Source organism: Aliagarivorans taiwanensis DSM 22990, from assembly GCF_000429505.1.
Lineage (GTDB): Bacteria > Pseudomonadota > Gammaproteobacteria > Enterobacterales > Celerinatantimonadaceae > Aliagarivorans > Aliagarivorans taiwanensis.
The window spans coordinates 1-115,343 of the sequence record NZ_AUBZ01000004.1 but is presented as its reverse complement, the minus strand read 5'-3'; the positions used below and the strand labels follow the sequence as shown (position 1 = coordinate 115,343).

Genomic DNA, 115,343 nt, shown 5'->3' with positions numbered 1-115,343 from the left:
GCCCAAGAGGGGGCAGTAACAAGGAGTCAGCTATGGAAATACAGGTACTAGATGCTGAAGCACTGAGCGAGATTGCGCCCAGTGTAGAGGCGTTTTTGCAGCAAACCTTTGGTGAGCCCTTAGCCCTTGATATCAATTCTGAGCTGCTTTGCGCAGCGGTATTGCGAGAACAAGCGCAGCTAATCGGCTTCGGCCTGGCTTATCTGCGGGAGATGCAACAGGGTGATAGTGTGTTTAGCGCAGGCATTATCGGCTCCGTTGCGGTTGCGCCAGCACAGCGAGGGTGGGGCTACAGCAAAAAACTGATGGATGCGCTAGAGCAGCAGCTATGCGCAGCGGGTGCAGACAGTGCATTCCTGTTTGCCTATCAACCGGCTATCTATCGCTCCAGTGGTTTTGAGGCGCTAGAGATTCCGATCCGTTTCTTTGATAAGGCATCGGGCGCGCCGCAACAGTTTGTCTATCGCGGCGGCATGGTTAAGCTGTACTCAGGTAGTTTCTCTCTAAGCACTGAAACCATTGAGTTTAACGGATGTGTTTATTAGCCTGTCGGTGGCGAACGCTAGAGCGTAAATACAAGGATAAGAGATGAAAACTGTGAATGTTGCCGTTGGCGTGATCGTTCAGCAACAACAGATACTGTTGAGTAAACGCCATGCCTCACAGCATCAAGGGGGCCTATGGGAGTTTCCTGGTGGCAAGATTGAGCCTAAAGAGACGGTGCTAGAGGCGATGCAGCGCGAGCTACATGAAGAGCTGGGCATCGATATTGACGTTGGGCAGGCTAGCCATCTAATCGATATCTCCCATGACTATGGCGACAAGCAAGTATGCCTGCAGGTCTATATCATCCCGGCGTTTACTGGCAAGCCTGAGGGGCGAGAAGGGCAGCCTCTGCGTTGGGTGGCAAAGGCTGAGTTACTAACGCTGGCGTTCCCCGAAGCGAATCAGCCAATTGTTGAGTTGTTACAAGAGGCTCTATAACACTGGTTCGATACAGAAGATTAGCCGTCTGCTTGTAAAAGCTTAGAACTCCCAGCTATCGGGCTTGTCTTCGTCTTCTTGAATCGGCTGGCCGGGGATATGTTTCTCTTCGTTGGCCCATTCGCCCAAATCGATCAGCTTGCAGCGCTCGCTACAGAAAGGGCGGAACTGGCTCTGTGGCTCCCAGACAACTTCAGCGTTGCAGGTCGGGCAATTTACTACGGTCTTACTCATTCACTTATCTTGCAGCAGTAGAGTCGGCAAGGAATATCGCCTGGCTCTTGGTGATTGGTGGGCAGGAATTTTATCGCGAAGCGGTGTTTGTGACCACTCACGGTTGGGTAGGCCGCTACTTCATCGGGCACTTCGATACGCAACAGGCAGCAGTTTTCTGCCACCCCTTGGTAGAATCCGCCTGCGGCAATAACATCGCTACTGTGGCTCTGTTGGCGAATAATCAGCATGATCTGGTTAATCGCCTGTAACAGCGGCTGATAGGGAGCAATCCAGCCCTCAACCGAGCTCATAAAGGTTTGCTGAGGTTGGCTTAGCCACCAATGCAGCTGCGGCAGGTCAAAATCACAGTGGCCACCGGGGAGGTTGATGCGTTGACGCACGCTGTTGAGCAGGCGATCTTCTTTGAGGTGATCATTGATACGAGCAATCTTATGGATCTGCTGGCTTAGCGCGGTGAGCTCGGCCTGAAGCTGCTCGATCTTGCTGGTGTCGACGCCGGGCTGTTCTGCCCAGCGCTGAAGTTGTTGGCCATACTTGGTGAAGTCTTTCAGCAGATCGCTGCGCCAATCACAGCGCTCGAGTACCTCGGCGAGATCGAACAATACCTTGAAAAACACCTGCTGGTGCATATCGTCCTGCAACGAGCTGGCCTTTAACAGGCTGTTGAACAGGTGCTCCAACCGTAAGTAGTTGCGGGTTTTTTCGTTCAGTGGATGTTCGTATGTCAGCGTACCCATAGGCCCCAAGTCTTTGCTCAACTTCTAAGCGTTAATGTGAAGTAGTGTAACGACTGAGTCAAATTCTGTCATGGGCTTTTGCCAGCTCTAAGTAGCGCTGATGGAGAGCTAGAGTCTGTTTCTGCAAGTGCTCGAGGTCTCGGTCGTTGCAAATAACATCGTCGGCCTTGGCGACGCGCTGCTCTCGTGGGAGTTGCGCAGCGACAATTTGCTCGATCTGCTCTCGGCTGTTGTTGTCTCTGGCGGCGCCGCGGTTAAGCTGTGCGTCGACGGGCGCATCGATAACCAACACCCGATCAACCATGCTCTCCAATCCGTTCTCTAGCAGCAGCGGGGCTACCAGTAACTTGTAGGGCCCCTGTGCATCATCCAATTGCTTGCGAATAGTTGTGCGGATGAGCGGGTGCAACAGCGCTTCGAGCCACTGTTTTTCTTGGTGATTGTTAAAGATTCGCTGGCGCAGTGCGGCTCTATCCAAGCTGCCATCTGCCTGTATCAGTTCGTGGCCAAAGTGCTGCGCGATCGATACTAGTGCCGGTTGGCCCGGTTCGACGACTTGGCGCGCCACCACATCGGCATCCACCACCGGAATACCCAGTTCAGCTAAGTAATCGGAAACCGCAGTTTTGCCACTGGCGATGCCTCCAGTCAGGCCGACAATCATAGCAGCGCTCCCAGATACCACTGGTAGAGCTCAGGGCCGATATAGAGATAGCACAAGCCGCCCATTGCTAAGTAGGGCCCAAACGGCATCGGCTGTCCTTGCTGTTGGCGGCGGGTCACCAGCAAAATAATACCCAGTACCGCACCGCTTAGCGAGGACAGCAGTACGACCAGCGGTAAGGCTTGCCAACCAAACCACGCACCAATCAATGCTAATAGCTTAAAGTCACCATAGCCCATCCCTTCTTTACCGGTAAGCAGTTTAAATGCCCAGAAGATTGACCATAGAAACAGGTAGCCAGCAGCCGCGCCAATGATCGCATCGATGGGGGAGGCGAACAGGCTTTGCGTGGCTAGCAGCAGGCCCAGCCACATACCCGGCAGCGTTAGTTGGTCGGGGAGCAGCATGGTATCGAAATCAATCAATGCCAGAGTGAGCATCAGCCAGCTAAACAGGCAGGCGAACACGAAGCTGGTGGTAAAGCCAAACACCGACCAGCATGCCAAACACAACAGTGCGCTTGCCACTTCTACCAGCGGATAGCGAATGCTGATCTTGGTTTTGCAGTTCGCGCACTTGCCACCGAGCAGCAGCCAACTGATCACCGGGATGTTCTGCCAGGCACGGATAAGGCTATTGCATTCAGGGCAACGGGAGCGTGGCACCATCAGGTTAAACGGGGCGGATTGCTCGCTAGCATTTGGCGAAGCAGGCTCGCAGCTATCAGTCTGCTGGGCCAGATAGTCGTCGCATTCGGCTTGCCATTGGCGCTCCATCATCAGCGGTAGGCGGTGAATAACCACGTTCAGGAAGGAACCCACGCATAGCGCAAAAACCAAGCAGAAGGCCAAGGCGAGCATGGGGTAGTAGGTAATTAAGTCAGTCATTACAGCGAAATCAGTGTTCTAGCCAACAACGGTGCCCAAGGTAAAGATGGGCAGGTACATGGCGACCACCATACCACCAACCAGCACCCCGAGCACCACCATTATTAATGGCTCTATCAAGCTGGTTAGGCCGTCGACCGCATCGTCCACTTGCTGTTCATAGATATTGGCGACCTTGTCAAGCATACCATCGAGCGAGCCCGACTCTTCACCAATCATCACCATCTGAGTCACCATATCTGGGAACAGGTTTACGGTGCGCATGGCAACGTTCATCTGCATCCCGCTGGTGACCTCGCTGCGGATCGACATGATGGCTTGGCGGTAGACCACGTTGCCGGAGGCGCCGGCTGCAGCCACGAGTGCATCAATAAGGGGAATACCTGCAGCAAACGTGGTCGACAAGGTTCTGGCAAAGCGGGCCATAGCAGCCTTATGCAAGATTGGGCTAATAATGGGAATTCTAAGTACAGCCCGGTCTGTGGCATCGCGCACTTTTTGCGAGCGCTTGAGGCCTTGCATATAAGACCAGATAGCAAATCCAGCGATACCAAAAATCAGCCACCAAGCTTTTTGCATAAAGCGAGATATCCCAATGACCATCTGGGTAAATGCAGGCAACTCCGCACCGAATCCGGCAAAGATATCCTCGAACTGGGGGATCACAAACAACAACAAGATGGATGTGACCACAATGGCGACAATGATCACTGCGGTCGGGTAGAACATGGCTTTTTTAATCTTAGATTTGAGTGCTTCGGCTTTTTCTTTGTAAGACGCAATGCGATCGTAGATCGTTTCCAAAGCGCCGCTTTGCTCGCCTGCTTCTACAAGATCGCAATACAGGTCATCAAAGAAGTGAGGATGCTTTCGCAGGCTCTCACTTAAAGCTGTGCCGGTTTCCACTTCACCGGCTACTTCGCCCATTAATCTACGTAGCGAGGGTTTTTCTGCGCTTTTAGAGATGATCCCAAGGCTTTGCACCAGTGGTACGCCGGCAGTTAGCATGGTGGCAATCTGACGCGAGATCACCGAGATATCCATGGCGTTCACTTTGTCTTGCAAACGTGCCAGAAAGCTCTCTGACTTCTTGCTGACCTTGGTGACGTTCACACCCTGCTTGCGCATCTCTGTTTTAACTTGGATGGTACTTTCCGCCTGCATCTCTCCGCTGACTTTGCTGCCCTTGCGGTTAATGCCATGCCATTGGTAAGTGCTGATGTTTTTGATGGTTTTGGCTTTTGCAGTCCTTGCCTTGGCCATAAGCATCCTTCTCAGAGTGGGGCGGCTTTACATCGCCGGATGAATACTAGATTGAAGTGACGCGTTCTACTTCTGCCAAACTGGTCACCCCATTGCGGGCTTTTTCCAGTGCTGACATTCTTAAGTTATACATGCCTTCTGTCTCGGCCTGAGCAGCAATTTGCAGCGAGTTGCCTTGCTCCATAATCAATCGCGCGATATCACCACTCATCGGCATCACTTCATAGATACCGACGCGGCCTTTGTAGCCACTGGTGCAGTGCTCGCAGCCGACAGGCTCATACACGTTGATGCCAGCATCGATTTGCTGCTGATTGAAGCCTAGCTCTTGGTAGTGCTCAGCTGCTATGTCTGCAGGCTTTTTGCAGTGTTCACATAAACGACGGGCCAAGCGTTGGGCGATAATCAGGCTGACAGAAGAGGCGATATTGAATGCTGGTACGCCCATATTGAGCAAGCGAGTTAGTGTTTCAGCGGCCGAGTTGGTATGCAGTGTAGATAGCACCAAGTGGCCGGTTTGTGCGGCCTTAATGGCGATCTCCGCAGTTTCTAAGTCTCGAATCTCACCGACCATCACTACATCGGGGTCTTGACGCAAAAAAGCGCGCAGGGCGCTGGCAAAGGTGAGCCCGGCGCGGTTGTTGATATGAACTTGGTTGATACCAGGAAGATTAATCTCTACTGGATCTTCCGCGGTGGAGATATTCACTTCGTCGGTATTGAGAATATTCAGCCCGGTGTAGAGGGAGACAGTTTTACCTGAGCCAGTGGGGCCGGTAACCAAAATCATCCCTTGTGGGCGGCTTAGTGCTTTGAGGTATAACTGCTTTTGCTTCTCTTCGTAGCCCAGCACATCGATATTGAGTTTGGCGGCGGAGGAGTCGAGGATCCGCAGTACGATCTTCTCGCCCCACATGGTGGGCAGGGAGTTCACCCGCATATCGATGGCCTTGTTGTGGCCGGTTTTTATCTTGATGCGACCATCTTGAGGCAACCGGCGCTCGGCAATATCCATCTTGGCCATCACTTTTAGACGTGCCGAAAAGCGGTTGGCGAGATTAACTGGTGGGGCCGCAATCTCGTGAAGTATTCCATCGATGCGAAAACGGATACGAAAACGGTGCTCGTAAGGCTCAAAGTGCAAGTCCGATGCCCCCCGGCGGATTGCATCCATCAAAATCTTGTTGATATACACCACGATGGGAGTGTCATCTTCCCGGCTCTGCTCTTCATCGAGGCGAGACTCTTGCTCGCTAACCTCTAAATCAGAGATATCTGCATCGCTAATATCATCAAGGCTAAGGTTGCTGCTATCGTCAACTAGATGGTTGATTGCTTTAGCGAGTTTATGCTCTTCGACCAACAAGGCCTCGACATGAAGGCTAAAGCTAAAGCCAAAGTCTTCCAACGCTGTGACATTGCTGGGGTCAGACATGGCGACATAGAGCGTGTTTTGCCGATTGTAGACCGGGAGCGCATGGTGTTTGAGAATTAGTGAGCGATTAAGGTACTTCTCTGGGATCGCCCCTAGCTCAACCCCATCTAAATCCAGCAGAGGAAGACCGAACTGGACTTCACAAAACTGTGCTAGCTCTTCCCCTGTTAGAGTCTCGCTCTCAACCAGCAAGGAGACAAAAGGGCGATTTTCCTGCTTTGCGCGAGCAGCCAGCTCTTGGAGCCGGCTCTGCTTATCGGGGAAGGCGGTGGCCAAGCTGGGGGCTAAGCCACCTTGTAGGGTACTGCTGGGCATTGATTACTCGCAAAGCTTAGCGCCGGCGCAGCTGGGAGTCCAAGTGACTCCTCCATTTGCAACTGCTCCAGTTAGAGTGTAGGTGTCAGCAGCAGCAATGCCGTTAGAGGCCGCTGGAGTTACAATGAGAACAGGAGCGGCATCGGTATACCCTGTAAAGGCAACAGAAGTGACTTGTGCACGATTTGCTTCTGCTGTCGCTGCTGCTGTTACAGTTGTGTTGGTGTTACAGCCAGTGATTTCGGTCTGTAAGCAAACTTCTAAGGCGGTTTTAACCCCTTGAGCTGCACTGATAACGTCTGAGTAACGAGCTTTTCTTGTGTAATTCTGATAAGCCGGCAGCGCCACAGCAGCCAAAATAGCTACAATCGCGACCACGATCATCAGTTCGATAAGGGTAAAACCAGCTTGTTGGTGTTGGGCCTTGGCGGTTAAGCGGTGTAGTGATTTCATTATTTCATCCTTGTATACAGCGTTAGTGTTTATTTACCTGTGGCGGCCGAAGCCAAAAAAGCACAGCGCTAAGCAACTACTTAACGTAACTCTCGGGCATCCGTGCCACTACGATGCTTTTAGTAAGTAAAGCATACGTTTCTAATTAGTATAGTTTTTCGGATTTTGAGGCAAACTTTGTGTGAAAGTTGTGAGCTGTATGGAAGGATGGCTGTACAAAAAACTGTACAGCCATAATTGATGATTTTAAGAGTTTACAACTCGAATCGCATAGATAGGTCTACGGCTTGCACGTGCTTGGTCAGCGCGCCCACTGAGATAAAGTCGACACCGGTTTGAGCAAAACGGCCGATGGTATCGAGGCTCACGTTACCAGAGACTTCCAGCTCCGCTCGGCCTTGGTTGAGCTCTACCGCTTCGCGCATCATCGCTTCGTTGAAGTTATCCAGCATGATGCGATCGGCACCGGCTTCGAGCGCTTGCTGGAACTCATCGAGGCTCTCGGTTTCCACTTCTACGGTTTTACCCGGCGCGATTTTTTGCGCGTTAGCAACCGCTTGGGCGATGCCGCCGCAGGCCATAATGTGGTTCTCTTTAATCAAGAAAGCATCGAACAAGCCAAAACGGTGATTAGTACCGCCGCCACAGGTCACTGCGTACTTTGAGGCAAAGCGCAGGCCCGGTAGCGTTTTACGGGTATCGAGCAAGCGACATTGAGTGCCTTTAAGGCGCTCCATATAGGCATCCACAGTGGTGGCGATGCCGGACAGGGTCTGAATAAAGTTCAGGGCGGTTCGCTCGCCAGTCAGTAGTGCGCGAGACGGGCCTTCCAGTCGGCAAAGCGTTTGATTGATTTCGACTCGCTCGCCATCTTCGACCAGCCACTCGATGGTGACCTCTTCTCCGAGCTGACGAAACACTTCGTCGGCAAACGGGCGGCCACAAAAGATAGCCGGTTCGCGGCTGATCACTTTTGCTTGGCTGCGTTGCTCAGCGGGGATGAGGTTGGCGGTGATATCGTTATTCGCGTCGAGTCCTTGAAGGTCCTCTTCCAGAGCGGCGCTTACGTTGGCGCGCAATTGTTCTATCTGCATGCTGGTTTCTCAGTTGAGATAAGGGTTGAGGGGCTACGATCCCATCCGGGTCTAGTTCTATTCAGGCGGTTTATAATCATGTTGATGCTTGTGCGCCCGAGGCGTCATTTTATCTGACTTCGCCGCGTTATGGTATCGCTGCTTCTCGCCGCTTGCTGTTTGTGGAGGGCGACGATAGCATCGGAGTTAATCCTCGAAAGCCAGCAACGAAACCTCGTTAGACGATGACTCAGAAACTACCTTCAGAACAGCCCGAACAACGACTTACCGATGCGCTGTGGACGCCGTCTCCCCATTTCGATGATCGTCCCGACCCCTCGGATATCTCGTTGGTGGTGATCCACTGCATCAGCTTGCCCGAAGGACAGTTTGGCGGACCGCAAGTCACCGATTTGTTTCAGGGCTGTCTAGACTGCCAAAGCCATCCTGGTTTTGAAGAGCTGGAAGGCTTGCGCGTATCTGCGCATTTGTTTATCGACCGCGAAGGGCAGTTGCAGCAGTTTGTCGAGCTGGACAAGCGCGCCTGGCATGCGGGTGTGTCTAGTTTTGAAGGGCGTGAGCGTTGCAACGATTTCTCCATCGGCATCGAGTTGGAGGGGACCGACCACAGCCCGTTTACTGACGCCCAGTACCAACGCTTAGCCGAGGTTTGCCAGAGTTTGCTGGCGCGTTATCCCAACTTAAGTAAATCGCGAATAGTGGGCCACAGCGACATCGCGCCTGGGAGAAAGACCGATCCTGGTCGAGAATTTGATTGGTCGCGGCTACTCAGCCAGTTAAGTAAGTAGACGCTGACACTTAGCTCTCGCTAGACTAAGCAGAACAATGCCTTACAGCGCAAAATAGGAATTTCAATGTCGCTGCTGTCTCTTTTGCTCGCACTCAGCTTAGAGCGGATCCGCCACTCGGGAACCCACTGGTTGTGGCAGGCCAGTTATCATCAGTTGATTAAACGTCTGCAGAATCAGTCTTGGCCGCTTCAGGCACTGTTGGGGATTGCCTTACCCGTTGCCTTGTTGGTTGCTCTGCAGCTGTTTTTGCAAGGGCGCTACTGGGGGCTCGGGTCGTTGCTGCTGTGGGTGGCCGTTCCTTTCTTAACCCTTGGCTGCCCCCCGTTGCAATGCTCCTACCGCGACTATTTAAGGGCTGCTGCCGATGGCGATCAGCAAGCCTGTGAGCACTTCAATCAAACCCTGCTACAAGGTATGCACGAGCATCACCGCGTGGACAGCGGCGAGCGCTTGGCTGTAACTACCGGCACTCAGTTGGTGTGGCTCAACTATCGCTACTACTTTGCTATCTTATTTTTCTTCGTGTTGCTTGGTCCTGCTGGTGCGGTGTTCTATGCCTGTTGCCGGGAGCTGCATTGCTACAACTATCGGCTTCAACCAGAACATGATGCCGTTTGGATCCATCGCTTGATGCACTTGGTTGATTGGCTGCCAAGTCGCTTAGCGGGGCTTAGCTATATATTGGTGGGCAACGCGGCCAGCGCCGCAGTGCCTTGGTTGAGTGCCTTAAAGGATCGTCAGCACAGTAACGGCTATTGGTTGGCGAAGGTCGCTACCGCTGCCGAAGACATCGATACCGAAGGCAGTAGCTTGTGCGTGGAGACCACCACCCGTTATGTGAGTTTGGCTAAGCGCGGGATGCTGCTGGCGATTGCGATACTCTCGCTGATGACGATTACCGGTCAAGTGATTTAGGTTAGCGCCGTCGCTGTAAACCTCTGTATACCCATCTCTTTTACTTTCGCCGCTTGCTAGTTTGAGCGGCGTAAAAGCCACGTCTATACCTTCCTCACTGCTCGTCCATTATCTGACTCCACCCGTGGTACTTCGGTAGCTGCTTTACAAAGTTGTTAATCGAAGATTTAACATTTCCGCCTGCAATATCACTCAAAATGTGAAGATTTAGTGAAAATGGTCTTACCTGTCTGGTGATAGACCTATCAAATGGGGTAAAGCCGTTGTCATATCTCGAATAAATTGATATCAATCAATTTAGCTGGACTTTATGTTTACGGTTTGTTAGTTTTTTGCGGTGTAAATTGGTATTACCAATGTTAATGGAATTAAATGAACTACCAACGAGTTAAACCCGCCAAGCTTTCCGACGTCATTGTTGAGCAGTTGGAGAGAATGATTCTGGAAGGCAGCCTGCCCCCGGGCGAGCGCCTGCCTGCAGAGCGTGAGTTAGCTAAGCAGTTTGATGTATCGCGCCCTTCGCTGCGCGAAGCGATTCAGAAACTGGAAGCCAAAGGCTTAGTGGTTCGACGCCAGGGTGGCGGCACTTTTGTACAGCACAAACTGCGTGACGGTCTAACCGATCCGCTGTTTGAGCTGTTAGCCAAGCATGATGAAACTCAACTCGATCTACTGGAGTTTCGCCATGCGGTTGAGGGAATTTCTGCCTATTACGCAGCGCTACGCGGCACTGAAGGTGATCTGGAGAAGATTCAGCTTTGCTACGCGCGAGTTGAGCTAGCGCAGGTAGAGGGGGATAGCGCGGCAGAAGCTAAAGCGGTTGTGGCTTTATACGAGGTAATAGCTGAAGCGTCACACAAACTAGTGCTATTTCACCTAATTCGTGGCCTAGCCCCGCTGTTGGAAGCCAACGTGCTGAGTAACTTTGAGTTGCTGTATCGACGCCCCAGCGTAACCAGCAAGATCCGCCAGCATCGCAGTGCGATGCTAAAGGCCATCCTCGATGGCCAGCCGGATCAAGCCCGCGAAGCTTCCCACCAACACTTGGCATTTATTGAAGAAACCTTATTGGAAATTGAACGCGAGGAGAGCCGGGTTGAGCGCTCGAATCGACGTTTACGGCAACTGAAAATCTAACACGGACAACCCGGTTCGGGATTGTGGGAACACTGTTAATCTAACACTAAGGAAACAGTCATGTCAGACACGCTGAAGCATGATGTAGATTCACTGGAAACCAGCGAATGGATCGAAGCCATTGAATCTGTTATTCGCGAGGACGGAATTGAACGCGCTCAGTTCTTGATGGAGCAAGTGCTGGCCGGCGCTAAGCTACAAGGCTTGGGTCCGGTGGGCGGCGCTATTACCACGGATTACATCAACACCATCAATGTAGAAGATCAGCCAGATTACCCAGGGGATCTGGATATTGAGCGTCGCATTCGCTCTATCATCCGCTGGAATGCCATCATGATTGTGCTGCGCGCTTCTAAAAAAGACTTGGAGTTGGGCGGCCACATGGCATCTTTCCAGTCTTCAGCGGCATTCTACGAGACCTGTTTCAACCACTTCTTCCGCGCGCCGAACGAAAAAGACGGCGGCGATCTGGTGTACTACCAAGGCCATATCTCTCCGGGTATCTATGCTCGCGCCTTCGTTGAAGGTCGCTTGAGTGAAGACCAGCTAGATAACTTCCGCCAAGAAGTGGACGGCAAAGGCCTAAGCTCTTACCCACACCCGAAACTGATGCCTGAGTTCTGGCAGTTCCCAACCGTATCGATGGGTCTGGGTCCAATCTCGGCTATCTACCAAGCGCGTTTTCTTAAATACCTGAACGGTCGTGGCCTGAAAGACACCACCGAGCAGCGTGTTTATGCCTTCTTGGGCGACGGTGAGATGGACGAGCCAGAATCACGCGGCGCGATCTCCTTCGCCGCCCGCGAGAAGCTCAACAACCTGTGCTTTGTGATTAACTGTAACCTGCAGCGCTTGGACGGCCCGGTAATGGGTAACGGCAAGATCATCCAAGAGCTGGAAGGCCTGTTCAAAGGTGCTGGCTGGAACGTAGTTAAGCTTATCTGGGGTAGCGAGTGGGATAGCCTGCTGGCGAAAGATAGCTCAGGTAAACTGCTGCAACTGATGAATGAAACCGTGGACGGCGACTACCAGACCTTTAAGTCGAAGTACGGCGCTTACGTGCGTGAGCACTTCTTCGGTAAGTACAGCGAAACGGCTGAGCTGGTAAAAGACATGAGCGATGACGAGATCTTCGCCCTGCGCCGCGGTGGTCATGACCCGGTTAAACTGTTCGCCGCCTTCGATAACGCCCGCAAGTGTGGCGACAAGCCAACCGTTATCCTGGCCAAGACCGTAAAAGGTTACGGTATGGGTGAAGCGGCAGAAGGTAAGAACATCGCCCACCAGGTGAAGAAGATGGACATGACCCACGTACAGCACGTGCGTGACCGTCTGAAAGTCGCGGTAAGCGATGAAGACTTGCCAAGCCTGCCGTACCTGACGCTGGAAGAAGGCAGCGAAGAGTACGAATACCTGCATGCCCGCCGTAAAGAGTTGAAAGGCTACACGCCGCAGCGTCTGCCTAACTTCACCGGTGAGCTGACTATTCCTGAGTTGGGTGCCTTTGATGCTTTATTAGGCGAGCAGAAGCGTGAGATTTCGACCACCATGGCCTATGTGCGCGCACTGAACGTGATGCTCAAAGACAAGTCCATTGGTAAGAACATCGTGCCGATTATTGCCGACGAAGCACGTACCTTTGGTATGGAAGGTCTGTTCCGTCAGATTGGTATCTACAACCCGCATGGTCAGATCTACACCCCGCAAGATCGCGAGCAAGTGTCTTACTACAAAGAAGACACCAGCGGTCAGGTACTGCAAGAAGGGATCAACGAACTGGGTGCGATGAGCTCATGGGTAGCTGCAGCCACCTCATACAGCACCAACGATGTGCCGATGATTCCGTTCTACATCTACTACTCAATGTTCGGTTTCCAACGTGTTGGCGACATGTGCTGGATGGCCGGTGACCAACAAGCCCGCGGCTTCCTGCTGGGTGCAACGGCTGGCCGTACCACCCTAAACGGTGAAGGTCTGCAGCACGAAGATGGCCACAGCTTGATTCTGGCCAACACCATTCCGAACTGTATCTCTTACGACCCAAGCTTCGCCTTCGAAGTTGCCGTGATTCTGCAAGACGGCCTGAAGCGCATGTATGGCGAGCAAGAGAACGTGTACTACTACCTGACCTTGATGAATGAGAACTATCATCAGCCTGCGATGCCGGAAGGTGCTGAAGAGGGTATCCGCAAGGGTATCTACAAGTTCAAGTCAACCAAGGGCAGCAAAGCCGAGGTTCAACTGTTGGGCTCTGGCACCATCATGCAGCAAGTGCTGAAAGCGGCTCAGGTGCTGAGCGACGAGTACGACATTGCCTCTGATATCTTCAGTGTGACCTCGTTCAATGAGCTGACCCGTGATGGCCAAACCGCTGACCGCTTTAACATGCTGAACCCGACTGCGGACGCTCAAGTGCCATATATCACCAGCGTACTAAGCGACAAGCCGACCATTGCGGCTACCGACTACATGAAGCTCTACGCTGAGCAGGTTCGCGCTTATGTACCGGGCGCTTACCGGGTGCTGGGTACCGATGGCTTCGGCCGCAGTGATAGCCGCGAGAACTTGCGTCGTCACTTTGAGGTGAACAGCGATTACATCGTGGTGGCTACTCTGACCGAGCTGGCAGCCAAAGGTGAGATTGACAAGAAAGTGGTGGTGGACGCCATCGCCAAATACGGTATTGACGCCGACAAACTTAACCCACTTTATGCGTAAGGACAGCAAGCAATGACTATTGAAATCAAAGTCCCTGATATTGGCGCCGATGCGGTAGAAGTTACCGAAATCCTGGTTCAGGTTGGCGATACTGTTGAAGTTGAGCAGAGCCTTATCTCGGTTGAAGGCGACAAGGCGGCAATGGAAGTTCCTGCCAGTGCCGCTGGTGTGGTCAAAGAGATCAAGGTAGCGGTGGGCGACCAAGTTGAAACCGACAGCCTGATTATGATCTTCGAAGCCGCTGGTGATGCGCCAGCAGCGGCTCCTGCCGAAGAAGCTGCGCCTGCTGCAGCCGCTGCGGTAGAAGTGTTGGAAGTGAGCGTGCCAGATATCGGTGATGACGAAGTGGAAGTCACCGAAGTGATGGTCGCGCTGGGCGACCGGGTTGAGCTCGAGCAGAGCCTGATCTCTGTGGAAGGTGATAAAGCCGCCATGGAAGTACCTGCACCGTTTGCTGGCACCGTTACCGAAATCAAAGTAGCAGTAGGCGATAAGGTAAAAACTGGCTCCTTGATTATGGTGTTTGAAGTCAGTGGTGCACCTGCCGCAGCAGCTAGCGCTCCGGCTGAAGCGCCGAAGCCCGCGGCTGAACCGGCGCCTGCGCCAGCTCCAGCCGCTAAGCCAGCAGCAGAAGACGATGGCGATCTAGGCGGCTTTGTCGAGAACAGTGCCTACATTCATGCCTCGCCAATGGTTCGCCGTTTGGCGCGCGAGTTTGGTATCGACCTGTCGAAGGTTGCGGCAAGTGGCCGTAAAGGACGCATCGTTAAAGAAGACGTACAGAACTACGTTAAACGTGCGGTACGTAAAGCGGAGTCGGGTGGCGGCGGTACTGGCCTGAACATCCCAGATTGGCCAAGTGTTGATCACGCCAAGTTTGGTGATATTGAAGAGATCCCACTGTCGCGCATCCAGAAGATCTCTGGTCCTGCGCTACACCGTAACTGGGTACAGATACCGCATGTGACTCAGTTCGACGAGACCGACATCACCGAGCTGGAAGCCTTCCGTAAAGAGCAGAACGTGATTGCCGCTAAACAAGAGCTTGGCTTCAAGATCACGCCATTGGTATTTATGATGAAGGCCGTGGCCAAGACCTTGGAAGCTATGCCGAAGTTCAACTCGGCGCTGTCCGACGATGGCAACAGCCTGATCCTGAAGAAGTACGTCAATATCGGTGTGGCAGTTGATACGCCAAACGGCTTGGTGGTTCCAGTAGTACGTGATGTGAACAAGAAAGGCATCTACGAGCTGTCGGAAGAGCTGACTGAGATCTCCAAGAAGGCGCGCTCTGGCAAGCTGACCGCCAGCGATATGCAGGGTGGCTGCTTTACCATCTCTAGCCTTGGCGGCATCGGTGGAACTCAGTTCACGCCAATCGTGAATGCACCAGAAGTGGCTATCTTGGGTGTGTCTCGCAGTGAGATGAAGCCGAAATGGAATGGCAGTGAGTTTGTTCCTAAGCTGATGTTGCCGCTGGCACTGTCTTACGATCACCGGGTGATTGACGGTGCTGATGGTGCGCGCTTTATTACCACGCTGAACGGCATTTTGAGTGATATCCGTCGCTTAGTGCTTTAGTGGGAAGTATGAGCTGGCCCCCGGGCTAGCTCTTCTTTTTTCCCAACATTAACCGTAAACTCGATTTAGCCGCTTACCGCTCTACACTCAAAAGCGGCAATCAACGATACCAAGAGGTCCACATGACAAAGGAAATTAAGACCCAGGTGGTAGTATTGGGCGCAGGCCCTGCGGGTTATTCTGCTGCATTCCGCGCTGCCGATTTAGGTTTGGAAACCGTAATTGTTGAACGTCACGTAACCCTAGGCGGGGTTTGCTTGAACGTTGGCTGTATCCCATCTAAAGCATTGCTACACGTTGCCAAGGTGATTGAAGAGGCCAAATCTTTGGCTGATCACGGCATCGTATTCGGCGAGCCACAAACTGACATCGATAAGATCCGTACCTGGAAAGAGAAGGTAGTCGGTAAGCTGACCGGCGGCCTGGAAGGTATGGCCAAGATGCGTAAGGTTCAGGTTGTCCAAGGCCTGGGTAAGTTCACCGGCGCTAACAGCATGGAAGTGCAGGGCGACGACGGTGAAACCACCACTATCAACTTTGATAATGCGATTATTGCGGCGGGCTCGCGTCCGGTGCAGTTGCCGTTTATCCCGCACAACGATCCACGCGTTTGGGACTCCACCGATGCGCTGGAATTGCGTGAAGTACCAGAGAAACTGCTGGTTATCGGCGGCGGTATTATCGGTCTGGAAATGGGTACCGTATACAGTGCGTTGGGCAGCAACATTGACGTGGTTGAGTTTGCTGACCAGCTGGTTCCTGCGGCCGACAAAGACATCGTTCGCACCTACACCAAGCGTGTCAAAGACAAGTTCAACATCATGCTGGAAACCAAGGTTACCGCAGTTGAAGCGAAGAAAGATGGTCTGTACGTAAGCTACGAAGGTAAGCAAGCGCCACATGATCCAGTTCGCTATGACGCCGTGCTGGTGGCAGTGGGCCGAGTGCCAAATGGCCTGGGTCTGGATGCCGAGAAAGCGGGTGTTGAAGTGACTGAGCGCGGCTTTATTGAAGTCGATAAGCAGCTGCAAACCAACGTGCCGCATATCTTTGCGATTGGCGACATCGTCGGTCAGCCAATGCTGGCGCATAAAGGTGTGCATGAAGGGCACGTTGCCGCTGAGGTAATCGCCGGTAAGAAACATTTCTTCGATCCGAAAGTGATCCCATCGATTGCTTACACCGAGCCAGAGATGGCCTGGGTAGGTCTGACCGAGAAGGAAGCCAAAGAGCAGGGCATCAACTACGAAGCTTCGGTATTCCCGTGGGCTGCCTCTGGTCGTGCGATTGCGTCTGACTGTGCCGACGGCATGACCAAGATGATCTTCGATAAAGAATCTGGTCGGGTTATCGGTGGTGCGGTTGTGGGTACCAACGGTGGTGAGCTGCTGGGTGAGATTGGTCTGGCCATCGAGATGGGCTGCGATGCCGAAGATATCGCACTGACCATCCACGCTCACCCAACCCTGCATGAGTCTGTGGGCCTGGCAGCTGAAGTGTTTGAAGGCAGCATTACTGACCTACCAAACGCCAAGGCGAAAAAGAAAAAATAGCCAATAGCGCTAGCATTTCTTAGAGTAAAGGCAGCTTCGGCTGCCTTTTTGTTTTTTAGCACTTCTCCAGGAGGGTCAGTGGCTTATCGCGCATTGCTGGTTATCGTACTCGGGTTTTACTCCAGCCTATCGTTGGCGGAGCGGCCCACCGTAGGCTTGGCGCTCGGTGGCGGCGGTGCCAAGGGTGGTGCCCACTTAGGGGTGATGCAGCTGTTGGAGGAGTATCAGATCCCGGTGGATTATGTAGCGGGTACCAGCATGGGCGCCTATTTTGGCGGCATGATGGCTCTGGGCCTGAGCAGTGAAGAGATCGCCCGGCGCACCTATCAGCTGGATTGGAACAGCGGCTTTGTTGACGACGTAGGGCGCGGCGAGTCGGCTCTGCGCAACAAGCAGCAAGCTGATACCTATACCATTGAGCTTCCCTTCGGTGTGTCGTCTGAGGGGGTGCGCTTGCCAAAAGGCGCGGTGCAAGGCCAGACCATGGCGGGGGTTTTGCGCAAGGCGGTGGGCAATCTGGATGCCCTGACTAGCTTCGACCAACTGGCCATTCCCTATCGCGCTATCGCCACTGACATCGAATACATGCAGGAAGTGGTGCTGGACCACGGCGAGCTAAGCCGCGCTATGCATGCCAGTATGTCGGTGCCCGGAGCGCTGCGCCCCATCGAGTGGGAGGGCAAGTTGCTCTCCGATGGCGGGGTGGTGAATAACCTACCCATCGGTGTACTCAAAGAGATGGGGGCAGATATCGTGATTGCCGTGGATATCGGCGCCCAGCTCAAGCCCAAGAGTGAACTAGACTCGGCGGTGGCGGTGGTCGATCAGCTCTCTATATTTCTGACTCGTTCAGGCACCCAGCGGCAGATCGCCATGCTCGAGGGCCATGATTTGCTGATTGTCCCCGATATCAGCGATATCGGCACCTCTGAGTTTGCTGCGATGCCGCTGGCGCAACAGCGCGGCATCGAAGCCGCCCGTGAGCCGTTGGCTGAGCTGGCCAAGTTGTTCGAAGACTTTGATTACGAAAGCCATCAGCAGGAAATCGCGGCGCGGCGTCGCCAGCTGAACGAGCAAGAGCTTATCTATATCAGTAAGATCGCCATCGATAACCAAAGTAGCTATAGCGATGCGGTGCTGCTAGAGCGACTTGGTCTGGAAGAGGGCGAGTACCACTCGATTGCCGAGCTGGAAGAGCAGGTCAAAGAGCTGTACGCCTTGCGCCGTTTCGAGCGGGTGGATTACCAAGTTACCCAGCAAGATGGCGAGAACGTACTGCAGCTTCAGGCCACCGAAAAAAGTTGGGGGCCGGGCTTCTTCGCGCTGCACTTTAGCATTCAAGAGAATTTTGAGGACCGCACCGACGGCAACATGGGGCTGGCCTTCACGCTGACCCAGCTTAATCCTTTGGGAGCTGAGTGGCGCAACGAGCTGGAAGTCGGCACCCACAAGCGGGTATTCACCGAGTTTTATACGCCGCTAGATAACGCGCTGCGCTACTCGTGGGCGCTGGGCTTTGAGTACAACGACGTGGAACGGCGGGTGTTTGGCATCGATGACGAGTTAGAGTATCTCAACACCCGCTTCAAAACCTACAATGTGTTCAGCGAGCTGGCTTATCATTATCGCCCTTGGCAGGCATGGAGCTTAGGTGCGGCTTGGGAAGCGGGCGAGATAACCGCGTTGGGCTTCAATCTTAAGAGTGATTACGAGCTCTATGGCCCTTATCTGCGCTTTGACTACGATACTCTGGACAGCATTAGCTTCCCCACCCAAGGCAAGATGCTGAGTGTTGAGTGGCGCTACAACACCGAAGATGTGTCTGGCTTCTCGCCCAACCGGGTGCCGACCCTGGATGGCGAATGGCAGCTGCCTTTTTCTTATCTGCAGAATACCTTGACCTGGTATGGCGAGTTTGGCGGTTCGGACTCCGACTTCTTAGTACCTACCAATGCCCAAGATCTAGGTGGGTTCTTACGATTGTCGGGCTATCGCAAAGACCAACTCTCCGGTCGCTACAAGGCGATGAGTGGCCTGATGTATTACTACCGCTGGCGCGAGTTCGGTTCTGGCATTACCACGCCGTTTTACCTTGGTGGCTCATTGGAGCGAGGCGGGGTGTGGAACGAGCTAAGCGATCTGTCGTGGGGCACTAGTCAGTTCGCTGCCAGTATCTTTGCAGGCCTGGAAACCAACCTGTTGGGACCGATTATTCTATCCTACGGCCATAATGAAGAGGAGTCCTCCTTGTATCTGTTCATTGGCAATGATTTCTAATTAAATGATGTGAACAAAATGTAACGTGGGGCGGCGCTATTTTGCGAAACTTGACCATTAAGTCGATGAAAGTTATGGCCATGTAAGGGCTGGCTACGACCAAGGTGTGAGCCCGGATATTTTAAAAACTCGTTAATAACTGCTATATTGGCAGGCCGTGAGGCTCCCCGCCCACGCTATTGGACTAGGCCATCAGGCCCATTATAAAAGGAGCGAGTCGTGCTTGAGAGCTATCGAAAACACGTCGAAGAGCGTGCTGCTGAAGGAATCGTACCCACCCCCCTCGATGCAGAACAAACAGCCGCTTTAGTTGAATTATTAAAATCTCCACCAGCCGGTGAAGAAGAATTTCTACTGGATCTAATCGTTAATCGTGTGCCTCCGGGCGTAGACGAAGCCGCCTATGTGAAAGCGGGCTTCCTAGCTGCTATCGCCAAGGGCGACGCGAACTCTCCACTTATCAGTGCGGCCTACGCCACTGAACTGCTGGGCACCATGCAAGGTGGCTATAACATCGAATCGCTGGTGGCCTTGCTCGAGGTCGAAGAGCTGGCGCCGATTGCCGCCAAAGCCTTGTCGCATACCCTGCTGATGTTCGATGCCTTCTACGACGTGGAAGAAAAGGCCAAGGCCGGTAATGCTCACGCGCAAGCGGTGATGCAAAGCTGGGCCGATGCCGAGTGGTTCCTAAGCCGCCCAGAAGTGGCTGCGAAATCAACCCTGACCGTATTTAAGGTGACCGGTGAAACCAACACCGATGACCTGTCTCCAGCCCCCGATGCTTGGTCACGCCCTGATATCCCGCTACACGCCTTGGCGATGCTGAAAAACGCGCGTGATGGTATTGAACCGGATGATGCTGGCACGATCGGCCCGATGAAGCAGATCGAAGCGCTTAAAGAGAAGGGCCACCCGCTGGTGTACGTGGGAGATGTAGTTGGTACCGGTTCTTCGCGTAAGTCGGCAACCAACTCGGTTCTGTGGCTGATGGGCGATGATATCCCTTACGTGCCAAACAAGCGTGCCGGTGGTTTCTGCTTGGGCGGTAAGATTGCCCCTATCTTCTTCAACACCATGGAAGATGCCGGTGCGCTGCCCATCGAGCTGGATGTTGAGCAACTCAACATGGGTGATGTTATCGACATCTACCCCTTCGAAGGTGTGGTGAAGAAAGCCGGTAGCGATGAAGTGCTGTCTAGCTTCGAGCTAAAAACCGATGTGCTATTGGATGAAGTGCGTGCCGGTGGCCGTATTCCTCTGATTATCGGCCGTGGCCTGACTGATCGCGCGCGTGAAGCCTTAGGGCTTGAGCCATCCACCGTGTTTAAACGTCCAGCTGATGTTGCCGATACTGGCAAAGGCTACACCCTCGCTCAGAAAATGGTGGGTAAGGCTTGCGGAGTGGCAGGGGTTCGCCCAGGCCAGTACTGTGAGCCGAAGATGACCACCGTTGGCTCGCAAGATACCACCGGCCCGATGACCCGTGACGAGTTGAAAGACTTGGCCTGTTTGGGCTTCTCGGCGGATCTGACCATGCAGAGCTTCTGTCATACTGCCGCTTATCCGAAGCCAGTTGATGTGAAAACTCACCACACGCTGCCCGACTTTATTATGAACCGTGGCGGTGTATCGCTGCGCCCAGGTGACGGTGTTATCCACTCTTGGCTAAACCGTATGCTGCTGCCTGATACCGTTGGTACCGGTGGCGACTCGCACACCCGCTTCCCGATTGGTATCTCTTTCCCTGCCGGCTCAGGTCTGGTGGCTTTCGCTGCGGCAACCGGTGTGATGCCATTGGATATGCCGGAGTCGGTGCTGGTGCGCTTTAAAGGCGAAATGCAGCCGGGTATCACCCTGCGTGACTTGGTTCATGCCATCCCTTATGCCGCTATCCAGCAAGGTCTGCTAACCGTTGAGAAGCAAGGTAAGAAGAACATCTTCTCTGGTCGCGTACTGGAGATTGAAGGTCTTGAGCACCTTAAAGTTGAGCAAGCCTTTGAGCTAAGTGACGCTTCCGCCGAGCGTAGTGCCGCTGGCTGTACCATTAAGCTAGATAAAGCGCCGATCATCGAGTATCTGCAATCGAACATTGTGATGCTTAAGTGGATGATTGCTGAAGGCTATGGCGATCGCCGTACCATCGAGCGCCGCATTACCGCCATGGAAGAGTGGCTGAAAGAGCCTGAGTTGATGACTGCCGATGCTGACGCGGAGTACGCGGCAGTGATTGAAATCGACTTGGCCGATATCAAAGAACCTATCCTGTGTGCCCCCAACGACCCAGATGATGCGCGTTTGCTATCTACCGTACAGGGTACCGATATCGACGAGGTGTTCATTGGTTCGTGTATGACCAACATCGGTCACTTCCGTGCAGCCGGTAAGTTGTTGGATAAACACAAAGGCGCGCTGCCAACCCGCCTATGGGTTGCACCGCCAACTCGCATGGATCAAAAGCAGCTAACCGAGGAAGGCTACTACGGCATCTATGGCCGAGTGGGGGCTCGTACCGAGATCCCGGGTTGTTCGCTGTGTATGGGTAACCAGGCGCGAGTGGCAGATGGAGCTTCGGTAGTGTCGACCTCAACCCGTAACTTCCCGAACCGTTTGGGTACCGGGGCGAACGTGTTCTTGGCGTCGGCAGAGCTGGCGGCTGTGGCATCTATCATGGGGCGTCTGCCATCTGTGAATGAGTATCTGGAGTATGCGGCGCAGATTGATGTGAGCGCTGCCGATACCTATCGCTACCTCAATTTTGACGAGATCAAAGACTACGTTGACGTTGCTGATGAGGTGATCATTCAGCAGGCCGTCTAAAAAAACAGTAACAACTTATCAATACAAAAAGCGCGGTTATCCGCGCTTTTTTACATTTATTTGTCATAAAGCGATGATCCATTTTGGTGCAAAAATTAACCTGCATAGAGTAAAACCCTAATAAATTCCGCAATTAGAGAAAATATCTCGTTTGATGTCTCAATAGCCACATCAAAAATTTAGAAAGCTGGATAATTAAAGCTATAGCTGGTAAAAATAGGCGCAGGAGATTTTGAGTTAATTCTTACTTGTTGTATGGGAAGACCTATGTCGTTTAATGATGTTGTAAATGTTGGCTCGGTAGCCGTTGATATGAGTCAGAATAGCCTGACTTACCAAGAACAAAGTACTTACTTGGGGCCACTACGCGCTCACTTGCTAGGTTACCTGTGCCAGAACGTAAACCAAGTCGTTGGACGAGATGAGCTCTCTAAAGCTGTGTGGGGCCGCGTTGTTTCGGATCACACCATCAATCAGCACATCTCGCAGTTGCGTAAGATCATCGGTGGTCTGGACGCTAACGACCTGACTATTGCTACCATTCCGAAGAAAGGCTATATCGCACGTTGCGAAGCTGAGTCGCGCAAGAGCGGCGAGATGCCAGAAAGCACCGAGCAACCAAGTCGTGTACTGGTACTGGAAACCAACCCTGAGCTATACAGCGAACTGCAACAGGGCATCGTGACCGAAAGCAGCATGAATATTGAAGTTGTGAATGACCTTGATAACTTCCATATGCAACTGATGACCAACAAGTTTGATGCGCTAGTCGTCGATATTGAGCTGCCAGAGTCTGCAGGCCTGCGTTTGATTCAAGAGATCCGCACCGGCGATACCTAAGCCCGTGCCGATATTCCAGTACTGGCAATGGCCTCGAAGACTCAAAAAGAGTTGATGGGCTTTAACGTACTGATGGACGTGCAATCATTGTTGCTTAAGCGCTTCGATCAAGAGTCGTTCCACCGCCTAGTCCGTGCTGCGGTCGCTAGCTCGTTCTCGCTTAAGCCGAATGCTGCCTACAAGCTGGTGCCAGTGGATTTCATCCAGACTTCGGTGGCTGAAAAGTTGCAGAGCTTTTACATCAACGACTAAGGTTGTCCGATGGAATTAAGTATTCAGCGCACCCTAGACGGTGCGCTTTTAGTTGATTGCGGTGATGAACACCGCGGATTCTCGCAATGGTTGGAGCACGAGCTGCAACACAGCCCTGCTTATGTCGGTGAGTTTCTCTCTCAACTCAAAGCGCTACAACTCGGTGAACAGCTTTCAGTGCAGCGCGCTGAATATCTGATTGTGGCCGACCTCGATGAGGCTTCCATCCAAACTGCACCAATTGAAGGCGAGCAATTACAGCACCTCACACTCAACGAAGGGCTCTACCAAAACAGCTATGACTGCGCCTGCGGTTATGAGGATATGGTACAGCTATTAGAGTCAGTTCAATCATTTATTAACTGATGCTCCACCTTTTCAACAGTTTTTTCCTCTGTTTTTAGCAACATTGGCACGCAGCCTCTCTCGGTTACTGCACTGCATTGGTGCTCGGTTCCTGTACTAAATTCTGACTGCCCATAATTGATGCAAATCAAAAAATAAGCGCACCGTTGTGGTGCGCTGTGGCTGTGGCGTTCTCTTTAATATTTCATCTAATCCCTTGTTCCATAAGACTTTGGTCGCTTTGGCACAGCACTTGATTATGTCTATTCGACACTCAGTTATCGATTACTCTCTGGAGGGAACTCAGATGAAAATAATCAGTGCGATTATCAAGCCATTTAAATTGGATGACGTACGCGAAGCTATTGCCGAAGTTGGCGTTGATGGTTTGACCGTATCTGAAGTTAAAGGCTTTGGACGTCAGAAAGGACACACCGAACTTTATCGTGGCGCAGAATACCAAGTGGATTTTCTGCCCAAAGTAAAACTAGAGATTGCTACCAAAGCAGAAAACGTGGATCGCATCATCGAGGCGATTTCCAGTGCTGCATACACCGGCAAGATTGGTGACGGTAAGATCTTTGTTTACGACTTAAGCAACGTGGTACGTATTCGTACCGGTGAAGTCGATGCGGAAGCAATCTAGAAACGAAACAAGTTTAAAAACGACGGGGTTTTAGAGATATGGAAAATCAAATTTTTGAGCTTCAGTACGCCATCGACACCTTTTACTTCTTGGTGTGTGGCGCGCTGGTTATGTGGATGGCTGCTGGTTTCTCGATGCTGGAAGCTGGCTTGGTTCGTGCCAAGAACACCACCGAAATTCTTACTAAGAACGTAGCGTTGTACTCCATCGCTTGTATCATGTACCTGATTTGCGGTTACCAAATCATGTACGACGGCGGCCTGTTCCTGTCTGGTATCGAAGGCTTCGATCTGGGCGGTATCTTAGCCGACAAAGCCGATGCTGGTTTTGATGGTGATAGCGTATACTCTGGCGCTTCTGACTTCTTCTTCCAGGTTGTATTCGTAGCAACCTCTATGTCTATCGTATCTGGTGCGGTAGCTGAGCGTATGAAGCTGTGGGCCTTCCTGGCATTCGCAGTGGTTATGTGTGGTCTGATTTACCCACTTGAAGGTGCCTGGACGTGGGGCGGTCAAGCGGTATTCGGCCTGTACACTCTGGATTTCTATGACTTTGCGGGTTCAGGTATCGTTCACTTGGCGGGTGCTGCTGCAGCATTGGCTGGTGTACTGCTACTGGGTGCACGTAAAGGTAAATACGGCAAAAACGGTTCTATCAACCCAATTCCTGGCTCAAACATGCCACTTGCTACCTTGGGTACCTTCATCCTTTGGATGGGTTGGTTCGGCTTCAACGGCGGTTCGGTTCTGAAACTGGCTGATGCGGGTAATGCTCACTCTGTTGCGATGGTATTCCTGAACACCAACGCTGCGGCTGCTGCCGGTGCGGTTGCTGCTCTGATTGTGTGTAAGCTGACTTGGGGCAAAGCTGACCTGACCATGATGCTGAACGGCGCTCTGGCTGGCCTGGTTGCCATTACTGCTGAGCCTTCAACTCCGACTGCTCTGCAAGCCACCCTGTTTGGTGCGGTTGCTGGCGTAATCGTTGTTGCTTCAATCGTGTTCATGGACAAAATCAAGATTGATGATCCAGTAGGTGCTATCTCAGTACACGGTGTTGTTGGTCTGTTCGGTCTGCTGCTGGTGCCACTGACTAACTCTGATGCTAGCTTCGGCGGCCAGATTGTGGGTGCCCTGACCATCTTCGTATGGGTATTCGCAGCAAGCTTCGTAGTGTGGAGCATCCTGAAAGCGGTAATGGGTATCCGTGTAAGCGAAGAAGAAGAGATGAACGGTATGGACCTGGCCGACTGTGGTATCGATGCCTACCCAGAGTTCGTAAGCGTAAAAGCGACCAGCTAATCTCAAATAAAATTAATGTCTTAAAAAGCTCGCCAATGGCGGGCTTTTTTATTGGCTTTTTCTCAAACTTTGAAGTAGCATTTAACGCAAATAGAAATGATTCGCATTAAAGGATTTGACTGAATGTTAAACGCTATCCGTAATCTTGCTGTATTTGTTACCGCGCTTGCCACTGCTGTGCCTGCGTTCGCTGCTGGTGAAGTAAACCTATACTCCTACCGTCAGGAAAGCCTGCTAAAGCCGCTAACCGATGCATTTACCGCTGAGACCGGCATTAAAGTTAACGTTGTTCATGCTGAGAAGGGACTCACTGAAAAGATCATTGCCGCAGGTGATAACAACCCTGCAGACCTAGTACTAACCGTTGATGTTGGTCGCTTGGAAGAGGTTCGCGCAGCTGGCCTGTTTGAGCCAGTAGAATCCGAGGTGATTAGTGAGGTGGTCCCTGCCCACTTGCGTCACCCAGAGAACCTTTGGTTCGCTCTGACTACCCGAGCTCGCGTTATCTATGCACATCAAGATGTTGCCGAAGATGCTCTGACTTCAATTCGCGATTTGGCTGACCCTAAGTGGAAAGGCCGCATCTGTACTCGCTCTGGTAAACATGTTTACAACATTGGTCTGATTGCCTCAATCATTGCTGAAGATGGCGAAGAAGCCGCCGAGCAATGGCTGCGTGGCCTGAAAGCTAACCTGGCGCGCAAACCGCAAGGTAACGACCGCGCGCAGGCCAAAGCCATCTTTGAAGGTCAGTGTGACCTGGCTATCGCCAACCGCTACTACATGGGCAAGATGCACTACAATAGCAAGAGCCCCGAGCAGCAACAGTGGGCTGAACAGATCCGCGTCGTGTACCTAGACCAAGAGATCGGTGGCCGAGGCCAGCATATCAATATCTCTGGTGCTGGTTTGCTAAATACCGCGAAAAACCGCGATAACGCAATTAAGTTACTAGAATTTTTGCTTGGCGAAACTGCTCAGGGACTGTACGCTAGCGCCAATTTTGAAGAACCTGTGCGCGAAGGAATTGCAACTGACAGTTACATCGAAAGCCTAGGTAGCTTCAAAGCTGACCGCATTAACCTCCAAGAGGTAGCTGAGCACCGCGCTGCAGCAGCCCGCTTGGTTGACCGAGTAGGTTTCGATCTCTAAGCGCTTCGGGTCTTGATGTAAAAGCTGGCTGTGTGCCAGCTTTTTGTGGTTTATCTGACGCCAAGTAGAACATGCTTAATCTCGCCAGTTTTGACAACCTTCGTTTTACCAGGATTGACCGTTGGGTCATGATTGCCTGCTGCATCGCGTTGTTTGCGTTGCTGCCTTTGGCCACCCTGTTGTGGCTCTCCGCCACACCCAATGCCGAGCTATGGTCCCATCTTCTGGACCGAATATTCTGGGTCTACCTCAACAACACCCTGATTTTGTGTATCGGCGTCGCGCTGCTCACCACCCTCATTGGTACCAGTACCGCCTGGTTGGTGACGCGCTTTAATTTTCCACTGAAGCGCTTCTTGGAATGGGGGCTGTTGCTGCCATTAGCGGTACCCAGCTACATCTTGGCGTTTGTGATTACCGACCAGCTGGAGTATGCCGGCTTTGTGCAGCGCTCGCTGCGAGTGATCTTTGGTTGGCAGAGTGCCCGTGACTATTGGTTCCCTGAGATCCGCTCGATGGAAGGGGCGATCATCGTGCTCTCCTTGGTGCTCTATCCCTATGTCTATTTGCTGGCCCGAGCGGCCTTTGTGGAACAGGCGGCGCGCCTGTTTGAGATGAGCCGCTGTTTGGGTAAGACCCAAACCCAAAGCTTTTTTAAAGTGGTGCTGCCGATGGCGCGTCCCGCCATTGTGGTGGGCCTGACTTTAGCGATGATGGAGACCATCAACGAGTATGGCACCGTGGCTTTTTTCAGTGTGCCGACCTTAACCGCCGGCATCTTCGATGTCTGGCTGAACATGAGCAGCCTCTCTGGCGCGGCGCAGTTGGCCATGTTGCTGGTGGTGGTAGCCATCGTTCTGCTGTCGCTGGAGCGCTATAGCCGTAGCGCCGGTAAGTACTACAAACTAAGCGGTCAATCGCCACGCATGCTGGCCGAAAAGCTGCCGGTGGGGCGTGGTTTAGTCTGCACCTTTTACTGCTTGTTGCCGATTACCTTGGGCTTCTTGCTTCCAGTGGGGGTGCTGGGTAACTACTCGCTGCGTAGCCTCGACAGTGACCTGACAGTGTATTTCCAAAACGCCTGGAACAGCTTGTCGCTCTCAGCCATGGCGGCTTTCTTTACCATGCTGATGGGGGTTGGCTTGGCTTATGGAGTGCGCTTGTCGAAAAGCCCGTGGATGCGTTGGAGCGCGGAGCTTGCCACGGTGGGCTATGCCATTCCCGGTGCAGTGCTAGCGGTGGGGATCCTCTACCCGATGGGGCTGCTTGATAACTTCCTGGATGGCCTGTCTCGTCGCTGGTTTGATTACCCCTTGGGGCTGCTGATTACCGGCTCGGGCGCGGCCTTGGTGATTGCCTACTCGCTGCGTTTTATCGCGCTGAGCTTCCGTACACTCGATGCCAGCCTGACCAAGATTACTCCACAGATGGACGATGCTTCACGCAGCTTAGGCTCTAACTCCGGTAAGACCTTGTGGCGCATTCATCTGCCGCTGATGCGACCGAGCCTGCTAACGGCCATGCTACTGGTGTTCGTTGACACCATGAAAGAGCTGCCGATTACCTTGGTGCTGCGCCCGTTTAACTTTAATACCTTGGCAACGCAGGTGTGGGACCGCGCCTCGCTGGAGCAGCTTGAGCACAGCGCGCTCGCTGCTATCACCATCTTGCTTACCGGGATTATCCCGGTGATCTTTATGAGCCGTAATATCAGCCGTCAGCAATACGCTGGCGCCTAACAGTGAGCCTTTGATGAGTATTTCTCTTAACAATATCAGTCACAGCTATGGGCAGCAGAAGGCCCTTATCGATGTGGACCTGCAGCTGCAAGCGGGTGAGATTGTGGCGCTGCTTGGGCCTTCAGGATGCGGTAAGACCACCCTACTGCGACTAATCGCTGGGCTGGAGCCGCTGCAACAGGGCGATATCTCGATTGCGGGTCTGGCGATGGCGGTGGCCAGTGAAGGCCTGCAAACACCACCGGAAAAACGCGGTATCGGCATGATGTTCCAAGACTATGCGCTGTTTCCCCATATGACGGTGGGTAAGAACCTCGAGTATGGTCTGGCCAAACACCATGATGTGGATGAGCGTCGCGCCTGGCTGCAACAAGCCATGGATAAAATGGGGCTTAAGGATATGTGGGATCGTTATCCCCACACGCTAAGTGGCGGCCAACAGCAGCGCGTGGCCTTGCTGCGAGCGCTAGCGCCTAAGCCCTGTATTATGTTGCTCGATGAGCCGTTTTCAGCACTGGATGAGCACTTACGCCAGCAAGTGCGTGAAGATACCTTGGACCTGCTTAAAAGCATTGGCGCATCAGCAGTAATGGTGACCCATGACCCGCTAGAGGCGCTGTTTATGGCCGATAAAGTGGTGGTGATGGACCATGGGCATATTGTTCAGCAAGGTGCGCCACACGAGATCTATGCCTCGCCAGCCAGCGCGTTTGTGGCAGCGCTATTTGGCCCCAGCAACCAGTTTGAATTGCAAGTGGTGGAACAAGGCCTTGTCACGCCGTTTGGCAATATAAAGCCGCATCAGTTAGCCGATGGCACCAACTGCAAGGTTATCGTACGCGCGAAAGATGTCCGCCTGCATCAGCTAGAGGCGCCGGGCTTGGTGGCCGCCGAGGTGATCTCGGTGCACCCCATGGGCAACGAGACCCACTTCCGCCTGAGGTTGCCGGGTGCACAGCAAGTTTTTCAGGCGCGAGTGCGCGATCACTGGCAGGCTCAGGCCGGGGCGACAGTGTGGGTGGAAGTGCCCAACGATGCGGTGTTTGTGTTTGCCGCGTAAAGATAGGCTTAGTTCTGTTTAAGACAGCACAATCGAAAAGGTCGCCTGCTGGCGACCTTTTTGCTTATCTGCTGCGCTTAAGCAACCTCAAACAACTCTTTAATCGAGGCAAACACTTCTTCGATGCGGGCTTGCTGGGTTGGCGTGATAAAAATGGTGTCGTCGCCAGCAATGGTGCCTAAGATGCCTTCAGCCTTGCCCAGAGAGTCGAGTAGGCGAGCGATCAGTTGTGCAGCGCCCGGGCTGGTATGGATGACGATTAGCGCGTCGTTGTGGTCCATCTCCAGTACCAAGACCTTCAGTTGGCTCGATGCCGTGGGCACGCCTAGCTCGGCGGGCAGGCAGTACACCATTTCCATTTTTGCATTGCGGGTGCGTACTGCGCCAAACTTGCTCAGCATCCGGGATACTTTGCTTTGATTAATGTTCTCAAAGCCCTGTTCTTGCAGCGCGGCCACAATTTCCGCTTGGGAGCCAAAACGTTCCTGCTTGAGTAACGATTTGAATGCTTTAACCAGTTGCTCCTGACGGTCGTTGTACTTCATTGTTTTTCACCTTCATTTTGCTCGCTGCTATTTTGGACAAAATTCAGGTTGTTATCAACTTTAGTCGACAATTTTGCATAGAAATTCATCGGTTTAGTTCACGGTTTTTTTGATTTGCTTTCTTACCTAGCAGCAATTGTTGGCGTATGCTTTGGTAAGTAGCAAAACAACATCCAGCAGGCCATGCCTGAGTCTTAATGATGCGACTATTTAAGATCTTACTTTTTTGTTGGTTAAGTAACGCCGCTCTGGCCGCCGACGAAACGCCGATCCGCTTTGTCACCGAAGCCTCTTACCCTCCCTTTGAGTACTTTGAGCAGCAAGACCTGCGCGGGTTTGATATTGAACTAGCCGAGCTATTGTGCCGGCAGATCAATCGCAAGTGCGAGTTCTATCACCAACCCTTCGATAGCCTGTTACACAGTGTGTTAAACGGCCATTATGATGCCGCCATCTCTGCGCTGGATATCACCGAGGAGCGACAGTTGCTGGTGGATTTCAGCGATGCCTACTTCGACAACTCGGCGGTGTTTGTGGTGCCCAAGGTCGAAGGTGTCGCGGTTGATATCGTCGATGGCAGCGTGATTGCGGTGCAAAGTGGCTCTAGCTTGCAAGAGTTCATTCAAGAGCAGCGTCCCGAGCTGTTCGCCATTGCCTATCCCAGCTATCAAGCCGCGCTGGACGATTTGGCCAAGAACCGCATCGATGGCGTGTTCATCGACAAAGCAGCCGCTATGTACTGGCTTAACAAATACACCCACCTTGCAGCGCGCCCCAAGGACCATAGTCTGGGTAGCGGCTTGGGCATTGCGGTGTCAAAAGACAATCAAGAACTGCTGAATTTGCTCAATCACGCCTTGTCTGTGGTCAAAAACAACGGAAGCTACCGACAGCTTTATCAAGAATATTTTGAGGCTGAGCCTTAAAAGTGTGAAGCACGATGGAGATCTTGGGATTCAGCAAATCGTGCTTTTGTAGCGGTTTGTATTTGCTCCCTATTTTGGCTATCGTGGATGCCAGTCTGGAATCCCCCTCTTAATTACAAAAAATGGAGAACGTCACATGAAAGTTGCGGTATTAGGAGCAGCTGGCGGTATCGGTCAGGCCCTTTCCCTACTATTGAAGAACCAACTACCTGCAGGTTCTGAATTATCTTTGTATGACATTGCACCGGTAACTCCTGGTGTTGCCAAGGATTTGAGCCACATTCCGACTCAAGTTGCGATTGAAGGTTTTGCCGGTGAAGATCCAAGCCCTGCCTTGGAAGGTGCCGACATCGTACTGATCTCTGCTGGTGTTGCCCGTAAGCCGGGTATGGACCGCGCTGATTTGTTCAACATCAACGCTGGCATCGTTAAGAACCTTATCGAAAAATGTGCTGCAGTGTGCCCGAAAGCATGCATCGGCATCATTACCAACCCAGTAAACACCACTGTTGCGATTGCCCGTGAAGTGCTGAAGAACGCCGGTGTTTATGATCCAGCTAAACTGTTCGGTGTGACCTCGCTGGACGTTATCCGTGCTGAAACCTTTATTGCTGAAGCCAAAGGCCTGAGCCCAGAAGACGTGAACATCAACGTGATTGGCGGCCACAGCGGCGTAACCATCCTGCCTCTGCTGTCTCAGCTGGGTCTGGATTTCAGCGACGACGAGATTGCTGCACTGACTACTCGTATCCAGAATGCGGGTACCGAAGTGGTAGAAGCCAAAGCGGGTGGCGGTAGCGCAACCCTGTCTATGGGCCAAGCGGCTGCTCGCTTCTGTCTGTCACTGGTACGTGCAGCACAGGGTGAAGAGGTTGTTGAATGTGCCTACGTAGAAGGTGGCAGCGAGCACGCTGAATTCTTCGCTCAGCCACTGCGTCTGGGTCCACAGGGCGTTGCTGAAGTACTGCCGTACGGCGAAGTTAGCGCGTTCGAAAAAGCGGCCATCGACGGCATGCTGGATACCCTGCAAGGCGACATCCAAAAAGGTGTAGACTTCGTTTAATCGCAAACGAATTCACACGATAAGGGCGCATAGGCGCCCTTTTTTGATCGCGCCAGACTATCGAATTGTGCGCACCACTTTAGTTTTCCCCGCGCTGTCCGATAACATAAGCAGAAATCCCAAGAGAGTGTGCCATGAAAACCCCAATCGCTTTATCACTTGCACTATCGATGATGCTATCTGGCCAAGTAGTGGCAGAGACGGTGGCAGATATATCCGTTGACGATGAAGCGGGCGAGCAGCAAGCCGAAGAAGTCGAATTTGAGCCTCTCTATGAGACCGAGCCCCCGCAGCTCGCGGCCATCGAGATCTATGAGCAAGACGATTTGATTGGATGGATCAACCTAAACCAGCACCTTAACCGAGTCAAAGAAGATGACTGTCAGCTGGTTCAGGATATCGAAGCCCGTGCCGAGAAGGTGGCGATCCCCGCCTATGAGTTTTTATGGGGAGATATGCTGGCGTGGGGCGTTTGTGTCGAGCCTGATCCCGAACTGGGCGTTCACTATATGTGGCAAGCCGCCAACCAAGGCCTGGCTGCAGCATTGGAGCAATTGGGCCGCTACTATGCCAACGGTATATTGGTACAGCGCGACTATGCCAAGGCCATTCCACTGCTGCGCGAAGCCTCTGCCCAAGGCTTTCTGAAGGCGCAACTCCAATTTGTTGAGCTGCTGGTGGCAGGTCAAGGCAGCCCTCTTGATTACGAAGACGGCTATCGCTGGCTGCACCATGCGATCATCGCCGATAGGGCCACCCACAAACAGGCGGAGCAATTACTTGCCGCGCTGGCCAACAAAATGCCTGCCCACGTAGTGGCCAAGGCCAAGGCCAGTAACCAGCCTTACTAGTTGTTTTGGCGAGTGGCCAGCAAGCCTAGTTTGCTGGCTTAAGCTCGGGGGAGGGGTTATCCTTAGCGCTGTAACCTCAATTTTTCCCTCCCTCAGGAGCCAAGATGCACCCATCGGCTAGTTCAGCCTCAATCGAAAAACGCGTACACCAAGCCATTGTTGAAGAGATGGCACCACTCTCTGCCGAAGCCCTCCTCGACGCTTTCGCCGAACTAAACGCCCAACAGCTAAAAACCATTATGTTAGAGCTGATGGAGCAAGGTGAGGTGGTGGAAACCCGCCGTGGCGATTTTACTGTGCCTGAACGCTTGGGCTTAGTGACTGGCAATGTGATTGGTCACCGTGATGGCTTTGGTTTCTTTAAGGTGAAGCAAGGCGGGGTTGATTTGTTCCTGCCACCGAAAGAGATGGCCAAGGTGTTCCATGGCGACTTTGCGCTGGCTGCGCCGTCGAGCATGGATAAGCGCGGACGTCGTGAGGGCAAGATCTTACGGGTGCTGAAACAGCGTAAGCTTGAGCTGGTGGGGCGTTTCTTTGTTGAGGGACAAACCCGCTTTGTGGTGCCCGATGATACTCGCATCAACCAAGATATCGTGATCCCCAAAAGCGCTACCATGGGCGCCCGACAGGGCCAAGTGGTGGTGGTGGAGATCACCGAGCGCCCGGTACTTAACCGCAACGCCATGGGCAAGGTGGTGGACATCCTCGGCGAAAAAATGGAACCGGGTATGGAAGTGCAGGTGGCCCTGCGCAACCACGATATTCCCCACAGCTGGCCAGAGGCGGTGCTCAAATCAGTGTCTTCGCTAAAAGAAGAGGTGGAAGAGAGCGCCAAGCAAGGCCGAGTGGATCTGCGTAAGCTGCCACTGGTGACCATCGATGGCGAAGATGCCCGCGACTTTGATGATGCGGTTTATTGCGAAACCAAGAAGTCCGGCGGGTGGCGGCTGTGGGTAGCGATTGCCGATGTCAGCTACTACGTTCGCCCCGACTCCGCCCTCGATCGTGAAGCCTACAACCGCGGTAACTCGGTGTACTTCCCCGACCAAGTGGTACCGATGCTGCCAGAGCAGCTCTCCAATGGCTTGTGCTCCCTAAACCCGGCGGTCGATCGGCTGTGTATGGTGGCGGAGATGACCATCTCGGCGGCTGGCCGCTTGTCGGGCTTTAAGTTTTATGAGGCGGTGATGCACTCACATGCCCGCCTAACCTACAACAAGGTAGCCGCCATTCTCGATGGCGATGAGGCCTTGGCCAAGCGCTACAGCGATCAGGTGCCGCATCTTAAAGAGCTGCACAGCATGTATCAGGCGCTTAAGAGAGCCCGCGCTGAGCGTGGCGGCATCGAGCTGGAAACCCAGGAGACCCGCTTTATCTTTAACGCCCAGCGTAAGATTGAGCAGATCGTGCCGCTGGTGCGCAACGACGCGCACAAGATCATCGAAGAATGTATGATTCAAGCCAACGTTGCTGCCGCCAAGTATGTGGAGAAGGCGCAACAGGCGATCTTGTTCCGGGTGCACGACAAACCGGGCGATGAGAAACTCAACACCTTCCGCGGCTTCTTGGCCGAGTTAGGTCTGCCTCTCGGTGGCGGCCAAAGCCCAGAGCCGAAACACTATTTTGAGCTGGCTGCGGCGATCCAAGAGCGCCCGGATCGTGAGCTGATCCAGACCATGCTGCTGCGCTCGATGATGCAGGCGGTTTACCAGCCCGACAACATCGGTCACTTTGGTTTGGCGCTAAAGTCCTACGCCCACTTTACTTCACCGATTCGCCGTTATCCGGATCTGCTGCTGCATCGGGTGATCAAGTACCTGATTGCGTTGGAGCAGTCGGAAAAAGCCGGTAAGGCGATGACCAAGCCACATACCAGCACTGGTGGCCGCTGTTATGATCTTGATGAGATGGACGGCTTTGGCGATCACTGCTCGATGACCGAACGCCGCGCCGACGATGCCACCCGCGAGGTGGCCGATGGCCTGAAGTGCGAGTTTATGCTGGACCATGTTGGCATGGTTTATCCGGGTAATATCGCTGCGGTGACCGGTTTTGGCTTTTTTGTGCGCCTCGATGAGCTGCATATCGACGGCTTGGTGCACATCACCTCTTTACGCGGTGATTATTATCATTATGATGCTGCCCGCCAGACCTTGATTGGCGAAAATACCCGCCGCCGCTTCCGTATTGGTGACTCGGTAAGGGTGAAGGTTGCCTCGGTCAATATGGACGATCGCAAGCTGGAGTTTGTGTTGGTCAACAGCCAAGACAACGAAGACGAGTTTGAGCGCCCAGCTAACGAATCCCGTGGACGCGCTGAAGAGCGCCGCGGCTCGGGTAAACGCAGTGGCCGACGCGACGAGGGTAAAACCAAGCAGCGCCATCGCGATACCAAGAATAAGGGTAAGCGACGTAAGACCTCGGCCGAGAAGAAGATGGCCGAGATCAACCCTTGGGATAAGTCCAGCAAGGCCAAATCCGCTGGCGATGATAAGCCCAAAGGCAAGGCGAAATCGAAAGCCAAGGCTAAGCCTAAAGCAAAGAAAAAGCGTAAGCAGCGCGCCGGTAAAAGTGAGCGTGCCGCCAACAAAGCGAACAAGAGTTAAATCATGAGCCAAGAGATTATCTACGGTTTGCACGCAGTGCAGGCCCTTGCCGAGCGCAGCCCAGAGCGCTTTATCGAAGTGTATGCCTTAAAAGGCCGTCAAGACGAACGCCTGCTGCCGCTGCTCAATGAGCTGAAACGCTTAGGCTGCTCGGTACAGCAAATGCCGCGCAAGGCACTGGACGACAAAGCCGGCAACACCCAGCACCAAGGTATCGTGGCGCGTATTAAAGGCGGCCGCCGATACAGCGAAGCCGACTTGGCCGATTTGGTCGAGCAAGCCAGCTCGCCGCTGTTCTTGGTGCTCGATGGCGTCACCGATCCACACAATCTCGGCGCGTGTCTGCGTAACGCCGATGCCGCTGGCGTGGCGGCGGTGATTGTACCCAAAGACAAATCTGCTCAGCTCAATGCCACCGTGCGTAAGGTGGCCTGTGGTGCGGCGGAAACCGTACCGCTGGTGGTGGTGACTAACTTGGCGCGTAGCCTGCGCGACTTGCAACAGCTGGGCGTATGGCTGGTGGGCACCGCTGGTGAAGCCGAGCAGCTTATCTATGATTGTAAGCTGCAAGGGCCGATGGCGATTGTGATGGGCGCCGAAGGGAAAGGCATGCGCCGCCTGACTCGCGAAACCTGTGATGAGCTGGTGAAACTGCCGATGGCTGGTGCTGTGTCTAGCTTGAATGTTTCTGTGGCCGCCGGTATCTGTTTGTTTGAGGCGGTGCGCCAACGACGCTAGCCTCTTTGCTTGCCATCACACGCTAAACGCAGCTGCTTAATCAGCTGCGTTTTTGTTTCAGCGCAAACTTTCGAAACTAAGAAACGCTTCACATTGTTTTTATTTCATACGCTTTTGCTAACCTTATGCTGATGTCAAAACGATAGCCCGCAGATGCGTTTTCTCGACATTGGGCTGAAGGAATAGCTTGGATTCAACGGAACACCGAATAGCGTTAATTGTCGATAATTGTTACGGCAACTACCAAGTCCCACTTAACCGGGAACTGAAAAAAGTAGCGAAACAGCAAGGATGTCAGTTGGTGATATTCGAAGGACGTCCGCTGTCTTCAGAGCTACTTAATGAGAAGCGACACAACAAAGTCTACCAGCATATCAAGCCTCAACAGTTCGATGGTATCTTAACCCTCAGTCCTTGTCTGTTCAGCTACTGCTCCAAGCACATTGCTGAGGATTTTATGGCTCGTCTGTCGGTGGTACCTCTAGTCAGCTTGTTCCAGCCTTACGCCGGTGCCCACACGGTGCTCATCGACAATCAAAGTGCCATGCAAGCGATGGTTGAGCACTTAATCGTTGAGCATAGTTATCAGCGTATCGTATTCGTCACCGGCCCTGAGGGCAATGTCGAGGCGGAGCTGCGCCTGCAAGCCTATCGCCAAGCGCTTAGCAAACATGGACTGGAGGTGGACAAGCGCTATCTGTTTCGCGGTGATTTCCGCCCAACCAGTGGCGCAAGAGCCTTACAGGACATCGTCGACAGCGGCTTAGCGGTGGATGCCATTGTGTTTGCCAACGATGATATGGCACTGGGCGCTTGGAACTACATGAATAGCCAAGCGCCAAACTTAATCGGTAAGTACCCAATGGTCGGTTTTGACGATATGCCCTCGGCTAGCCTGGTGTCACCGGCGCTGACTACCGTGCGTCAGCCCCGCGCCGAGCTAGCTAAACAGGCCTTTCGCCTGTTACTGGGTGACCAGCAGGATACAGAGCAAACCGTAACGCTGCCTGCGGAGCTGGTGATTCGTCAATCGTGCGGCTGTGAAGAAGAGCAGCCCTATGATGATATCCATATGCCCTATTTACAATCGTCTTACCATATCTTTGAGAACATCCATGCATTGGATCGGGAAAGCCTGTTCCGCCAGCTTTCTACGTCTCTGCCCAGCCTGCACCTGCGAGGCTGTTACCTGTGTCTCTATCCAATGCCGGATTTGCGTTTGGACGACCCGATCCCCGAGCAGTGTGAGCTGGTGTTCGCCCACCAGTCTGGCTCGCGGGTATACCTGCCTGAGCCGCTCGCCTTTGCCAGCGCCGATCTGCTACCCGCGCGATTTTATGACGATGTCACCGTCGACTATTGGCTAGTGCGCTCATTGTCGATTAACGACCAGTACATGGGCTATGTGGTGTTCGATATCAGCGAAGGGCAGGAGTCAGAGGTTGAACTGATCCGCGGCTTTATTAGCCTGAGCCTGAAGGTGATCTTATCCAACGAAGCCAGAGATATCGCCCAGCAAGAAGCCAAGGACTACCTGGCGCAATTAGAGCAGGTGCTAGCCTCGGTGACCGAGCGTAACGCGCAATTGCAAGATCTCTCGGTTACCGATGAGCTAACCGAGCTGGATAACCGCCGCGGATTTAAACAGAAAGTGCGCCAGCGCTTGCAAGGCCTCGCGCCCGGAGAGACCTTCACCATCGTCAGTATCGACTTCAATGGACTCAAGCCGATCAACGATACCTGGGGACATGCCGAGGGGGATAAAGCCCTAATGGCAATGGCTCAGGTACTTAAGTCCGCGTTTCGTCGCGACGATATCGTCGCTCGCTTGGGGGGCGATGAGTTTGTGGTGTTCCTAGCCCACTGCGACCAAGCGCAGCTTGAGCTACTTAACGGGCGCTTAGTCCAAGAGGTTAATCGCTTCAACACCGAGAGCGAGCAAGCGTTTAGCATCGACTGCGCCATTGGCTACGTGGGCGATGTGCTGGGAGAGCAACCCGTTGATCTTGACGCGCTGATGCTCGAGTCTGACCGGCAGCTTGCCTACTACAAACGTCAATCGCAGCAGATGCGAGAGTGGGTAAAAGGCAGCGGTAAGGCCAAGCCATAACCTGCTTTTCTTGCTTATCCGTCCAATCGTCTATTTTTTGGTTGTTTAGCGCTCAGCTATCCGCTAAAATCGCGCCTCCTAAAACAGTCACCAACAATTTTGTTTCCTTGCCACCAAGGTTTGACTGTACCGAGCGAGTGGCTATTAACCCGTAAGGAGCAATCATGCGTCATTACGAAATCGTATTCATGGTTCACCCGGACCAGAGCGAACAAGTTGCCGGTATGATCGAGCGTTACTCAGCTGTTATCACTGAGAAAGGCGGTCAGATCCACCGTTTGGAAGACTGGGGCCGCCGTCAACTGGCTTACCCAATCGAAAAACTGCACAAAGCGCACTATGTTCTTTTGAACATCGAAGCTACTCAAGAAGTAGTTGACGAGCTGGAAACTGCTTTCCGCTTCAACGATGCCGTTATCCGTAACATGATCATGCGCACCAAAGCTGCTGTAACTGAAGTTTCTCCTATCGCTAAAGCGAAGGATGAGCGTCCAGCACGCCGTGACGACGAGCGTCCAGCACGTCGTGAAGAGCGTCCTGCTGCTGAAGCACCAAAAACTGAAGAAGCTGCAAGCGAAGAGTAAGAATGTCTGACAACCGTCTGGTGTTGACTGGTCGCCTGCTTAGGGCACCAAAACGAAATACCAGTCCGGCGGGTGTTCCTCATTGCCAATTTTGGCTGGAGCACCGCTCAGCTCAAACAGAAGCTGGGCTCAATCGCCAAGCCTATTGCCAAATGGCAGTGGTGCTAAGTGGCGAGGCATTTGAGCAAGATTCATTGCAATTAACAATGGGGTCTGAAGTACGGGTAACTGGGTTTGTATCCAGTCATAAATTACCCAGCGGCGAATACCGCTTAGTACTGCATGCCCACACTATTGATTTGTTATCACGAGGATAATGTTATGGCACGTTTTTTCCGTCGTCGTAAATTCTGCCGCTTCTCAGCGGAAGGCGTTGTAGAGATCGATTACAAAGATACTGCAACTTTGAAAAACTACATCACTGAAAGCGGTAAGATTGTACCTAGCCGTATCACTGGTACTAGCGCTAAATACCAACGTCAACTAGCACGTGCTATCAAGCGTGCTCGTTACCTGGCTCTGCTGCCTTACACCGACCTACACAAGTAAGTCGAAGGCTCGGCCTAACTCAACCTTTATATTCGAGGAAAGGTAATGGAAATTATTCTACTAGACAAAATCGCTAACCTAGGCGGTTTGGGCGACAAAGTTAACGTAAAAGCTGGCTACGCTCGTAACTTCTTGATCCCTCAGGGTAAAGCAGTTCCTGCGACCAAAGCTAACTTGGAAGTTTTCGAAACTCGCCGCGCTGAGTTGGAAGCTAAACTAGCTGCTGACCTGGGTGCTGCTGAAGCACGTGCTGAGAAGCTGAACGCTCTTGAAGCTGTTGTTATCACTACTAAAGCTGGTGACGAAGGCAAGCTGTTCGGTTCTATCGGTACTCGCGACATCGCTGATGCAGTTTCTGCTGCTGGCGTTGAAATCGCTAAAGCTGAAGTACGTCTACCAAACGGTGCTCTGCGTACTCTGGGCGAATTCGAAATCGCTATCCAGGTTCACTCAGAAGTTACTGCTACCATCAACCTGAACGTTGTTGCTGAAGACTAATCTTCACAACTCGCTTAGTTGATGTAAAACCGCGCTCCGGCGCGGTTTTTTCGTTTTTGTTGAAAGTTTTCACTGTCTTATGCGGTTTTCCTTTAGGGAATTGTTATCATCATGAAGCAAGCTACCGACTAGACAGGGAGACTTATCGTGCGCGGTCTATTCGCATTCGGATTATTTGCGTTAATCATTAGCCTTACAGCGGTGTTGCCGGCTCAGGCAAACTGGCAAGAGATTGAGCAGCAGGCAGACGGTCAAACCGTCTATTTCAATGCTTGGGCAGGCTCGGAGAACATCAACAGCTATATCCGTTGGGTGGCGCAGCGGGTCAAGCAAGAGCATGGCATCGAACTCAAGCACGTTAAGATCAGCGATACTGCCAATGTGGTCAGTCGGATCATTGCTGAACATGCCAGTGGCCGCGAGCAGGGCGGCAGTGTTGATCTGCTATGGGTTAACGGTGAGAACTTTCGCACCCTCAAACAGGCGGAGCTGCTATACGGCCCATTTGCGGAAGAGCTGCCCAATCTGGCGCTGACCGACCAGCAAAGCGCATCGCTACAATATGATTTCAGCGAGCCAGTGGCCGGGATGGAATCCCCTTGGGGCGGCGCGCAACTGACCTTTTACTACGATAGCGAGCGTATCAACCAGCTGCCTCGTTTGATGGCGCAATTGCTGGAGTTTGCCAAGCGGCATCCTGGCCAGTTTAGCTACCCGGCGCCGCCAGATTTCTATGGCACCACCTTTATCAAACAAGCGCTGTGGGAGTGGATGGACGATCCGGCGCTGTTGCAGCTCCCCGCCAACCCTGAGCGCTTTCAGCAGCACACCGCTGCGCTGTGGCGCTTCCTTGATCAACTACATCCACTGATGTGGCGCGGCGGCCAGGTTCAGCCTAATGGCGCGGGGCAGATGCAGCAGTTGGTCAACGACGGCGAGTTAACGCTGGCCTTTACCTTTAATCCGAATGAGCCGGCATCGTCGGTGGAGCAGGGGCGTCTGCCGGACTCGGTGCGTAGCTATACCTTCGCGGGTGGCACCATTGCCAACACCCACTTTGTGGCGATCCCGTTTAACAGCTCAGTTCCTCAGGCTGCGATGGTGGTGGCTAACTTCCTATTGTCGCCAGAAGCGCAGGCCCGTAAGGCGGATCTGAACCATTGGGGGGACCCGAGCATTCTCGATATGCGCAAGCTCGATGCCGAGCAACGGGCGCTGTTCGTCGCCCAGCAGCATCCAGCCATGCTCAGTGCTGAGGACCGTGCCCGCACGCTGGCCGAACCGCATATCTCTTGGTTGGAACTGTTAGAAGCAGAGTGGTTACGCCGCTACGGTAAATGACGCGAATCGATGGACGTTGGCTGGGCGTTTTCCCAGCCCTTACCCTACTGGTGATGCTAGTGCCGCTGTTAAGCGGCTTGTGGTACACCCTACTTCCTTCCTTTGGTTATCTGCCAAGTCTCGGTTTTGAACAATGGAGCCTGCAGGCGTGGCAAGCGCTATTTGCCCACCCGCTAACCCTGCAGGCGAGTGGCTTGAGTGTGCTAAGCGGCGTGCTCTCCAGCGGCTTGGCGCTGATAAGCGCGCTGTATGTGCTCTCTCACTGTTATCACCGCGCCAGTTGGCGCTGGCTGCAACGGGCCTTCGCACCAATGCTAGCGGTGCCCCATGTGGCGCTGGCGATCGGCTTGGTATTTCTGCTCGCCCCCAGCGGCTGGGTACTGCGCTCACTCTCTCCGTGGCTGACCGGCTTTAGTTACCCACCGCTTTGGCAAAGTGTGCAAGACCCTTATGGCTTGAGCTTGGTACTGGCGCTGTGGCTCAAGGAGCTGCCCTTCTTGCTGTTTATGCTGGCGGTAGCGGCCGGCCAGATGCCGCTGAACGCAAGCCTTGCTGTGGGGCAAAGTCTGGGTTATAGCCGGGCGCAAGTGTGGTGGCGAGTGATTATTCCGCAGCTGTTGCCGCGGGTGCGCCTGCCGATGTTAGCGGTATTAGCGTTTGCCTGTTCGGTGGTGGACGTGGCGCAGGTTATCGGCCCCACCAAGCCTCCCACCTTAGCGGTGCTGGTGTGGCAGTGGTTCTCCCATAGCGATGTCAGCTTTCGCTTGATGGGGGCCGCTGGCGCGCTTTGGCTGCTGGCGCTGATTGGCTCGGTGCTGTTGGTGTACCTATGGTTGGAGCGACACTGTTTACGCTGGAGCCTTGGTTGGCAGCTCAATGGTCGCCGTCATCGGCCGCGCAGCGATAAGCCCGCAGGCCTGTTAGTTACCGCCGCGATGCTGCTAGCGGGTCTGGCAATGGTGGTAATGCTTATCTGGTCGTTTGCTTGGCGCTGGCGCTTCCCGGATATGCTGCCGCAAACCTGGCAGTTAGGGACCTGGCAACAAGCGGCCGAGTTTGCCTATTCTCCCTTTAGCCAAAGCTTGCTGTTGGCGCTGTCCTCCGCGCTGCTCAGCTTGCTGCTGTGTATTGGCTGTTTGGAGTACGAGCTACACAGTGACCGCGCCCGTGCGCTGCGATGGTCCAAGCTGTTTTACTTGCCACTGTTGGTGCCACAGGTGGCCTTCTTGTTTGGGCTACAGGTGCAGTTGCTGAAGTGGCAGTTAGATGGACGCTGGCTAGGGGTTATTTGGGCGCATACCGTGTTTGTGCTGCCCTATGTGTTTCTCTCCTTGGCCGATAACTACCGCGGTTTTGAGCAGCGCTATATGCAGGCGGCGGTGAGCCTCAATCACCGACCGCTGCTAAGCTTCGTGCAAATCAAGCTGGCCATGCTGGCCAAGCCGATAGCTGTAGCCATGGCGGTGGGCTTCTCGGTGAGCATTGCCCAGTATCTGCCGACGCTGTTTATTGGCGCCGGGCGCTTTAGCACCCTAACCACCGAGGCTGTGGCGCTGGCCTCGGGCGGCGATCGAAGGATTACTGCGGTGATGGTGATATTGCAGAGCCTGTTGCCACTACTGGTATTTAGTTTGGCGCAACTGACTACGCCCAAGCGGGTGTTTAAGCCTTTTAGTTGGACCTTTCATGTTAGAACTTAATCAGCTGAGTATTCGATTTAGCGGCGATGCTCGCCACCTGTTTTCACCCTTGAGCTTTGAGGTCGCCCCCGGCGAGGTGGCGGCGGTGATGGGACCGAGTGGCTGCGGTAAATCGACCCTGCTGGCGGCGATTGCTGGCACCTTGTCGCGTTGTTTTACACCCTCGGGCGAGATTGTTCTTAATCAGCGGCAACTACTTGAGCTGCCACAAGCGCGCCGGCGGGTGGGGATCTTGTTTCAGGACGACCTACTGTTTCCCCACTTTAATGTCGAGCAGAACCTGCGTTTTGCCTTGGGCGATGTGTCTCGAGATGAGGCTGAGCGACGGATTGCCCAGGTGCTAGAACAGGCCGAGTTAAGCGGCTATCAGCAGCGCGATATCGGCCACTTGTCGGGTGGCCAACGGGCGCGGGTGAGTGTGTTGCGCAGCCTGTTGGCAGAACCAGAACTGCTACTCCTCGATGAGCCCTTTAGCAAGTTAGACAAGGCGCTACGGGCGCAGTTTCGCGAGTTCGTATTTGCTCAAATCAAGGCGATGAACATCCCGGCCTTGTTGGTCACCCATGATCATGATGATGTGCCTCACGGCGCGCAGGTGCACGCGCTGCAGTGATTGGAGAAAAATCAAAGCCTCTGTTAGGCTCAAAGGGAAGTTGGTCCGTAATCAAGGACCTGAGTGATGGAGCGATATAACTAACAATGAGGACGTTTATGAATAAGTCAGTATTGGCACTATGGCTGGTTCTGCCTTCCCTTAGCCTATCTGCAGCGCCCGCCAAGGCGCCACTTTGCCATAGCTGCCATGGCCCTGATGGCATTGCCGTCATCGATGGCTACCCCAATCTGAAAGGGCAGAATGAAAAGTACCTCTACGACTCGTTGGTTGCCTATAAGAACAAGCAGCGTACCGGCACGACCAATGCCACGGTAATGCAGGGGCAGGCTGCGATGTTGACCGATGATGAGATGAAAGAGCTGGCCGCTTATTTCTCGGCCCTGTAATACCTTCCGCTTGAGTGGTGCCGATGGGCACCACTTGCCATCCAGCAACTATCAACTTCCCACCAGTTCTTTTCGCCTCTTCTTCTTGTCTCTTTCTTCTTGCCTCTTGTTTGGGCGACTGAACGCTTTTGTTCACGCAAAACTCGACGCGAACGATAAACAGGCGCTAGCTCAGTAGCGGCTTATCGCGCATAATAGAGGGCCGAATATTTAACGACGTAATTCCATGGCTCCTTCTGCAAACTCAGCTGCCAACAGTAAGCGACCACGCAACAACACCAAAGGTGATGCTCAGGTCGAGCAGCTTAAGGTTCCACCTCACTCCTCGGAAGCGGAGCAAGCCGTACTTGGCGGCTTGATGCTGGACAATAACGCATGGGATGGCGTCGCTGAGAAGGTGGTGGCTCAGGACTTCTATCAACGTCCACACCAACACATCTTTAACGCGATGGCGCGCTTGGCCGAGAAGGGTTCACCGGTGGATCTGGTTACCGTCTCGGAAGAGCTGGAGCGCCAAGAGCAGCTCGAAGACATCGGCGGCTTTGCCTACTTGGGCGAGATCGCCAAAAACACCCCAAGTGCCGCCAATATTCGCGCCTACGCCGATATTGTGCGCGAGCGCGCGGTGACCCGCGAGCTTATCTCGGTGGCCAATGAGATTGCCGACAGTTGCTACGAGCCGCAGGGCCGAGAGAGTGCTGAGCTGCTCGACTTCGCCGAAAGTAAGGTGTTTAAGATTGCTGAGGCGCGTACCAATACCAGCGAGGGCCCGCAGGAAGTTAAAAGTATCCTCTCAGATACCATTGACCGAATTGAAGAGCTCTATAAATCTCCTGACTCTGGTGGTGTGACGGGGGTATCCAGTGGGTTTAGTGATCTGGATAGAATGACCGCCGGCTTGCAACCCTCCGATTTGATTATTGTGGCTGCGCGTCCTTCCATGGGTAAAACCACCTTCGCCATGAACCTTTGCGAATATGCCGCAATGACCCAAGACAAGCCGGTGCTAATCTTCAGCTTGGAGATGCCCTCTGAGCAGATCATGATGCGTATGCTGGCCTCCTTAGGCCGCATTGACCAAACCAAGGTCAGAACCGGCCGTTTGGATGATGACGATTGGGCTCGCCTGTCGTCAACCATGGGTCTGATGGCCGAAAAATCGAAGATGTATATCGATGACTCTTCGGGTTTGACGCCGACCGAGGTGCGTTCACGTGCTCGCCGGGTTGCCCGCGAACATGGCGGTATTAGCATGATCATGGTCGACTACCTACAGCTGATGCAGGTGCCGGGCCTGAGTGAAAACCGTACCCTGGAGATCGCCGAGATCTCGCGCTCGCTTAAAGCGCTGGCCAAAGAGCTTGAGGTGCCGGTGGTGGCACTATCGCAGCTAAACCGTAGCTTGGAGCAACGTGCCGATAAACGCCCGGTAAACTCTGACTTGCGTGAATCGGGCTCTATTGAGCAGGATGCCGACTTGATTATGTTCATCTACCGGGATGAGGTGTACCACGAGGACAGCGCCAACAAAGGTATGGCTGAGATTATCATCGGTAAACAGCGGAACGGTCCTATTGGTAAAGTGCCGCTGACCTTCCAAGGCCAGTTCTCGCGCTTTGATAATTACGCCGGAGAATTCTTCGACGATGAATAACCGTGTGTAGTGGTATGGATGTAGCACAAGCTCTGGTGTCGCGAGCAGCTCTGCGACACAACCTCAAGCAACTACGAAGCTATTCACCCCAGTCCAAGATGATGGCGGTGGTGAAAGCCAATGCCTATGGCCATGGCGTCGAGGCGGTGGTTAACACCCTTAGCGAGGCCGATGGCTATGGCGTGGCGCGGGCCAGCGAGGCGGTTTTGCTGCGTGAGGCGGGGGTGACCAAGCCGCTGCTAGTGCTGGAAGGCTTCTTCAGCGCTGAGGAAGCACTGCAGCTATCCCAACATGGCGTCGCAGTGGCCTTACACAGCGAAGAGCAGCTGCGCTGCTTGGAGCAAAGCCGCCTGCCAGCGCCGCTGGAGGTGTGGGTTAAGATCGATACCGGTATGCATCGCTTGGGTCTGCTACCTGAGCAGTGGCGCGACCTGCTGCCACGTATTCAGGCTTGCCGCAATATCCAGCAGCCGGTCAAACTAATGAGCCACTTTGCCTGTGCCGATGAGCCAGAGCATCCGCTCAATCGCCAGCAGCAAGCCTGCTTCGATGAGCAGCAAGGCGAACTGGCACTTGAAACCTCCTTTGCCAACTCCGCCGGCATTCTATTTCACCCGCAAAGCCACGGCAGCTGGAACCGCCCGGGGATTGCCCTGTACGGGATCTCGCCGCAGGTAGACAGCTTTGGCCGCGACTTTAAGCTCATTCCCGCCATGACCATGCAAAGCACCTTGATTGCGGTGCGCGAGCATCCCAAAGGCGGCTCAGTGGGTTATGGGGCGAGCTGGCAGTCTGAGCACGCAACCCGACTAGGTGTGGTGGCGATGGGCTATGGTGATGGCTATCCGCGTACCGCGCCCAGCGGTACGCCGGTTTGGTTAAATGGGCGTGAGGTACCGATTGTCGGCCGGGTGTCGATGGATATGCTGTGTGTTGAGCTCGGCCCAGAAGCGCAAGACAGGCCCGGCGATCGGGTGGTGTTATGGGGCCCAGAACTGCCTGCGGAAAAAGTCGCGGCCAGCATCGGCACCATCGCCTATGAGCTGGTGACCAATCACACCCAGCGGGTGGCGCTGCGCTACCTCGACGACTAGCGCGAGCGCACTAATCTACTGATTTTCATCAACTAAATATCATTTAGATGAATTCTGTTTTCGCGCTGTTGCTTTTGTATGTTAATTGAGCAATGATCTTGTTAATTGATTGTTTGATAGCACTTGCCTATCGAAATAATCGATTTATTCGATTCGCCATCGGCGTGTCGATACCGCATGATTAGCTACGAAACTTAAGCAACTTCTTAAACAAGGAAATTCAAAATGAGTGTACTAGTAGGTCGTCCCGCTCCTGACTTTACCGCTGCAGCTGTTCTTGGTAACGGTGAGATTGTAGATAGCTTTACTCTAAGCGAGCACATTAAAGGTAAAGCAGCAGTTGTATTCTTCTACCCACTGGACTTCACCTTTGTATGCCCTTCAGAGCTGATTGCCTTCGATCACCGCTTCGAAGACTTCAAAGCTAAAGGCGTTGAAGTAATCGGTGTATCTATCGATTCTCAGTTCTCTCACAACGCATGGCGTAACACTGCTATCGAAGATGGCGGTATCGGTCCAGTTAAGTACCCACTGGTAGCTGACGTGAAGCACGAAATCTGTCAAGCCTACGACGTTGAGCATCCAGAAGCTGGCGTAGCCTTCCGTGGTTCTTTCCTAATCGACAGCGAAGGTGTTGTACGTCACCAAGTAGTTAACGACCTGCCACTTGGCCGTAACATCGACGAGATGCTGCGTATGGTTGACGCTCTGAACTTCCACGAGAAAAACGGCGAAGTATGCCCAGCTCAGTGGGAAGAAGGTAAAGAAGGTATGGACGCAAGCCCAGAAGGCGTAGCGAAGTACCTGTCTGCTAACGCAGAAGAACTGTAAGACTTAGTTAACCGAGTTCCTAAGTGTTTAGCCCGGCTGATGCCGGGCTTTTTTGTGTCTGCACTACGAGCAGTTGTACGAGAGTGCTGATCAGTGGAAGGGGAACAGGAAGCTCATCCACGACGACATACGCAGTAGCATACGCCTGATGATCGCCACATGATGGGCGTGCTCGCTGTAAACCGCTGCCTGACCAAAGGCACCACCGGGCAGTTGATACGCCTCGAAGCGCGGATCGCTGATACTAATAATCACCGGTACCCGACCGGCGGCTTCCGCGTAGGGGTTTACCGTTATCAGCGTGCCGGAGGGCTTAAGCTGCCCCTCAGCCATCATCGGCAACACCTCTTCCACCTTACCGGTAAACACCTTGCCGGGGATGGCGTCAAAGGCGATTTCCGCCTCTAGCCCTGGCTCAATGCGCAGCACGTTGTTTTGCCAGAAGAAGGCCACATAGCGGGCATCTTGGTCGTGCACGAACACCATACTCGGCTGCAGCGGCAATGACACCGCGCGCATCCCCGGATGCAAAATCAGCTGGGTTACGTAGCCATGGCCCGGCGCTCGCACGGTGGTCTCCTCGACGTGAAAGCTGGCCACTTCCAGCTCGCCTTCCAGCCGTTCCATCTCACTGCGGGCGCGGTCTACATCGCGCTCACTACCCACGCCGCGTTTTCGCAAGGTTTGGGCCCGATCCAGATCTTCCTCAGCGGCACTAAGCTGGGTGCGTAGGGCATCTCGTTTGGCGACAAACGGGGCGGCGTCGATCTGAAACAGGATCTCACCCGGCTCAAGGGGATGGTTGGCTTTGATTGGCACGTCCACCACGTGGCCGCTGACTTCAGGGACGATAGGGGTGGTCGGGACATACTTGCGGGCCACCTCTGAGTAGGGGTGGTTGTAGTTCATGGTGACCATGATGGCGCCAAGTAAGATGATGCCGCCAAGCACGGCGGTGGGCACCGTCCATTTGTTGAGCGGGAGCTTGAATACCTTAAAGATGCAGATCGCGCTGTAAGTGAGGATTAACAGTACTTCCATTAGTTATCCTCCTTCTGCTGTAGGGCTTCGATGCGCTCGATCAGTGCCTGTAACTGAGGTTCGGGCCGACCATGGCTAAAGCCCCAGCCGCGATCCTCGCGATACAGGGTCGCCCAGATCCACAGAAACGGCCACAACACATGCAGGGTGAACAGGCTGACCCAGCCTGCCACATGAATCGCATCTTGATGCGGGTGATTGCGGTGTTGGGCGATTTCGTAAGGGATGTCGTGGATGGCGATAATGCCGTAGAAAAAAACCAAGGCGACAAACAGCAGGACGTTTAGGGCCTGTTTATCTCTCGGATTCGACGTTTGTTCACTTTAAACGCCATCTGAGTAAGGAGTGACGCAGCATAGTGGGCCTATGTAAGAAGCGAAGGACGCAGCGCAGATGGCGTTTAAATGAACCCGAAGGGCAGTGACTTGTAGGCCAATCATTCTGCGTCAAAGCCTGTTTATGTAGATGGCTACACTGCACAGTCTTTTCCTTCCTTGATTGGCCTACAAGTCGCTGCAAAAGCGAACCGAAAGATAATCAGGCCCTAATGCTAAATATTCCAACATGGCTCACTCCTTGAGCTCGTGAATGACAAAAATAACGTGGTACTTCGGTAGTTTAGTCTAACTATGCTCGTTATTATTCATCCATCAGGATGTGATTTATGGAACATGCAATGGCGACCCACTCCTCTTTGCCTTCGACCCTTACTGAACTTGCCGGTAAATACTGGCAGCAACTTGCTTCGCTCAACCCGGATGTAGCGCAGCTCGATGGCGCCCAGCGCAGCGCCACACTGCAGGCATTTGCAATGAGTGACTTTATCGCGAAGTCCTGTATTGCCGAGCCGCAGCTGCTGTTGGAGCTATGGCAGCAGCAAGACTTAAGCTCCCCCTTCGATGCCAAGGCGCTTGCCGACGAGCTACAACAGCGCTTAGCCACGCAAATCAATGATATGGCCGCACAAAAGGTGCTGCGCCAATGCCGTCGTAAACAGATGGTGCGTATCGCCTGGAAAGAACTGTGCTTGGGCCAAGCGGCGGAGCACAGCATTGTGCAGTTGAGCGAACTTGCCGACCTGCTGGTACAGCAGGCCAATCACTGGCTCTATCAGCAATGCAGTAAGGAGTGGGGCACACCGGTTAATGCAGCGGGCGAGGCTCAGCCTTTGGTGGTGATCGGCATGGGCAAACTGGGCGGGCATGAGCTTAATTTTTCATCGGATATCGACCTTATCTTTTGTTTTCCCGAGAACGGCGAAACCGAAGGCGCACGTCGCAGCATTGCTAACCAGCAGTTCTTTATTCGCATGGGCCAACGGCTGATCCAGCTGCTCGACCAGCGCACCCGCGATGGCTTTGTGTTCCGGGTGGATATGCGGCTGCGCCCGTTTGGTGATTCTGGTCCGCTGGCGATCAGCTTCTCCGCTTTTGAGGATTACTACCAGCACCACGGGCGGGACTGGGAGCGCTACGCCATGGTTAAGGCGCGGGTGCTCAATGGCCAGTATGAGCTGGATGACGAGCTTAAACAGATGCTTCGCCCTTATGTGTACCGCCGCTACATCGATTTCAGTGCAGTACAGTCGCTACGCTCGATGAAGGCGATGATTAACTCAGAAATCCGCCGCAAGGGCCTGAAGGACAACATCAAGCTCGGTAGTGGTGGGATCCGCGAAATTGAGTTTGTGGTGCAGGCCTTCCAGTTGATCCGCGGTGGTCGTGAACCCAGCCTGCAAACCCGCTCGCTACTGCAAGCGCTGGAGCAGCTGGCACAACTGGGGGTGTTTACTGACCAAGAGGCGCAGATGCTGCGCCGCAACTACCTCTACTTGCGTAGAGTTGAAAACGCCCTGCAGCAGTTCGATGATCAGCAAACCCAGACTCTTCCCACCGACGAGATTAATCAGCAGCGATTAGTCGTGGCCATGCAGCAAAACGATTGGGACAGCTTCTACCAACAGCTACAAACGGTGCATCAAGAGGTTAATGACTTCTTCCAGCAAGCGATTGGTGAGGAAGAGCAGCAGGCCGGGAAAGCTGAACCGGTGTATGAAGACCTTTGGCACTGTGGCGCTAAACGCGAGGAGCTGACGCAGGTAATGGCGTCGCTGGTGGACGAGCAAGAACGGATAAATCCGAGGGTCGAAGCGCTCTATCACTTTATGCATGCCTTGGAGCGCCGCCAGATCGGCCAACGAGGCCGCCAGACCCTCGAGCGCCTGATGCCATGCTTACTGCAACAGCTGCTGACCCATGAACAGGTCGACCTGGTACTGCCGCGGGTGATGCAGCTGCTGGAGCGGATCGTCCAGCGTACCGCTTATCTAGAACTGTTGGCTGAGAACCCCGCTGCGCTGCAGCAGCTGCTGCGTCTGTGTGCCGGCAGTGCGATGTTGGCGGATATGTTGGCTAACTACCCAATCTTGCTCGATGAGCTGCTCGATCCCAAGTTGCTGTTTAGTCCGGTAGAGCCGGAGAGCTATCGCTCCCAGCTGCGCGAGTTTATGTTGCGCATCCCACCCGAGGATATGGAGCAGCAGATGGAAGCGCTGCGCCAGTTCAAGCAGATCCAAACCTTGCGGATTACCGCCGCTGATATCGCTGGGGCATTGCCGCTGATGAAGGTGAGCGATCACCTGACAGCGGTGGCCGAGGTGATCGTTGAGGCGGTGGTCGAGCAGGCGTGGCTTCAGATTACTGAGCGCTTTGGCAAGCCATCGCACCTTGAGCAAGGAGAGCGCGGCTTTGCGGTGATTGGCTATGGCAAGATTGGCGGCATTGAAACCGGCTACGGCTCGGATCTGGACTTGGTGTTCCTGCACAACAGCGAGAGCAGTCACTATACCGATGGCGAGAAGAGCATCGATGCCAAGCAGTTCTACCTAAAGCTTGCCCAGCGGATTATGTTCTTGTTCAACACCCGCACCGCATCGGGAGTGTTGTATGAGCTGGATATGCGGCTGCGCCCATCGGGCAGCTCCGGTCTGTTGGTCTCCTCTTTAGAAGCTTACGCCGATTACCAGCGCCAGCAGGCCTGGACTTGGGAGCATCAGGCCTTGGTGCGGGCTCGGCCGATTTACGGCGATAGCGATTTGTGTGAAGGCTTTGGCAAGGTGCGTGAGGAGATCTTAAGTCGCCCGCGTCAGAGTGCGGAGTTACAAGCCCAAGTAATTGAGATGCGCGACAAGATGAAGGGCCACCTTAGCCGCGAAAGCGAGCATATCTTCGATCTCAAGCAAAGCGCCGGAGGGATGGTCGATATCGAGTTTCTGGCTCAGTATCTTGTGTTGGCCAATGCGGCGGAATCGAAGGAGCTAATGCGCTGGAGCGACAATGTGCGGATCTTCGAGGTAGCAGGCGAGTTAGGGCTGCTCAGCGAGGAGCAGACCTTGGGCTTGATTCAGGCTTACTTAGATATCCGCGACGAAGGCCACCGCCAGTCGCTGCAGGGCCAGCCAAGGCTGGTGGAACGGCAGCGCTTTGATTTGGATTTATCGGTGGTGTGTCAGGCGTGGCAGCAATTTTTGCCACGCGCTAACGCTGATTCGGCGACCTAGTACAAGCTGTCCTGCCCGTCTGGGCGGGATTTAAAGCGCCGGTGGATCCACATGTATTGCTCTGGCGCTTTGGCGATGGCTTGCTCGATATGGCCATTGATGGTGCGTGCGTCTTGCTCGTCATTACCCACCGGGTAGTTCTCGATAGGCGGCTCGATGATCAAGGTGTAGCCGCCTTTGGGTTTGCGCAGGGCGTAGGTGACCAGCAAGTTGGTGTTCTTTACCTTAGCCAGTGTTGCGGTGCCAGTAATGGTCGCAGCTTGCGGCTGGGCGAAGAATGGTACAAACACCGAGGCGTGGTGACCATAGTCGTGGTCCGGTGCGTACCACACCGCGTTTTCTTGGCGCAGCGCTTTAATAATACTGCGCACATCCTTGCGCTCTACCAGGTATTTGTTGTTCTTAGTGCGGCCATGGTACTGAAAGTACTCGTAAACCGGGTTTTTGTTGGGGCGGTAGATGCCGACCCCCGGGTCAAATAAGCCATAGGCGCGGGCGTGACTCTCGAGCGTCCAAAAATGCATGCTGACCAGTAGGATACCGCCGGGGTGTTGGCGGAGCTTTTCGATATGCTCTAGGCCCTGTACGTCAACCACGGCCTCAAAGCGCTTAGTCGACCAGAACCAGGCGTTCGCGGTGCCGATGACCGCATGGCCCATATTGTCAAAGCAACCGTGCAGGATCTGCTCGCGCTGTTGCTCGGTTTTCTTTGGAAAGCAGAGCTCTAAGTTGCGTCGGGCGATGCGTACCCGTGATTTCAACAGCTTCTTGCCCAGACGGCCGATTCCTAGCCCGAGGTAGTGTTGGGCAACCATCGGCAGCACGCTGATACTGAACATCAAGCCGATCAGCAGCCATGCGCCCCAGTTACGAGGATGAAAGTAGTGGGCCTGTAGTTTTGGCGATGAATTATTAGTCATATTTTGAATTATTGGTTGCCAGATTTCCTGAAGATACGATCAATCCCGGTATTCCTGAGAGCCATCCCGCTATTCCTGAAAGCAATCTAGGGCAATACTAAGGGCGACTATGATAAACTCTCCGGGTTTTTTTTTCGACGAGGCAGAACAATGCGCGTGATCCTTCCTGAATTCTCGCAAGCGAAGGTCTTGGTAGTGGGCGATATTATGCTCGATCGCTACTGGCATGGACCCACTGGCCGTATCTCTCCCGAGGCGCCGGTACCGGTAGTTAAAGTTGAGCAAATCGAGGAGCGCCCGGGCGGTGCTGCCAACGTTGCGCTTAACTCGGTGGCACTGGGGGCGCAGTCGACCCTGCTGGGCATGAGTGGTCAGGACGAAGCGGCGGATGCGCTGCGCGGTAGCCTAGAAGCGATCGGTGTTAGCTGTCAGTTTGCTGCCTACGAAGATTATCCGACCATTACCAAGCTGCGGGTGCTAAGCCGTCATCAGCAATTGATCCGCTTGGATTTCGAAGAAGGTTTCCATGGCGTTGATGCCAGCCAGCTGCTTAGCCACTTTGACAAGCAGATCGCCGAGCATCAGGTGGTGATCCTGTCAGATTATAATAAGGGTGCCTTGTCTCAGGTGCAGTCTTTGATTAGCAAAGCGCGCGAGCACAAGGTGCCGGTTCTGGTCGACCCGAAAGGCAGCGACTTCAGCAAATACCGCGGCGCGACCTTGCTCACCCCTAACTTTGGTGAGTTTGAAGCGGTTGTCGGTAAGTGTGTCGATGAAGCCGACATTGTGGCCCGTGGCCTGAAGCTTATCGAAGAGCTGGACCTGCAAGCGCTGCTGGTGACCCGTAGCGAAAACGGTATGACCCTGATCCGTCGCGGTCAGGACGAGCTGCACCTGCCAGCTCAGGCGCAAGAGGTGTACGATGTCACCGGCGCTGGCGATACGGTGATTTCAACCTTGGCGAGTGCGCTGGCCGCTGGCGCCGAACTGGATGAGGCCTGTGCGATTGCTAACGCCGCAGCAGGTATCGTGGTTGGCAAGCTGGGTACGTCTACCGTGTCGACCATCGAGTTGGCCAATGCCATCCATGGCAGCCAAGAAACCGGATTTGGTGTGTTAACTGAACAGCAGCTTAAGTTCGCGGTGGATGCTGCCAAGCGCCGCGGCGAGAAAGTGGTGATGACCAACGGCTGTTTCGACATCCTGCACGCCGGTCATGTGAGCTACCTCAACCACGCTAAAAAGCTCGGCCAACGACTGATTGTGGCTGTCAATGATGACGATTCAGTACGTCGCCTTAAAGGCGATGGCCGCCCGGTTAACCCGGTGGATCGCCGGATGGCAGTATTGGCAGGCCTTGGCGCGGTAGACTGGGTTGTGAGCTTCTCAGAAGACACGCCACAGCGTTTGATTGGCGGCGTATTGCCGGACCTGCTGGTAAAAGGTGGTGACTACAAGCCAGAAGAGATCGCTGGTGGCAAGGAAGTGATCGCCAATGGCGGCGAGGTCAAAGTCCTTAACTTTGAAGATGGCTGTTCGACTTCTGAGATCATCAATGTGATCCGTCAGCAGAACTGAGCCGAATCAGCAACTGCAGGCAATAAAAAAGGAGAAGCTAAGCTTCTCCTTTTTTGCATCAGACAGTCTCAATTACTGAGGCATCAGACCGTTGTTTACTGCAATCAGGTCTTCTTCGCTCAGGGTACCGGCCGCTTGCTTAAGCGCCAGCATATTCAAGATGTAGTCGTAGCGCGCGTCAGCTAGCTGCTGCTTAGCTGAGTAGAGATTACGGGTAGCATCTTGTACGTCAACGATGGTACGGGTACCTACCTCAAAACCGGCTTCAGTCGCTTCTAGTGCACTGTTAGACGACACTACAGTCTGCTCGAAGGCACGTACTGAACCGATGCTGGCACTGACGTTGTTAACTACCGAGCTTACGGTGCTCTGTACAGAGCGGTAGCTTTGCTCTAGGGCTTCTGAGGCCAATACATAGTTAAACTGTGCTTGCTTCACCTGCGAGTTAATCGCGCCACCGGTGTAGAGCGGCATATTGAACTGCAGGCCGATGTTACCGCTGGTGGTGTCGTTGTTGCTCTGGAACAGGGTTTCGTTGCCATAGTCGTTACGGTCGTAGCCAATGCCGGCAGCTAAATCCAGAGTCGGGCCATAAGCCGATTGCGCCAAGTCGATCTGCTGGTTAGCAATCTCTTTAGCGATACGCTGGGCGTTTAGCTCCAGGTTGCGGTCAGTGGCGGTATCCAGCCAGTACTGGCGGCCGTTATCCAGCGGCGCAGGCGTGAAACGCTCAGTGTTCAAGATATTCAGGTTGCGGTGCTCAACGCCGGTCAGCACACGTAGCGCCTCATAGCTGTTCGACAGCTGGTTTTGCGCTTGAATCTCAGAGGCCAAGGTTCGGTCGAATTCGGCTTGCGCTTCGTGCACGTCGGTGATGGCGGTTAGGCCCACATTGAAACGTTGCTTAGTTTGTTCGAGCTGGCGGCCAACCGCTTCTTTGTTGGCTTGTACAAAGCTCAGGTTGTCTTGGGCGCGTAGCACGTCAAAGTAGGCGCTGCTGACACGAATAATCAGGTTCTGCAGCTGAGCAGCATAGGCGGCATCGGCTTGGGTGGCTGACTTTTCGCTCAGGCTCAGGGTGGTCCACAAGGTCTTAGAGTAAATCGATTGAGATAGTCCAAGGCTTGCGTTGGTATTGGTAATGCTATCCACATCGCTGTCTACAGCGGTAAAGCTAAGACCGGCTGATACGGCAACCTGTGGTAACAAACTGGCACGGGATTCACTGATCTGCTCGAAGGCAATATCTCGCTGGGCCTTGCTTTGAAGGATTACCGGATCCTTGGTTTGCGCCAACTGGTAGATTTGCAGCAGGTCATCAGCGTAGGCCTGCCCACCCAGCAAGCCTAGGGCGCAGGCTGCAACAAGAGAGCGTTGTTTTAGGTTCATTACCTTTATCCTTTTCGCCCCATAGACGGGGCAAAGTTGATTTAAGATGGATTGATATCTGAGTCTTTGCTTACACTATCCAGACAGAATCCGCTTCTCGGTGTAAGCACAAAGTGTATAACAGCTTAACTTTTAAAGTTAAGCTGCACTAGCGCTAAACCTCTGTAGAGTAAGTAAAGTTGGGTAAATTATAGAAATATGCAAGGATGAGATAGGAATAGCATGATTGACAAAGAGCAACACGATATCGCATTTACCCGCCAAGACGTCGAAATCAAATCCAAAGAAACGGTGTATCAAGGCTTTTTCAAGATGGAACGCTTTACACTGCGCCATCGCTTGTACGCCGGCGGATGGAGTCCTTGGTTCACCCGCGAGTGCCTAAACCGGGGCCACGCAGCGGCTATCTTGCTGTACGATCCGAAATTGGATAGCGTGGTACTGATTGAGCAGTTTCGTATCGGTGCCCTCGAGAGCCCTAGCTCGCCTTGGCTGCTAGAGATTGTCGCTGGTATGCTCGACAGCAACCAACCTCCTCAGGAGGTGGCGCTACGCGAAGCCGAGGAAGAGGCTGGGCTAAAGGTTGAGCGAGTGCTGCCGTTACCGAGTTTTCTACCGGGCGCGGGCGGTTTAAGTGAGCGAATATACCTGTATGTAGGAGAAGTGGATGCCAGTGAGGCTGGAGGTAACTTCGGTTTGGCCCACGAGGATGAAGACATCCAGGTGAAAGTTGTGAGCCGAGAAGAGGCCTTCGTCTGGGTGCAACAAGGGCGAGTGGATAACGCCGCCGCGGTCATCGCTCTGCAGTGGTTGCAGTTGAACTTAGCTGAGGTGCGAGAGCGCTGGCTGTAAATACATGGATTGTCATAAGAGAGTCGCCCAATGGGGAGAAAATACCATGTCAATCTAGACCAGCTAATGCAGCTCTATTCGGCGAACTATATTTTGCTTAACCGCTTGTTCCCAATGGATGAAAAGGCGGGTAGCCGTTTAGATGTCAGCACCTTGGTGGGGAGCCGCTATCTGCTGCATTATATGGAGCAAACACGGTATACTTCGCTACTTCAAATTACCCAGGCGGGCGAGGGCCAGCTGGCGTATTTGCAACCGCATCTGCTGGTCCGGCTGTACCATGATGCGCGTTTGGCCGAAGTGTGTGCAAGTCAGCAGATTTATCGCCTACAGCCGCGCTATGATTACCCGAATAAGAAAATGCTTCATCGGGATGAAAAGCACCAAGTAAATCAGTTCCTTAACGACTGGTTGGCATTTTGTTTAAAACAACGAATTAGCATTGAGCCGAGTATAGGCTCGGATCATTAAATAGTATTGTGACTTTTGAAAAAATAGAGATTAATCAAACCGATGACGGTGCCGTACGGTTGTTGCAAGTGACCGACCCGCACCTGTTCGCCAGTGAGCGAACCGAGTTACTCGGGGTTAACACCTACCGGAGCTTCTCTGCCGTCATCGATGCCATTGCAAAAGATCAATCGAGTTTCGACTATGTGCTCTCGACCGGTGATCTGTCGCAGGACCATACCGAAGAGTCGTATCGCCGTTTTGCCGATGTGGTAAGCCTTCTTAACAAGCCTTGTTTTTACCTTCCCGGCAACCATGACCAACAACAGCACATGCAGCGCCTGCCCGAGTGGGGCTTGATGCCGCAAAAACATCTGATCAGCGAGCATTGGCAAGTGATCATGCTGGATACCCAGGTGAGTGGTAAGCCTCATGGGATGTTGGCAGACGCGGAGCTGGCGCGTTTGGAAGCGGCATTAAAAGCCCATCCAGACAAGTATGTATTGATTGTGATGCATCACCACACCGTGCCGGTCGGCTGTAAATGGCTGGACCAACACGATGTAAAGAATGCCCAAGATTTCTTTAGCATCATCGATGGTTATCCCAAGGTGCGTGGGGTGCTGTGTGGCCATGTCCATCAGAACTTCGAGTTCCAGCGCGGCAAGTTGGCGGTGTTTGCCAGCCCCAGCACCTGTATTCAGTTCTTACCGCTATCGGCGGCGTTTGCCTTGGATCACCAGCAGCCGGGCTGGCGCTATATCAAGCTGTGCCGTGATGGCTCGATATCGACCCGGGTGCGTCGCTTGCCTGACAAGAGCTTCTTGCCAGACCCGAAATCGAAAGGCTACTAGGTGAGCGCCTCTCCGGTCCTGCTATATCTGCATGGCTTTAACAGCTCGCCACAGTCGCTAAAGGCAGAGCAGATGCGCACCTTGGTGGCGCAGCGGGAAGGCATTGAGTGGTTATGCCCACAGCTGGCCTGTCATCCCATGGATGCTTGGCGGCAGATTGAGCAGTTAGTTCGCGCTCATCAGGGGCGACCATTAGGGGTTATTGGTAGCTCACTGGGAGGTTTTCTGGCGACCCGTGTTGCCGAGCACTTTGGTGCGTGGGCGGTGTTAATCAACCCTGCTGTGCAGCCCTATAACCTGCTCAAGGACTATCTTGGGCCGCAGCTCAACCCCTACACCCAGCAGCACTACCAGCTGGAGCCGCAGCATATCGACGAGCTGCGTGCTTTGGAAGTAATAGAACTTAGCTGCGCTTCGCGGCTGTGGGTATTGCTGCAAACCGATGATGAAGTTTTGGATTATCGTCTGGCCGAGCGCGAATATGCGCAGGCACGCCTCACCATAGAGCAGGGCGGTGACCACAGTTTTCAGGGCTTTCAGCGTTATTGCCCAGATATTCTCAGTTTTTTATTTGATTAAGTTGCTATGGCTGAACAATACAATTCCGATTCGATTGAAGTTCTAAGTGGTCTGGACCCGGTAAAACGCCGTCCCGGCATGTATACCGACACTACCCGTCCTAACCATTTGGCTCAGGAAGTGATTGATAACAGTGTCGACGAGGCGCTGGCCGGCCATGCTAAATCGATTATCGTGACCTTACATCCCGACCAAAGCATTGAGGTTCAGGACGACGGCCGTGGCATGCCCACCGACATCCACCCCGAGCAAGGCATCAGCGGTGTGGAGCTGATTTTCACTCGCCTGCACGCCGGCGGTAAGTTCTCCAACAAGAACTACCAGTTCTCCGGTGGTTTGCACGGGGTAGGGATCTCTGTGGTGAATGCGCTCTCCAGCCGGGTTGAGGTGCAGGTTAAGCGTGAGGGCCAGCTATTTGAGATGGCTTTTGAGCACGGTAACACCGTACAAGCCTTGGAAGTCACTGGCACTGTTGGCAAACGCAACACTGGTACCATCGTGCGCTTCTGGCCCACCGCCAGCTACTTTGACAGCCCCAAGTTTTCCGCCTCTCGCCTGCGCCATTTGCTGCGCGCTAAGGCCGTTCTTTGTCCGGGCTTATCGATTAAGTTCAATGACTTGGTGGCCAAGGAAGTCGATGAATGGTGTTTTGAAGACGGCCTGAAAGACTACTTAGCCCAGTCGTTTAGCGAGTACGTCAGTCTGCCGGAAGAGCCCTTTACCGGCGCCTTCTCCAGCAACGAAGAGGCGGTGGATTGGGCGGTCAGCTGGCTGCCGGAGGGCGGCGAAGCGATAACCGAAAGCTACGTGAACCTGATCCCCACCGCGCACGGTGGTACTCACGTGAACGGCCTGCGCCAAGGCCTGTTGGATGCAATGCGTGAGTTCTGTGAGTTCCGCAATCTGCTGCCGCGCGGGGTGAAGCTCAGTCCCGATGATGTATGGGATCGCTGCTGCTACGTGTTGTCGGTGAAGATGCAAGACCCGCAGTTTGCCGGTCAAACCAAAGAACGCCTGTCGTCACGCCAAAGCGCAGCCTTTGTCTCCGGCGTGGTGAAAGATGCCTTCAGTCTATGGCTAAACACCCATACCGATCAGGCCGAGCAGCTGGCGGAGATGTGTATCTCCAATGCTCAGGCGCGGATGCGCTCACGCAAAAAGGTTGCTCGAAAAAAAGTGACCAGTGGCCCGGCCCTGCCCGGTAAGCTGACCGACTGTTCTACCCAAGACCCACTCGAAGGTGAGCTGTTCTTGGTGGAGGGTGACTCGGCAGGCGGTAGTGCCAAGCAAGCGCGTGACCGCGAGATGCAGGCAGTGATGCCGCTGCGCGGTAAGATCCTCAATACCTGGGAGGTGGACGCCGGTGAAGTGCTTGGCTCACAGGAGGTACATGATATCTCGGTGGCCATCGGTATCGACCCAGATAGCCAAGACCTAAGTGGTCTGCGTTACGGCAAGGTCTGTATTCTGGCCGATGCCGACTCGGATGGTCTGCACATTGCCACCTTGCTGTGTGCCTTGTTTACCCGCCACTTCCGGGCGTTGGTGGAAGGCGGGCATGTGTATGTGGCGATGCCGCCGCTGTACCGCATCGATGTCGGCAAAGAAGTGTTCTACGCGCTGGATGAAGAAGAGAAGCAGGGGATCCTCGACCGGATCGAAGCTGAGAAAAAGCGTGGTAAGATAAATGTTCAGCGCTTCAAAGGCTTAGGTGAGATGAACCCACTTCAGCTGCGCGAAACCACCATGGATCCCAATACCCGTCGTTTGGTTCAGCTGACCATCGATGATGAAGGGGCAACCTTGGCGTTAATGGATATGTTATTGGCCAAGAAGCGATCCTCAGATCGCCGCTCATGGTTGGAAACCAAGGGCAATATGGCTACCGAACTTAACTAAAACTAGGGATGGCGATGCAACCGTTGCGATTAGGTTTGGCAAACAAGGCGCTGCTGGTGTTATTCAGCGTGCTGCTTATTGCGCAGATCGGCATGATCAGCTTCAACCGGGATAACCTGAGCGAGTTGTTTCAGGTGCATCGTCAGCAGCAACACCAAAGCAATGCGGTGCGCTTAGAGGCCTACTACCGAGAGCTGTCTGAGCGTCTACAATCCCTGACTGCGGCTCAGCAAGTGATGTTCGAAGGGTCAAACCGCAGCGCCAAGCAGGCGATGGCAGATTACTGGAATAGTCTGCTAACTCACTCCAATCTTCCCGTATCTGGCATGCTCACCCTTGACCATAGTGCTGGACAAGCCCTGCAGTATGGCGACTTTGAGCAAAGCGAAGGGGCGGGGCGCTGGATGCATGCGGTAACTTACCAGCCGGAGCAAGTGAACTGGCTGGTTGACTGTCAATCCTATTGCTCGATGCTGTATGTGGCAAAGCTTGAGCGGCCTAACGCTGCGCCCTTAAAGGTATTCTATCGGGTTGATTTGGCCAAAATGCTGCGTTATCAACCCGCCATCGATGCCGCCTATTATCTGATTGTCTCTGAGGATGATGCGGGCAAGCCGCGCCTGCTCTATAGCAACGTACCCAATGAGGATCAGTCCTTCTTGGTGGAGTTGCTGCAGCGTTATCAACTGAATGAGATTGTCGATGGCTCACCGGTGGTGGATACGCCGATAGGTCCGAGTGAGGTGAATAGCCTGGCGATCACCAGCACCAGCTATGAGCAACCTCTGTATTATTTGCTGCTCAATGATGTGTCATCGGAGCTGGCGCAGTTTGATCAAGCCGACCGTAACAATCTACTGTTTGGTGCCATGTTATTGGCTGGTTCATTGCTGATTGTAGCGGTGATCCTGCACCCGCCACTGACTCGAATTCGTCGTACTATCATTAGCTTGCCGCTACTGGGGCGCTCTTCCCACAGCTTGTTCCGCAACAACCTGCAACGCCACGGTAAGCGCTGGATGAGCGATGAATCCGGCCAGTTAGATAGCGCGTTGATCCGCCTCTCCTACCAGCTGGAAACCTTGGAGCAGCAGCTCAAATCGCGCGCCGAAGAGCTCGACTGGGTGGCTAACTTTGACAGCCTGACCGCATTGCCCAACCGGCGTAAGTTTGAGCGCGAACTCACCCAGCGGCTGCAAGATGAGTGTTCGGGAAGCTTGCTGCTGATCGATTTGGATAACTTCAAGCTGGTGAACGATATCAGCGGCCATAGCGCTGGTGATGAGCTATTGCGCCGGGTGGCAGTGACCTTGAAGCGGATGCTGCCCGACGACGTACTGATGGCGCGGATCAGCGGTGATGAATTTGCGGTATTCCTCGAAGATACCGACGAGAACAGCGCCCGCACCGTGGCGCAGCGGATCATCTCGCTGTTCGACCAAGTGCATGTGCCGGGGCATAACATAATCCACAGCGCCGCGGCGTGTGTCGGGATTGTCGCCTCGCCGGAACATGGCGTGTCCTATGAAGAGCTGATGGGCAAGGCCGATATCAGCGTGAATCAGGCCAAAGAGAACGGCAAAAACTGTGTGGTCAGCTTCCAGGTGCGTCATGAAAGCAAGGCGCTGGCCCAGCGTCACTACTGGCTGGACTTAGCTCAGCACTGTATCGAGCGCGATGCGCTGGAGCTGCACTTTCAGCCGATCATGAATAACCTGAGCAATCGGGTGGAGCACTACGAGGTGCTACTGCGGGTGCGTGACGAAGACGGTGCGCTGCACTCGCCTTATCAGCTTATTCTGGCCGCCGAGAAGAGTGGCCGGGTCGAGCATATCGATCTGTGGGTGGTACAACGTGCCCTACAACAGATGCAAGACAACCTACAAATGGGCTGCCATGACAAGTTAGCGATTAACCTATCGGCGCGCTCGTTCTGTAGTGAACGGGTGATCTCGCGAATTGCCCGGGAGTTCGACAGCCGCAACATTCCCGGTGAGATGATTATCTTTGAGATCACCGAGACCGCTGCGCTGCCCAACCTACAACAGGCCGAAGAGCATATCCGCCGCTTGAAGGAGCTCGGTTGTGCGATTGCCTTGGATGATTTTGGGGTCGGCTACTCGTCGTTCCACTCGCTCAAGCAGTTGCCGCTGGATTACATCAAGATCGATGGCTCCTTTGTGCGCGAGGCTGGGCTGCATCACGCCAATAAGGTGTTTATCCAGGCGCTGGTCAACATTGCCTCCCAGCTGGGTCACAAAACCGTGGCGGAGTTTGTGGAGAGCGGTGAATTAAATCAACAGCTTATCGAATTGGGGGTCGATTACTCCCAAGGCTACTATATCGGTAAGCCCGCCCGTGCCGAGACCTTCTGGCAATATGAACGGGCGGCCGAAGTTTTATCAAGTTAGACAAAAGGTTAGTTTAGAGCATGACAGATGCCAGCACGCTCAGTTTGGAAGGTATTGAACGCCTGCCACTGAGTCAGTTCACCGAACAGGCCTACCTGAACTACTCCATGTACGTGATCATGGATCGGGCCCTGCCACATATCGGCGATGGCCTGAAGCCGGTTCAGCGACGTATTATCTACGCCATGTCGGAGTTAGGCCTGAGCGCCACGGCCAAGTATAAGAAATCGGCGCGTACCGTGGGTGACGTGCTAGGTAAGTACCACCCCCACGGTGATAGCGCCTGTTATGAAGCCATGGTGTTGATGGCCCAGCCATTTTCCTACCGCTACCCGCTGGTTGACGGCCAAGGTAACTGGGGCGCCCCGGATGACCCGAAATCCTTCGCCGCGATGCGTTATACCGAAGCGCGCCTGTCCAAGTTCTCAGAAGTCTTATTAAGTGAGCTGGGGCAGGGAACCTGTGAATGGATCCCCAACTTCGATGGCACCATGAAAGAGCCGCGCTGCCTGCCAGCGCGTCTGCCGCATATTCTGCTCAATGGCGTTACCGGTATTGCGGTGGGCATGGCCACCGATATTCCTCCGCATAATGCTAGAGAAGTTGCCAAAGCCTGCAGTGTGCTGCTGGACAAACCCAAGGCTGAGCTTGATGAGCTATTGGAGCACGTGCAAGGACCGGATTATCCGACCGAAGCCGAGATCATCACCCCGCGCAGCGAGCTGAAGAAGATCTACCAAAGCGGTCGTGGCTCGATCAAGATGCGCGCGGTGTACACCATTGAAGATGGTGAGGTGATGATTACCGCGCTGCCGCACCAAACCTCGGGGGCCAAGATCCTCGAGCAGATTGCCGCGCAGATGCAGGCCAAGAAGCTGCCGATGGTGGTGGACCTGCGTGATGAGTCTGACCACGAGAACCCCACTCGTATCGTAGTGGTGCCGCGCTCTAACCGGGTTGATGTCGAACAGCTGATGAACCATCTGTTTGCCTCCACCGATCTGGAGCGTAACTATCGCGCTAATCTGAATATGCTGGGGCTGGATGGTCGCCCACAGGTGAAGGGGCTGATCCAGATCCTCAAAGAGTGGCTGGAGTTCCGTCGCGATGTGGTGCGCAAGCGTCTGCAATACCGCCTCGATAAAGTACTGGCGCGCTTGCATATCCTTGATGGTCTGTTGATTGCCTTCCTCAATATCGACGAAGTCATCGAGATCATCCGCAGCGAAGACGAGCCCAAACAAGCGCTGATGGCGCGCTTTGGTCTGTCCGACAAGCAAGCCGAAGCGATTCTCGAAATCAAACTGCGCCAGTTGGCCAAACTGGAAGAGATCAAGATCCGCGCCGAGCAGAAAGAGCTGGCCGAGGAGCGCGATAAGCTGCAGCTGATTCTGGGCAGCGAGCGTCGCCTTAACACCTTGATCAAAAAAGAGTTGATGGCCGATGCCGAGACCTACGGCGATGACCGCCGCTCGCCATTGGTTGAGCGCGAAGAGTCCAAGGCGCTCAGCGAAAAAGACCTGATGCCGAATGAAGCCATCACCGTGGTGCTGTCTGACAAGGGCTGGGCGCGTAGCGCCAAGGGCCATGATATCGACCCCCAAGCGCTTAACTACAAAGCCGGTGATAGTTATTTGGTGAGTGCCCGCGGGCGTAGCAACCAACCAGCAGTGTTCCTCGACACCGCAGGGCGCTGCTATGCGCTCGACTCCCACACCCTGCCTTCGGCCCGCAGCCAAGGCGAGCCGCTGACTGGCCGCTTTAATATCGCTGCCGGTGAGCTGTTCTGTAATGTGCTGATGTCAGAGTCGGAGCAGTTGTTCCTGGTAAGCTCCGATGCCGGCTACGGCTTTATCGGTAAGTTTGCCGATATGCTCAGCAAGAACAAAAACGGTAAGGCCTATCTAACCCTGCCGAGCGGCAGTAAAGCGATGGCGCCGATTGCGGTCGATGACTTAGACAACAGCCATGGCCTGGCCATCTCCAACGAAGGACGGATGCTACTGTTCCCGCTAGCCAGCCTGCCGCAACTGGGCAAAGGCAAGGGCAATAAGGTGCTGAACATTCCGGCGGCCCGTGCCAAGAATCGTGAGGAGTTCGTCAAGCTGGTAGCGGTGGTGCCTGAGAATGCGGCGGTCACCCTGCATGCCGGTAAGCGCAAGCTCACCCTCAAGCCGAGCGATCTGGACCACTACCGTGGTGAGCGTGGCCGCCGTGGTAACAAGCTACCACGCGGTCTGCAGCGGGTTGATGAGATCCAGATTGAGCTACCGGATACCGTTGAGTCTGAACCGGAGCAATCATAGCTTCGCAGTACTCAGAACGACAGGGCAGCATCGCTGCCCTTTTTACTGGCTGGTCGGAACAGGGCAGAGTGTTCAGCTTACGCTTGTTCACTAAAAAACCAGCTTGTATACTGCCTGCGATTTTTAGGGGGTAACATGTTAGCCGTAGTTCGAATTATTTTTATTGTGAGCCTGATTTTGTTGGGCTTCCCGCTGGTGATGCTGTATTGCCTGACCCGGCCTCGTCACCCCGATCTGGTGCATCAGATTGGCGTACTGATCGCCAAGCTGGGCAAGTTTGTCGGTATCAAGGTTGAGGTGCGCTACAAGACCAAGAACCTGCCAGACAAAGGCGTATGGATCGCCAACCACCAAAATACCTACGACATGGTTACCTTGCCGTTCGCATTGAAATCGGGTGTGGTATCGATTGGTAAGAAAAGCCTGAAATGGATCCCGCTATTTGGCCAGGTCTACTGGCTAACCGGTAATATCTTGATTGACCGTCAGCGCCGTGCTAAGGCGGTCGGCACGCTTAATCAAGCGGCTGAGGCCATCGAGAAACGTAATATCTCGGTGTGGATGTTCCCTGAAGGTACCCGCAGCTATGGCCGAGGCCTGTTGCCGTTTAAAACTGGCGCTTTCCACCTAGCCATGCAGGCCAAGGTGCCGATCTTGCCGATCGCGTGCTCGTCTACCCATGGCCAGATCAAGCTTAATCGCTGGAACAATGGCAAGGTAATCGTTGAAGTGGGCGAGCCGATGGACGTTAGCACGTGGGCGAAGGCAGAAATGCGTGAGCAGATCGTGCGGGTGCACGATGAGTTAGAGCAACGAATTTACCAACTGACCATGGAAGCACGTGGCGAAGCGGCCGACTATGCTAAGCTGGCAGAGAAACCACAACCCGCGTCCATGGCAAAGGAGCAAGAGGCATGAGCCTGAAGAATGTGATTGCTGACTGGCAACAAGAAACCGACCTGATTATTCAGGAGCTAATCAACGATGGCAGCGATCCCGATGCGGAGTATGCCATTGAGCACCACCTTGCCAGCAAAGATTTTAAGATCTTGGAAAAAGCCGCAGTAGACGTGTTCAAAGCTGGCTTTGAGGTGACTGATGCAGAAGAAGCCGAGCTGGACGATGGCTCTGCAGTATGGTGTTTTGATGTGGTGGTGGATGCGCCACTGAACGCTGATGCCATCAAGGTCGATATCGAAAAGCTAGCAACCATCGCCGATAAACATCGGGTGATCTACGATGGCTGGGGCACCTATTTCATCCCGCTAGATGGCGAGGAAGAGGACGAGTAATCGACGTTTTATGTGACGACAAGAAGAGCCTACGGGCTCTTTTTTTTGCCTTCAGTTTATCGGTTTGCAACAAGTGGCTTGATGTCTCGCGGCTTGCAAGGTGTTAGCCTGCTGCTCTCTCTTGGCTGCCTTAACATGGACGCGCCTTGAACATCGACGAGCCGCACTGTCTAAGGTCTGTTCGCTAATCTTAGCTCTGACTTGCATTTCGTGAGCAAGGCTGACATTGTCGGCTTGATCACAGCTTTAGTTTCATATGTTTCATAAGACGATGCTTTCTGTTGAAGAACTTCATAGACTGGCCGTTCCCACTTTGCTGTCAGTTAAGCAATTCGCATACAGTGTGCTGGATAATGGGAAAGCGCTTACATTTTGGTGAATATTTCACCGCTTGCGATCCCGTCCAACCTTTTCAGGAGCAGTTATGAAACTAAAAGATACCTATTTCCACGCACACCACTCTCCCATGGGAGCGCTTTCAAGCTTTACTGTGGGTGATCAGGGTGGCGTTGGCGGCCTAGGCCTGGAGTTGGGCGAGGCGTATGGCGGAAACGTGTTTGTTGGCTATGTCGACGACCAACAGGTGGTGCAAACCTTCCCCTTCTTCCAGGGAGCGAACGATCAAAGCGAACGTTACGTGCAAAAAGATGACGTCTCACAGCTACAAGAGCGCTGCTTTGACGGCGTAGAGCGTGACTATGGCTGGTCTAGCGACTGCTTTAGTGCGCCGGGCATTGAGATGAAGATCCTCACGCCGTTCTTCTCGATTGCTGACCCTGAGTTGGCCCAGTTGGACCGCCTTAAACAGGCTTCGTGCCCAGCGGTATATCTGGAGCTGAGCTTTGATAACCAAAGCGACCAAGAGTGGACTGGCTTCTTTGCGCTACAAGGCGAAGAGCTGCGCTGGAACCGCATTGTTGACCAACAGGCCTTGCCGCTTAAAGGGGTAAGCAACCAAGACCGTATGGGGATTGCCACGCTGGATACACGCGCCGAAGCCTTCTCCCACTTCTCGGTGAGAAGCTCGATGGGTGAGATGGGCGATCGCGACTGCTTTATGCTTGGCCCCACCGGCGGTCTTAAGGTGCAGGTGCAGCCTGGTGAGCGCTACACCCTGCGCATTGCTTTGGGTGTCTACATTGAAGGCAACGCTACCTACAACCGCCAGATGCGCTACTACTACACCCAGCACTTCAACCACCTTAATGACGTGCTGCGCTATGGCTTGGAGCACTTTGATAGCTACGCCCAGCTGGCGCAAGACAACGACCGAGAGCTGGCAGAATCCGGCCTCAGTGACGATCAGCAGTTCCTGATTGCCCACGCCACGCGCTCTTACTATGGCTCAACCCAGTGGCTGTACGACGGCACTCAGTCGGTGTGGGTGGTGAACGAAGGGGAGTATCTGATGATGAACACCCTCGACTTAACCGTGGACATGCTGTTCTTCGAGATGAAGATGAACCCATGGACCGTACGCAACGTGCTCGAGCAGCTAGTGTCTTACTACAGCTACTACGACGAGACCTTCGACCCGGCCAACCCAGAGCAGATGCTGCCCGGTGGACTGAGCTTTGTGCACGATATGGGCGTGGCGAACAACTGGAGCCCGAAAGGCCATAGCTCCTATGAGATTGGTGGGCTGGACCGCGCCTGTTTCAGCTATATGACCTACGAGCAGCTGACCAACTGGGTACTGTGCGCTGGCGTGTATGTCACCAAGAGTGGCGACAACGAGTTCCGCACCCGCTACAAAGGCATCTTGCTAGACTGCCTGCAATCGCTGCTCAACCGTGACCATCCTGATGCAGCCAAGCGCGATGGCATTATGAGCATGGAGTCGTCACGCACCCATGGCGGCGGTGAGATCACCACCTATGACTCGCTAGACCACAGCTTGGGTCAGGCGCGCGGCAACATCTATCTGGCCGGCAAGGCGTGGGCCTCGTATCTGGTGCTAGAGAAGCTATTGTCGGAAGAGGGGCTGCAGGCACAAGCTGATGAAGCGCGTCAAGCGGCCACGTTATGCGCCAATAAGCTGGCTGCCAGCTTTGATGAGGAGTTGGGCTTTATCCCGGCAGTGCTCGACGGTGAATCGAAGAGTGCGATTATCCCGGCTATCGAGGCGCTGGTGTACCCCTATGAGCTGGGCTTGCTTGACGCCGTGGCTGAAGATGGCCCGTATGGCGATTACATCAAGACCCTCAAGCGTCACCTGCAGTTTGTGCTAAATGGCGATTACTGCTTGTACCCTGACAACGCTTGGAAGCTCTCCTCGACCGCGGATAACTCCTGGGCCAGTAAGATTTTCTTGAACCAGTACGTCGCCCGTGAAGTGCTAGGTATGACGCTCCCTGTGGACGCTGAGAGCGATGCGGCCCACTTACGCTGGCAAACCCACGGCGCTCATGCCGATGCCTGCTGTGACCAATTCAGCTCCGGTAAGCCGATTGGTAGCAAGTATTACCCGCGCTGTGTCACCAATATCCTGTGGATGCAGGAGAAGTAACAAACGCAACAACTACGCAACACGTAGGGTAAATGTGTGATCCAACCCCCGGAATCGATGTGATCTCGGGGGTTTTTTGTGGGTGAAAGCCGGTGTGAATATGCGCGAGGTCACAGTAATTATGAAATCATGTTTCACCAGAGAAACTGGCAGAGAAATTGGGGATGGCGATTTTTTCTTCTAATTAGGTAACTCTCATGAAACAACGCCAAAATTATTTCATCTCTATCAGTGCCTTATGTGTTGCTTATGTAATTTACCTACAAAATTACGAGATCTTGCGCACAACTTAGTGCGAATTTCCCCGATATTTATGTTTTGTTGTTTGTTGTTTTTCATATTTCTTGATGAAAATGAATTTTATGACCTGATTCAAATCTTACCACTCCCGCAATTGAACCCCCCCAACCCCTCAGCTACAGTGACCGACATGCTGGAAAGCGCTTACATGGCGCTCAATTGTTAAATTTACGGAAGCAGAAACTATGGCGGCAGTCACGTTCAGTAACTTAAAAAAACGCTTTGGCGAAACTGAAGTTGTAAAGAGTTTCGACTTGCACATTGAAGACGGCGAATTCGTTGTTCTACTTGGCCCCTCGGGCTGTGGCAAGTCAACTACATTGCGTATGCTTGCAGGCCTGGAAGAGATCTCGGATGGTGAGATTTTCATTGGTGAGGAGTTGGTAAACGAACTTCACCCAATGGAACGTAACATCGCGATGGTTTTCCAGAGCTATGCACTTTATCCCCATATGACGGTTAAGGAAAACATCGCTTTCGGTCTGAAAATGACCAAGGTGGAGAAGGATGAAATCGAGCGCCGAGTGAAGTTGGCAGCCGATATGTTAGAACTAACCCCTTTACTTGACCGTTTCCCGAAAGCGCTTTCGGGCGGTCAGCGTCAGCGTGTTGCCATGGGCCGCGCAATGGTACGTACCCCAGAAGTGTTCTTGTTCGATGAACCACTGTCTAACCTTGATGCTAAGCTGCGTGGCTCAATGCGTGCAGAGATCAAATCACTGCATCAGGAGCTAGGTACTACCACCTTGTATGTAACCCATGACCAAGTTGAAGCGATGACCTTGGCCGACCGTGTGGTTATCCTCAAAGATGGTTTCATTGCTCAGGTTGGTACTCCGAAAGAGATTTTTGAGCAACCTGCCAACAAGTTTGTGGCTACCTTTATTGGGGCGCCAGAAATGAACTTGGTGAACGCCAAGCTTGAAAACAGTCAAGTGATTATTGGTGAGCAAACCTTGGCCCTGCCAACTACTTACCAAGATCAAGCCGATTGTGCACTGGGCGTTCGTCCTAGTGATCTCTACCTTAACCCGCGTGCCATCGAGTCAGATGCGATTGGCAAGCTGACCGTCAACATCGACGGCATCGAACTACTGGGCGCCACCTACCACATTCAAGGAACCTTGAACGGTTCTCGCTTCGTGGCAGATATCGCGACCTCTGATGAGACCGATGTGACCCAAGAAACGGGTGAGGTTGAGCTGTTCTTTGATTTACACCGCGTCCACCTCTTTGACAATCAAGAAGGTAATGCAATTCGCCCAAACCTGAATTAAGGGCTGTGCTTGGTCGGTGAAAATCAGGATTGAAATTAAAGGGCCTCGAGCCCGATATAACAACTAGGAGTACAACATGTCTGCTGTCGAGTCTGCGGAAAAAATTCCAGCAGTAAGCAAAAAGCGGAGCCTGAAGCAGCGCTTAAACGCGAAAGGTTACAAATGGGCACCTTACCTGTTTGTTAGTCCGTTCTTTGTTCTATTTGCTGTATTTGGATTGTTTCCATTACTGTTTTCTATTTACTTGTCACTGCACTACGGAGATGCGACCGGTGGTATCGACCGCATGGAATTCGTGGGGCTGGCAAACTACATCTACCTGTTCCGAGATGATGCGTGGTTCCACTCGTCTCTGATCAATACCGGTTGGTTGGCTCTGGCCTCGGGTATTCCACAGCACGTTGTGGCTATCCCGCTAGCGTTCTTCCTGCACACCGCCTTTAAGAAGAGCCGTAACACGGTAATCGGTGCCTACTTCGTACCATTCATTACCTCGTCGGTGGCAATCTCGCTGGTATTTACCTCGCTGTTCTCACGCGACTTTGGTGTGGTAAACATGATTTTGACGCAGATTGGTAACGTTGAAATCTTTGGCTTCCAACCTTTAGGCTGGCTGTTCCCCACTGAGAATGTCGACTGGGCGAGACCGCAGTACATCAAGCCGATGATTGCCTTTGTTGTATTCTGGCGCTTTGTGGGCTGGAACACCGTTCTGTACCTCTCTGCGATGCAGACCATTCCGAAAGACCTGTATGAGGCGGCTACCGTTGATGGTGCGAAACCTTGGCAGCAGTTCTTCTACATTACCTTGCCACAGCTTAAGCCAATGATGTTCTTCGCGGTAACGCTGACCATTATCGGTAACCTGCAGATGTTCGAAGAACCGTTCATCATCACAGGCGGTACCGGTGGTATTGAGCAAGCAGGTAAAACAGCAGCAATGCACCTATACCTGACCGCATTTACTGAAGGTGATTTCGGAACTGCGTCGGCCGTATCTTGGTTACTGTTCTTCATCATTGCCATCCTGACTTGGCTGAACAACAAGATTCTGGGCGAGAAGGACTAAGAGGTTTCTCATGAATAAACTTAAAAAATCGACTATTTTCGCTTATATCGTGGTTGGCTTTGGTGCCTTGATCATGTTGGCCCCGTTCTACTTTATGTTTATCTTTGCTACCCACAGCAACGGTGACATTCTCTCGGTGCCACCGCCACTATGGTTCGGTAGCGAGCTGATGAACAACATCGATTACCTGCTGAACGCGCTGCCTTACTTCTGGCACAACGTGGGTATGAGCTTCTACATTGCGATTATCACCACTGCACTGAACTTATTGTTCTGTTCAATGGCGGGCTACGCACTGGCGATGTACGACTTTAAATACCGTAATGTTATCTTCGCATTCATCATGGGCACCATGTTGATTCCACCGTTCCTGGGCATGATTCCTACTGCTCTGGTAATGAAGTACCTGGGTTGGTTGAACACGCCTAAAGCGCTGTACATTCCAATGGCCTGTGGTGCGATGGGTATCTTTATGATGAAGCAGTTCATCACCAGCGCGATTCCAAAAGAGCTGATTGAAGCGGCACGTATGGATGGTTGTAATGAGTTCTCCATTTACTGGCGTGTGGTAGTACCGCTGATTAAGCCAGCGTTCGGTACCTTGGGTCTTATCGTGTTCATCGGTCAATGGAACAACTTCATGGGCCCACTGGTGGTAATGAACGACATGAAGATGTTCACCATTCCACTGGCTCTGCGTTCGCTGCAGGGTACCGGTATGACCCCATGGGGTGCGATCTGTGCGGGTGCTGCCATTGCGGTTATCCCACTACTGATTATGTTCACCCTAAGCTCACGCCGCCTGATCGACGGCCTGACTGCGGGGGCTGTGAAAGGTTAATCACACCTTTTGTCCTACTCCTTTGTAACGTTAAGCCAGCTGTTTCAGCTGGCTTTTTTTGTCCTTAGCGCAAGCAGTTAGTGGCTTTGGGCGAATTGCATGATTGCACTAGGAGAGGGCCCTGCAAGGGGGAAATGGTTAACTCGCACATTTTCCATGCAACCGGATGAAAACGCAGTGGCATCAATTCCTGAAATCCAGCCTGATTCGCTTTCCTGACTAATGAGAGTTTTCTCATATTGTGGCGGATTGCTAGAGGATGTTCAGGTGTTGTGTGTGACTAGGCGCTATCGTCTAAAAGCTTGATATATAAGGCGTCAGCTTGATTATTTGCGATCGTGAGCAAACCGCTTTTATCAAATAGGGCAGGCCATTGTTACGTTATTTAGTTCGCGATTTGATAAAACACTTCGTCGATTTTTTTTTTATGACAGCCTTCAAATCTTAAACCATAGGTGTTTGAACCGCTCATGGCACTTGGCTACATTGACTACACGAAAGCGCTTACACGCTAATCGAATTGGGCCACATAAAAACAACGCAATGTGGCCTCGCGGCAGCAAGTGGGTCGACAGGAAAATCCTGTTGTTTCTTCTCCAAGGGCAAGTTTGGAAAGGACATGACTCATTTACCGCTCTCTGGACTCGATGTGTCCCGAATGGCTTCCAAAGCATAAACGACTCGCGATTAACAGGGATGGGGCAACCCACGCAAGGAACGACGCTCTAAAAAATGAAAGCGTATTCAAACGCGAAATTGAGATAAAAAACTCAAGCACTAAGGAGACTAGGATGACTATTAAAACTAAGCTCGGTTCAATTGCTGTTGCAGCAAGCCTTGCGCTAGGCGCAGGAAGCGCTGCCGCGGAAACAGTAACCCTAAAAGTTGCTTCTTTCCCAAGCTTTGACTTGGCTGTTCAATCAGCGATTCCTCTATATAAGGAAATTAACCCGAATGTAGAGATCGAGCTGGTTTCACTGGCGTTTATGGATCACCACAACGCAATGACCACCGCACTATCTACCGGCGCTAACCTGCCTGACGTAATGGCGATTGAAGTAGGCTTCATTGGTCGTTTTGCTCAGTCTGGTGGTCTGGAAGATCTGCGTAAGGCGCCATACAACTCTGGCCAGTACGAAGACAAGATGATTGGCTTCTCAGTTGCTTTGGGTCAAAGCCCTGACGGTGGTCTGATGGCATTCCCTGCGGATATCGGCCCAGGTTCAATGTTCTACCGTAAGGACATCATGGACACTGCTGGCGTATCTGCTGACGACCTGACCCGTTCTTGGGATTCGTTCCTGGAAGCTGGTGCGAAAGTGAAAGAAGCGACTGGTAACTACATGGTGACCAACGCGACTGCCGTTGCTGGTATTCTAATCCGTACCGGTCTAAAAGACGGTGAAGGTATCTACTTCGACAAAGAAGGCAACGTAACCGTTAACAACGACCGCTTTAAAGAAGCCTTCCGCCTAGCGAAGAAAACTCGTGAACTGGGTGTTGATGCGCAAGTAGGTGCATGGAGCTCTGAGTGGACAGAAGGTCTGCGTCGCGGCACCATCGCTACTGAAATGATGGGCGGCTGGTTGGGTGGCCACTTGGCAACCTGGATTGCTCCTGAGTCTGACGGCGTATGGCGTGCATCACAACTACCTGGCGGTTCTTTCGCTAGCTGGGGTGGTTCGTTCTACGCAATCCCATCTGACTCTGACAAGAAAGCAGAAGCTTGGGAATTCATCAAGTTCATGGCTCTGAACGAAGAGATGCAAATCGCTGCGTTCCGCGACCTGGATGCCTTCCCAGCACTGGTTGAAGCACAAGAAGATGACTTCGTGAACCAGCCTGTTGCTTACCTGGGCGGTCAGAAAGCACGTCAAATCTACAAAGAGTCTGCTGACAACATCGCAGGTCTGGCTGTACACCGCAACGACCCAATCGCTGAGCAAATCATTAACGATGCGCTAGAAGCGGTACTGGAGCGTGACGCCGACATCGACGAAGAACTGGCTAAAGCTGAGAAAGCTATCCAGCGTCGTACTCGCCGCTAAGAAACCTTAACACTCGTAATTCGAAGGGGGCGCAAGCCCCCTTTTTTGTATTTTGTGCACAATCTGATTGCCTTTAATTTGTCCAGCTATATAATTTGATTTCTTGATACATGAGTATCTCTTTTAGTTACAAACGATGCTACGTAGTCTTCGTCCTGCCCTATAAGTTACTCACCGAATTCGAGATACACGGCCTTTAAGGCCAACATTAACACTATATATTTGGAAACAGTTATGTCTGATATTAAGACTGGTACCGTTAAATGGTTTAACGAGAGCAAGGGCTTTGGATTTATTGCACAAGACGGCGGCAGCGATGTATTCGCTCACTTCAGTGCAATCAAAGGCAACGGCTTCAAAACCTTGGTCGAAGGCCAAAAAGTACAGTTCACCGTTAGCCAAGGCGCCAAAGGCCCTCAAGCCAGCGATATCGAAGTACTGTAAGTACCAGCTGAATATGAGAAAGGCCGCTATCGCGGCCTTTTTGCTTTCTGGCTCCCGCTAAAATCGCCTGTCGCTTAATTCCCACTCCCTTCAATGGCGCTCGCGCTAATTAAACGCTCTGTCAGCATCTCTTGCTGAGAAAAATTTGCCTGACTGACTTCTTCCACCCGCAAGCCTTGGGGAATACGCGGCCGCAGGAATAAGTCGGTGAGCTGCTGGTTTAGTGGCTCCGGTTTGAGCCAATGCTCAAGTTGCTGTTTATTCCACTCCAGCAATAGCGGCATCGATTTCTCATGACAGCTTGCCAACTCGGGATGAGGGGGAAGGGTAATCACCGAACATGAGTAGACTCGCTCGCGCGTTTGCGGGTGCTGCCAGCGGCGGTATAGCCCACCTAACAACAGCGGCCGACCATCACTCGGGTACAGATTAAAGAAACGTTTGCCCTGCTCGCCGGCGTTGCTCTCTCCAAAACCATGGACGGGAATGATGCAGCGGTTGGTGCGAAAGGCCTGATAGCTGGCGCTGCCTAGCTGCAATAGCTTGTCATAACGGCTATTAAAGCTGGTGAACTTGCTTGGGCGAAAGCCGAATAGGTCGGGCTCCTGCAGCAGCCACCACTGCGCAGACAGACACTCCATCTGCGCGTCTTGGCGTACGATCAGTAAGGGGTCGCAGGGGAAGGGGTCAACGGACACCTTGGGGAGCAGGGGAAACAAGGGGATCTGGAGAAACTCACACAAATCCTTTACTGCACTATCATCGATAACGTTTAAGCGACCGCACATCTATCCTCACTTCCTTTTGTTACAACAGCTCGTCCCTGAACCGCGGGTAAGTTAAGTTTAGATGAGGCTGTAGAGCACGCCAAACAGTGCGCCAAAAACGCCGCCCCATACGACCAACCAACCGAGATGGCGGCGGATCATGGTCTGGATGATCTCTTTCACCAGTTGTGGGCTTAGTTCGGCCAAGCGTTGGTCGATGATTTGCGCCACCTTGTGCTGCATATCGTTTAGCATATCCGGGCTTTCCAGTTGTTCGCGCAGCAACTCATTGAACTGCTCACCCTCGCCAATCTCGATGATCGCCAACTTAAGCTTTTCGGTAAACGGTTGTTCGAGTGGTGCCAGTGCTTGGCTGCCGCCCACCATGGCGAGCATACCGCCAAATGAGGATTGCTCCACGGCAGCGGTCAGCGCGCCGAAGGCTGGGCTAAAGTCGGTCTGTTCAATCACTGGGCGAACATCGATATGGGCGGCCTGACCGCTGGCATCGCTGAGGAAGCGGTCGATATTCTCCGGGGTGAAGAACTGCTCCATCATCAGCTGCTTGATACCCGCCTTAAACTCTTGGAAGCGGGCCGGGATAACGCCAGAGCCGTAGAGGCCGGGGACCTTTTCAAACAACATATGTACCGCTAGCCAGTTGGTCATTGCGCCGGACAGGGCAAACACCCCCATGGTCATAACCAGTGGGGTGTGGGCAAAGTGGCCTGCAAGCACGAGCAAGGCTGCAAGCAGATTGGTAACAAGGCTTTTGTTCACGATTTGACGATTCCCAATGATGAAATTAGCGAGAATTGTCCGTAATTTATCGCGCTTTTCAAGCCCTGTTAGCGCAACAGGTCTTAGAGGTCATTGGGTATTGGCATGGTTTTGAGCGTGTCAGCCAGATGCAGCTTGGCCTCGGTGTGCGCTTGAATCGTTTCCAGGTCGATGCCCGGGGCGAGCTCACGCAGCAACATGCCTTGGCCAGATATCTCAATCACCCCAAGCTCGGTAACCACAAGATTGACCTGCTTGGCGGCGGTGAGCGGCAGATCGCAGCGAGTTAGTAGCTTGGGGCGACCTTTGTTAGTGTGCTCCATAGCGACGATCACCCGCTGGGCGCCCACCACCAGGTCCATCGCTCCGCCCATGCCGGGAACCATTTTTCCGGGAATGATCCAGTTGGCCAGGTTGCCCAGTTCGTCGACTTGCAGGGCGCCGAGCACGCTGACGTCGACATGGCCGCCACGGATGATGGCAAAGGAGTCGGCGCTATTAAAGCTACAGGCGCCGATGGCCGCGGTGATCGGCTGACCGCCGGCGTTAACCAGGTTAGGGTCGTGATGTTCGCTATCGGCCAAGCCATCCATCCCCAACAGGCCGTTCTCCGACTGAAGCAGGATCTCCATGTTTTTAGCGGTTTCATTGGCCACCAACGAGGGCAGGCCAATCCCAAGATTGACCACATCGCCATCGTGAAGCTCCTGTGCCACCCGCCAGGCAATCATCCGGCGCACTTGTTGTTTGCTTAGCTCACGCATCGGCTTGCTCTCTTTGGTAGATGTAATCAACGTAGATGCCGGGGGTGTGGATATGCTCCGGCAGTAGCTCGCCTGCTTCGACGATCTGCTCGGCCTCTACCACCACAGTTTTAGCCGCTGTTGCCATCAAAGGATTGAAGTTTTGGGTGGTGCCTTTGTAGAGCACATTGCCCTTAGTATCGACCACTGAGCCACGGATAAGGGCTAAGTCAGCCCGCAGTGGCGGCTCTAAGATGTAATCCTGGCCCTCGACTTGAATAATACGCTTGCCTTCAGCGATGGGTGTGCCCAAACCGGTCGGGCTGAGAACTCCGCCTAAGCCGGCACCAGCACTACGGATGCGCTCGGCCAAGGTGCCTTGGGGAACCAGCTCTACCTCGAGCTCGCCGCGGTTCATTTGCGCGCCGGTTTCCGGGTTGGTGCCGATGTGTGAGGCGTATAACTTGGCAATCCGTTTGGCATGGATCAATCGTCCCGAGCCTTTTTCCGGTGTTCCTGTGTCGGTGGATATCAGGGTGATGTTTTTAGTACCTGCGGCAAGGACCTGATCGATTAGCCCTTCAGGCGCGCCGTTGGCCATAAAGCCGCCGATCATGATGCGCATGTTGTCGCTCAGCAGCTGGCGAAGCTGGGCGGCGTCTATCCGTTTTCTCATAACCTGTTCCTTGATTGCGACGGCTCGCGCTTTGGTGAGCAAAGCTCAAGCGTATTCTAGACGTTAGCAGAGAGGCGGCGGAATAGGTGTGATCGTGGAGGAAAATATGGCTTAAGATCAGCCTGTTAACTTTGGTTTGGCAGGGCTACCGTTCAACTGAAACGAAACAAGCGCCAGGCAGGCGCTTGTTTTGCTATCGCGGTTTAACGCTTATTGCTCGAAAGCTTGGATATACAGCAGCACTCGACGGTTATGGGCACGGCCTTCTGCAGTCTCATTGGAGAACTCTGGGTGATCCTCACCAAACTCTTCGATGATCATCCGCTCACGGGTGATATCTTGAGTTTCCAGGTAGCTGGCAACCGACTCTGAACGACGCTCTGATAGCGCTTGGTTGTAATCATCGCTACCCACGCTGTCGGTAAAGCCAGAAATTAGTACACTGGTATCTGGGTACTGCTTCATATGGGCAATAATGCCGTCTAGCTTATCGGCCTGAGTAAGCTCGCTACTATCGAAGGCAAACTCAACGCGGGCACTAACACTTTCGATCATAACCGGTTCTGGCATTTGCTCTGGCTCTGGCTCTGGCGCAGGTTCTGGCATCTGCTCTGGCTCTGGAGCTGGGGTTGGCACCGGAGCGGCGGCCACACCAAACTTATAGTTAAGGCCAAGGCTGGTGAAGTGCAGATCGGTATCGATCAGCTCGTCGCCATCGCCGAGATCGTCGTAGTACTGATACTCAAGGCGTAAGTCCCAATTGCGGGCCAGTGAGTAGATAACGCCCAGGCCAGCGGTCCAGGTCCAGCCATCGTCACTGACCTTGCTGCCAGCGCCCGAGGTTTCGCCATCCCAGTAGGCTGGGCCAACTTTAGCAAAGCCCTGCCAGCGCTCGGCAAATTGAGCGTAGAGCATGGGGCTTATCTCAAACAGGTTGTAGTCGGTGTCGATTGAGCCATTGGTGGTGGCTTCGCCGCTGTACAGGTAAGAGCCTTCCAGACCAAACCAGTCGTTGAAGCGGTAACCGCCGTAGACACCCATACCGAGGTCATCGTCATCACAGCTGTCATACATATCGCCACAAGGGTCGTTGAATTTGCTGTAACCGAGCTTGCCGCCGAGATAGGGGTAGCTGGTGTCGCTGGCGAAAGAGGGGGCGCTCAAAAGCAGGCCGGCAAACGCAACAGGAATTGCCGTTTGGAATAAGGCTTTCATAACAAGTCCTTTTGTAGATTGATTAAGATCGAAATGTTTTTTGTACTTTCCGAAAAAGTATAGCAACGATCACAAAAAGCGCTGGAAAACATCTGCTTAAGCTTTTGTGTCAGTGAGAGGCATTGAGGGCAGAAAAAAGCCACGGCGATTGCCGTGGCTTGGTAAGTGTTTACTTTCGCTGTTTGGGTTTACAGCGCTGCGATGGTGGCTTGCTGCTCAAGCAGCTTGGCCTTGGCCACTTCCATCTCTTCTTGCTTGGCGCGCTCTTTGGCAATAACCGCCTCTGGCGCTTTCGAAACAAACTTCTCGTTGGCCAGTTTGCCTACCACGCGAGCCAGATCTTTCTCCAGCTTCTCCAGCTGCTTGTTGATCCGCGCCAGCTCTGCATCTTTGTCGATAAGACCCGCCATTGGAATTAGCAGTTCCATCTCGCCTAGCAAGGCGGTGGCAGAAGCGGGAGCTTCGTCGCCGTCGGCCAGAATGGTGCTGCTTTCCAGCTTGGCCAGTGAGGCCAGGAAGGCTTGGTTCTCAGACAGGCGACGCTGGTCTTCGCTTGAAGCGTTCTTCAACAATACGTTCAGCGGCTTGTTCGGGCTGATATCCATCTCACCGCGGATGTTACGCACTGCTACGATGAATTGCTTGAGCCATTCCAGATCGCTCATGGCTTGCTCGTCCACTTGCGTAGCGTCGAACTCTGGCATGGCTTGCAGCATGATGGTTTGTTCGTCACCGCCTTTGCCGGCCAGTGGCGCGATTTGCTGCCAGATGGTCTCGGTGATGTATGGGGTGATCGGGTGCATCAGACGCAGCAGTGATTCCAAGATGTTAATCAAGGTGTGGCGGGTACCGCGCTGCTGGGCTTCACTGCCTTTGAACAGTACTGGCTTGGTCAGCTCTAGGTACCAGTCACAGAACTGGTTCCAGGTGAACTCGTACAGGGTTTGTGCAGCGATATCGAAGCGGTAGCCGTCTAGCGCTTCACGGTAGGCCTTCACGGTTTGCTGGAACTGACCCTTAATCCAACGATCGGCCAGTGATAGCTCCATGTCGTCTGACACGCTGCAGTCGTGCTCTTCGCAGCTCATCATTACGTAGCGGCTGGCATTCCACAACTTGTTACAGAAATTGCGGTAACCTTCCAGGCGGTTCATATCCCAGTTGATATCACGACCGGTGGTGGCCATTGCCGCTAGGGTGAAACGCAGGGCGTCGGTGCCGTGGGCTTCGATACCGTTCTCGAAGGTCTTACGGGTGTTCTTCTCGATCTTCTTGGCTAGCTGCGGCTGCATCATGTTGCCACAACGCTTGGTGACTAAGCTTTCCAGGTCGATGCCGTCGATCATATCCAGTGGGTCAAGTACGTTACCCTTGGACTTCGACATCTTGTCGCCGTTCTCATCGCGGATAAGGCCGGTGACATACACGGTCTTGAACGGAACCTGCGGCTTGCCATTGTCATCTTTACAGAAGTACATGGTCATCATGATCATCCGGGCAACCCAGAAGAAGATGATGTCGAAGCCAGTAACCAGCACATCCGATGGATGGAAGGTTTTCAGGTCGTCAGTTTGTTCTGGCCAGCCTTGGGTGGCAAAAGTCCATAGCGCAGATGAGAACCAGGTATCCAGTACGTCGTCGTCACGGCGCAGCACGGTAACGCTGCCCAGGCCGTGCTTTTCACGCACTTCGTCTTCGTCGCGGCCTACGTAGACGTTGCCGCTTTCGTCGTACCATGCCGGAATGCGGTGACCCCACCACAGCTGACGCGAGATACACCAGTCTTGAATGTCACGCATCCACGAGAAGTACATGTTCTCGTACTGTTTAGGCACGAATTCGATTTCGCCGTTTTCAACCGCTTCGGTGGCGGTTTTAGCCAGCGGTGCTGCGCGCACATACCATTGGTCGGTCAGCATCGGCTCAATCACCACGCCACCACGGTCGCCGTAAGGCACGGTGTTGTTGTGATCGGCAATCTCTTGCAGTAGGCCTGACTCGTCGAATTTGGCCACGATGGCTTTACGCGCTTCGAAGCGCTCAAGGCCACGGTATTCTTCAGGCAAGGTGGTGTCGTAGGCATCAGAAGGCTCACCTGTGGTGGTGAATACTTCGGCCTCTTGGCGGATCATCGCATCCAAGGTCAGGATGTTGATCATCGGCAGGCTGTGACGTTTACCGACTTCGTAGTCGTTAAAGTCGTGGGCAGGGGTGATCTTCACACAGCCGGTGCCTTTCTCCATATCGGCGTGCTCATCGCCCACGATAGGAATGCGGCGGCCAACCAGTGGCAGCTCGATAAACTTGCCAATCAGGCTGTTGTAGCGCGGATCCTCTGGGTTAACCGCAACACCGGTATCGCCCAGCATGGTTTCTGGACGGGTGGTGGCTACTACCAGATAGTCTTTACCTTCGGCGGTGGTTTCGCCATCGGCCAGCGGGTAGCGCAGGTGCCACATGTGGCCCTTTTGCTCTTTGTTCTCTACTTCCAGATCCGAGATGGCGGTGTGCAGCTTTGGATCCCAGTTCACTAGGCGCTTGCCGCGGTAGATCAGGTCGTCTTCGTACAGGCGTACAAACACTTCTTCAACCGCTTTAGACAGGCCCGGGTCCATGGTGAAACGCTCGCGATCCCAGTCAACTGATGCGCCAAGGCGACGCAGCTGTTTGGTGATGGTGCCACCAGATTCGGCCTTCCAATCCCAGACCTTGTCGATAAAGGCATCGCGGCCGTAATCGTGCTTGGTCTTGCCTTCTTCAGCAGCGATTTTACGCTCAACCACCATTTGGGTGGCGATACCGGCGTGGTCGGTACCGACCTGCCACAGGGTGTTCTTGCCTTGCATACGCTGGTAGCGGATCAGGGTATCCATGATGGTGTCTTGGAAGGCATGGCCCATATGCAGGCTGCCGGTGACGTTTGGCGGTGGGATCATGATGCTGTAGGCATCTTTGCTGGTGTCACCGTGAGGCTTGAAGTAGCCTTTTTGTTCCCACTCTTGATACAGAGCTTGCTCAATGGCACTGGGGTTGTAAGTCTTTTCCATCGGATCTGTTGACTCTAATTCGATTGATGCTTTGTGTAGGCCTCGGTCTCCAAGTTTAGACCGTGCTGGCGGTACACTCGATAACGCTCTCGTGCCGCTGCTTTGCCGTCATCGTCGGCGGGCACAAAATCAATGGTTAACTGGTACTGTCTGGCAAACTCGGGTGCTTCAGGGCACAGGTTCACCAAGATTTGACGCCGTTGTGTCGGCGCCTGCCAGCCTATTTCGACTGGCGCCCCTCCTCGCGGACCTTCGCCGCTAAGGTTGTGGGGAACGAACTGGCTGGCTTCAAACTGCCAGAGCTGTTCGTCGATACGTTCCGCTGCGGCCTGATCGGGCGCGAGAACATAGATGCGTGCACCTTGTTGGTAATGACTGGCGATCAGCTCGCAGGCATGGTGGTACAAGGCTTCGCTGTCGGCATGCACCGAATCGGGCATGATATAAAATTTCGCATTCATAGGCTACTTTTCTAGCACTGGTTCTGCCCTTCTTTACGGGCGTAAGTTAGCAGGCACAAAAACGAAAACAGGGAGCAAAAGCTCCCTGTTGTGTTCCAGCCCGTGTTACTCGTCAATTTCCTGGCCGGAGCGACTCAGCAGGAACTGGGTTAGCATCGGCACCGGGCGGCCGGTGGCACCTTTGTCTTTACCCGACTTCCAGGCGGTGCCGGCAATGTCGAGGTGGGCCCAGTTATATTTCTTGGCAAAGCGCGATAAGAAGCACGCGGCGGTAATGGTGCCCGCGCCTTTGCCACCAATATTGGCCATGTCGGCAAAGTTAGACTGCAGCTGCTCTTGGTACTCTTCACCCAGCGGCAGACGCCATGCTTTATCACCACTTAAATCAGAGCTGTTGATAAGCTCATGGGCCAGCGGGTTGTGTGGGCTTAGCAGGCCCGAGGTATGATGGCCCAAGGCAATCACACAGGCGCCGGTTAGGGTCGCGGTATCAATTACCAGCTCTGGTTCGTAGCGCTCCACGTAGGTGAGCACATCACACAGTACCATGCGGCCTTCAGCGTCGGTGTTGAGCACTTCAACGGTTTGGCCCGACATGGTAGTGATGATGTCGCCGGGGCGGTAGGCATCGCCTGCGGGCATGTTTTCACAGCCAGCCAGAATACCGATCACCTTGATGGGCAACTGCAACTCAGCCAGTGAGCGCATGGTGCCCAAGATACCGGCGGCGCCGCCCATATCGTATTTCATCTCATCCATGCCAGCGCCTGGTTTGAGCGAGATACCGCCTGAGTCGAAGGTCAGGCCTTTGCCGATAAGTACAATCGGTTTGTCGTTCTCGTGGCCCGGCGCACAGTACTCCATCACGCTCATTACCGACTCGTTGGCGCTGCCACGGCCAACCGCTAAGTAAGAGTGCATGCCGATCTCTTCCAGCTCTTTCTCGCCGAAGCGACTAAAGCTTAGGTTGTCGAAATCTTTACATAGCTGTGCGGCTTGAGTGGCCAGGTACTCTGGGTTGCACACGTTCGGTGGCTGGTTGGCCACGTCTTTGGCTTGCTCCACGCCCTTGGCGACCGCCAGGCCGTGTTGAATGGCTTTTTCACCCACTGCTAGTTCGCGGCGAGTTGGTACGTTAAACACCAATTTACGCAGTGGACGGCGAGCTTCTTCAAAGTTGCTCTTGTAGTTAGTGAAGCTGTACAGGCTTTCTTGAGTGGCCTCAACCGCTTGGCGCACTTTCCAATAGGTGCTGCGCGACTTAACGTGCAGTTCTGGCAGGAAGCACACCGCTTCCATCGAACCAGTCTCGTTTAGGGTGTTAATGGTTTTGGTGATGATCTGACGGTACTGACGTTCATTCAGTTCGCGTTCTTTACCACAGCCCACTAATAGTACGCGCTCACTGAGCACGTTCGGTACATGATGCAGCAGCAATACTTGTCCGGCTTTACCTTCAAGATCGCCACGGCGTAGTAGTGCGGAGATGTAACCGTCACTGATTTTGTCTAGCTGCTCGGCTACTGGAGACAGTCGACGGGGTTCGTACACGCCGACGACAATACAAGCGCTTCGTTGTTTTTCTGGGCTACCGCTTTTTACGCTAAACTCCATGAATACTCCTACAATCACCAAATCTGGGTTAAGATAGCTTGCCTGCTAACTGATAGGTGCGGCATCTGACTATTTGATTCTTCAATATGGGCGAGCTGGCCCTGTTTTGCTATACAAAACTATCAAAAACACAAAGTTTAACGTAATTTTTTGCCATTGGCAGCATAGATACATATTTTGAGTGGGCCGCTGAGTGCTTGTTTTCCGATACTTATTTAGAGAAACCTTTAAAACCCAGATAGCTGTTCTGGCGATTCTACTGCTGATCTTCTCCTCGCAAAAATTTGTCCGCATCCTTGGCCAAGCTGCTGATGGCAGCATTCCCGGCAACATTATTGCTCAGCTGATGCTTTTCAACATGCCTAGCTTCTTAGTGCTCATTTTACCAATAAGTTTGTTTATTGGGGTGTTGCTGGCGCATGGGCGCTTATACGCAGAAAGTGAGATGGTTGTGTTACAAGCCTGTGGCTACAGCACCAGCCAATTATTGCGCGATACCATGGTGTTGGGGCTCATCTCGATGGCGTTTTCTGCGGCCAATACCCTCTATGTGAGTCCCTATACTCAAGAGCTGGAGCAGCGCCTGTTTGATCAGGTAAAGGCTGAAGCCGGCTTAGCAACCTTAGTACCGGGGCGCTTCACTTCGCTAGGTGGCGGCGCGGTTACTTTTGTTGAGCAGATCACCAACAAGGGCCGCCAGCTAGAGAAGGTGTTTGTGGCGCACAGCCCTGACGATGAGGATGCCCGCGCATCCATCGTGATGGCCAGCAAGGGCGAGATCGAAGAGCACGACGATGGCTCGTTGTGGCTGGTACTGCGCGATGGTAAGCGCTTCGAGCAGGCGCCCGAGCACCTCGATCACAGCGTACTGCACTTTGAAGAATATCAGGCGCACATCTCCGAACGCGGCGATGTGCAAACCCAGCGACGCCTACGGGCGCTGCCCACCGAGCAACTATTAGCTAATCGCGAAGACCTGCGGACAGAAGCCGAGCTGCAGTGGCGGATTGGCCTGCCCTTGTCAGTCCCGATTCTGGTGATGCTGGTGGTGCCGCTGGCGGCGGTGAACCCACGCCAAGGGCGTTACGCCAAACTGCTGCCGGCTATCTTGCTCTACCTTAGCTACTACCTGTTGCTGAGCGCCGCGCGCAGTGCTTTGGAAGATGGCAAGTTGCCGCCGCAGATCGGCCTATGGGCGGTACATGGATTGATGTTCACAATTGGTTCGGTCTACCTGTTCCTACGCAGCGAATGGTTCTTGATCGGGCGCCAATGGTTAAAGGGTAAATAAGTGTTTCGAATTCTAGATTGGTACGTGGGTCGTACCATCCTATTTGCCAGCTTTATGGTGCTGCTGACCCTGCAGAGCCTGAGCATGATCATCAAGTTTGTAGAGCAGCTTGGTGCGGTCGGTCGTGGCGACTATCAGATCGTTGATGCCCTGTGGTATGTGGTGCTAAGTGTGCCTAAAGAGCTGGAGCTGTTCTTCCCGGTAGCCGCCTTGCTCGGCTCTCTGATTGGCCTAGGCACCCTTGCCAGCTCGTCGGAGCTGACGGTGATGCAAGCGGCGGGCTTGTCGCGCTTTAACATCTCAGTGTCGGTGCTGAAGACTGCGGTACCGATGATGGTCCTGATGATGCTACTCGGTGAGTACGTAGCCCCAGATACTGAGGTGATGGCCAAAGAGCTGCGCTCCAGCAAGATCTCTGGCGGTTCGATGATGGCGGTGCAGCGCGGGGTATGGGCCAAAGACGGCGATAGCTTTGTGAACATCTCTGAGGTGCGCGATAACCAGCGTCTGCTGAATATCACCATCTACCACCTGAACGATGACAACGACTTGTACCGGCTGATAGAGGGCGATGCGGCCTACTTCAAAGACGGACAGTGGTGGATTGAAACCGCTCGGATCACCGAGTTCGATGATGAGCAAATCAAACGCGCAGAGGTGAACGATCTGCCCTGGGCCAGTACTCTGACCCCAGAAAAACTAAGCGTGGTGGCAGTCAAGCCGCTAGATTTGTCGATCACCGGTCTGGTGTCGTACATCGATTATTTGAAGATGAACAAGCAAGATCCGGCCCGCTATGAGCTGGCATTGGCGCGTAAGATAATGATGCCCATCGTTACTGCGATTATGATGCTGCTGTCACTTTCATTTGTATTTGGTCCGCTACGCAGCTCCAGCATGGGGGTGAAGATCATCCTGGGTGTGGTGGCAGGCTTTAGCTACTACATCGCCGATCAGGTGTTGGGCTCGGTGAGTCTGGTGTATGGCGTGCCGCCGTATATTGGCGCGGCTTTGCCTAGCGTGTTTGTGTTGGGCTTGGCCTTGGTGTTGATTAACCGGCGGGCCTAACAGAGTTAGCGACGAATTGGATAAGGCGCTGCGAGCAATACGTAGCGCCTTTTTTGTTATTTCGCGTTGGGCCTTACTTGTTGGGTTTGGGCAGGGTGACCACGACGCAGCGCGCCCATAAATCTTGAAACGCGAGGTTCTCGCGGGTCACCAGCACCATCAGGTTGCCAAGGCCGAAGGCGGCGGTAAATAAGCGTAAGCAGGCTTGGGAGATGGAGATATTGCTGCCGTCTTTGTTCTGCACCCGCAAGCGCCATGCACGCATGCCGATGGTTTGCCCCGCACGGGTCCAAAACCAGATAAAAAACACCACCACGCCGCCCCAAATCAGCAGCTGCGACCACCACTGTTGGGTGAGATAGGTGGAGTGCTCCATCCCATCTGGTAAGCTAATGACTCCCAGCGCATTAGCGATAGCGGTCAGCGCCAGACTGAGCATGGTCATCACCAAGGCGATCGCCGAGGCCATAAAGAAGTCGTAGATAAACGCAGCGAGGCGACGAAAGAAACCGGCATTGGGCAGCGCGGCGTACTGGGCTTGGCTAGTCATTGGTTACACTGATAATCATCCTGGATGGAGGCATTCTAACAGAGGCGTCAGACAACGGAATGGCAACTTGCTGCAAGATTAAACAAACAGTCATAAAGCGGTAAAAAAGCACTTGCCAATCTAAGCGCGCTCCTTATAATGCCAGTCACTCGCTAACGCGAGAACACAATATGATGCCAGTGTGGTGAAATTGGTAGACACGACGGATTCAAAATCCGTTGCCTTTGCGGGCGTGGCGGTTCAAGTCCGCCCACTGGTACCATCACAAACTAACCAGCCTATAGCGCTGGTTTTTTTGTGCCTGAATTTTGAGAATGGCTGGTTTTGGGCCGGAGAGTTCCCCGCCACGCCCGGGGTGGCGGCCAACGGTTGGCTCGGTTAAGTACGCCTACTAGGTACCATTACAAATCAACCAGCCTATGGCGCAGGCATAGTCCTCTCCATTCTTGTCAGAAGGGGTTAGCTGCCAAGGGCTTTCGAAAATCGTGCTATCGATGAGCTTTCCAATAAAGCCAGTATGTTGTTTGGCTTTTCTGGGATTTAAGGGGCTCCGCTGCAAGCAACCTTCTCAAAAGTGTGGCCAATGTAGCATTATGGTTGCGAATCAATGGGGCCTTATGTACGGTGTGGCCTTCTCGTCAAGTTCAAGAGCGAGGTCCGAGTCAGTTGGCGCTAGTCATAACTGGGGTTATTTAAGGTGAGCAAGCCAGCAATAAGTCTTATATCTAAGTTCATAGTGATTACTGGACACGAGTCTAAAACACAAATTTGAGCGCATAGAATCTAAGTTAAAATGTTTAGAGCTAAATCGATACTCAGTAACTCGTTAGTGCAAATTGTGGAAAAAGTGATTTCCATGATGATTAACTTGGTCGTGGTAACATTAGTGACTCGAAGTTTGGGTGCCGCTCAATGGGGGGCGCTATCCTACCTTCTGTCGCTTGTCGGACTGTTTATTCCGTTTACCGCGCTTGGCCTAAACGGCCTCATTTCAAGAGAACTACTAAATCGCCCTAAGCAACATGACGAGGTGCTAGGCACCGCCATTGGTATTCGCTGTTTGGGCGGATGTGTCGGAATGGCGACATTGTACTTTCTTGGTGTTCATTGGTTACTCCCCGCAGGGATCTCTAACGCGGCTTATTTAGTTTTGCTGATGGGAGGGGGAAGCACCGCGCTACTTGGACTGAACTTCTACTATGAGTCGCGCATGCAATTGCATGTACCTGCGCTCATTCGTTTTTTCTCGGTCGTTATTTGTAGCGGCTTGAAAATTCTTAGCCTTTCTTCTGTTAACCCGCTGCATTGGCTGATTATTGTTTTCGGCATTGAGTTCTTAATCCAAGGCTTTGGTGTGTTGGTATGCTACCATGTGCAAACTAAAGCGCTACTAAGGTGGCGCTTTGAGCCCTTGATGTGCAAGTTCTTTTTTTCAAGAAGCTTCTGGCTGATACTCTCTTCGGTTGCAGTTGTCGTTAACGAAAAATTTGACCAGATCATGCTTGCTAGAATGACCTCCATGGAAGAGGTGGGTTACTACGCCCTAGCGGCAAGACTCTCTGAGATTTGGTACTTTATCCCCCTAGCGATTACTGCGGCTTTGTTTCCAAGGCTTATGTCGCTTAGGGAAGTAAATCGAAGCAAATATTTGACTAGGTTGCAGCGAAGTTGTGATGGCCTATTCGTGTTAGCTCTAGCGTTAGCATTATCTGTTCAGTTGCTAGCTAAGCCTATGGTCTCTTTCGTATTTGGCGACACCTATTTGCCAAGTGCTACCGTACTGGCTGTGCATATATGGGCTGGAGTGTTTGTCTTTATGCGAACCTTGGCAAGCAGGTGGTTAATGATGGAGGATTTGCTCAAGTTTTCTCTCGTGACACACCTAACTGGTTGCGCGATAAATGTGCTACTGAATTTATGGCTAATTCCTGAGATGGGGGCGATTGGCGCGGCCCTAGCTACATTGATATCCTATGCAAGCGCGGGATGGTTAGCGTTCTTTTTTAGCGAGAAAACTCGACCCATGGCTTGGGTTATGACTCGTTCATTACTGACTCCTCTACGGATTCATCGGATTTTTAAGTGGTAGCGAAATGATTTTCAACCGACATCGATTCAATTTGAGTAAATTTAAGCAGACTATAAAGTCGTTACTTTTGTCTATAATGAGACCGCTTGCTAATTTGATGAGTGGCTCTCAGGGATTATCAAGACTTTACTACAGTGTCTTTTCTGGACAGTTTAAGCGAGAGCAACATGCGGTATTATCTGGGCAACGGGCTTATCAAAAGAGCTTACATACCATCGGTGATAGCTCTGTGTTACTGCGTAGAAACATTCATCGCTTAGAGAAAGGGCTGATAATGCGCCCAAGGAGAAGTGTGTTTGCTAAAGATTATCTCGCAGAGACTCTCAATTGTTACTCACGATGTGTCGCTGCTGGTAGTGTTGAGCGCCAGGAGATGCAGTGGGCCTTTGATGTCCTGACAGAGTACTTTTCAGTTGTTGATTTATCATCGCCATGGCTCGATAAAGCTTACAACCAATTCAGCCAACTGCCTAAGCCTGCCAGTAGCAACGATTTCATTCCTTATTGCCGTGATGAAGGTGTGAAAAGCGATGTAAATTATGAGCAATTCTTAGCGCTCTGTCAGCAGCGCCGCTCGGTTCGTTGGTATCGAAAAGAAGCTGTTCCTATAGAACTCATTGAACAAGCAGTTCAAGCTGCAAGCTTAGCGCCTTCTGCTTGTAACCGTCAGCCGTTTCGCTTTTATACTGCTGTACAGGAACAGCAAGCGCAGGAGATTGCTAACATAGCAATGGGAACAGTGGGGTTTTCGCATAATATTCCAGCAATGATTGCTGTTGTGGGAGACTTATCTGCATACCCGTTTGAACGTGACAGGCATGTTATCTATATCGACGGATCATTGGCTGCCATGCAGTTGATGTTGGCGCTGGAAACCTTAGGACTATCTACATGTCCTATTAACTGGCCAGATCTAGAGAAGAAAGAGCGCGATCTTTCTAAATTACTTAAGTTGAAGCCCTATGAACGGCCAATTATGCTGATCTCAGTCGGATATCCAGATCCAGGTGGCATGATCCCATACTCACATAAGAAATCACCAAAACAGCTTATCAAAGAGGTTTAGTAGATAAGTTATACGCTTTTACTTATTACTAATACGTAAAATGTTAATAATGCTTAAGAACACTGAAGATAGGGGAAGTGGACAGACAAACGCCGACTTACGCTAGGTCATCAAAGTCGCCCGCTAAAAATGGCTTTCGGATAAAGTGCTAACTGTTCTTTATTCTGCACGTAGAAGCGGTCTGCAATATAGTACATGAGCATTCCAGTCAGTGACTTACTGTAGAAGCGGCAGCCCGTTTCTACATGTACAACCTTAGCCTTGCAGAAAAACTTAAAATAAATTGAAGTAATCACAGACAAACCTGGTCCTGTAGAAAGAACAGCCTTGGGAGAGTAGTTCTGTTTTATTCCATGTAGCATTTTGAGCAGTTTCAGGCTTCGGCTGACGACGGTTACTATGCTATTTCGGTGCTTATCTCTGATTTCCGGTAATGAAAACTGAGTGTCAGCCAAACTGTTTAGCTTTAGTGAATCAGTTAGCACTAGTATCTTTCCCTTATCTAGTGGTGCTAAGCCTTCGACCAGTTTACGCATTTCAGCTTCATGGCCTCCTTGGCCGTAGGCTAAGACAATATCATAGTTACTATTCATTCGTTTTTTCAATATCAAGGAAGGTTAAAATAAGCTAAATCGTTTTGCGTATAACAAACGCGTGTCGTGCTGTTGTTTTCGTTATCGGTAGATAAACTCAGTAATCTCCTCAAATTTAAAGAACTTGGTAGGAGAATAAGTATTTGGGGAAAAGTTAGTGCTATCATCGATACAGCGTCTTAGTGACTCTATCTCCCAAGCAACTAAAGCATAGCCATTGCGCTCCACATGCTGGGCCAAGTCGAGTTGATGCTTATCAACGCGCTCAAGATTGGGGACGACAATAATTTTCTTGCCCATCTCAAGTAAGGAAAAAACGCTACCAGCACCTGCGTGGGTTATGACTAAGTCAGCATCTTGGTAGTGTTGCTCAATATTATCCAAAAACACATGGCCAAAGCTTAAACTAGGGTCGGCATGTTGCAGGGTCATATCGTGCGCGCCTATGGTTCGGGCTTTCTCAGTAAGTGAACTAAATCGTGTTGTTCCGACTGTGACTAAAATTTTCATAACTGTCCTCCAAATACTACATTTTAGGAAAGATATTGTTTTACAAAATCATATGGACTGAAGTTATCAATGATGTGTTGCACTAAGCCGCCTACTTGCAAGTGAGTTGGGAATTTTTGCACCGTTTCGGCTGCGTTGTTAAATTTACAAATATGCTTAACAAAAGCTGCAGGAACGACCGAGCATATTACTTCGCCAAACTCGTTTAACTGGAATTTGCTACTCATTGCAAGGTGGCCCTATCTTCGGTGACTGACGCTATCAATATATTCCGGCAGTAATCTATATTATTCCTCCTCCAGAATGGCATAGCGATAGTAACCCCCCATAGAAAAGTTACGAACCCATTAAATAGCACATGGCCAGCGATTGATGAAATAACAATCAAAACAAAAGTTGAAATTGAAATGGATAGTTTTAGATCGCGCATTACACTGTCATCATTATTTGGAAGTAGTTCCACCGATTTAAACAAAAGGCGTAAAAATATCACAAAAACAGTAAAGGTTAACAATCCGAAGATGAACACAATGTCAATAGGGTCTATTTCCACACGTGGCTTATTAAACTTATTTAGTTCTTCAAAGCCATAGCCAAACAGTAATCTCGGCAACCCTTCTTCAATAAAGCTTGGATAAATGTCCCAAAAGAACAGGTCGCGATCCGATAGTATGGCGCGAGTTAACCCGCCAGTGTTATAAAAATGAACAATCCTCTCAAAAATTGCAGACTCTAAGAATAGCTGATAAACGAAAACAGAAGCTACGACAACAATTGGCAAAAGAGCTGAAAGTGTCATTAGTATTTTAGGAGTGAGATAAAAGCGCGAAAGCAAAACCAACATCGATATAATAATCACACTAAGAATGCCACTCTTAGTGCCTATCAATGCAGCGAGAATAGCATAGAAAAGAGATGTTGCGCAAAATACGAGTGTGCCTTTCTTAATTGCATCCACTAGCATAAAAGTACAAATGATTACAATAATTCCTGAAAGCGCATTTCCAGAGTCGAAAAATCCCTTAGCTCCAAATAACCCATATGCTGTACTGCCAATACCTATAATAGAAGCAAAGATATTTAATGAGAGTACGGCTAGTGTAATTTTGATAAATTTAGGATAACTGTTTTTGCAGCTGATTAAGCGGAAAGTAGAAAACACCAGGAAAACAATAAAGGTACTAACTAGTTTAAGAGCTTCTCCGAAATCAAAAACTAAGAAGTGCAAACCACCAGTAATGTTTTGCGCAACACTCCAGCTAATCGCGAAAGTCATTAGCCCTACGCTAAACAAAAAGTAACTATAGTTTCTCCTTAGTAATTGAAATAGCCCTACAAAAAGAAAAAGCAACTTGTAAAGCACTGAAATTTTGAGGTCGACTCCCACCTTCATTACGAAAAAACCTGTCAATGAGTCAACAAACAATAGCCCGCATGCCATAGAAAAAAGAAATCTCTCCAAGATATGGTCAAACGAGCTTATGTCAACAATATGGTTATTTGATGCTTGCTGTGTCATTATATATCGCTCTTTCCAAGGAAACGTTGCGACTTACGCGACAAGGACATTAGTCTTGTAACTTAGCAAAGTGGCGAATCAGTACAAAAAGCACGCCCAAAATCCCTCCAACCAAAGTGCCAAGTATGCAGATAATAGCACGTTGAGGGCTATGCTTAAGTTCTGGTGCAATGGCTGGATCAACAGTTTTAAAAACGTACTCATCCATAACTTCAGCCAACATAATAGTTTTAATTTGCTCTTCGATAAGCTGGAATAAAATTGACTGCATTTCAGCAAGAACGACATTGTTTAACTTTTCTTCCAGGTACTCTACAGTCTTTCTAGAGTCAGTGAGATCTCTTTGACGCATCTCGTTGTTAAGGTCTTCTATTAACCAGTTTGTCCAGTCCTTAGCAACATGGGGCGAAAGGTGATCAATTGATACCTTTACTATACCAGTTTGCTTGTTCTCGCTTACGTTTAGAATTTCGATGAATTTGTCATAAGCTTCTTGCATTGAAGGAACGACAGACCGGGGGAAATCCACCTCTCGAACCCAGGTTTTGCTGTCTGGCTTATATATTGCTGGATCGTATAGCAAGCGGTTCCCTTCTGCGATCCATTCTGACACCGCCATCAAGTCAGGCAATATTTCCCGTGTTTCAATAAACTCAGAGACAAAAGCTCTAGAGCGCAGTACCTCTAGAGCTAGCTGTGATCTGTCAGCATTACCATCTCCTACATTGATCCCTGCCAGAGATGCTAGGCCACCTAGTTGTCCGGAAAGACCCATAGCGGATTTATCTTGCTGTGCTAGGCTGAGTGTCGTTTCTGCACGATAGGTATTTGGCAGCAAAAGCGATGTTGCCACTGAGGTAACAGCGAACACCACAGTAAACAGTATAATCGCCAGCTTGCCCTTCCAAAGTACATAAAGGAGCTGTAAAAAGGTCAAACCTTTTTGGTTCAGGTGTTCACTCAGTAAGTCAATTTGATAAGGAGTAATGTCTTGCTCATTCATTAAAGTAATCTCAACGTCTGCCTTATATCTTGGGTTATGCAGAAGGTTCATCTATACAGTGATTTTGGCTTAGCATTTGGTCTATATTCGCAACCACTTTATTCAGGCTATAGTAGTTACTAACACGGGTAGGCCCATTACCCCTATAAGCTTCATAGTTTCTTTCAACATTTAATAGGGCACTTGCTAGAGCTCTGGGTGCACTGTTTGGTGGAATTGTTAGTCCCACATCACTGGTAACCACATCGGGAATTGGACCACAATGTGTCGCAACGATAGGCAGGTCGAAAGCCATAGCTTCAATAAAAACCATCCCAAAAGAGTCATGCTGTGAGGGGAGGCAAAAAATATCTGAGGCTCCGATGATTTCTCTTTTTGCTTCTCCTGCCACCCAACCTGTGAAGGTTACTCGATGGTTAATCTTTAGCTGTTTGGACAATTCTTCTAGCTTTGGCTTCAATGGTCCATCGCCAGCAATAACTAGTTTGAAGTGTTCTGGCAAATGTGGCATACACTCTACCACTAACTCTAAGCCTTTCCCTTCGATAAGTCGGGTCATCGACAAGACTGTGGTAGTCGAGTGGCCTTTTTCATCTTTAGGGTGTTGGTTATAGTGATCCGCGACTGCCTGTAGCGCGTGGTCTACTGGATTTGCAACTATAGTCACAGGCTTGTTCCCTACGAATGGATATACTCTCTCATACCACCATGGGGTTAACACTACGACCTGATCGAAAGGCAGGAGTATCGCTCGGACAAAAAGGCGACCGATTCGACTATTCAAGTAGTCATCGACTGAAATGGCGTGAAAATGAGCGATGGTTTCTGCACCAAATAGTTTCGCTAAGCATGCTAATGATGCTTTTCTGATCATAGAGAGCCACGGTCCCATATGAAACCAACAGACGCTTCCTTTGTAACTCTTTGGCTGTTTTAGCATGTGCCAAGCGCTACGGAACCAACTTTGAAACAGCCTTTCACGATCGATTTGAGTTGCTATGTATTCTACATTGTGGTGAACCCTCAAACCTTCAACGAATGCAGTTAGCGCTGAACTCATACCTCCTCTAGACTCGTTTAGGTGGGGGCCAAACATCTTAATTAGCATTTGAACTCCTCAACCATTTTCTACGAATTTCAGCTACAAAAGGAAGTAGCTTCGCAAGGAAGTACCTAACTTTGGGTTTCGCGTAGCCAAATTTTAAGTCATACAGTAATTCCCAAATCCAATAACGATTCTGTGCTGCAACCCTCTGCATAAATTGTTGATTGGCCACATTAGACTTTGTCATTAGGTTCTGGTGCTTACTAAAGTACTGACCATATCCCTTGATTTTATTTGGTTTACTGGTGACCCTAGGCCCTTCATGTCCTTGATGAACAATGTAACTGGTACCTGATAGACGTTTGCCATTTCCGAATGTGAGTATTAACCGGGTCCATGTATCATAATCCTGACAGGCTGCAAATTCGGGATCGAAGCCGCCAATTTCTCGAAGTTTGTATGTTTCAGTTAGAACCTGATTGGTTGCATGGTTGTAACTGAGTATGTCATTCAGCGAGATGCACATAGGAGAAGTATCAACCTGACGAGCTTTACTCCCGTAATGCCAAGTAAACCCTTGGCATACAAAAGCATCGTTTGGGTTGTAGGCGTCTAGTAGCTGCTGTAGCCGACTCGGAGCGAACTCGTCGTCGTCATCTAATCCTGTAATGTACTTGCCATTTGCTTCAAAGATCGCACGGTTTCTTGCGGCGCAGGCTCCTAACTGTTTCGAATTAAACAGTACTTTGATGCGGGCGTCTTGTTCGCAGAGCTCAGAAAGATAAGCTTTAGTCCCATCCGTTGAGTTCTCATCTACAATGATGAGCTCGAAGTCCGTGTATGTTTGCGACAAAACAGAAGCCACGGCACGCTTGAGCAGGCCAAGGCGATTGCAGGTAGGCATATATACGCTAATCATGGGAGTCGCTTTGGGGTTACTTACAGAGCTCATTGGCCACGTTGTTCCACATAGTCTGAGCTTGCTGCTTAAGAGCGCATGAACGCTGGAGTAGGGTCGTTGACACCTTCTCAAAGTCGGTTTCTTGAATCAGTTTCTTGAGATCTGCTTTGCTTTGCTCGGGCGATAGCAGCAAAGATGACGCATCATAATCTTTGTAGAGTTGCTCGTACTTATGTGCCCAGCTAGTACCGAATACGACTTTGCCCTGCGACAAGCCACTTACACAGCCATGGAAGCGAGAGCATACCGCAAAAGCGGATTCACCAATTAGCGCTTTGACGCGTGTTGGTGAAGGTTCCTGAATAATCTCGATTGGTTGCGAAGAGTGAGCAGCAATACGTTGGCAAATTTCCAAGTCCTCATCACCTTCATGATTTAACAGGAAACATCCGTAGCCCGCTTCAGCCAAAACTTCAACGATATCATGCCAGAACTCCAAATAGCGTTTATGCCATAGAGCGTTACTGTTTTTGGTGCTGAGCATCTTGCTATTGGGGATCAGGCATACTGAACTAGCAAACTTTTCATCGGTCGCCAGATTCTTTGGTTTTAACAAATTTGTGAAATCTGGCGCTTGATGTAAGTTATGCGTTGTTAATTGCGATGCGTGACGGTAGCTCACATCATCTCTTGCAAACGTTAAGCTAGCGTTCTCTAGCAACTTAGTCATTTGCTTGGCTGTAGTTTTGCTCTCGAAAGGCCCTAGGGCTTGAGGTAGCAGAATAAACTTCTTGCCTTTCTTTTTCATTCGAGCGGCTTCAGATGCGGCATGATAGTGAACAAAGTAGGGCCATTGATCTCCATAGCTAAACCCTGATGCATCTAAGATCACATCTACATCAGCCTCGGTAACGATACCAAACTCTTTTAGTCCTCTCCTAATGAACGCCGGCAAGTAGTAAGTGATGCCGTTCAGATCTAAACGGTTTTTACGCAGGTTCAGTCTTTGAAAAGCTGGAACCATAGCCCTTTTGCTGTAGGGTGAAAAACGACCTGGCTGCAGTGCAATTTGAGCATCAGGAAAACGAGTGCTTAGTTGCTCCAGGATGGCTTCAAGCATTAGCTCAGCCCCTTTGTTGGAGAACTGTACGCCCTTAATTTCAATTAACATTAATATTTCCGAATTCGAGTAAAATATAACCCCAGCCGCCTTGAAAAAGTACAGCTGGGGAGAGGTTACAATATATTTAGTGCAGCTAGTGCGACAGCGCTGTTGTATATGATGTTAGTCACTTGGCTCCACAGAGTCAGGCCGTCTTTGTAATCGGTTTTGAGAGGAACAATAATCGTATCTCCGGCATTGAGAGTATGCTTGCCACCAAACCAAAACGACGTTTTAGGTAGCAGTACTGAGCCATCTGCCCGAACAACATAAATACGACTTTTATCAGCACGTTGGCTTAGACCACCCGATAACTTGAGGTACTGCTCAATACTCAGTTCGCCATCATGACGATGGGAGGTTGGATGCTGTACTTCGCCCATTACCGCAATCGTATCGCGTTGTGGTGGAATGTAGAGCATGTCTCCCGCTTCTGTTGGCAAATCGTAATTAGGTGTTGCTTGAGCAATTTTCTCTAGGTCGATCACTAGGCGACCAACTGATTGGGCTTTTTCCAGTTCGGCGAGCATTAGCTGTGAGTCCGCAGCACTGGCAAAGGCTCCTTGCTGCGACAGGGTTCTATTTGCGACCTCTTTACGTAAGCGATCGATAATACGTTGAATCTCCAACTCTTCCTGGCGCTTTAGAAAATCTCGCGTAAACACGGCACCATAGGGATAAGCGTACTCTGTAAAGCCGCCTGCTCGCTCGATGACCTCAGATAAGCTTTCACCTTTACGTAGCGAATAAACCCCCGGAAAGTTAAACTCACCGCGCAGTTCGATAGTTGGGTTTTCTTGCCAATTAGGCTGAGTTAACACATTTAGGCGGTCTTTGCTTGATAGCGCAATATTGGCTGCAAGGTCTCCACCCATAACTTGGTTCAAGTTGATGGCATGGTGCTCGATACTTGCCCCATTTTGGGTTTCTGTTCGAGTTAACTCTGCTTTCATCATGAATGCGCTTTCTTTCAACCCTCCGGCAAGTAGCAACAAGTCTTCCACTTTGCCGTGGGAAACCAGCGGGTAGATCCCCGGATAGTTTACTTCGCCAACGACTCCCACCAACTTAACCGGATGTTGGTAATTCGCTTGACTCTCGAGCTTAGCAATGACAGGCGTGAGCAGCTCGTCGCGCTTTAGGTTGGCAGACAAAGCAATCAAACGCTCGTTGGTGAATAGGTTGAGTAGAGCCTGTAAGCGCAGATCCTCTTCCAGAGAGTCTTCCTCTTCTGAGTTTTGAACTGCGGAGGACACAACCGCGACACCACCAATACTCTGCTGGTTAAGCTGCTGTTGTTGCTCGAGAAGTAGGGCTTGTTCTGTTTTTCCTCGTTGGGCAATCTCCAGTCGAGCAACATCAATATCGCTTTGCTCACGGCTTATCGATACGAAGTAGCGTGCAAGTTCACGCCGGTCGACTAACTCATCCCTGAGGTTGAACACCATGACTTTGTCATTAGCCTGTAATACGCGGTTGTGCTTACCGTCGGGGTTAAGAATGGCTTCAGCAAGCTTGAATCCTTCCAGCTCGAAGTCGCTGCCAATATACTCCTCACGAATAATTATCGCGTAGCGAGGATCACTGGCCGGCAAGAGATCGCGATTAAACGTGGAAAGGATATCTTGCACACGCATGCCAGGCTGCCATTGGTATATACCCGGGCGGGCAACCGCCCCCACCAGTGTCACTGAGTTTTCGACTAAGGTTGTGCCTCTGCGAACTAGCAGTCGGTCACCATCTTTGGCCTTTTTACTGCGCTGCTCTGAAGATGAAATGTCGATGTTAATGGCAGTTTTTACAAACTCTTCATCAACTCGCTCGATCACTGATGCTTTAGGGTAGGAACCTGGCAGAATACCACCGGCCATATCGAGCAGATCGCCAATGCTCTCACTATGTTTCAGCTCATAAATTGCGGGGCGCCTAACGCTGCCCTCTACACGCGCAGTTGGTCCTAGCGCGGGAATGAATACTACATCACCTGTTTGCAGTGGCACGTCACCGGTGGCGTCGCCGCGAAGAAGCAAATCGTATAAGTCAAATGAGGCCACTAGTTTACCGGCACGCTTCACCTCAATGTTACGTAGCGACCCCATCTCTTTGATCCCGCCGGCTAGAAACAGTGCTTGAGATGCGGTCGTCAGACTGTTTACCGTGTAGGAGCCGGGGTAGATTGCATCACCCGCGATAAAAACGCGAATTGTGCGAAGCTCACCCATCGTAATATAGGTGCGTTGGCCGAGTAACTTCCTGTTTACTTCTTCATCGATTAGCTCTCTGGCTTTCGCAAACGTTAAGCCACTAACATTCACCGGCCCAATATCAGGAAACTGAATTTTTCCATGACGATCAATGACTAAGCTATGTGACTGATTCTGCTTACCAAACAATTGGATCATAATGGTATCGCCGGGGCCCAGTACATAGTTATCTGGTACTGGTACATCGGTTGCCGGGCTGAAGTTTGCACTTGCTTGCGTTGAGCTCAAAAACAAGTCGTAGCCAAACGGTTTAATCTTGTCGGCTTCTTCTTCGTCTTTCATGCTCTGCAAAATCGATTGCTCTTCACGCATTAGCTGTAAGGCTAATGGGTCGTCGGGAAGGGGAGTCAGCTGGCCTTGATTGGACGGAAGGCTGCTGCTGGTTGTCATTCCAGCTTGCAATATCGCTGGGTCGATCCCATATTGCTGAGCCAGCGCTTGCTGCTGCGCGGGTGGCAGCTGCTGGAACTGTTGCAACATCTGTGGAGTGACGTTAATCGCCATACCGGGAAGTGAAAAAAGAAGAGTAATGGGAAGCGCTAAGGCACGCAGGTTCCTTATGAGCAATCGAATCATTTTTCCGCTTGTTACAGTTGATAATGGCATAGCGTCGGAGAGTGAGGGCTTGTTATTCCTTTAACGAGTAGCCCCTGACTACGACATGACTGGTGAGCAGGAACATACCTGCCCGCGACGATTATACGTGGGGTTTAAGCCTAACCGCAAACCTAATTCTTGGTCGCGCGCTTATGGGGGGCTGCCGGCTATCGGTTCGAGCGTTTAGCTAGCTGTTTGGAGAGGAAAAAAAAGCAGGCCGAAGCCTGCTTTAGTGTGCTAACTCAATACTAAAAGTAACTAATTACTTCTTGTACTGGTCGTTGATGCTTTGTACGCGAGAATCGCCAGTACGGTAGTAAGGTACGATGCTTACGTTTTCTTCATCGGCGTCTGAGATGAAGGTGATGTTCAACTTGGTAGACTCGGTGATACCCAACGCTGCCATGATGTCATCTTCAGAGTACTTGGTTACGGTCTTCGCAGGCGCATCGGCCAAGTCACCAGAGTACTGGTTACCAGCTTGGTCGAATGCAGTAATTGCAACTTCAGCACTAGCTGAACCGTGGTTGCTGTACTCAACGTTAGAAGAGATGGTTTCGTAACCTACCGGTAGGTAAGGTACGTTAACTACTGATGCATCCAACGCCCACTCACCTAGGCTGGTGTCTTGACTTAGAGTCTTAGTGCCGTTGGTGCCTGCGCCATTGCTGTATGCTACTTCAGCAGTAACTGCAAAAGTGCTTAGAGGGATAGTTTCGCCTGCTCCACCAGCAAATACGTAAGTCAGTACGTTTGCAGGAGTAACGTCCATATCAGGAGCCGTGATGTTGAAACCAACAAGTTTAGTGTTTTCGATAACGTCAACGTTGGCGGTCCAAGTGGCACCAGTAGTCACATACTCTGCAGAGTTAAGTGCACCACCTGCATCCAGAGAGCCACGAACCATAACAGTACCGGTTGAGTCAACAGGAGCTACTGCAACGTCAAAGTCTGCTGCTGAGTCAGTGAAAGAGAACTTAGCAATATCAGTCTTAGTTGCAGTTACTGCTTCTTCTTCAGCAGAACCGTTTACGAAAGTAAGCTGGTTTACGCGTTCAACGCGGTTGTTTAGCTCTTGAGTAACAACAAAAGAGTACTGGCTGGCTTCGCTAGTTAATACGCCAGTGCCAGTCTCAATTGGAGTTCCGGCCAAATTAGATGCATAAGCAACAGTAGACTGACCGTTTACGATAGCGGGTGAAGTGCCCAAGATGGTAGTACGGAAAGCTGAGTTAGGGATAACTGGGTTACCCAAGTTCACGTTGAAAGTCAGGGTGCGAGCGGTCGCGTCTACAACAACTGAATCAAAGGTGAAAGTACCGTTACCTACATCAAACTCGATGTCATCATTTGCAGTACCAGTGCCATCAGGACCACAGAAGAACACACCTTCGTTAGGGGTACCACAGTTACCGCCGGCAACACCAGTTAGGTCAACGTTTTCGCTGTAGGTCAAAACAATTTGCGAACCTGCAGCATGCTCTGCACTAACGATTGTGTCGAAAGCAATATTGCCCGCATAGGTCAGGCCAACTTCTGCAGCTTCTGACGAGAACTTGATTGGCGCGGGGTAGGCGGTAAGGTTAGCTGCGCTAGCTGCAAAGCTACCGGTCACTGCAAGTGCTACCAGTGAAGTTTTAAATAGAGTTTTCATTTCTTGTAAATCTCCAATTCCATGAAATCGGTGTTAAAGCCCGTTTTATATTATCCATAGCCATAACGTCCAATGTATTGCGTATTGAGCTTCATCAACCGCTGAGGCCAACTAGCCACCCGGGTTGGTACAAGACGGCCCCGTGACACAGATGATATAGACTCAAATTCCTAACAAGTAAATTAGTCAACCCACTTGTTGAGTCGAATATAATGGAATTGATTTTTAACATCAACCGCCTATCAGCAGATTATTTTCTTAAAATCGCACTTAATCACACCTTGTTGATTTTGCTATATCTCTGACCTTTCTTTGCTGGTAACGCTTTGTTCTGCCAATAACTCTATTGGCGTGATATTTTCATTACACCAGTTTTTGTTGAGATTAGTGATGAAAGGTGTTTGAAATAATGTTGTCATGGTTAATGCCGCAGCATATCAGCTGTTCAAACAAAGTGATATAAATGTTAATAAAATGAGGGGAGATCGATAATTGGTGCGGGGTGTCCAGATGAAAAATGCCGTAAAATTTAATTATGGCAGCATAAAAAACTGCTTTGAGGTGGCTTGGTAGGTGATTAAAAAACACTCAGTCGCCTGTGGGTCAGGTAGTTAGCGTTGTGGGCGAGAGTGATTGCTCACCTCAAATCATGACGGGAGAGTGCGCTCACAGCTATGTATTGAGTGTTTAATTGTTAGTTTTTGTTGATTGAAATAGCGCTGTAAACTAGTTCAAGTCACTATTGGCGGGTGTTTGCATTGTTTCACACTCCAGCAAGCTTAGGGACTATGCCGAAGCGGCCTAGGTGTTATCTATATATAGTCGTTTAAATTTGACCGGATGTGGTTGAGAGAAGCACTGGCTGTTCTACGCAGCGTTTTACGCGAGTATTTGTCCCAATGGGCCTTCTACTTTCTTTATTTGTGCCCCTTCTAACAACCGCTATCTACCTAAGCCTTAAACGTAAATGCATGGTGGTGAGCCTCTATCGCTTATGGGGCTTGGTCTTCACTAAGCCATAGCCCTTGCCAATTTGTTCTATTTCGTTAAACTCGTAACACCAAATGTAGAGAATAATAACTAGAAGACCTTGCTCTTTTGGGATAACACTCTGTTTAAATAGATTTATGTGGTGTTATCTGCTGCGGCGTGCCGGTCTGATATCAAGATTGAGTATGGCGAGGCAGTAATATCTTGTGTCAAATGGAATCATTGAGAATGAGTAGTAACAGCTTATCCACTCGCGGCAATCGTCAGCGCGGCTTCACCCTTATGGAACTATTGATCGTTATTGTAATCATGGGCCTGCTTATGTCTTTGGTTGCGCCAACCATGTTTTCCAAAGTGGGTTCTTCCAAAATCAAGACGGCAGAAGCGCAAATGCAGATGATAGCGACGGCGCTCGACGTGTACCGCTTAGATGTTGGTAGCTACCCCGCCTCGTTGTCTCAGTTGCGAGCTGACGATCAAACCGGATGGGACGGTCCTTATCTGCCGCGTGATTTACCCCTTGACCCTTGGAATCGGGAGTATATCTACAAGGCCCCCGGGGATAATGGTAACCCCTACAACTTGCGAACCTTAGGCGCTGATGGGCAGGAAGGTGGTGAGGGCGAAGCGGCGGAAATCATTTATCAATGAGCCAGCTACAACAGATACTTGGGCAACAGTTTAGCGTTGCCAGTGACGATCTCGCTAAAGCCCAGCATTTTCAGCAACGCAATGGCGGTACCTTAGAACATATTCTAGTGAATATGGGGGCGCTGGCAGAAGAAAGTTTGCCAGCGTTGTATCGCCTGTATCTTGACCTACCCAGCTTCGATGACTTTGAACTCGATGAGTCAGCGCAAGCCATGCAAGGACAAGGCTTTGATGAGCTTATGGGCTATGGCTGGCTGGTGGTCAGCAACGCGGATGGTCGGCTCGATGTTCTGGCGCAGAATCCCCTGCATCCAGAGGCCCTGGAGTTATTCGAATCGCTTTGTGCCAGTCGCCGCTATCGGCTTTTTGCCGTTTCCGAATCTCAGTTTGATGCGGCGGCGCAGCCGCTACTGGAGTTAGCCACCGAGGTCGATAAGGACCAACTGGATCAGCTCAGTAGTTTAGAAGAAGATAAGCTGCGGGAGTTGGCGTCGGAAGCACCTGTAGTTAACTTGTTAAATAGCTTGATTGCCAAGGGTCTGAAACTTGGTGCTTCGGACATGCATCTCGAGCCTTCAGAGAGTACCTACCGGGTACGTATGCGTATCGATGGCGTGCTTAAAGAAGTTGATACGGTCCCGGCGCGTTTGAGCGTTCCAATTCTGTCGCGCTTGAAGATTTTGTCAGGGATGGACATAGCGGAAAAGCGGCGTCCGCAGGATGGTAAGATCGACATCAAAGTCGCGAATGAGAAGCTTGATATTCGGGTCTCTGCGCTTCCTCTGGCGGAAGGCGAGAGCATGGTGCTGCGTTTTCTTCGTCAGCAATCGATCCGTTACGATATTGCCAGCCTTGGCTTGTCAGACGATATTTTACAAGCGATTTTGGCCGATATCCGCAAGACCTCGGGCGTGGTGCTGCTAACAGGCCCCACCGGCTCTGGTAAGACCACCAGTTTGTATACCTTCCTCAGTCTACTGAATGATGAGTCGCGAAAAATCATCACCTTAGAAGATCCGGTTGAGTACCGGCTAAATGGGGTTAATCAGGTGCAAGTTCAGTCGGATATCGGGTTTGGCTTTGCCGAGGGTTTGCGTTCGATCGTACGCCAAGATCCCGATGTCATCATGTTGGGTGAGATCCGTGACGCGGAAACAGCAAGAATCGCCATGCAGTCTGCGCTGACTGGACACTTAGTGTTTAGCACCGTGCATACTAACGATGCGCCCTCTGCGTTTACCCGTTTACTTGACTTGGGGGCTGAGGAGTACCTACTCAATGCGGCGTTAGTGTCGATTGTTGCTCAGCGGTTGGTACGCAAGTTGTGTACTCACTGTAGTGAACCGGTTGCTGATATTGAACAGCTAACTCGACGCTATCCACAACTGCTAGATAGTCAGTTTCGCCAAGGTCATCCCCTGGTATTGCGCCAGCCGGTAGGATGTGAGCATTGCGGGCATACCGGCTATAAAGGACGTATGGCGGTTATTGAGTACTTAGCGATTGATGATCAGGTTCGTGCGTTAAAAAAAGACCAGCATTTCTTGCAAAGAGCCATTGCCTACCATCGCGAGCAGGGGGGGCGAGGCCTGATGGATGATGGTTTGCTCAAAGTGGCTCAGGGGCTGACTACGGCCGAAGAAGTGATGAGGGTTGCAAACTAATGGCTCGTTTTCTCTACGAGGCCGTTGATCGTCATGGTGCGGAAGCCAAAGGCGAGCTTGATGCCAACGGACTTCAGGAAGCGAAGCTAGCGCTCAAACAGCAAGGGTTAATTGTCGTACAGTTGCGGCAGGCCGATAATCGGGCAAAATCGTCGTCATCTGCAATTAAACCTTTAAAACTGGCAGAGTTGGAAGTGATGACCTCTGAGCTAGCGCTGCTGCTCGAGAGTGGTGTCCGGATAGATAAAGGTTTAGACATACTGGCGAAAGGGAGCAGTAGCAATGTTTCGTTGGTGCTGACTCAGCTTGCCGCCTCTGTTCGTAAGGGGGCGCCCCTTTCAGATGCAATGGCCGAGATCAAGGGCTTTGATAACGTTTATGTGAACCTGGTTCGAATGGCGGAAGAAAGTGGCAACTTGGCGTTGGTGTTCTCTCAGTTAGCTAAGGAGCTGAAGTTTCGCTGTGATCTGAAAGCCAAGATTATTCAATCGCTTACCTACCCGACGGTCATTATGTTTGTTTGTGTGGCCTGTATTCTGTTCGTGTTTAATTTTATTGTTCCCCGTATGAGTGGCCTGTTCGAACAAGCTTCGGAGTTGCCGGTTTATACCGAGGTGTTGCTAGCCACAAGTGCTTGGATGCAGAGTTATCAACTTCATCTGTTTGCGGGGTTAGCTCTACTCGTGTTCTGGATAGCCCATCTTGGTAGCACCGGACAGCTCGGAAAAGTACTCACTAAAACGTTGGTGAAAATCCCTGGATTGCGTCAATCAATTTTGCTGGTTAATCAGATTCAGGTGAGTAGCGCCATCGGAATGCTGTTGAGAAGCGGCGTAAAGCTAGAGCTTGCGTTAAAGATGGCTGCTGATGGTATCGAGTGGCCCAAGTTAAAGACGGCGCTCCAAGGTGCGAGAGCCAAGGTGTCTAGTGGTGAGCCGCTAACTCGTTCACTTGAGGCGACGGGTCTGTTTGGTGACCTGTCGCTTTCCCTGATTGAAGTTGGGGAGGAAAGTGGCGAGTTGCCCAAAGTGTTTGACGAAGTCGCTCAGCGAAGCCGAAGCGAGTTTGAAGGGTGGACCGCTAAGTTGACGTCGGTACTCGAGCCTTTGATGATTTTAGTCATGGGGGGCATCGTAGGCGGAGTGGTGGTGGTTATGCTTTTAAGTATCACCTCTTTGAATGATGTGGCTCTGTAGATGCGAAACTCAGGATTCTCCCTGATTGAGCTGTTGGTGGTTCTCAGTTTGATGGGTTTGGGAGCTGCGCTCGTGGGGCCCGCTACGCTCAATCAAGTTGCCCGGGCTGAGGCTCAGGCAGAGCTAAACCGGTTAAAGAGTAGTTTGAGAGGAATGAGCCACCGCGCCTTTACACGTAGTGGTGAAGTGGCCGTTCAGCTGTACAACAATCAACTGGGATATATTGATTTGGTATCCGGCTCTGAAATTTCACGGCAATCTTTTGAATACATTGGTTTTCCTCACGAACAATCGGTAACCTTTAACCGCAATGGCTACCCCTCGCCGGAACAGGTCTCCATCGTGTATCGTGGGCGCCAGCAAGAACTTAATTTATTTAGATTAGTAGAAGCAACGGACGAGTAAGCCCGTATTTAGTGCTTTATGGACAAAATGGAAATGCATTTTAAACAATTACTTATCGCTTTAGTGGCGGCTGTTCAGCTTTCAGGTTGTGTACTGACAGACTCGGCGAGTTACAACTATGAAGTTGGAGGCTCGTATCTGGAAACCGACAGAGTAGAAAGTACTGAATCTGGTGCAGCGGACTCGGGCGAAAACGCAGCCCTAAGCGATGTATCGCAAGGGACCGAACCTGGTGGGCTGTTCGAGGCTGTTCCGAGCTTGAGCCTCGGTTCAAGCGGTTTCAATACTGGAGCCAGCCTGTCTAGCCAGTTCAGCTCAGAGGCAAACATTCGCTTAGCCGCCGATGAGATGCCGATGAATGACTTTTTGCACTATGTGTTTGGGGAGCTACTGCAGGTTGATTATATTCTTGGCGACAACCTGCAAAGTATCCGTACGCCGGTTACCTTAAATGTACAGAGTGCTATTAGCCCTCGTCGTTTGTTCGAGTTAACCCAAGAGCTGTTGTTGGAGCGCGAGGTCACCATTCAAGCTCGTGACGGCTTGTACGTGATTATGAACCTGCAGCAGGGCGGACAGGCCAATACAGTGCTGGGTTATGGCGCGTCGCCAGATTCCGTTCCCGAGGGCGCTCAGAACGTGGCTCAAGTCGTGCCATTGAAGTTTGTATTTGGCTTGGAGAATCTGCGGGTATTGCGCGAGCTTACCTCGGTAAAAGTCTCGCCTGATTTGCGGCGTGGGGTACTGATACTTAGCGGCTCTCGTACTCAGGTAGTGCGGGCGTTAGAGCTTTTAAAAATCTTGGATGCGCCGGCAAATACAAGTAAGCATATTGGTCTGGTAAAGCTAAGCTATATCTCCCTTGATGAGTTCATCGAAACGGTCAATGAGCTGCTTAAAAGCGAGGGGATAGTGCCAGAGGCGGGGGCTGATCGCCGCATCTCGTTGGTACCAATCTACCAGCTTGGCGCCTTAGCGGTGTTTGCTTCGGAAAGCAGTTTTGTTGGGCGAGTGCGCTACTGGGCTGAGCAAATGGACAAGCCGAGCCAAGGGGCAGAGCTACGCTATTTTATCTATCAGCCTAGGTATGCCCGTGCCACGGATATCGGTGAAAGCCTAAGTAAGCTGATAGGTGGCCGCTCGTCGTCGGTGCAACGCTCAACCGAGCGAGACTCTGCGCGGGTGGAAGAGAATGCGCAGAACAGCAATGCGGTGTCGAATGAGACCATGAGTTTGGTGGTTGATGAGCGAGCGAACACCTTGATATTCAAAGCCAGCGCTAATGAGTATCAAGGATTGCTGCCGCTGATTGCACAACTCGATGTTATGCCAAAACAAGTGATGCTGGAGATGACCATCGCTGAAGTCACTATGACCGATCAGTTTAGGTTCGGTGTCGAGTGGGCCTTTTCCAAAGGCGATTTTTCAGTCGGAACTGAGCCGGGCCTGGAGGCGATTGGTGGTGGCTTTATCAAATGGATGAATGGCGATGACTTCATCAATATGCAAGCCTTTGAAAGCAATAACAATGTCAACATTATGTCGAAGCCAAGCTTACTGGTGCGTGATGGCGTAGAGGCGAACATTAATGTTGGTACCGATATTCCCGTCGTGGGTCAAACTACGACGGATAGTAACAATGGTGTGACCCGCTCAGTGGAATACCGCAAAACGGGTGTTAAGGTGTCGGTGACCCCCACGATTAACTCGCAAGGCATCGTGTCGATGACTATTTCTCAAGAAAACAGTAATGCCTTAGATGGTGGCACTGAGGTAGAGGGTAACCCCTCTATTTTTGACCGAAGCATTACCACTGAGGTGGTCGCTGAGTCGGGACAGACGGTGATTCTTGGGGGGTTAATCAGCGAAGACATTTCAGATAATGGTTCGGGAATACCCATATTGGGTGGTTTGCCTGTGATCGGCGGGCTGTTCGGTTCAAAGATTGAGAGTGTGAGAAAGACTGAGCTGGTCATTATGGTAACGCCGCGTATCGTGGACAGCAGTAGCCAGTGGGATGAGCTGAAGCAGAGCTTAGCGCAAGGGCTGGAGCATGTTAGGTTGTAGTTACTCAGCCCTCGCTGTTGGTGAGGGCGCTTCGTGCTCTCGCCCATGTGGTAATGCAGCATTGCTTGGAAGGTCCAAATTACAGCAAGGATTTACCTTGATTGAAGTTTTGGTTGCCAGTGCGATCCTTACCGCTGTGGTGTCGATTATGACGATGCTCTATCAAAGCTCATTGGCGGCTGAACGGCGAGCAGAGGCTAGTTTACGATCTTCAACGGCTATTCCTTTTGTGATTGATGTGATTCGCTACCAGTTGCGAACAGAGCAAGAGCAGCAAGGCGAAGGGGTTTTTCAGGGTTTGAAGTACCATTGGTATGCTGAGGTAGAAAAGCGCGAGAGAGGTTATGTCCATGAAGATCTGCTCGAAGACTATCCGGGGCTTACTGAGCGCTATGTTTTATGGAATGTCACGTTAGAGTTTGAAGGGCGCCCTATTATCTCGTACAAGGAGTTCAGCTGGTGAGGAGACAGCGTGGATTTACCCTTGTTGAGATGTTAGTTGCGAGTGCAGTTCTTATGTCGTTGCTGCTGGTGGCAACCACGAGTTACAGTTTCTTCCATGACCGGTGGTCGAAAGAGACCAATGAGTTTTATCGTTTGCTAGCGGAAAAAAAAGACCAACTCATGATGCTGGATGTCATTCGTGGTGCTTTACCGTTCGTGGTCAATAAGCAAAGCTCTTCATCCTATTTCTTCGAGGGGGAATCAGAATCACTAGAGTTTGTGTCTGACAGCCCGGTGTTTGCTGCACAGGCATCTTACGTGAAAATATCGGTCATTGCCGTTGGAGACGGCACTTACCAGGTTCTTTATCAGGAGGCGCCAATTAAAGACCGAGCCTTGGCTCTTTCCGGCGACAAACCTGAGTTTATCCATGAGAAGGTGCTGTTCGAAGATTTACGCACAGCAGGTTTTCGCTATTTAGGTTGGAGAAGCGCAGAAGATAGAGCTCGCTATCTTGACGAGGGGATAGGCAAACCTGAATGGAGTAATACCTACAGTGGGCACTCGGTGAGAAGGATGCCGAATGCCATCGCTATAACCTTGGACGATGTCGTGCTGCGCTTCGTGTTACCGGAGGATAACAGTTATTTGCTGCATTTTTCCTCAGACGGCTGGGGAGAAGCTTGATGAAGAATCTCTACCGAAGAGAGGGTGGTATAGCACTGCTTCAGGTGCTGCTGATGGTAGCAGTGATAAGTGTATTGGCCTTGCAGATGAGCTACTCCTCCAAGGACAAGGTGGCTGTTGCACAAGCTCTACAGGATAAAGTGTTGGCTGAGGTTGACCTGCGTACTCTTGAGTCTGAGTTGCTATATGAGTTGGCAACCAAGCGCTGGGTCAATGGGGAAGAAGGCGAGATAGCTACGGAGTGGAACTTTTACGGAAAGCCCTTTATTACGCCCTCTGGCCATAGAGTAAGTATTCAGGACAACGATGGCTTGGTGTCAGTTTTTAATGGCGGCAGTCGCGCTACCGTAGAACCGCTGTTAACGCAAATGCTTGGGGCTCGACACCGAGCTGTATCTGTGCGGAATCAGCTTATCGAGTTACAAGGCTTTGTTTCCGGTTCTTCGTCAGAGATGTCGGGGCAGTTTTTTCAAAGTCGCAGTGAACTAACTAATGCATTGAGCGAAGCTGGTTTGGAAGAGGATGACGTACTGCTATTCACGCGTATACCTAATCGAGCATTCTTACCCTTACAGGCGCCAGACAGATTACTTCGACTGTGGCTCCCAGAGCGGCAGGCGGAGGCCATTATAGAGTTAAGAAGTAAAGGGCGTATGGATGCAGCCTCTTTCCGCCAAATTACAGGGATACATAGTAGTGATGAGGTGCGTTTTTATCCAAGTGGCAGATTTATGATTGAATTGGTAGTAAATAAAGGAACGTCTCGGGCCCTAAAGAGAATGTTTATTAACATGTCTCCGTTGAGTAATACTCAGCCCATTTGGTTCTTTGGAGTTGAGGGGTAACAAGTCGACGTGTCTTTTTTAGAGTTAATTAGTCAGAAACTGCTTGGGCTGTCTGGTGCTAACGGTACCAAACGAAAAAGTAGCTCTTTGGTATCTGTCTTATCAAGGCGATGCTACAGGGAGCGTTTGCTAACTTTTCCCATCATGGAGTACAAGCAGTTAAAGCAAGCTATTGCCATTGAGATTTCTGGTGATCAAGAGAATACGCTGTACTTTGTTCATCCAGCAAAGAATGGTGAAGTTTTAGTTAGTCTTTACTATCTGACTGACAGCGTAGCTGGAATGCGTGGCTTGCTTCTCCCTGAAAGCTTAATTATTGGCTGGGGGCTTTCAGAAGGACAGTGTGTAGAGTATGACAATGGCGAAGATACGGTACTTCTAGCAAGAACAGCCAAAGCAATCTCGTCTAAGCTCGCTCAGGGTAGCTTTACTAATCGAGAGCTGTTTTCTGTTTCTCATGGTATACCTGCTGGCGAGTTTATTAAGCTCTCTCCCCCTCAAACTGTCCAACGTCTGTATCGCCAGTGGTGGCGTTTGCCTCCGGCTGGTTATTTAGGCCTTTGGCGCCGAAGTGCTTCCTCTGACCGTAATCTACTCGCAAGTCTTGCCAAAGCTGTAGTGCCATTCTCAGTGCTGTTTAGTACTTATCTGATAATTAGCACTTTTTATACTAATTATCAGTTGGCTCAATCCCAAGAGATGTTAGCTGCCAAACGTCGAGAAGTTGGCAGTGCGTTGACTATACGCAATGAGGTTCGGGAGCTGGAAGAGCGTTTTCTAGAGCTTGAGAAGGCACAGTCTTCATTGAATAGTTGGTGGGAGCTTTGGCCTGCCCTTTTGCCAGTATATAAAGCGGGGGCTCAAGTCGAGCGAGTAAGTGTTAATGAGCAAGTGGTTACGTTACGGCTTCGTGCCGAGTCTTCTAGTGAGATACTCGCGGAGTTACTCAGTAATCCTTGGGTAAAGTCTGCAGTCTTTAGTAGCCCTGTTAGGAAAACAAGGAATTTGGAAGTGGTTAACATTGAGCTGGCGCTAAATCAGCAGGTGGAACAGTAGTGGCTGAGCAATATAGAAAGTATCTACCTTGGTTGTTACTTCTCGTACTGGCTCGTTTTTTCTGGATGCCAGCTATCGATAGCCGAAACGTAGCGAAGCTCGAAATGAACTCGACGTTGACACAGATCGATAGAACTCAAGATATTATTGATAACCGCTCTGTCTATCTGGAGAGAAAAGAGCAACTGCAGGTTAGGTTAGCAGAGCTGAGTTCTGAATTTGTTGAGTTTAGTGAGCCTTCCGCTTTTCGTTTGGAATTTCAACGGTACCTCGAATCACTGCTGTCTAACTCAGAGGTCTCTATTGAGTCTATCAACTGGTTCGAGCCAATTATTGAAGGAAGACTAACTTGGTTTAGCCTAGAAGTTTCTCTTTCAGGCGCAGTTGATGATATCGCGACTTTTCACCGCAGCTTGAATACGACGAAAGGTGTGTCAATTAACACAGTAAACTGGCGCACCTCTAATAATCGTGGCCGTGACTGGCAATGGAATGTGCGTAGCCAATACCGTTTAGACATCCCAGTGTTGGCAGGGGAAGGGCAATGAAGTATTTGACTAAAGAAGCTGTCTATCTGGCTGTTCCACTTGTTTTAATTGCAGTAGCTGCAGATTACTACTTTGCCCCTCCAATGTATTCTTCTAATGAGACGGGACTAGCTCCCATAAATGGTGATACAAGCCTTAATGAGACTGCAGTTGTCGGTTCAGGGGATGCAGACGCACTACTTGAGCTGTTTGCCGCTACTAATCCACACAAGAAGGCTAAGGCAGCAGAAGCTGAGCGGCTTGCGGAGGAATCTGAAGCGGAGTCGATCTCAGTGCTCAGGGAAGGCGAGCAACAACTAGCTAGTCTAGCTTTACGTTTATCCGGGGTGTTTGAAAAGGACTCGACCTTACATGCCTTGGTTCGGATTAGGGACTTGCAAAGTGGTGATGAATCGCGAGAAGTGCTTACCAAAGGCGCTCGATTAGGGGCGCTGACTGTTGATAGTGTAAACCTCGAGCGGCTGCTTCTGACAGATGATGACGGAGAGCGCTTCGAGTTGGTTCTATTTAAGCAGTCAGCTAAGTAGTAACTGGCAATGGTTTATCAGTGGACAGCCTAAACAGAGAGCTGTTGAAGAGCTCGAGTATGTTAGGACAAAGGATGAGAACCCAATTACTTGTTTTGCTTTGTGGTGGCTGGATTACCTCAATCAACGCCAACGCTTCTCAGTATGTACCACTTCAGGATGAGTATCTTACTGCTCGAATAGAGCAGTTAGCGGTCATCGCCAGTATTCCAATTATTTCAAAGCCTTACTCAGTTGAGGTGATTAGGGCTGCGTTAGATGAAATAGAACGTGACGTGCCAGGCCTGTACTTTGAAATTAATGGCTTGCTGAGTAAATATGAAGAGCCTTATGGGCTGAGTTATGCTGATGTGTATGCTCAAATGCGCTCGAAGAGCGACTCTGAGCCTTCCGACTTTTTGTATGGAGGTGAGTTCTCTAGTTCTAACCTTGGTGGGAGGGCCATTGCTCATTATCGTTTTGCGCCCTCTTTGCTGCTCTCTCTGGGAGGCAGCTGGTATCAAGAGGGTGAGGACAGCTTTCAACCGAATTACAGCTATCTAAGCCTTGGCCAGCCTAACCTGAACATGTTTGTCGGGTATAAAGATCGCAATAGCAGCGTGATGAAGCTCTCTCGTTGGTTTAACAGTTTGTATCAAGTGGCCTCGCCGTCAGTTAGTTTCAGTAGTTTCCAAGGGGTTGCTAAGAGGTACAGCCCTAATATTGAGTTAGGCGTTCGTTGGCTCGGGGAAGATTCTCTTTCGTTTTCTGCAGCGCCTGAGCACCGTTTCTTCCACTTCAGTATAGAGCCTAGTAAAGGTTGGACCTTGGGGGGGAGCATCGATGATGTCAAAGAGGGTGACTATTCTGAACTGGTTTTTGTTGAAAATCAGCGATCTTACTCCTTATCCAGCCGCTTTAACTTTTCAGTACCAGTGCCAGTCTCAGTTTATGGTGAGCACACTGTCTTTGAACATGAGCGGTATGAGACTAAAGGTCTTTCGCTTGGGGCTGATTTGCCTTTGGGGGCTCCGTTAGTATGGTTGCAAAACGTATCACTAATGGTTGAGCGGCAAGTTTGGGATAGTGACAACACAGATTTTGAACTGGCTCGCATGGAGCGCAGCACTCTGCTGCCTGGCTACAGTGGTTCTTCTTTCTATTTGGGGCTTGGCTGGCAGCGTGATAACTACACGCGTTATGACCTTGGCATTGAGAGTTGGAATGCCGATGAGTTTGGCATCGATGATCAATATAAAGTTGCGTTATCTCGCAACTGGTCAATTGGCGAGTTTTTGGCAAACCTAGAGCTTAGTTATGAGAAGCAAAATAATGGTGATAATGCCTTTGCCACCAAGTTAACGTTGAGGTACTAGTGTTATGAAGCAATGGATGCTTGTGTTTGCGTTTTGTCTTACGCTGCCTTTACCCTGTGTAGCCAAACTCAATCTTCAGTTTGGGGCCGGTGGCGCATATGTGTACGATGCCGACAAATTCAGCGGAAAAAACAATGTATTTCGACCCGCTTTCCAAGTTGGTGTATTTAAGCCGAACAGTCCTAATACTGCAATTGGTACATCTCTGGAGTTTGTTCCTAACTTCGGAGATGAGTTGCTGACAACCTGGAGAGTTGTTGATTTCGGTAGACAGGCTTCTGAAAACTCTGCTTTCTCTGCGTACATTGGCATTCCATATATTAATTCAAGCCCAAGAGAGTACGGCTTTGCAGCGGGTGGCGGGTATATCTGGCAGATTTCAAACGCCTTAGCCCTTTCTGCAGAGGTTAGTTATGGGGCTATTGATAGCAGCAGTATTATATGGGCCACCACGATGTTGAAGTATCGCTTTTAGTCTAAGCCCAACTCCCTATTGTCTAACTTATGGGAAAGTGGACAGTTGATATATGAGTCTGTTGTAATTCGAGCATTGAGTCTTCAAATCTATTTTTCGTTGTTATGGTAACCAAAATAGATTTCTGTTATGCGATTGCTTGAAGCCTAAAATAATCTAAGAAATTATTATTCTTAAGTTGCAGGTCCTTTGGAGAATATAGGTCAGGGTAATAGCGTTCTTCAACCAGATTGATTTTCAACTGTTTGGCTTAGGCTCGGCGCAGCATCAATACGATAAATGATTCAGCCAAAACAGATCGGATAATTACCAAGGGTTGTTCCAAACACATTCATGCTCTCACTCTGCTCACAAACTCCAATATTGCATCCTTCCAAATTAGGTACGAGTCAGCATTTAAATGTATCCCGTCATAAGAATATCTATCCTGCAGCACATCATTAGGGGCAAATGACTTATTGATATCGACAAATACAATGTCATTTTCATGCGTGTACACTTCGAGCATTGCATTCAATTTGCTTATGATGGCATTGTAATCTCTTCGGTTGGAATATAGCGCTGACGAATCCCCACATAATTAGCCGATAAATCAGAGTGTTGCGCTTGGAGTGCAACCCGCGAAGTGATCTAATGGTATGTGCAACCAAACCAGCAGATACAAGGACTTCACGGGATGCACGAGTTGCGAATTGTATATCAAGCGCTTTATCAGAACTGCCCTGAGCTGCACAAAAAGCGCCTCGATACCCTTATAACCGCTGTCAAGGCGCTGCAAAGCAGCGACACGCTGACGCTCACCTCGCTGGGCAGGCACATCGGTAACAACACCAAAGTAAAACACAGCATCAAGCGTATGAACCGCTTCTTGGGCAACCCGCATATGCACGCCGAAAGAGGCAGTGTATATCGATG

102 protein-coding genes, 1 tRNA gene and 1 pseudogene are annotated in these 115,343 nt (G+C 51.8%); 72 read left to right on the top strand and 32 right to left on the bottom strand.

The genetic code is table 11. From position 1 onward, the window contains the following. Positions 1–32: 32 nt before the first annotated feature. Together G462_RS0104460 and mutT are read left to right on the top strand one after the other, a co-directional pair. On the top strand, positions 33–545 hold the full coding sequence (locus tag G462_RS0104460; protein ID WP_026957921.1) for a GNAT family N-acetyltransferase: 513 nt from the start codon (positions 33–35) through the stop codon (positions 543–545). A 43-nt stretch (positions 546–588) separates the two neighbouring features. Further along, positions 589–984: an 8-oxo-dGTP diphosphatase MutT gene (gene mutT, locus G462_RS0104455; RefSeq protein WP_026957920.1), complete on the top strand. Its 396-nt coding sequence runs from the start codon at positions 589–591 to the stop codon at positions 982–984. 42 nt (positions 985–1,026) lie between these two features. Here mutT and yacG read toward each other — a convergent pair whose 3' ends face one another. The 8 genes from yacG to nadC all read right to left on the bottom strand — a co-directional run bounded on the left by yacG (position 1,027) and on the right by nadC (position 8,069). Continuing rightward, positions 1,027–1,218, bottom strand: a complete 192-nt coding sequence (yacG, locus tag G462_RS0104450) for a DNA gyrase inhibitor YacG (protein WP_026957919.1) — start codon at positions 1,216–1,218, stop codon at positions 1,027–1,029. After that, the gene (gene zapD, locus G462_RS0104445; RefSeq protein ID WP_026957918.1) at positions 1,215–1,958 is read right to left on the bottom strand and encodes a cell division protein ZapD; all 744 of its coding nucleotides are present in this window, start codon (positions 1,956–1,958) and stop codon (positions 1,215–1,217) included. Before zapD ends, yacG begins: the two co-directional genes overlap by 4 nt. Positions 1,959–2,016: 58 nt before the next feature. Next, positions 2,017–2,622, bottom strand: a complete 606-nt coding sequence (gene coaE / locus G462_RS0104440) for a dephospho-CoA kinase (RefSeq protein WP_026957917.1) — start codon at positions 2,620–2,622, stop codon at positions 2,017–2,019. After that, the gene (locus tag G462_RS0104435; protein ID WP_026957916.1) at positions 2,619–3,509 is read right to left on the bottom strand and encodes a prepilin peptidase; all 891 of its coding nucleotides are present in this window, start codon (positions 3,507–3,509) and stop codon (positions 2,619–2,621) included. Before G462_RS0104435 ends, coaE begins: the two co-directional genes overlap by 4 nt. A gap of 18 nt (positions 3,510–3,527) precedes the next feature. Continuing rightward, entirely contained in the window at positions 3,528–4,772 is a 1,245-nt protein-coding gene (locus G462_RS0104430) for a type II secretion system F family protein (RefSeq protein WP_051326527.1), read from the bottom strand. Positions 4,773–4,818: 46 nt separating this feature from the next. Next, on the bottom strand, positions 4,819–6,522 hold the full coding sequence (gene pilB, locus G462_RS0104425) for a type IV-A pilus assembly ATPase PilB (RefSeq protein ID WP_026957914.1): 1,704 nt from the start codon (positions 6,520–6,522) through the stop codon (positions 4,819–4,821). A 3-nt stretch (positions 6,523–6,525) separates the two neighbouring features. After that, positions 6,526–6,975 carry a pilin gene (locus G462_RS0104420; protein WP_026957913.1) on the bottom strand — a complete coding sequence of 150 codons (450 nt, stop codon included), beginning with the start codon at positions 6,973–6,975 and terminating at the stop codon, positions 6,526–6,528. A gap of 254 nt (positions 6,976–7,229) precedes the next feature. Further along, on the bottom strand, positions 7,230–8,069 hold the full coding sequence (gene nadC, locus G462_RS0104415) for a carboxylating nicotinate-nucleotide diphosphorylase (protein WP_026957912.1): 840 nt from the start codon (positions 8,067–8,069) through the stop codon (positions 7,230–7,232). A gap of 224 nt (positions 8,070–8,293) precedes the next feature. On the opposite strand from nadC, the gene ampD reads away from it, so the two are divergent. The 16 genes from ampD to G462_RS0104340 all read left to right on the top strand — a co-directional run bounded on the left by ampD (position 8,294) and on the right by G462_RS0104340 (position 29,193). Further along, positions 8,294–8,857 carry a 1,6-anhydro-N-acetylmuramyl-L-alanine amidase AmpD gene (gene ampD, locus G462_RS0104410; RefSeq protein ID WP_026957911.1) on the top strand — a complete coding sequence of 188 codons (564 nt, stop codon included), beginning with the start codon at positions 8,294–8,296 and terminating at the stop codon, positions 8,855–8,857. Between the two features lie 66 nt (positions 8,858–8,923). Beyond that, positions 8,924–9,775 carry a regulatory signaling modulator protein AmpE gene (gene ampE / locus G462_RS0104405; protein WP_026957910.1) on the top strand — a complete coding sequence of 284 codons (852 nt, stop codon included), beginning with the start codon at positions 8,924–8,926 and terminating at the stop codon, positions 9,773–9,775. 372 nt (positions 9,776–10,147) lie between these two features. Continuing rightward, on the top strand, positions 10,148–10,912 hold the full coding sequence (pdhR, locus tag G462_RS0104400; protein WP_026957909.1) for a pyruvate dehydrogenase complex transcriptional repressor PdhR: 765 nt from the start codon (positions 10,148–10,150) through the stop codon (positions 10,910–10,912). A 60-nt stretch (positions 10,913–10,972) separates the two neighbouring features. Continuing rightward, complete coding sequence (gene aceE / locus G462_RS0104395; RefSeq protein ID WP_026957908.1) at positions 10,973–13,630, top strand: pyruvate dehydrogenase (acetyl-transferring), homodimeric type; 2,658 nt, start codon at positions 10,973–10,975, stop codon at positions 13,628–13,630. 12 nt (positions 13,631–13,642) lie between these two features. Continuing rightward, complete coding sequence (aceF, locus tag G462_RS21720) at positions 13,643–15,211, top strand: pyruvate dehydrogenase complex dihydrolipoyllysine-residue acetyltransferase (protein WP_035476752.1); 1,569 nt, start codon at positions 13,643–13,645, stop codon at positions 15,209–15,211. Positions 15,212–15,333: 122 nt separating this feature from the next. Further along, positions 15,334–16,764, top strand: coding sequence for a dihydrolipoyl dehydrogenase (gene lpdA / locus G462_RS0104385; RefSeq protein WP_026957907.1), 1,431 nt, complete (start codon positions 15,334–15,336; stop codon positions 16,762–16,764). Between the two features lie 78 nt (positions 16,765–16,842). Then, the gene (locus G462_RS0104380) at positions 16,843–19,041 is read left to right on the top strand and encodes a patatin-like phospholipase family protein (protein WP_026957906.1); all 2,199 of its coding nucleotides are present in this window, start codon (positions 16,843–16,845) and stop codon (positions 19,039–19,041) included. Positions 19,042–19,260: 219 nt separating this feature from the next. Then, positions 19,261–21,858: a bifunctional aconitate hydratase 2/2-methylisocitrate dehydratase gene (acnB, locus tag G462_RS0104375; RefSeq protein ID WP_026957905.1), complete on the top strand. Its 2,598-nt coding sequence runs from the start codon at positions 19,261–19,263 to the stop codon at positions 21,856–21,858. A 267-nt stretch (positions 21,859–22,125) separates the two neighbouring features. Beyond that, positions 22,126–22,698, top strand: a complete 573-nt coding sequence (locus tag G462_RS21715; RefSeq protein WP_051326526.1) for a winged helix-turn-helix domain-containing protein — start codon at positions 22,126–22,128, stop codon at positions 22,696–22,698. A gap of 27 nt (positions 22,699–22,725) precedes the next feature. After that, positions 22,726–22,950, top strand: a complete 225-nt coding sequence (locus G462_RS23780; RefSeq protein WP_157378555.1) for a hypothetical protein — start codon at positions 22,726–22,728, stop codon at positions 22,948–22,950. 9 nt (positions 22,951–22,959) lie between these two features. After that, a complete protein-coding gene (locus G462_RS0104365) occupies positions 22,960–23,316 on the top strand; it encodes a YacL family protein (RefSeq protein WP_026957904.1) in 357 nt (118 codons plus the stop codon). A gap of 286 nt (positions 23,317–23,602) precedes the next feature. Then, complete coding sequence (locus G462_RS0104360) at positions 23,603–23,941, top strand: P-II family nitrogen regulator (RefSeq protein ID WP_026957903.1); 339 nt, start codon at positions 23,603–23,605, stop codon at positions 23,939–23,941. A gap of 38 nt (positions 23,942–23,979) precedes the next feature. Beyond that, positions 23,980–25,242: an ammonium transporter gene (locus tag G462_RS0104355; protein WP_026957902.1), complete on the top strand. Its 1,263-nt coding sequence runs from the start codon at positions 23,980–23,982 to the stop codon at positions 25,240–25,242. Positions 25,243–25,365: 123 nt separating this feature from the next. Continuing rightward, positions 25,366–26,394, top strand: coding sequence for an extracellular solute-binding protein (locus G462_RS0104350; protein ID WP_026957901.1), 1,029 nt, complete (start codon positions 25,366–25,368; stop codon positions 26,392–26,394). A gap of 128 nt (positions 26,395–26,522) precedes the next feature. Then, positions 26,523–28,133, top strand: coding sequence for an ABC transporter permease (locus tag G462_RS21710; protein WP_245579530.1), 1,611 nt, complete (start codon positions 26,523–26,525; stop codon positions 28,131–28,133). A gap of 13 nt (positions 28,134–28,146) precedes the next feature. Beyond that, positions 28,147–29,193, top strand: coding sequence for an ABC transporter ATP-binding protein (locus G462_RS0104340; protein WP_035476748.1), 1,047 nt, complete (start codon positions 28,147–28,149; stop codon positions 29,191–29,193). 77 nt (positions 29,194–29,270) lie between these two features. Here the strand turns inward: G462_RS0104340 and argR are convergent, their stop codons facing one another. Further along, complete coding sequence (gene argR, locus G462_RS0104335) at positions 29,271–29,738, bottom strand: transcriptional regulator ArgR (RefSeq protein ID WP_026957899.1); 468 nt, start codon at positions 29,736–29,738, stop codon at positions 29,271–29,273. A 197-nt stretch (positions 29,739–29,935) separates the two neighbouring features. Between argR and G462_RS0104325 the strand changes: the two genes are divergently transcribed. From G462_RS0104325 to G462_RS0104250, 17 genes are all read left to right on the top strand, one after another. Further along, positions 29,936–30,664 (top strand): transporter substrate-binding domain-containing protein, encoded by a 729-nt coding sequence (locus tag G462_RS0104325; RefSeq protein ID WP_026957898.1) that lies wholly within the window; start codon positions 29,936–29,938, stop codon positions 30,662–30,664. A 136-nt stretch (positions 30,665–30,800) separates the two neighbouring features. Then, the gene (mdh, locus tag G462_RS0104320; protein ID WP_026957897.1) at positions 30,801–31,727 is read left to right on the top strand and encodes a malate dehydrogenase; all 927 of its coding nucleotides are present in this window, start codon (positions 30,801–30,803) and stop codon (positions 31,725–31,727) included. A gap of 134 nt (positions 31,728–31,861) precedes the next feature. After that, a complete protein-coding gene (locus G462_RS0104315; protein WP_026957896.1) occupies positions 31,862–32,578 on the top strand; it encodes a tetratricopeptide repeat protein in 717 nt (238 codons plus the stop codon). 104 nt (positions 32,579–32,682) lie between these two features. Then, entirely contained in the window at positions 32,683–35,184 is a 2,502-nt protein-coding gene (rnr, locus tag G462_RS0104310) for a ribonuclease R (RefSeq protein ID WP_026957895.1), read from the top strand. 3 nt (positions 35,185–35,187) lie between these two features. Next, positions 35,188–35,922, top strand: coding sequence for a 23S rRNA (guanosine(2251)-2'-O)-methyltransferase RlmB (rlmB, locus tag G462_RS0104305; protein WP_026957894.1), 735 nt, complete (start codon positions 35,188–35,190; stop codon positions 35,920–35,922). 187 nt (positions 35,923–36,109) lie between these two features. Next, positions 36,110–38,032 carry a diguanylate cyclase domain-containing protein gene (locus G462_RS0104300; RefSeq protein ID WP_084404927.1) on the top strand — a complete coding sequence of 641 codons (1,923 nt, stop codon included), beginning with the start codon at positions 36,110–36,112 and terminating at the stop codon, positions 38,030–38,032. Between the two features lie 164 nt (positions 38,033–38,196). Continuing rightward, a complete protein-coding gene (gene rpsF / locus G462_RS0104295; protein ID WP_026957892.1) occupies positions 38,197–38,616 on the top strand; it encodes a 30S ribosomal protein S6 in 420 nt (139 codons plus the stop codon). Between the two features lie 2 nt (positions 38,617–38,618). After that, entirely contained in the window at positions 38,619–38,933 is a 315-nt protein-coding gene (gene priB / locus G462_RS24150) for a primosomal replication protein N (RefSeq protein WP_084404926.1), read from the top strand. Positions 38,934–38,937: 4 nt separating this feature from the next. Further along, positions 38,938–39,165 carry a 30S ribosomal protein S18 gene (gene rpsR, locus G462_RS0104290; RefSeq protein WP_016400825.1) on the top strand — a complete coding sequence of 76 codons (228 nt, stop codon included), beginning with the start codon at positions 38,938–38,940 and terminating at the stop codon, positions 39,163–39,165. A gap of 45 nt (positions 39,166–39,210) precedes the next feature. Continuing rightward, positions 39,211–39,663, top strand: a complete 453-nt coding sequence (rplI, locus tag G462_RS0104285; RefSeq protein WP_026957891.1) for a 50S ribosomal protein L9 — start codon at positions 39,211–39,213, stop codon at positions 39,661–39,663. 147 nt (positions 39,664–39,810) lie between these two features. Beyond that, positions 39,811–41,004, top strand: a complete 1,194-nt coding sequence (locus tag G462_RS0104280; RefSeq protein WP_051326524.1) for an ABC transporter substrate-binding protein — start codon at positions 39,811–39,813, stop codon at positions 41,002–41,004. Beyond that, positions 41,001–42,704 (top strand): ABC transporter permease, encoded by a 1,704-nt coding sequence (locus tag G462_RS0104275; RefSeq protein WP_026957889.1) that lies wholly within the window; start codon positions 41,001–41,003, stop codon positions 42,702–42,704. Before G462_RS0104280 ends, G462_RS0104275 begins: the two co-directional genes overlap by 4 nt. Next, a complete protein-coding gene (locus tag G462_RS0104270; protein ID WP_026957888.1) occupies positions 42,691–43,317 on the top strand; it encodes an ATP-binding cassette domain-containing protein in 627 nt (208 codons plus the stop codon). Before G462_RS0104275 ends, G462_RS0104270 begins: the two co-directional genes overlap by 14 nt. 98 nt (positions 43,318–43,415) lie before the next feature. After that, positions 43,416–43,706, top strand: coding sequence for a c-type cytochrome (locus tag G462_RS0104265; protein WP_084404925.1), 291 nt, complete (start codon positions 43,416–43,418; stop codon positions 43,704–43,706). Between the two features lie 226 nt (positions 43,707–43,932). Then, entirely contained in the window at positions 43,933–45,360 is a 1,428-nt protein-coding gene (dnaB, locus tag G462_RS0104260; protein WP_026957886.1) for a replicative DNA helicase, read from the top strand. A 14-nt stretch (positions 45,361–45,374) separates the two neighbouring features. Next, positions 45,375–46,454 (top strand): alanine racemase, encoded by a 1,080-nt coding sequence (gene alr / locus G462_RS0104255; protein WP_026957885.1) that lies wholly within the window; start codon positions 45,375–45,377, stop codon positions 46,452–46,454. Positions 46,455–46,679: 225 nt separating this feature from the next. Beyond that, positions 46,680–47,285, top strand: a complete 606-nt coding sequence (locus tag G462_RS0104250) for a peroxiredoxin C (RefSeq protein ID WP_026957884.1) — start codon at positions 46,680–46,682, stop codon at positions 47,283–47,285. A gap of 90 nt (positions 47,286–47,375) precedes the next feature. Here the strand turns inward: G462_RS0104250 and G462_RS0104245 are convergent, their stop codons facing one another. Next, positions 47,376–48,326, bottom strand: coding sequence for an HlyD family secretion protein (locus G462_RS0104245; protein WP_026957883.1), 951 nt, complete (start codon positions 48,324–48,326; stop codon positions 47,376–47,378). Next, complete coding sequence (locus tag G462_RS0104240) at positions 48,326–48,604, bottom strand: DUF3302 domain-containing protein (protein WP_026957882.1); 279 nt, start codon at positions 48,602–48,604, stop codon at positions 48,326–48,328. Before G462_RS0104240 ends, G462_RS0104245 begins: the two co-directional genes overlap by 1 nt. A gap of 386 nt (positions 48,605–48,990) precedes the next feature. Between G462_RS0104240 and glnE the strand changes: the two genes are divergently transcribed. Next, positions 48,991–51,885, top strand: a complete 2,895-nt coding sequence (glnE, locus tag G462_RS0104235) for a bifunctional [glutamate--ammonia ligase]-adenylyl-L-tyrosine phosphorylase/[glutamate--ammonia-ligase] adenylyltransferase (protein WP_211234183.1) — start codon at positions 48,991–48,993, stop codon at positions 51,883–51,885. On the opposite strand, the gene lpxL is transcribed toward glnE, so the two are convergent. After that, positions 51,882–52,805 carry an LpxL/LpxP family Kdo(2)-lipid IV(A) lauroyl/palmitoleoyl acyltransferase gene (gene lpxL, locus G462_RS0104230; protein ID WP_026957880.1) on the bottom strand — a complete coding sequence of 308 codons (924 nt, stop codon included), beginning with the start codon at positions 52,803–52,805 and terminating at the stop codon, positions 51,882–51,884. The genes glnE and lpxL overlap by 4 nt on opposite strands. A gap of 150 nt (positions 52,806–52,955) precedes the next feature. On the opposite strand from lpxL, the gene hldE reads away from it, so the two are divergent. Further along, the gene (gene hldE / locus G462_RS0104225) at positions 52,956–54,383 is read left to right on the top strand and encodes a bifunctional D-glycero-beta-D-manno-heptose-7-phosphate kinase/D-glycero-beta-D-manno-heptose 1-phosphate adenylyltransferase HldE (RefSeq protein WP_026957879.1); all 1,428 of its coding nucleotides are present in this window, start codon (positions 52,956–52,958) and stop codon (positions 54,381–54,383) included. A 72-nt stretch (positions 54,384–54,455) separates the two neighbouring features. Here hldE and tolC read toward each other — a convergent pair whose 3' ends face one another. Continuing rightward, positions 54,456–55,772 carry an outer membrane channel protein TolC gene (gene tolC, locus G462_RS0104220; RefSeq protein ID WP_051326523.1) on the bottom strand — a complete coding sequence of 439 codons (1,317 nt, stop codon included), beginning with the start codon at positions 55,770–55,772 and terminating at the stop codon, positions 54,456–54,458. Positions 55,773–55,994: 222 nt separating this feature from the next. Between tolC and nudF the strand changes: the two genes are divergently transcribed. The 15 genes from nudF to G462_RS0104145 all read left to right on the top strand — a co-directional run bounded on the left by nudF (position 55,995) and on the right by G462_RS0104145 (position 74,903). Then, entirely contained in the window at positions 55,995–56,624 is a 630-nt protein-coding gene (nudF, locus tag G462_RS0104215; protein ID WP_026957877.1) for an ADP-ribose diphosphatase, read from the top strand. Between the two features lie 30 nt (positions 56,625–56,654). Continuing rightward, positions 56,655–57,095, top strand: coding sequence for a DUF1249 domain-containing protein (locus tag G462_RS0104210; RefSeq protein WP_026957876.1), 441 nt, complete (start codon positions 56,655–56,657; stop codon positions 57,093–57,095). Between the two features lie 8 nt (positions 57,096–57,103). Further along, entirely contained in the window at positions 57,104–57,928 is an 825-nt protein-coding gene (cpdA, locus tag G462_RS0104205) for a 3',5'-cyclic-AMP phosphodiesterase (RefSeq protein WP_051326521.1), read from the top strand. Then, positions 57,929–58,507 carry a YqiA/YcfP family alpha/beta fold hydrolase gene (locus tag G462_RS0104200; protein WP_026957874.1) on the top strand — a complete coding sequence of 193 codons (579 nt, stop codon included), beginning with the start codon at positions 57,929–57,931 and terminating at the stop codon, positions 58,505–58,507. 6 nt (positions 58,508–58,513) lie between these two features. After that, the gene (gene parE / locus G462_RS0104195; protein ID WP_026957873.1) at positions 58,514–60,406 is read left to right on the top strand and encodes a DNA topoisomerase IV subunit B; all 1,893 of its coding nucleotides are present in this window, start codon (positions 58,514–58,516) and stop codon (positions 60,404–60,406) included. A 14-nt stretch (positions 60,407–60,420) separates the two neighbouring features. Continuing rightward, a complete protein-coding gene (locus tag G462_RS23775; RefSeq protein WP_026957872.1) occupies positions 60,421–62,817 on the top strand; it encodes a putative bifunctional diguanylate cyclase/phosphodiesterase in 2,397 nt (798 codons plus the stop codon). A 20-nt stretch (positions 62,818–62,837) separates the two neighbouring features. Next, positions 62,838–65,123: a DNA topoisomerase IV subunit A gene (gene parC / locus G462_RS0104185; RefSeq protein ID WP_026957871.1), complete on the top strand. Its 2,286-nt coding sequence runs from the start codon at positions 62,838–62,840 to the stop codon at positions 65,121–65,123. Between the two features lie 135 nt (positions 65,124–65,258). Further along, a complete protein-coding gene (locus G462_RS21700; RefSeq protein WP_051326520.1) occupies positions 65,259–66,041 on the top strand; it encodes a 1-acylglycerol-3-phosphate O-acyltransferase in 783 nt (260 codons plus the stop codon). Beyond that, on the top strand, positions 66,038–66,415 hold the full coding sequence (rraB, locus tag G462_RS0104175) for a ribonuclease E inhibitor RraB (protein WP_026957870.1): 378 nt from the start codon (positions 66,038–66,040) through the stop codon (positions 66,413–66,415). Before G462_RS21700 ends, rraB begins: the two co-directional genes overlap by 4 nt. Before the next feature lie 424 nt (positions 66,416–66,839). Further along, the gene (locus G462_RS0104170; RefSeq protein ID WP_026957869.1) at positions 66,840–68,924 is read left to right on the top strand and encodes a glycoside hydrolase family 52 protein; all 2,085 of its coding nucleotides are present in this window, start codon (positions 66,840–66,842) and stop codon (positions 68,922–68,924) included. A 485-nt stretch (positions 68,925–69,409) separates the two neighbouring features. Next, positions 69,410–70,501, top strand: a complete 1,092-nt coding sequence (locus G462_RS0104165; RefSeq protein ID WP_026957868.1) for an ABC transporter ATP-binding protein — start codon at positions 69,410–69,412, stop codon at positions 70,499–70,501. A 76-nt stretch (positions 70,502–70,577) separates the two neighbouring features. Then, positions 70,578–71,570 carry a carbohydrate ABC transporter permease gene (locus G462_RS0104160; RefSeq protein ID WP_026957867.1) on the top strand — a complete coding sequence of 331 codons (993 nt, stop codon included), beginning with the start codon at positions 70,578–70,580 and terminating at the stop codon, positions 71,568–71,570. Between the two features lie 10 nt (positions 71,571–71,580). Next, positions 71,581–72,411 (top strand): carbohydrate ABC transporter permease, encoded by an 831-nt coding sequence (locus G462_RS0104155; protein WP_026957866.1) that lies wholly within the window; start codon positions 71,581–71,583, stop codon positions 72,409–72,411. A gap of 791 nt (positions 72,412–73,202) precedes the next feature. Further along, positions 73,203–74,459 (top strand): extracellular solute-binding protein, encoded by a 1,257-nt coding sequence (locus G462_RS0104150; RefSeq protein WP_026957865.1) that lies wholly within the window; start codon positions 73,203–73,205, stop codon positions 74,457–74,459. Positions 74,460–74,693: 234 nt separating this feature from the next. Beyond that, positions 74,694–74,903 carry a cold-shock protein gene (locus G462_RS0104145; protein WP_026957864.1) on the top strand — a complete coding sequence of 70 codons (210 nt, stop codon included), beginning with the start codon at positions 74,694–74,696 and terminating at the stop codon, positions 74,901–74,903. Between the two features lie 74 nt (positions 74,904–74,977). Here G462_RS0104145 and G462_RS0104140 read toward each other — a convergent pair whose 3' ends face one another. The 8 genes from G462_RS0104140 to pepA all read right to left on the bottom strand — a co-directional run bounded on the left by G462_RS0104140 (position 74,978) and on the right by pepA (position 84,206). Next, on the bottom strand, positions 74,978–75,691 hold the full coding sequence (locus tag G462_RS0104140) for an SOS response-associated peptidase family protein (RefSeq protein ID WP_026957863.1): 714 nt from the start codon (positions 75,689–75,691) through the stop codon (positions 74,978–74,980). A 57-nt stretch (positions 75,692–75,748) separates the two neighbouring features. Beyond that, complete coding sequence (locus G462_RS0104135; protein WP_026957862.1) at positions 75,749–76,450, bottom strand: DUF445 domain-containing protein; 702 nt, start codon at positions 76,448–76,450, stop codon at positions 75,749–75,751. 83 nt (positions 76,451–76,533) lie between these two features. Continuing rightward, positions 76,534–77,214 carry a 3-oxoacid CoA-transferase subunit B gene (locus G462_RS0104130; RefSeq protein WP_026957861.1) on the bottom strand — a complete coding sequence of 227 codons (681 nt, stop codon included), beginning with the start codon at positions 77,212–77,214 and terminating at the stop codon, positions 76,534–76,536. Further along, on the bottom strand, positions 77,207–77,869 hold the full coding sequence (locus G462_RS0104125; protein ID WP_026957860.1) for a CoA transferase subunit A: 663 nt from the start codon (positions 77,867–77,869) through the stop codon (positions 77,207–77,209). Before G462_RS0104125 ends, G462_RS0104130 begins: the two co-directional genes overlap by 8 nt. A gap of 210 nt (positions 77,870–78,079) precedes the next feature. Continuing rightward, complete coding sequence (locus tag G462_RS21695) at positions 78,080–79,084, bottom strand: OmpA family protein (RefSeq protein ID WP_051326519.1); 1,005 nt, start codon at positions 79,082–79,084, stop codon at positions 78,080–78,082. Between the two features lie 188 nt (positions 79,085–79,272). Beyond that, entirely contained in the window at positions 79,273–82,131 is a 2,859-nt protein-coding gene (locus G462_RS0104115) for a valine--tRNA ligase (RefSeq protein ID WP_026957859.1), read from the bottom strand. Positions 82,132–82,145: 14 nt separating this feature from the next. Further along, on the bottom strand, positions 82,146–82,592 hold the full coding sequence (locus tag G462_RS0104110; RefSeq protein ID WP_026957858.1) for a DNA polymerase III subunit chi: 447 nt from the start codon (positions 82,590–82,592) through the stop codon (positions 82,146–82,148). Positions 82,593–82,697: 105 nt separating this feature from the next. Beyond that, on the bottom strand, positions 82,698–84,206 hold the full coding sequence (pepA, locus tag G462_RS0104105; RefSeq protein WP_026957857.1) for a leucyl aminopeptidase: 1,509 nt from the start codon (positions 84,204–84,206) through the stop codon (positions 82,698–82,700). A gap of 193 nt (positions 84,207–84,399) precedes the next feature. Between pepA and lptF the strand changes: the two genes are divergently transcribed. Further along, positions 84,400–85,497 carry an LPS export ABC transporter permease LptF gene (gene lptF / locus G462_RS21690; RefSeq protein ID WP_051326518.1) on the top strand — a complete coding sequence of 366 codons (1,098 nt, stop codon included), beginning with the start codon at positions 84,400–84,402 and terminating at the stop codon, positions 85,495–85,497. Next, positions 85,498–86,565, top strand: a complete 1,068-nt coding sequence (lptG, locus tag G462_RS0104095) for an LPS export ABC transporter permease LptG (protein WP_026957856.1) — start codon at positions 85,498–85,500, stop codon at positions 86,563–86,565. It begins immediately after the preceding gene. A 73-nt stretch (positions 86,566–86,638) separates the two neighbouring features. Here the strand turns inward: lptG and G462_RS0104090 are convergent, their stop codons facing one another. Further along, positions 86,639–87,115 (bottom strand): RDD family protein, encoded by a 477-nt coding sequence (locus tag G462_RS0104090; RefSeq protein WP_026957855.1) that lies wholly within the window; start codon positions 87,113–87,115, stop codon positions 86,639–86,641. A gap of 175 nt (positions 87,116–87,290) precedes the next feature. On the opposite strand from G462_RS0104090, the gene G462_RS0104085 reads away from it, so the two are divergent. The 3 genes from G462_RS0104085 (at position 87,291) to G462_RS0104075 (ending at position 90,270) form a co-directional block, all read left to right on the top strand. Further along, positions 87,291–87,377, top strand: a tRNA-Leu gene (locus G462_RS0104085). 531 nt (positions 87,378–87,908) lie between these two features. After that, positions 87,909–89,204: a flippase gene (locus G462_RS0104080; protein ID WP_026957854.1), complete on the top strand. Its 1,296-nt coding sequence runs from the start codon at positions 87,909–87,911 to the stop codon at positions 89,202–89,204. A 292-nt stretch (positions 89,205–89,496) separates the two neighbouring features. Beyond that, positions 89,497–90,270 carry a nitroreductase family protein gene (locus tag G462_RS0104075; RefSeq protein ID WP_245579529.1) on the top strand — a complete coding sequence of 258 codons (774 nt, stop codon included), beginning with the start codon at positions 89,497–89,499 and terminating at the stop codon, positions 90,268–90,270. Between the two features lie 110 nt (positions 90,271–90,380). On the opposite strand, the gene pssD is transcribed toward G462_RS0104075, so the two are convergent. The 9 genes from pssD to G462_RS0104035 form a co-directional block, all read right to left on the bottom strand. Further along, entirely contained in the window at positions 90,381–90,863 is a 483-nt protein-coding gene (gene pssD, locus G462_RS0104070) for a PssD/Cps14F family polysaccharide biosynthesis glycosyltransferase (RefSeq protein WP_026957852.1), read from the bottom strand. An 81-nt stretch (positions 90,864–90,944) separates the two neighbouring features. Then, complete coding sequence (gene pssE, locus G462_RS0104065; RefSeq protein WP_026957851.1) at positions 90,945–91,373, bottom strand: PssE/Cps14G family polysaccharide biosynthesis glycosyltransferase; 429 nt, start codon at positions 91,371–91,373, stop codon at positions 90,945–90,947. Between the two features lie 23 nt (positions 91,374–91,396). Then, positions 91,397–91,600: a hypothetical protein gene (locus tag G462_RS24445; protein WP_157378554.1), complete on the bottom strand. Its 204-nt coding sequence runs from the start codon at positions 91,598–91,600 to the stop codon at positions 91,397–91,399. Then, positions 91,597–92,892 (bottom strand): O-antigen ligase family protein, encoded by a 1,296-nt coding sequence (locus G462_RS0104060; protein WP_026957850.1) that lies wholly within the window; start codon positions 92,890–92,892, stop codon positions 91,597–91,599. The genes G462_RS24445 and G462_RS0104060 overlap by 4 nt, the downstream gene beginning before the upstream one ends. Positions 92,893–92,941: 49 nt before the next feature. After that, a complete protein-coding gene (locus tag G462_RS0104055; protein WP_026957849.1) occupies positions 92,942–93,895 on the bottom strand; it encodes a Wzz/FepE/Etk N-terminal domain-containing protein in 954 nt (317 codons plus the stop codon). Between the two features lie 34 nt (positions 93,896–93,929). Beyond that, positions 93,930–94,955, bottom strand: a complete 1,026-nt coding sequence (locus G462_RS0104050; protein WP_169720139.1) for a glycosyltransferase family 4 protein — start codon at positions 94,953–94,955, stop codon at positions 93,930–93,932. 37 nt (positions 94,956–94,992) lie between these two features. Next, a complete protein-coding gene (locus G462_RS0104045; protein ID WP_169720138.1) occupies positions 94,993–95,859 on the bottom strand; it encodes a glycosyltransferase in 867 nt (288 codons plus the stop codon). A gap of 16 nt (positions 95,860–95,875) precedes the next feature. Further along, complete coding sequence (locus tag G462_RS0104040) at positions 95,876–97,012, bottom strand: polysaccharide pyruvyl transferase family protein (protein WP_026957846.1); 1,137 nt, start codon at positions 97,010–97,012, stop codon at positions 95,876–95,878. Between the two features lie 65 nt (positions 97,013–97,077). Further along, the gene (locus G462_RS0104035; RefSeq protein WP_245579528.1) at positions 97,078–99,579 is read right to left on the bottom strand and encodes an SLBB domain-containing protein; all 2,502 of its coding nucleotides are present in this window, start codon (positions 99,577–99,579) and stop codon (positions 97,078–97,080) included. A 45-nt stretch (positions 99,580–99,624) separates the two neighbouring features. On the opposite strand from G462_RS0104035, the gene G462_RS24885 reads away from it, so the two are divergent. After that, positions 99,625–99,783, top strand: a complete 159-nt coding sequence (locus tag G462_RS24885) for a hypothetical protein (protein WP_245579527.1) — start codon at positions 99,625–99,627, stop codon at positions 99,781–99,783. A gap of 343 nt (positions 99,784–100,126) precedes the next feature. Here the strand turns inward: G462_RS24885 and G462_RS0104030 are convergent, their stop codons facing one another. Beyond that, positions 100,127–101,518 (bottom strand): hypothetical protein, encoded by a 1,392-nt coding sequence (locus G462_RS0104030; protein WP_026957844.1) that lies wholly within the window; start codon positions 101,516–101,518, stop codon positions 100,127–100,129. Between the two features lie 1,218 nt (positions 101,519–102,736). Between G462_RS0104030 and gspG the strand changes: the two genes are divergently transcribed. The 14 genes and pseudogenes from gspG to G462_RS0103955 all read left to right on the top strand — a co-directional run. Beyond that, a complete protein-coding gene (gene gspG / locus G462_RS0104025; protein WP_026957843.1) occupies positions 102,737–103,159 on the top strand; it encodes a type II secretion system major pseudopilin GspG in 423 nt (140 codons plus the stop codon). Beyond that, positions 103,156–104,823: a GspE/PulE family protein gene (locus tag G462_RS0104020; protein WP_026957842.1), complete on the top strand. Its 1,668-nt coding sequence runs from the start codon at positions 103,156–103,158 to the stop codon at positions 104,821–104,823. The genes gspG and G462_RS0104020 overlap by 4 nt, the downstream gene beginning before the upstream one ends. Beyond that, a complete protein-coding gene (locus G462_RS0104015; RefSeq protein WP_026957841.1) occupies positions 104,823–106,019 on the top strand; it encodes a type II secretion system F family protein in 1,197 nt (398 codons plus the stop codon). Before G462_RS0104020 ends, G462_RS0104015 begins: the two co-directional genes overlap by 1 nt. Next, positions 106,020–106,424 (top strand): prepilin-type N-terminal cleavage/methylation domain-containing protein, encoded by a 405-nt coding sequence (locus G462_RS21685; RefSeq protein ID WP_035476736.1) that lies wholly within the window; start codon positions 106,020–106,022, stop codon positions 106,422–106,424. A gap of 33 nt (positions 106,425–106,457) precedes the next feature. Then, positions 106,458–108,491, top strand: coding sequence for a secretin N-terminal domain-containing protein (locus tag G462_RS0104005; protein WP_169720137.1), 2,034 nt, complete (start codon positions 106,458–106,460; stop codon positions 108,489–108,491). Next, positions 108,478–108,954 carry a PilW family protein gene (locus G462_RS0104000; RefSeq protein ID WP_084404920.1) on the top strand — a complete coding sequence of 159 codons (477 nt, stop codon included), beginning with the start codon at positions 108,478–108,480 and terminating at the stop codon, positions 108,952–108,954. Before G462_RS0104005 ends, G462_RS0104000 begins: the two co-directional genes overlap by 14 nt. Next, entirely contained in the window at positions 108,951–109,622 is a 672-nt protein-coding gene (locus tag G462_RS0103995; RefSeq protein WP_026957838.1) for a prepilin-type N-terminal cleavage/methylation domain-containing protein, read from the top strand. Before G462_RS0104000 ends, G462_RS0103995 begins: the two co-directional genes overlap by 4 nt. Further along, positions 109,622–110,467, top strand: coding sequence for a hypothetical protein (locus G462_RS0103990; RefSeq protein ID WP_026957837.1), 846 nt, complete (start codon positions 109,622–109,624; stop codon positions 110,465–110,467). Before G462_RS0103995 ends, G462_RS0103990 begins: the two co-directional genes overlap by 1 nt. 126 nt (positions 110,468–110,593) lie before the next feature. Next, positions 110,594–111,523 carry a hypothetical protein gene (locus G462_RS0103985; RefSeq protein ID WP_157378552.1) on the top strand — a complete coding sequence of 310 codons (930 nt, stop codon included), beginning with the start codon at positions 110,594–110,596 and terminating at the stop codon, positions 111,521–111,523. Further along, positions 111,523–112,071, top strand: coding sequence for a hypothetical protein (locus G462_RS0103980; RefSeq protein ID WP_026957835.1), 549 nt, complete (start codon positions 111,523–111,525; stop codon positions 112,069–112,071). Before G462_RS0103985 ends, G462_RS0103980 begins: the two co-directional genes overlap by 1 nt. Beyond that, complete coding sequence (locus tag G462_RS0103975; protein ID WP_026957834.1) at positions 112,068–112,598, top strand: hypothetical protein; 531 nt, start codon at positions 112,068–112,070, stop codon at positions 112,596–112,598. The genes G462_RS0103980 and G462_RS0103975 overlap by 4 nt, the downstream gene beginning before the upstream one ends. Positions 112,599–112,672: 74 nt before the next feature. After that, positions 112,673–113,953 carry a hypothetical protein gene (locus G462_RS0103970; protein WP_157378551.1) on the top strand — a complete coding sequence of 427 codons (1,281 nt, stop codon included), beginning with the start codon at positions 112,673–112,675 and terminating at the stop codon, positions 113,951–113,953. 4 nt (positions 113,954–113,957) lie between these two features. Further along, complete coding sequence (locus G462_RS0103965; protein WP_157378550.1) at positions 113,958–114,428, top strand: hypothetical protein; 471 nt, start codon at positions 113,958–113,960, stop codon at positions 114,426–114,428. A 676-nt stretch (positions 114,429–115,104) separates the two neighbouring features. Further along, a pseudogene (locus G462_RS0103955) lies at positions 115,105–115,343 on the top strand (IS4 family transposase); the annotation flags it as partial.

Bases quoted from the DNA above. Each gene is read 5' to 3' on its own strand.
- G462_RS0104460 (WP_026957921.1), top strand. From the start codon at position 33: ATGGAAATACAGGTACTAGATGCTGAAGCACTGAGCGAGATTGCGCCC.
- mutT (WP_026957920.1), top strand. From the start codon at position 589: ATGAAAACTGTGAATGTTGCCGTTGGCGTGATCGTTCAGCAACAACAG.
- yacG (WP_026957919.1), bottom strand. From the start codon at position 1,218: ATGAGTAAGACCGTAGTAAATTGCCCGACCTGCAACGCTGAAGTTGTC.
- zapD (WP_026957918.1), bottom strand. From the start codon at position 1,958: ATGGGTACGCTGACATACGAACATCCACTGAACGAAAAAACCCGCAAC.
- coaE (WP_026957917.1), bottom strand. From the start codon at position 2,622: ATGATTGTCGGCCTGACTGGAGGCATCGCCAGTGGCAAAACTGCGGTT.
- G462_RS0104435 (WP_026957916.1), bottom strand. From the start codon at position 3,509: ATGACTGACTTAATTACCTACTACCCCATGCTCGCCTTGGCCTTCTGC.
- G462_RS0104430 (WP_051326527.1), bottom strand. From the start codon at position 4,772: ATGGCCAAGGCAAGGACTGCAAAAGCCAAAACCATCAAAAACATCAGC.
- pilB (WP_026957914.1), bottom strand. From the start codon at position 6,522: ATGCCCAGCAGTACCCTACAAGGTGGCTTAGCCCCCAGCTTGGCCACC.
- G462_RS0104420 (WP_026957913.1), bottom strand. From the start codon at position 6,975: ATGAAATCACTACACCGCTTAACCGCCAAGGCCCAACACCAACAAGCT.
- nadC (WP_026957912.1), bottom strand. From the start codon at position 8,069: ATGCAGATAGAACAATTGCGCGCCAACGTAAGCGCCGCTCTGGAAGAG.
- ampD (WP_026957911.1), top strand. From the start codon at position 8,294: ATGACTCAGAAACTACCTTCAGAACAGCCCGAACAACGACTTACCGAT.
- ampE (WP_026957910.1), top strand. From the start codon at position 8,924: ATGTCGCTGCTGTCTCTTTTGCTCGCACTCAGCTTAGAGCGGATCCGC.
- pdhR (WP_026957909.1), top strand. From the start codon at position 10,148: ATGAACTACCAACGAGTTAAACCCGCCAAGCTTTCCGACGTCATTGTT.
- aceE (WP_026957908.1), top strand. From the start codon at position 10,973: ATGTCAGACACGCTGAAGCATGATGTAGATTCACTGGAAACCAGCGAA.
- aceF (WP_035476752.1), top strand. From the start codon at position 13,643: ATGACTATTGAAATCAAAGTCCCTGATATTGGCGCCGATGCGGTAGAA.
- lpdA (WP_026957907.1), top strand. From the start codon at position 15,334: ATGACAAAGGAAATTAAGACCCAGGTGGTAGTATTGGGCGCAGGCCCT.
- G462_RS21715 (WP_051326526.1), top strand. From the start codon at position 22,126: ATGTCGTTTAATGATGTTGTAAATGTTGGCTCGGTAGCCGTTGATATG.
- G462_RS23780 (WP_157378555.1), top strand. From the start codon at position 22,726: ATGGCCTCGAAGACTCAAAAAGAGTTGATGGGCTTTAACGTACTGATG.
- G462_RS0104365 (WP_026957904.1), top strand. From the start codon at position 22,960: ATGGAATTAAGTATTCAGCGCACCCTAGACGGTGCGCTTTTAGTTGAT.
- G462_RS0104360 (WP_026957903.1), top strand. From the start codon at position 23,603: ATGAAAATAATCAGTGCGATTATCAAGCCATTTAAATTGGATGACGTA.
- G462_RS0104355 (WP_026957902.1), top strand. From the start codon at position 23,980: ATGGAAAATCAAATTTTTGAGCTTCAGTACGCCATCGACACCTTTTAC.
- G462_RS0104350 (WP_026957901.1), top strand. From the start codon at position 25,366: ATGTTAAACGCTATCCGTAATCTTGCTGTATTTGTTACCGCGCTTGCC.
- G462_RS21710 (WP_245579530.1), top strand. From the start codon at position 26,523: ATGATTGCCTGCTGCATCGCGTTGTTTGCGTTGCTGCCTTTGGCCACC.
- G462_RS0104340 (WP_035476748.1), top strand. From the start codon at position 28,147: ATGAGTATTTCTCTTAACAATATCAGTCACAGCTATGGGCAGCAGAAG.
- argR (WP_026957899.1), bottom strand. From the start codon at position 29,738: ATGAAGTACAACGACCGTCAGGAGCAACTGGTTAAAGCATTCAAATCG.
- G462_RS0104325 (WP_026957898.1), top strand. From the start codon at position 29,936: ATGATGCGACTATTTAAGATCTTACTTTTTTGTTGGTTAAGTAACGCC.
- mdh (WP_026957897.1), top strand. From the start codon at position 30,801: ATGAAAGTTGCGGTATTAGGAGCAGCTGGCGGTATCGGTCAGGCCCTT.
- G462_RS0104315 (WP_026957896.1), top strand. From the start codon at position 31,862: ATGAAAACCCCAATCGCTTTATCACTTGCACTATCGATGATGCTATCT.
- rnr (WP_026957895.1), top strand. From the start codon at position 32,683: ATGCACCCATCGGCTAGTTCAGCCTCAATCGAAAAACGCGTACACCAA.
- rlmB (WP_026957894.1), top strand. From the start codon at position 35,188: ATGAGCCAAGAGATTATCTACGGTTTGCACGCAGTGCAGGCCCTTGCC.
- rpsF (WP_026957892.1), top strand. From the start codon at position 38,197: ATGCGTCATTACGAAATCGTATTCATGGTTCACCCGGACCAGAGCGAA.
- priB (WP_084404926.1), top strand. From the start codon at position 38,619: ATGTCTGACAACCGTCTGGTGTTGACTGGTCGCCTGCTTAGGGCACCA.
- rpsR (WP_016400825.1), top strand. From the start codon at position 38,938: ATGGCACGTTTTTTCCGTCGTCGTAAATTCTGCCGCTTCTCAGCGGAA.
- rplI (WP_026957891.1), top strand. From the start codon at position 39,211: ATGGAAATTATTCTACTAGACAAAATCGCTAACCTAGGCGGTTTGGGC.
- G462_RS0104275 (WP_026957889.1), top strand. From the start codon at position 41,001: ATGACGCGAATCGATGGACGTTGGCTGGGCGTTTTCCCAGCCCTTACC.
- G462_RS0104270 (WP_026957888.1), top strand. From the start codon at position 42,691: ATGTTAGAACTTAATCAGCTGAGTATTCGATTTAGCGGCGATGCTCGC.
- G462_RS0104265 (WP_084404925.1), top strand. From the start codon at position 43,416: ATGAATAAGTCAGTATTGGCACTATGGCTGGTTCTGCCTTCCCTTAGC.
- dnaB (WP_026957886.1), top strand. From the start codon at position 43,933: ATGGCTCCTTCTGCAAACTCAGCTGCCAACAGTAAGCGACCACGCAAC.
- alr (WP_026957885.1), top strand. From the start codon at position 45,375: ATGGATGTAGCACAAGCTCTGGTGTCGCGAGCAGCTCTGCGACACAAC.
- G462_RS0104250 (WP_026957884.1), top strand. From the start codon at position 46,680: ATGAGTGTACTAGTAGGTCGTCCCGCTCCTGACTTTACCGCTGCAGCT.
- G462_RS0104245 (WP_026957883.1), bottom strand. From the start codon at position 48,326: ATGGAAGTACTGTTAATCCTCACTTACAGCGCGATCTGCATCTTTAAG.
- glnE (WP_211234183.1), top strand. From the start codon at position 48,991: ATGGAACATGCAATGGCGACCCACTCCTCTTTGCCTTCGACCCTTACT.
- lpxL (WP_026957880.1), bottom strand. From the start codon at position 52,805: ATGACTAATAATTCATCGCCAAAACTACAGGCCCACTACTTTCATCCT.
- hldE (WP_026957879.1), top strand. From the start codon at position 52,956: ATGCGCGTGATCCTTCCTGAATTCTCGCAAGCGAAGGTCTTGGTAGTG.
- tolC (WP_051326523.1), bottom strand. From the start codon at position 55,772: ATGAACCTAAAACAACGCTCTCTTGTTGCAGCCTGCGCCCTAGGCTTG.
- nudF (WP_026957877.1), top strand. From the start codon at position 55,995: ATGATTGACAAAGAGCAACACGATATCGCATTTACCCGCCAAGACGTC.
- G462_RS0104210 (WP_026957876.1), top strand. From the start codon at position 56,655: ATGGGGAGAAAATACCATGTCAATCTAGACCAGCTAATGCAGCTCTAT.
- parE (WP_026957873.1), top strand. From the start codon at position 58,514: ATGGCTGAACAATACAATTCCGATTCGATTGAAGTTCTAAGTGGTCTG.
- G462_RS23775 (WP_026957872.1), top strand. From the start codon at position 60,421: ATGCAACCGTTGCGATTAGGTTTGGCAAACAAGGCGCTGCTGGTGTTA.
- parC (WP_026957871.1), top strand. From the start codon at position 62,838: ATGACAGATGCCAGCACGCTCAGTTTGGAAGGTATTGAACGCCTGCCA.
- G462_RS21700 (WP_051326520.1), top strand. From the start codon at position 65,259: ATGTTAGCCGTAGTTCGAATTATTTTTATTGTGAGCCTGATTTTGTTG.
- rraB (WP_026957870.1), top strand. From the start codon at position 66,038: ATGAGCCTGAAGAATGTGATTGCTGACTGGCAACAAGAAACCGACCTG.
- G462_RS0104170 (WP_026957869.1), top strand. From the start codon at position 66,840: ATGAAACTAAAAGATACCTATTTCCACGCACACCACTCTCCCATGGGA.
- G462_RS0104165 (WP_026957868.1), top strand. From the start codon at position 69,410: ATGGCGGCAGTCACGTTCAGTAACTTAAAAAAACGCTTTGGCGAAACT.
- G462_RS0104160 (WP_026957867.1), top strand. From the start codon at position 70,578: ATGTCTGCTGTCGAGTCTGCGGAAAAAATTCCAGCAGTAAGCAAAAAG.
- G462_RS0104155 (WP_026957866.1), top strand. From the start codon at position 71,581: ATGAATAAACTTAAAAAATCGACTATTTTCGCTTATATCGTGGTTGGC.
- G462_RS0104150 (WP_026957865.1), top strand. From the start codon at position 73,203: ATGACTATTAAAACTAAGCTCGGTTCAATTGCTGTTGCAGCAAGCCTT.
- G462_RS0104145 (WP_026957864.1), top strand. From the start codon at position 74,694: ATGTCTGATATTAAGACTGGTACCGTTAAATGGTTTAACGAGAGCAAG.
- G462_RS0104140 (WP_026957863.1), bottom strand. From the start codon at position 75,691: ATGTGCGGTCGCTTAAACGTTATCGATGATAGTGCAGTAAAGGATTTG.
- G462_RS0104130 (WP_026957861.1), bottom strand. From the start codon at position 77,214: ATGCGTGAGCTAAGCAAACAACAAGTGCGCCGGATGATTGCCTGGCGG.
- G462_RS0104125 (WP_026957860.1), bottom strand. From the start codon at position 77,869: ATGAGAAAACGGATAGACGCCGCCCAGCTTCGCCAGCTGCTGAGCGAC.
- G462_RS21695 (WP_051326519.1), bottom strand. From the start codon at position 79,084: ATGAAAGCCTTATTCCAAACGGCAATTCCTGTTGCGTTTGCCGGCCTG.
- G462_RS0104115 (WP_026957859.1), bottom strand. From the start codon at position 82,131: ATGGAAAAGACTTACAACCCCAGTGCCATTGAGCAAGCTCTGTATCAA.
- G462_RS0104110 (WP_026957858.1), bottom strand. From the start codon at position 82,592: ATGAATGCGAAATTTTATATCATGCCCGATTCGGTGCATGCCGACAGC.
- pepA (WP_026957857.1), bottom strand. From the start codon at position 84,206: ATGGAGTTTAGCGTAAAAAGCGGTAGCCCAGAAAAACAACGAAGCGCT.
- G462_RS0104090 (WP_026957855.1), bottom strand. From the start codon at position 87,115: ATGACTAGCCAAGCCCAGTACGCCGCGCTGCCCAATGCCGGTTTCTTT.
- G462_RS0104080 (WP_026957854.1), top strand. From the start codon at position 87,909: ATGTTTAGAGCTAAATCGATACTCAGTAACTCGTTAGTGCAAATTGTG.
- pssD (WP_026957852.1), bottom strand. From the start codon at position 90,863: ATGAATAGTAACTATGATATTGTCTTAGCCTACGGCCAAGGAGGCCAT.
- pssE (WP_026957851.1), bottom strand. From the start codon at position 91,373: ATGAAAATTTTAGTCACAGTCGGAACAACACGATTTAGTTCACTTACT.
- G462_RS24445 (WP_157378554.1), bottom strand. From the start codon at position 91,600: ATGAGTAGCAAATTCCAGTTAAACGAGTTTGGCGAAGTAATATGCTCG.
- G462_RS0104060 (WP_026957850.1), bottom strand. From the start codon at position 92,892: ATGACACAGCAAGCATCAAATAACCATATTGTTGACATAAGCTCGTTT.
- G462_RS0104055 (WP_026957849.1), bottom strand. From the start codon at position 93,895: ATGAATGAGCAAGACATTACTCCTTATCAAATTGACTTACTGAGTGAA.
- G462_RS0104050 (WP_169720139.1), bottom strand. From the start codon at position 94,955: ATGAGTTCAGCGCTAACTGCATTCGTTGAAGGTTTGAGGGTTCACCAC.
- G462_RS0104045 (WP_169720138.1), bottom strand. From the start codon at position 95,859: ATGATTAGCGTATATATGCCTACCTGCAATCGCCTTGGCCTGCTCAAG.
- G462_RS0104040 (WP_026957846.1), bottom strand. From the start codon at position 97,012: ATGTTAATTGAAATTAAGGGCGTACAGTTCTCCAACAAAGGGGCTGAG.
- G462_RS0104035 (WP_245579528.1), bottom strand. From the start codon at position 99,579: ATGCGTGAAGAGCAATCGATTTTGCAGAGCATGAAAGACGAAGAAGAA.
- G462_RS0104030 (WP_026957844.1), bottom strand. From the start codon at position 101,518: ATGAAAACTCTATTTAAAACTTCACTGGTAGCACTTGCAGTGACCGGT.
- gspG (WP_026957843.1), top strand. From the start codon at position 102,737: ATGAGTAGTAACAGCTTATCCACTCGCGGCAATCGTCAGCGCGGCTTC.
- G462_RS0104020 (WP_026957842.1), top strand. From the start codon at position 103,156: ATGAGCCAGCTACAACAGATACTTGGGCAACAGTTTAGCGTTGCCAGT.
- G462_RS0104015 (WP_026957841.1), top strand. From the start codon at position 104,823: ATGGCTCGTTTTCTCTACGAGGCCGTTGATCGTCATGGTGCGGAAGCC.
- G462_RS21685 (WP_035476736.1), top strand. From the start codon at position 106,020: ATGCGAAACTCAGGATTCTCCCTGATTGAGCTGTTGGTGGTTCTCAGT.
- G462_RS0104005 (WP_169720137.1), top strand. From the start codon at position 106,458: ATGCATTTTAAACAATTACTTATCGCTTTAGTGGCGGCTGTTCAGCTT.
- G462_RS0104000 (WP_084404920.1), top strand. From the start codon at position 108,478: ATGTTAGGTTGTAGTTACTCAGCCCTCGCTGTTGGTGAGGGCGCTTCG.
- G462_RS0103990 (WP_026957837.1), top strand. From the start codon at position 109,622: ATGAAGAATCTCTACCGAAGAGAGGGTGGTATAGCACTGCTTCAGGTG.
- G462_RS0103975 (WP_026957834.1), top strand. From the start codon at position 112,068: ATGAAGTATTTGACTAAAGAAGCTGTCTATCTGGCTGTTCCACTTGTT.
- G462_RS0103970 (WP_157378551.1), top strand. From the start codon at position 112,673: ATGAGAACCCAATTACTTGTTTTGCTTTGTGGTGGCTGGATTACCTCA.
- G462_RS0103965 (WP_157378550.1), top strand. From the start codon at position 113,958: ATGAAGCAATGGATGCTTGTGTTTGCGTTTTGTCTTACGCTGCCTTTA.